Source organism: Burkholderia sp. Ax-1724, assembly GCF_011752995.1.
In the GTDB taxonomy this organism is placed as follows: domain Bacteria; phylum Pseudomonadota; class Gammaproteobacteria; order Burkholderiales; family Burkholderiaceae; genus Paraburkholderia.
Window position 1 is genome coordinate 1 of the sequence record NZ_VWWL01000015.1, and the last position, 115,343, is coordinate 115,343.

At 64.8% G+C, this 115,343-nt stretch carries 98 protein-coding genes and 2 pseudogenes (1 of these 100 running past the window's edge); 42 read left to right on the plus strand and 58 right to left on the minus strand.

What is annotated here, in order from left to right:
* The first annotated feature begins 169 nt into the window (after positions 1-169).
* Positions 170-943, plus strand: a complete 774-nt coding sequence (locus F3J19_RS18445; protein ID WP_240159065.1) for a hypothetical protein — start codon at positions 170-172, stop codon at positions 941-943.
* Between the two features lie 8 nt (positions 944-951).
* Here F3J19_RS18445 and F3J19_RS18450 read toward each other — a convergent pair whose 3' ends face one another.
* From F3J19_RS18450 to F3J19_RS18460, 3 genes are read right to left on the minus strand one after another with little or no spacing between them, the layout of a single operon-like run.
* Entirely contained in the window at positions 952-1,227 is a 276-nt protein-coding gene (locus tag F3J19_RS18450; protein WP_167044005.1) for a BrnA antitoxin family protein, read from the minus strand.
* A complete protein-coding gene (locus F3J19_RS18455) occupies positions 1,199-1,480 on the minus strand; it encodes a BrnT family toxin (RefSeq protein WP_167044008.1) in 282 nt (93 codons plus the stop codon). The genes F3J19_RS18450 and F3J19_RS18455 overlap by 29 nt, the downstream gene beginning before the upstream one ends.
* Before the next feature lie 52 nt (positions 1,481-1,532).
* Positions 1,533-1,931, minus strand: coding sequence for a hypothetical protein (locus F3J19_RS18460; RefSeq protein WP_167044011.1), 399 nt, complete (start codon positions 1,929-1,931; stop codon positions 1,533-1,535).
* 292 nt (positions 1,932-2,223) lie between these two features.
* Between F3J19_RS18460 and F3J19_RS18465 the strand changes: the two genes are divergently transcribed.
* Positions 2,224-3,072 carry a glycosyltransferase family A protein gene (locus F3J19_RS18465; RefSeq protein ID WP_167044014.1) on the plus strand — a complete coding sequence of 283 codons (849 nt, stop codon included), beginning with the start codon at positions 2,224-2,226 and terminating at the stop codon, positions 3,070-3,072.
* Positions 3,073-3,769: 697 nt separating this feature from the next.
* Here the strand turns inward: F3J19_RS18465 and F3J19_RS18470 are convergent.
* Positions 3,770-4,036, minus strand: a complete 267-nt coding sequence (locus F3J19_RS18470; RefSeq protein ID WP_167044017.1) for a hypothetical protein — start codon at positions 4,034-4,036, stop codon at positions 3,770-3,772.
* A gap of 534 nt (positions 4,037-4,570) precedes the next feature.
* On the opposite strand from F3J19_RS18470, the gene F3J19_RS18475 reads away from it, so the two are divergent.
* The 6 genes and pseudogenes from F3J19_RS18475 to F3J19_RS18500 all read left to right on the plus strand — a co-directional run bounded on the left by F3J19_RS18475 (position 4,571) and on the right by F3J19_RS18500 (position 14,605).
* Positions 4,571-6,106: a catalase gene (locus F3J19_RS18475; protein ID WP_167044020.1), complete on the plus strand. Its 1,536-nt coding sequence runs from the start codon at positions 4,571-4,573 to the stop codon at positions 6,104-6,106.
* Positions 6,107-6,273: 167 nt separating this feature from the next.
* Positions 6,274-6,846, plus strand: a complete 573-nt coding sequence (locus F3J19_RS18480; RefSeq protein WP_240159066.1) for an ankyrin repeat domain-containing protein — start codon at positions 6,274-6,276, stop codon at positions 6,844-6,846.
* 774 nt (positions 6,847-7,620) lie between these two features.
* Positions 7,621-9,129, plus strand: a complete 1,509-nt coding sequence (locus F3J19_RS18485; RefSeq protein WP_167044027.1) for an ankyrin repeat domain-containing protein — start codon at positions 7,621-7,623, stop codon at positions 9,127-9,129.
* A 228-nt stretch (positions 9,130-9,357) separates the two neighbouring features.
* Positions 9,358-11,033: pseudogene (locus F3J19_RS18490) on the plus strand (site-specific integrase).
* Positions 11,030-14,007: pseudogene (locus F3J19_RS18495) on the plus strand (Tn3 family transposase). Before F3J19_RS18490 ends, F3J19_RS18495 begins: the two co-directional pseudogenes overlap by 4 nt.
* Positions 14,008-14,131: 124 nt before the next feature.
* The gene (locus tag F3J19_RS18500; RefSeq protein ID WP_167044030.1) at positions 14,132-14,605 is read left to right on the plus strand and encodes a hypothetical protein; all 474 of its coding nucleotides are present in this window, start codon (positions 14,132-14,134) and stop codon (positions 14,603-14,605) included.
* A gap of 83 nt (positions 14,606-14,688) precedes the next feature.
* On the opposite strand, the gene F3J19_RS18505 is transcribed toward F3J19_RS18500, so the two are convergent.
* The 12 genes from F3J19_RS18505 to F3J19_RS18560 all read right to left on the minus strand — a co-directional run bounded on the left by F3J19_RS18505 (position 14,689) and on the right by F3J19_RS18560 (position 23,112).
* Positions 14,689-15,141, minus strand: coding sequence for a GNAT family N-acetyltransferase (locus tag F3J19_RS18505; RefSeq protein ID WP_167044033.1), 453 nt, complete (start codon positions 15,139-15,141; stop codon positions 14,689-14,691).
* A complete protein-coding gene (locus F3J19_RS18510; RefSeq protein WP_167044036.1) occupies positions 15,138-15,539 on the minus strand; it encodes an HrpB1 family type III secretion system apparatus protein in 402 nt (133 codons plus the stop codon). The genes F3J19_RS18505 and F3J19_RS18510 overlap by 4 nt, the downstream gene beginning before the upstream one ends.
* Positions 15,540-15,644: 105 nt before the next feature.
* Entirely contained in the window at positions 15,645-16,178 is a 534-nt protein-coding gene (locus F3J19_RS18515; RefSeq protein ID WP_167044039.1) for a hypothetical protein, read from the minus strand.
* A 132-nt stretch (positions 16,179-16,310) separates the two neighbouring features.
* A complete protein-coding gene (locus F3J19_RS18520) occupies positions 16,311-16,700 on the minus strand; it encodes an HrpB1 family type III secretion system apparatus protein (protein WP_167044042.1) in 390 nt (129 codons plus the stop codon).
* Positions 16,701-16,753: 53 nt separating this feature from the next.
* Positions 16,754-17,560 (minus strand): type III secretion system export apparatus subunit SctT, encoded by an 807-nt coding sequence (gene sctT, locus F3J19_RS18525; RefSeq protein ID WP_167044045.1) that lies wholly within the window; start codon positions 17,558-17,560, stop codon positions 16,754-16,756.
* A gap of 65 nt (positions 17,561-17,625) precedes the next feature.
* Positions 17,626-18,111 (minus strand): type III secretion system protein, encoded by a 486-nt coding sequence (locus F3J19_RS18530; RefSeq protein WP_167044048.1) that lies wholly within the window; start codon positions 18,109-18,111, stop codon positions 17,626-17,628.
* Positions 18,112-18,148: 37 nt separating this feature from the next.
* On the minus strand, positions 18,149-19,450 hold the full coding sequence (gene sctN / locus F3J19_RS18535) for a type III secretion system ATPase SctN (RefSeq protein WP_240159078.1): 1,302 nt from the start codon (positions 19,448-19,450) through the stop codon (positions 18,149-18,151).
* Positions 19,451-19,562: 112 nt separating this feature from the next.
* A complete protein-coding gene (gene sctL, locus F3J19_RS18540; RefSeq protein WP_205192999.1) occupies positions 19,563-20,630 on the minus strand; it encodes a type III secretion system stator protein SctL in 1,068 nt (355 codons plus the stop codon).
* Positions 20,624-21,361 carry a type III secretion protein HrpB4 gene (locus F3J19_RS18545; RefSeq protein WP_167044054.1) on the minus strand — a complete coding sequence of 246 codons (738 nt, stop codon included), beginning with the start codon at positions 21,359-21,361 and terminating at the stop codon, positions 20,624-20,626. The genes sctL and F3J19_RS18545 overlap by 7 nt, the downstream gene beginning before the upstream one ends.
* A gap of 25 nt (positions 21,362-21,386) precedes the next feature.
* Positions 21,387-22,163: a type III secretion inner membrane ring lipoprotein SctJ gene (sctJ, locus tag F3J19_RS18550; protein WP_167044057.1), complete on the minus strand. Its 777-nt coding sequence runs from the start codon at positions 22,161-22,163 to the stop codon at positions 21,387-21,389.
* A 13-nt stretch (positions 22,164-22,176) separates the two neighbouring features.
* The gene (locus tag F3J19_RS18555) at positions 22,177-22,572 is read right to left on the minus strand and encodes a serine kinase (protein ID WP_167044060.1); all 396 of its coding nucleotides are present in this window, start codon (positions 22,570-22,572) and stop codon (positions 22,177-22,179) included.
* A 24-nt stretch (positions 22,573-22,596) separates the two neighbouring features.
* Positions 22,597-23,112, minus strand: coding sequence for an HrpB1 family type III secretion system apparatus protein (locus F3J19_RS18560; RefSeq protein WP_345891052.1), 516 nt, complete (start codon positions 23,110-23,112; stop codon positions 22,597-22,599).
* A 394-nt stretch (positions 23,113-23,506) separates the two neighbouring features.
* On the opposite strand from F3J19_RS18560, the gene sctU reads away from it, so the two are divergent.
* The 11 genes from sctU to F3J19_RS18615 all read left to right on the plus strand — a co-directional run bounded on the left by sctU (position 23,507) and on the right by F3J19_RS18615 (position 33,111).
* Positions 23,507-24,568 (plus strand): type III secretion system export apparatus subunit SctU, encoded by a 1,062-nt coding sequence (sctU, locus tag F3J19_RS18565; RefSeq protein WP_167044065.1) that lies wholly within the window; start codon positions 23,507-23,509, stop codon positions 24,566-24,568.
* A gap of 2 nt (positions 24,569-24,570) precedes the next feature.
* Entirely contained in the window at positions 24,571-26,571 is a 2,001-nt protein-coding gene (gene sctV, locus F3J19_RS18570; RefSeq protein WP_167044070.1) for a type III secretion system export apparatus subunit SctV, read from the plus strand.
* Positions 26,572-26,587: 16 nt separating this feature from the next.
* A complete protein-coding gene (gene sctP, locus F3J19_RS18575) occupies positions 26,588-27,559 on the plus strand; it encodes a type III secretion system protein SctP (RefSeq protein ID WP_167044073.1) in 972 nt (323 codons plus the stop codon).
* Positions 27,560-27,565: 6 nt separating this feature from the next.
* A complete protein-coding gene (gene sctQ, locus F3J19_RS18580; protein ID WP_167044076.1) occupies positions 27,566-28,675 on the plus strand; it encodes a type III secretion system cytoplasmic ring protein SctQ in 1,110 nt (369 codons plus the stop codon).
* Entirely contained in the window at positions 28,662-29,318 is a 657-nt protein-coding gene (gene sctR, locus F3J19_RS18585) for a type III secretion system export apparatus subunit SctR (RefSeq protein ID WP_167044079.1), read from the plus strand. The genes sctQ and sctR overlap by 14 nt, the downstream gene beginning before the upstream one ends.
* An 8-nt stretch (positions 29,319-29,326) precedes the next feature.
* Positions 29,327-29,590, plus strand: a complete 264-nt coding sequence (sctS, locus tag F3J19_RS18590) for a type III secretion system export apparatus subunit SctS (RefSeq protein ID WP_167044082.1) — start codon at positions 29,327-29,329, stop codon at positions 29,588-29,590.
* The gene (locus F3J19_RS18595; protein ID WP_167044085.1) at positions 29,587-30,720 is read left to right on the plus strand and encodes a helicase; all 1,134 of its coding nucleotides are present in this window, start codon (positions 29,587-29,589) and stop codon (positions 30,718-30,720) included. Before sctS ends, F3J19_RS18595 begins: the two co-directional genes overlap by 4 nt.
* A 105-nt stretch (positions 30,721-30,825) precedes the next feature.
* The gene (locus F3J19_RS18600) at positions 30,826-31,944 is read left to right on the plus strand and encodes a secretion protein SctD (RefSeq protein ID WP_205193001.1); all 1,119 of its coding nucleotides are present in this window, start codon (positions 30,826-30,828) and stop codon (positions 31,942-31,944) included.
* A gap of 17 nt (positions 31,945-31,961) precedes the next feature.
* The gene (locus F3J19_RS18605) at positions 31,962-32,213 is read left to right on the plus strand and encodes a type III secretion system protein (RefSeq protein WP_167044091.1); all 252 of its coding nucleotides are present in this window, start codon (positions 31,962-31,964) and stop codon (positions 32,211-32,213) included.
* A 117-nt stretch (positions 32,214-32,330) separates the two neighbouring features.
* A complete protein-coding gene (locus tag F3J19_RS18610) occupies positions 32,331-32,537 on the plus strand; it encodes a hypothetical protein (protein ID WP_205193003.1) in 207 nt (68 codons plus the stop codon).
* A 118-nt stretch (positions 32,538-32,655) separates the two neighbouring features.
* Positions 32,656-33,111, plus strand: coding sequence for a CesT family type III secretion system chaperone (locus F3J19_RS18615; RefSeq protein ID WP_167044094.1), 456 nt, complete (start codon positions 32,656-32,658; stop codon positions 33,109-33,111).
* 38 nt (positions 33,112-33,149) lie between these two features.
* On the opposite strand, the gene F3J19_RS18620 is transcribed toward F3J19_RS18615, so the two are convergent.
* Genes F3J19_RS18620 through sctC form a run of 4 tightly spaced genes read right to left on the minus strand, consistent with a single transcriptional unit; the run spans position 33,150 to position 38,231 of the window.
* On the minus strand, positions 33,150-34,514 hold the full coding sequence (locus F3J19_RS18620; RefSeq protein WP_240159068.1) for a secretin N-terminal domain-containing protein: 1,365 nt from the start codon (positions 34,512-34,514) through the stop codon (positions 33,150-33,152).
* Complete coding sequence (locus tag F3J19_RS18625; protein WP_167044097.1) at positions 34,511-35,278, minus strand: response regulator transcription factor; 768 nt, start codon at positions 35,276-35,278, stop codon at positions 34,511-34,513. The genes F3J19_RS18620 and F3J19_RS18625 overlap by 4 nt, the downstream gene beginning before the upstream one ends.
* A gap of 29 nt (positions 35,279-35,307) precedes the next feature.
* Positions 35,308-36,351: a HAMP domain-containing sensor histidine kinase gene (locus F3J19_RS18630; RefSeq protein WP_345891055.1), complete on the minus strand. Its 1,044-nt coding sequence runs from the start codon at positions 36,349-36,351 to the stop codon at positions 35,308-35,310.
* A gap of 41 nt (positions 36,352-36,392) precedes the next feature.
* Positions 36,393-38,231: a type III secretion system outer membrane ring subunit SctC gene (gene sctC, locus F3J19_RS18635; RefSeq protein WP_167044099.1), complete on the minus strand. Its 1,839-nt coding sequence runs from the start codon at positions 38,229-38,231 to the stop codon at positions 36,393-36,395.
* 104 nt (positions 38,232-38,335) lie between these two features.
* Between sctC and F3J19_RS18640 the strand changes: the two genes are divergently transcribed.
* A complete protein-coding gene (locus F3J19_RS18640; RefSeq protein WP_167044100.1) occupies positions 38,336-39,436 on the plus strand; it encodes an ATPase, T2SS/T4P/T4SS family in 1,101 nt (366 codons plus the stop codon).
* Between the two features lie 68 nt (positions 39,437-39,504).
* On the opposite strand, the gene pilV is transcribed toward F3J19_RS18640, so the two are convergent.
* The 9 genes from pilV to F3J19_RS18685 form a co-directional block, all read right to left on the minus strand.
* Entirely contained in the window at positions 39,505-41,166 is a 1,662-nt protein-coding gene (pilV, locus tag F3J19_RS18645; protein WP_167044101.1) for a shufflon system plasmid conjugative transfer pilus tip adhesin PilV, read from the minus strand.
* Entirely contained in the window at positions 41,159-41,638 is a 480-nt protein-coding gene (gene pilM, locus F3J19_RS18650) for a type IV pilus biogenesis protein PilM (protein ID WP_167044104.1), read from the minus strand. Before pilM ends, pilV begins: the two co-directional genes overlap by 8 nt.
* Positions 41,639-41,693: 55 nt before the next feature.
* Positions 41,694-42,245 (minus strand): type 4 pilus major pilin, encoded by a 552-nt coding sequence (locus F3J19_RS18655; protein ID WP_167044106.1) that lies wholly within the window; start codon positions 42,243-42,245, stop codon positions 41,694-41,696.
* Positions 42,246-42,366: 121 nt separating this feature from the next.
* Positions 42,367-43,443 (minus strand): type II secretion system F family protein, encoded by a 1,077-nt coding sequence (locus tag F3J19_RS18660; protein ID WP_167044109.1) that lies wholly within the window; start codon positions 43,441-43,443, stop codon positions 42,367-42,369.
* Positions 43,433-45,055 (minus strand): ATPase, T2SS/T4P/T4SS family, encoded by a 1,623-nt coding sequence (locus tag F3J19_RS18665; RefSeq protein WP_205193020.1) that lies wholly within the window; start codon positions 45,053-45,055, stop codon positions 43,433-43,435. Before F3J19_RS18665 ends, F3J19_RS18660 begins: the two co-directional genes overlap by 11 nt.
* A gap of 62 nt (positions 45,056-45,117) precedes the next feature.
* Complete coding sequence (locus F3J19_RS18670; protein WP_167044114.1) at positions 45,118-45,702, minus strand: type IV pilus biogenesis protein PilP; 585 nt, start codon at positions 45,700-45,702, stop codon at positions 45,118-45,120.
* Positions 45,692-47,002 (minus strand): type 4b pilus protein PilO2, encoded by a 1,311-nt coding sequence (pilO2, locus tag F3J19_RS18675; RefSeq protein ID WP_167044116.1) that lies wholly within the window; start codon positions 47,000-47,002, stop codon positions 45,692-45,694. The genes F3J19_RS18670 and pilO2 overlap by 11 nt, the downstream gene beginning before the upstream one ends.
* Positions 47,003-47,024: 22 nt before the next feature.
* Entirely contained in the window at positions 47,025-48,746 is a 1,722-nt protein-coding gene (locus tag F3J19_RS18680) for a PilN family type IVB pilus formation outer membrane protein (protein ID WP_167044119.1), read from the minus strand.
* Positions 48,743-49,897: a TcpQ domain-containing protein gene (locus F3J19_RS18685; protein WP_345891053.1), complete on the minus strand. Its 1,155-nt coding sequence runs from the start codon at positions 49,895-49,897 to the stop codon at positions 48,743-48,745. The genes F3J19_RS18680 and F3J19_RS18685 overlap by 4 nt, the downstream gene beginning before the upstream one ends.
* Before the next feature lie 523 nt (positions 49,898-50,420).
* On the opposite strand from F3J19_RS18685, the gene F3J19_RS18690 reads away from it, so the two are divergent.
* Both F3J19_RS18690 and F3J19_RS18695 read left to right on the plus strand, forming a co-directional pair.
* Positions 50,421-51,857, plus strand: a complete 1,437-nt coding sequence (locus F3J19_RS18690; RefSeq protein WP_167044121.1) for a helix-turn-helix transcriptional regulator — start codon at positions 50,421-50,423, stop codon at positions 51,855-51,857.
* A 196-nt stretch (positions 51,858-52,053) separates the two neighbouring features.
* A complete protein-coding gene (locus F3J19_RS18695) occupies positions 52,054-52,515 on the plus strand; it encodes a lytic transglycosylase domain-containing protein (RefSeq protein ID WP_205193005.1) in 462 nt (153 codons plus the stop codon).
* Positions 52,516-52,838: 323 nt separating this feature from the next.
* On the opposite strand, the gene F3J19_RS18700 is transcribed toward F3J19_RS18695, so the two are convergent.
* Positions 52,839-53,324, minus strand: coding sequence for a hypothetical protein (locus tag F3J19_RS18700; protein ID WP_167044002.1), 486 nt, complete (start codon positions 53,322-53,324; stop codon positions 52,839-52,841).
* A gap of 479 nt (positions 53,325-53,803) precedes the next feature.
* Between F3J19_RS18700 and F3J19_RS18705 the strand changes: the two genes are divergently transcribed.
* On the plus strand, positions 53,804-54,622 hold the full coding sequence (locus F3J19_RS18705) for a phage tail tip lysozyme (protein WP_167044126.1): 819 nt from the start codon (positions 53,804-53,806) through the stop codon (positions 54,620-54,622).
* Positions 54,623-54,759: 137 nt separating this feature from the next.
* Here the strand turns inward: F3J19_RS18705 and F3J19_RS18710 are convergent, their stop codons facing one another.
* A complete protein-coding gene (locus F3J19_RS18710; protein ID WP_167044128.1) occupies positions 54,760-55,239 on the minus strand; it encodes a hypothetical protein in 480 nt (159 codons plus the stop codon).
* A 410-nt stretch (positions 55,240-55,649) separates the two neighbouring features.
* On the opposite strand from F3J19_RS18710, the gene F3J19_RS18715 reads away from it, so the two are divergent.
* Positions 55,650-56,504 (plus strand): formyltransferase family protein, encoded by an 855-nt coding sequence (locus tag F3J19_RS18715; RefSeq protein ID WP_167044131.1) that lies wholly within the window; start codon positions 55,650-55,652, stop codon positions 56,502-56,504.
* Between the two features lie 333 nt (positions 56,505-56,837).
* On the opposite strand, the gene F3J19_RS18720 is transcribed toward F3J19_RS18715, so the two are convergent.
* Together F3J19_RS18720 and F3J19_RS18725 are read right to left on the minus strand one after the other, a co-directional pair.
* Positions 56,838-58,127: a hypothetical protein gene (locus tag F3J19_RS18720; RefSeq protein ID WP_167044133.1), complete on the minus strand. Its 1,290-nt coding sequence runs from the start codon at positions 58,125-58,127 to the stop codon at positions 56,838-56,840.
* A 150-nt stretch (positions 58,128-58,277) separates the two neighbouring features.
* Positions 58,278-58,769 carry an HrpB1 family type III secretion system apparatus protein gene (locus F3J19_RS18725; protein WP_167044136.1) on the minus strand — a complete coding sequence of 164 codons (492 nt, stop codon included), beginning with the start codon at positions 58,767-58,769 and terminating at the stop codon, positions 58,278-58,280.
* 344 nt (positions 58,770-59,113) lie between these two features.
* Between F3J19_RS18725 and F3J19_RS18730 the strand changes: the two genes are divergently transcribed.
* Together F3J19_RS18730 and F3J19_RS18735 are read left to right on the plus strand one after the other, a co-directional pair.
* A complete protein-coding gene (locus tag F3J19_RS18730) occupies positions 59,114-60,700 on the plus strand; it encodes a hypothetical protein (RefSeq protein WP_167044138.1) in 1,587 nt (528 codons plus the stop codon).
* A 282-nt stretch (positions 60,701-60,982) separates the two neighbouring features.
* Positions 60,983-66,700 (plus strand): NUDIX hydrolase, encoded by a 5,718-nt coding sequence (locus F3J19_RS18735; protein WP_167044141.1) that lies wholly within the window; start codon positions 60,983-60,985, stop codon positions 66,698-66,700.
* A 78-nt stretch (positions 66,701-66,778) separates the two neighbouring features.
* Here F3J19_RS18735 and F3J19_RS18740 read toward each other — a convergent pair whose 3' ends face one another.
* From F3J19_RS18740 to F3J19_RS18800, 13 genes are all read right to left on the minus strand, one after another.
* Positions 66,779-68,281, minus strand: a complete 1,503-nt coding sequence (locus F3J19_RS18740) for a hypothetical protein (RefSeq protein ID WP_167044143.1) — start codon at positions 68,279-68,281, stop codon at positions 66,779-66,781.
* Between the two features lie 527 nt (positions 68,282-68,808).
* Positions 68,809-71,967: a hypothetical protein gene (locus tag F3J19_RS18745; RefSeq protein WP_167044147.1), complete on the minus strand. Its 3,159-nt coding sequence runs from the start codon at positions 71,965-71,967 to the stop codon at positions 68,809-68,811.
* Between the two features lie 443 nt (positions 71,968-72,410).
* Positions 72,411-73,508: a porin gene (locus tag F3J19_RS18750; protein ID WP_167044150.1), complete on the minus strand. Its 1,098-nt coding sequence runs from the start codon at positions 73,506-73,508 to the stop codon at positions 72,411-72,413.
* A gap of 185 nt (positions 73,509-73,693) precedes the next feature.
* Positions 73,694-74,626, minus strand: coding sequence for a LysR family transcriptional regulator (locus F3J19_RS18755; RefSeq protein WP_167044153.1), 933 nt, complete (start codon positions 74,624-74,626; stop codon positions 73,694-73,696).
* 72 nt (positions 74,627-74,698) lie between these two features.
* Positions 74,699-75,655: a DUF979 domain-containing protein gene (locus F3J19_RS18760; RefSeq protein ID WP_167044156.1), complete on the minus strand. Its 957-nt coding sequence runs from the start codon at positions 75,653-75,655 to the stop codon at positions 74,699-74,701.
* The gene (locus F3J19_RS18765) at positions 75,652-76,401 is read right to left on the minus strand and encodes a DUF969 domain-containing protein (RefSeq protein WP_167044158.1); all 750 of its coding nucleotides are present in this window, start codon (positions 76,399-76,401) and stop codon (positions 75,652-75,654) included. Before F3J19_RS18765 ends, F3J19_RS18760 begins: the two co-directional genes overlap by 4 nt.
* Before the next feature lie 113 nt (positions 76,402-76,514).
* Positions 76,515-80,165 (minus strand): hydantoinase B/oxoprolinase family protein, encoded by a 3,651-nt coding sequence (locus F3J19_RS18770; protein WP_167044161.1) that lies wholly within the window; start codon positions 80,163-80,165, stop codon positions 76,515-76,517.
* A gap of 170 nt (positions 80,166-80,335) precedes the next feature.
* Complete coding sequence (locus tag F3J19_RS18775) at positions 80,336-80,476, minus strand: hypothetical protein (protein ID WP_167044164.1); 141 nt, start codon at positions 80,474-80,476, stop codon at positions 80,336-80,338.
* Between the two features lie 66 nt (positions 80,477-80,542).
* Positions 80,543-81,520: a polysaccharide lyase family 7 protein gene (locus F3J19_RS18780; RefSeq protein ID WP_167044167.1), complete on the minus strand. Its 978-nt coding sequence runs from the start codon at positions 81,518-81,520 to the stop codon at positions 80,543-80,545.
* 621 nt (positions 81,521-82,141) lie between these two features.
* Positions 82,142-82,612, minus strand: a complete 471-nt coding sequence (locus tag F3J19_RS18785) for a hypothetical protein (RefSeq protein WP_167044171.1) — start codon at positions 82,610-82,612, stop codon at positions 82,142-82,144.
* Positions 82,613-83,173: 561 nt separating this feature from the next.
* On the minus strand, positions 83,174-84,373 hold the full coding sequence (locus F3J19_RS18790) for an acyl-CoA dehydrogenase family protein (RefSeq protein WP_205193010.1): 1,200 nt from the start codon (positions 84,371-84,373) through the stop codon (positions 83,174-83,176).
* Entirely contained in the window at positions 84,360-84,923 is a 564-nt protein-coding gene (locus F3J19_RS18795) for a flavin reductase family protein (protein ID WP_167044174.1), read from the minus strand. The genes F3J19_RS18790 and F3J19_RS18795 overlap by 14 nt, the downstream gene beginning before the upstream one ends.
* 137 nt (positions 84,924-85,060) lie before the next feature.
* Positions 85,061-85,960: a VOC family protein gene (locus F3J19_RS18800; RefSeq protein WP_167044177.1), complete on the minus strand. Its 900-nt coding sequence runs from the start codon at positions 85,958-85,960 to the stop codon at positions 85,061-85,063.
* A 283-nt stretch (positions 85,961-86,243) separates the two neighbouring features.
* On the opposite strand from F3J19_RS18800, the gene F3J19_RS18805 reads away from it, so the two are divergent.
* On the plus strand, positions 86,244-87,986 hold the full coding sequence (locus F3J19_RS18805) for a sigma-54-dependent Fis family transcriptional regulator (protein ID WP_167044180.1): 1,743 nt from the start codon (positions 86,244-86,246) through the stop codon (positions 87,984-87,986).
* Positions 87,987-88,018: 32 nt separating this feature from the next.
* On the opposite strand, the gene F3J19_RS18810 is transcribed toward F3J19_RS18805, so the two are convergent.
* From F3J19_RS18810 to F3J19_RS18845, 8 genes are all read right to left on the minus strand, one after another.
* Positions 88,019-88,906 (minus strand): crotonase/enoyl-CoA hydratase family protein, encoded by an 888-nt coding sequence (locus F3J19_RS18810; protein WP_167044183.1) that lies wholly within the window; start codon positions 88,904-88,906, stop codon positions 88,019-88,021.
* 102 nt (positions 88,907-89,008) lie between these two features.
* Entirely contained in the window at positions 89,009-89,944 is a 936-nt protein-coding gene (locus tag F3J19_RS18815; RefSeq protein WP_167044186.1) for an ROK family protein, read from the minus strand.
* Entirely contained in the window at positions 89,941-90,711 is a 771-nt protein-coding gene (locus tag F3J19_RS18820) for an alpha/beta fold hydrolase (protein ID WP_167044190.1), read from the minus strand. The genes F3J19_RS18815 and F3J19_RS18820 overlap by 4 nt, the downstream gene beginning before the upstream one ends.
* Before the next feature lie 47 nt (positions 90,712-90,758).
* Complete coding sequence (locus F3J19_RS18825; protein WP_167044194.1) at positions 90,759-91,589, minus strand: sugar phosphate isomerase/epimerase family protein; 831 nt, start codon at positions 91,587-91,589, stop codon at positions 90,759-90,761.
* Positions 91,589-92,662, minus strand: a complete 1,074-nt coding sequence (locus tag F3J19_RS18830; protein ID WP_345891054.1) for a Gfo/Idh/MocA family oxidoreductase — start codon at positions 92,660-92,662, stop codon at positions 91,589-91,591. Before F3J19_RS18830 ends, F3J19_RS18825 begins: the two co-directional genes overlap by 1 nt.
* A 109-nt stretch (positions 92,663-92,771) precedes the next feature.
* Entirely contained in the window at positions 92,772-93,530 is a 759-nt protein-coding gene (locus F3J19_RS18835) for a glucose 1-dehydrogenase (RefSeq protein WP_205193012.1), read from the minus strand.
* 60 nt (positions 93,531-93,590) lie between these two features.
* Complete coding sequence (locus tag F3J19_RS18840) at positions 93,591-94,373, minus strand: inositol monophosphatase family protein (RefSeq protein WP_167044203.1); 783 nt, start codon at positions 94,371-94,373, stop codon at positions 93,591-93,593.
* A gap of 42 nt (positions 94,374-94,415) precedes the next feature.
* On the minus strand, positions 94,416-94,841 hold the full coding sequence (locus tag F3J19_RS18845) for an RbsD/FucU domain-containing protein (RefSeq protein ID WP_167044206.1): 426 nt from the start codon (positions 94,839-94,841) through the stop codon (positions 94,416-94,418).
* Positions 94,842-95,046: 205 nt separating this feature from the next.
* Between F3J19_RS18845 and F3J19_RS18850 the strand changes: the two genes are divergently transcribed.
* Positions 95,047-96,576 (plus strand): ROK family transcriptional regulator, encoded by a 1,530-nt coding sequence (locus F3J19_RS18850; protein WP_167044209.1) that lies wholly within the window; start codon positions 95,047-95,049, stop codon positions 96,574-96,576.
* Between the two features lie 387 nt (positions 96,577-96,963).
* The gene (locus F3J19_RS18855; RefSeq protein ID WP_205193014.1) at positions 96,964-97,398 is read left to right on the plus strand and encodes a cupin domain-containing protein; all 435 of its coding nucleotides are present in this window, start codon (positions 96,964-96,966) and stop codon (positions 97,396-97,398) included.
* 78 nt (positions 97,399-97,476) lie between these two features.
* On the opposite strand, the gene F3J19_RS18860 is transcribed toward F3J19_RS18855, so the two are convergent.
* A complete protein-coding gene (locus F3J19_RS18860) occupies positions 97,477-98,442 on the minus strand; it encodes a sugar-binding transcriptional regulator (RefSeq protein ID WP_167044215.1) in 966 nt (321 codons plus the stop codon).
* A gap of 165 nt (positions 98,443-98,607) precedes the next feature.
* Between F3J19_RS18860 and F3J19_RS18865 the strand changes: the two genes are divergently transcribed.
* From F3J19_RS18865 to F3J19_RS18900, 8 genes are all read left to right on the plus strand, one after another.
* Complete coding sequence (locus F3J19_RS18865; protein WP_167044218.1) at positions 98,608-99,843, plus strand: ABC transporter ATP-binding protein; 1,236 nt, start codon at positions 98,608-98,610, stop codon at positions 99,841-99,843.
* Positions 99,836-100,756, plus strand: a complete 921-nt coding sequence (locus F3J19_RS18870) for a sugar ABC transporter permease (RefSeq protein WP_167044220.1) — start codon at positions 99,836-99,838, stop codon at positions 100,754-100,756. Before F3J19_RS18865 ends, F3J19_RS18870 begins: the two co-directional genes overlap by 8 nt.
* Positions 100,753-101,604 carry a carbohydrate ABC transporter permease gene (locus F3J19_RS18875; RefSeq protein ID WP_167044222.1) on the plus strand — a complete coding sequence of 284 codons (852 nt, stop codon included), beginning with the start codon at positions 100,753-100,755 and terminating at the stop codon, positions 101,602-101,604. The genes F3J19_RS18870 and F3J19_RS18875 overlap by 4 nt, the downstream gene beginning before the upstream one ends.
* Positions 101,605-101,754: 150 nt before the next feature.
* Positions 101,755-103,020, plus strand: a complete 1,266-nt coding sequence (locus tag F3J19_RS18880; protein ID WP_167044225.1) for an ABC transporter substrate-binding protein — start codon at positions 101,755-101,757, stop codon at positions 103,018-103,020.
* Between the two features lie 13 nt (positions 103,021-103,033).
* Positions 103,034-104,275, plus strand: a complete 1,242-nt coding sequence (gene phnA, locus F3J19_RS18885) for a phosphonoacetate hydrolase (RefSeq protein WP_167044227.1) — start codon at positions 103,034-103,036, stop codon at positions 104,273-104,275.
* Complete coding sequence (locus F3J19_RS18890; protein WP_240159071.1) at positions 104,275-105,561, plus strand: alkaline phosphatase family protein; 1,287 nt, start codon at positions 104,275-104,277, stop codon at positions 105,559-105,561. The genes phnA and F3J19_RS18890 overlap by 1 nt, the downstream gene beginning before the upstream one ends.
* 239 nt (positions 105,562-105,800) lie before the next feature.
* Entirely contained in the window at positions 105,801-106,817 is a 1,017-nt protein-coding gene (locus F3J19_RS18895) for a DUF6402 family protein (protein WP_167044230.1), read from the plus strand.
* Positions 106,818-106,975: 158 nt separating this feature from the next.
* On the plus strand, positions 106,976-107,200 hold the full coding sequence (locus F3J19_RS18900) for a hypothetical protein (protein ID WP_167044233.1): 225 nt from the start codon (positions 106,976-106,978) through the stop codon (positions 107,198-107,200).
* A 91-nt stretch (positions 107,201-107,291) separates the two neighbouring features.
* On the opposite strand, the gene F3J19_RS18905 is transcribed toward F3J19_RS18900, so the two are convergent.
* Positions 107,292-107,624, minus strand: coding sequence for a hypothetical protein (locus F3J19_RS18905; RefSeq protein WP_167044235.1), 333 nt, complete (start codon positions 107,622-107,624; stop codon positions 107,292-107,294).
* 25 nt (positions 107,625-107,649) lie between these two features.
* Positions 107,650-108,504, minus strand: coding sequence for an IclR family transcriptional regulator (locus tag F3J19_RS18910; protein WP_167044237.1), 855 nt, complete (start codon positions 108,502-108,504; stop codon positions 107,650-107,652).
* A 250-nt stretch (positions 108,505-108,754) separates the two neighbouring features.
* Here F3J19_RS18910 and F3J19_RS18915 point away from each other — a divergent pair, with 250 nt between their 5' ends.
* On the plus strand, positions 108,755-109,660 hold the full coding sequence (locus tag F3J19_RS18915; protein WP_167044239.1) for an NAD(P)-dependent oxidoreductase: 906 nt from the start codon (positions 108,755-108,757) through the stop codon (positions 109,658-109,660).
* A gap of 4 nt (positions 109,661-109,664) precedes the next feature.
* Here the strand turns inward: F3J19_RS18915 and F3J19_RS18920 are convergent, their stop codons facing one another.
* A complete protein-coding gene (locus tag F3J19_RS18920) occupies positions 109,665-110,720 on the minus strand; it encodes a Gfo/Idh/MocA family oxidoreductase (RefSeq protein WP_167044241.1) in 1,056 nt (351 codons plus the stop codon).
* 209 nt (positions 110,721-110,929) lie between these two features.
* Between F3J19_RS18920 and F3J19_RS18925 the strand changes: the two genes are divergently transcribed.
* The 4 genes from F3J19_RS18925 to F3J19_RS18940 form a co-directional block, all read left to right on the plus strand.
* Positions 110,930-112,237, plus strand: a complete 1,308-nt coding sequence (locus F3J19_RS18925; protein ID WP_167044243.1) for an ABC transporter substrate-binding protein — start codon at positions 110,930-110,932, stop codon at positions 112,235-112,237.
* Positions 112,238-112,394: 157 nt separating this feature from the next.
* Positions 112,395-113,255 (plus strand): ThiF family adenylyltransferase, encoded by an 861-nt coding sequence (locus F3J19_RS18930; protein WP_167044246.1) that lies wholly within the window; start codon positions 112,395-112,397, stop codon positions 113,253-113,255.
* Positions 113,252-113,992, plus strand: coding sequence for an SDR family NAD(P)-dependent oxidoreductase (locus F3J19_RS18935; RefSeq protein ID WP_167044249.1), 741 nt, complete (start codon positions 113,252-113,254; stop codon positions 113,990-113,992). The genes F3J19_RS18930 and F3J19_RS18935 overlap by 4 nt, the downstream gene beginning before the upstream one ends.
* A 148-nt stretch (positions 113,993-114,140) precedes the next feature.
* Positions 114,141-115,343 carry the 5' portion of an FAD-dependent oxidoreductase gene (locus F3J19_RS18940; protein WP_167044252.1) on the plus strand. It continues 594 nt past the right edge of the window, so 1,203 of the gene's 1,797 nt are visible here — the first part of the coding sequence; its start codon is at positions 114,141-114,143; its stop codon lies off the right edge, out of view.

The following is a 115,343-nucleotide window of genomic DNA, read 5'->3' on the forward strand; positions in this document are numbered from 1 at the left end:
GCACGACACAGCCAAAGAAGGAGAGAAAGAAGACCCAAATACCCACTGAATAACACGAAAAGCTGGTCCAACGGGTGGGTCAGAATTCAATGCAAATCGTGGGTCAGGATTCCGTGCAAATCAACACATCGTGCGCACACAGCGATTTGAGGACGGGCAGCAAGAGGTCGTGGCGTTCAGTGTGGCCGTGCAACGGCGCTTTGACGAGCTGAGGCTGCGTCCTCGTGGACTGCGCGGCAAGCGTGAGAAGCTGGAAGGCGAGACCGATGACGATGTGACGGTGAAGGCGTCAAAGTCGCTGGAAACCTCGATAGAGCGTTCGCGCCGGATGATCCGTAAGCGCTGCAAGGCGATCCGCGCCGATCGGATGCTGACGCTGTCAACGCGTGCGAACGAGACACGCGCGGAAGTGTGGGCGAAGTGGTGGGACGAGTTTCGCAGGCGAATGAATCGCCTGAAGGATTTTCACTACGTGGCGGTACTTGAGCGGCAGGATCGGGGCGCGTGGCATATCCATGTCGCGGTGCATGGCCGGCAGAACTGGAAGCTGCTGCGCTCGATCTGGATGTCGGTCATCAGCAAGTCGGGTACGGATGGCGCGGTGAACGACAGCGTAGGTAACGGCAAGCGTAAGTGGCTGTTTCAACAGTGGGGTGGCAAGGGACGTGCATCGCGTCATCGGATTGCAACGTACATCGCCAAGTACGTTGGCAAGGGCGGCGACGCGTCGACGTTCAATAAGAAACGCTACTGGACCAGCAAGGGTATCGTGCTGCCAGAAACAATCACATACGCGCATCTCGGCCCGGAGTTGCGCGCAGCAGACGCAATCGCGGCTGCACATGAATGCGTGATCGCGAATGGCGCCGACTGCGGAGCTGCGCAACACTTCTGGAATGGCGGGATTGGCGTTTTCTGGATGGCTACGGGCAACACTGTCTAGTACATCTCTTATAGGGGATGAGTTGTAAGCCAGTCTCGAAGCGCGTTGTTCATGCGCGTTTGCCAGCCTTCGCCACTGTTCTTGAACCGTTCAATGATCTCGGCGTCGTATCGAATCGTGACGGCGATCTTTGGGTTGATGAGCTTTGGACGCCCGCCGCGTCGCTTCATCTGCGCAAACTGTTCGTCGGTCGGCTCGAACGTATCCGGATCGGCGGCGATACCGCGTGCGATCGCATCTTCTTCGGCCGGGGTGTTACGGCGTAGTTTGGATTGCTTGTTCATAACGTTCAATCTCTCGGTTGTTAGCCTTTCGCAAGCTAATGATCCTGAATGTTTCGCCGCGCTGCGTGAACACCACGCAGTAGAGGCGGGAGCTAATCACGGCGTAGCCGATTTCGCGTAGTTCGCCATAGTCCTTACGGTCATCAGGCGCGCACCAGACAGCGGTCCAGTCGATAAATTCGGCCAGCGCCAGTGGAACTCCGTGCTTGTCCTCGTTCGTGACGCTCTTGGGTCGGTCGTAGGTTGTCTTCATCAATTATTGTAGTTACGAAAACTAGGTTAATCAAAGGATTTTTGTAACTACGTTATTCGCGGGTTCCCGCATACATGGCGTCGTTGTTTGCACCCGGCACTGCCGGTGCGGACAGCTCGCTCCGTATGAGTGGACTGGCGTATAGCGATTCGTTCGCAGGCGGTCTTAACAGCCGCGCTGGAATGCTGGCCGGCTGCTGGATTCGGCGTTCGATCTCGGTGTATCCCATCTGGTCGCGCATTAGCTCCAGCTCGAGCGCGTCCAGGCGCAGCACGGCTACGGCCCATGGTGGAATGACGGCACGGCCATTCATCCAGTCCTTGATTGTGCGTTCGTGGCGTCCGAGCTTGCGGCACAGGTAGCGCATTGGCAGGTTGCCTACGTAGTGCAGGAATTCGGCTGACGACGCGGCGTTGTAGCGCGTGAGGATTTTTGGTTTGCGTTTTTTCATGGTGGTCTCGCGTGGGGATTACAGTCTGCGACCATGGATAAAAAAGCCGCTCATGGGAGCGGCTGTTTCGTTGTGTGACGCGAAGTGAGTTCGTATCTTTCATATAAATTACAACCAAAATTTTGGGTGATAATTAAGATTATGTAAAATTAAATAAAACCTCCCAATACCCCCCATCCGACACACCACACCCACCCAAACCACCCGACCCTCGCCAGCACATCAATCAGCTAGAATTCTTCAGAAGAAAGCCGCTAAAAAAGCGGCTCAAATAATAAAACTCAAATAGGCCATGTCTAAAGTCTCCATCGTCGTTCCCTGCTTCAATCAGGAAGCGTTCATTGCCGAAGCCCTCGAATCGGTGCTGGTGCAATCCTACGGCGACTGGGAATGCATCATCGTGAATGACGGCTCTACCGATGGCTCTGACGCCATTATTCGGCAATACGCAAAGAAGGATCGCCGGTTTCTGCCTTTTCTCAAGGATAACGGCGGCGTTGCTGCGGCTCGCAACTTTGGTTTTACTCAGGCGTGCGGCTCACTCTTTGTGCCGCTCGATGGCGACGACAAACTGCACCCGGACTATCTGCGCCGAGTCGTCGAGCGCTTCGAGGTCCAGCCCGATACCGTGCTCGTGTATACCGGCACGCAACGTTTTGGCGAGAGTCGCAAGGTGTGGCGCTTGCCAACATATAGCTACGAAAAGCTGCTCTGGCAAAACATGATCGTCAACACGGCTATTTACCGGCGTGAGGCGTTTCTGGCCGCGGGTGGCTACTCTCCGGAAATGATCTTCGGCTTTGAAGACTGGGAATTCTATGTACGACTTCTGAACCCCGAATCCAAAGTCCAATACATTGACGCGCCGCTGCTTTTCTATCGCATCAAGAAAAGCTCGCGATCGACTGAGCTGGTCGAAAGAGACAAGATCAAGGAGTCGCAGCGACTGATCTATGAGCGCAATCGCGCGAAGTATGCTCAGTATGAGGCCAATCCCATCAACGTCTTCGGCAAGTGCATGAAGGACTTCGCCCCTTCGTATACGGCGCGCTATAAGCGCCAGGCCTGCTACATGCACGCTGCGTACGGCATCGCGATTGCCTTTCTGCTCGCAACGGTGGGCGTACTGCTCACGCGCTAACATGAGCATCACAATCGCGCGCCTCGTTCGGGTAGTACGCCGAGGCCGGGAATATCTTTGTTGCCGGTTATCACCAGAGCGCGTGAGTCACTTTGGATAGTGCGCGCGGAATGAACAGGCACGAGCATGGCGAAGACGACAAAGTGCCGGCCTGCGAGGGACGTGTGTCCACGAGGCTATCCACGCGCGATAACCTTCACTACGCCTCGATTCATTAAACATCAGGTGCATGCATGACGAATGCACGGTGTAAAGATCGAATAGTCGTCAGCGCAATAGCAAATCACTTATGCACATGCAAGTGTACGAGTGTCCCCAATTCGCGCTTCCTGCAAATGCGAATAGTCGTTCATATATACGAAGCTCGATTTGATTTCCTTAGAGGCGCAAGCAAACCTTGGCGGCCGCCATGCTGCCATTGACGCTGGCGTCTACAACGAGAACGGCTGGCTTGCCGGACTCCTGTTTTGCGGCGAATTGCAAGTCAACTTGTATATGGCAGTGTTCTCTATTCACGCTTTCTGAGAATACGAATAGTAGTTCTTATACGAGGAACTCGATTTTAGATAGGCCCCACCGTCAAATTCTTGGCGAGCGCGTAGCGCTCATCCTTGGCACGAGAAACGGATGCCGACATGCACTTCACCGCCACGCTGTAGATGCTCTCGCGCAAATTCGATGCGAGTGATGAGATTCTCTACGTCATCCCGCTCGCAACCCAGGTACGGATTCGTTCGTTGATGTCCTGCAATTGTCGCAGCGACGCACGGCGCATCATGTCAGCGATTTGGCCCGGTGGAATGTTGGTGAGTGCCGATACCGTGGCGTTCAGCCTCGCCTGGAATTCGCGTACGCGTTCGCCGCTGTCCCGGCGATACTCCGGCGACTGGGGATGGGCCGGATTCGCTGACCGTCCGGGATCCGTCGGCGAATAGGGCGTGGCGGGTAGATTGCTGGTACGCATGGCGAAAGACACGGGTTCAAAGTTGAGTCGAATGTACTCGCGTCAGTCGACTACGCGGTTCTTGCGGCGAAGCGCGGTCGCGTATTCCGAAGGGGCGTGAGCCGAATAAGATGTGCGTCCGGTTCCGCCGGCTCTATTGCATTCTCGTCAAATGTACAAGGTTAACTTTGTCCGCTTTTGTGACACGTAAGCTATCGGGGCGCCGTTTCCGCTTGTGCGTGGGTGCCGGCACGCTCATCGCAACAATCACATCGAGAATGAATGGGTTGCGGCGAATGCCAAGCATAAAGATCAGCCAAGTCGCCAACGCAATAGCAAGTCAATTTGCATATACCAGTGCTCGAGTGTTCTCTATTAAAGCATTTCTGAAAAATGCGAATAGTATTTTTTATGCGAGAAGCTCGCGTTGATTTGCCTGGATTCGCAAGCAACTATCGCGTCAATTTCGATTTTCAATTGGACGCCAGTCGGTCCTTTTCGTCTAATTAAGCGGATTTTTAAGTAGCCGAAAATTGACGCCGGAGAACAATCGAAATGTCAGAAAGAACGAAGCGAATCGCGAAGAGTCTCGTGGCCGCAACCTGCGCCGCGATGATGTCGTCTCCCTATGCCGCCGATATGACGCGCGATAACGGATCGCCGGTTGGCGACAACCAGAACTCGCAGACGGCCGGACCGGAAGGTCCGGACACGCTGCAAGACTCGCATCTGATCGAAAAACTGCAGCGCTTCGATCGTGAGCGTATTCCCGAGCGCGTCGTGCACGCGCGCGGCACCGGCGCTTTCGGCGACTTCGAGAGCACTGCCGATATCAACGACCTGTCGATCGCGCAAGTGTTCAAGCCCGGCACGAAAACACCTGTTTTCGTGCGCTTTTCGACGGTCATGGGCTATCGCGGCTCGCCGGAGCAGGCACGTGACCCGCGTGGCTTCGCGATCAAGTTCTACACGACCCAGGGTAATTGGGATCTGGTGGGCATCAACATGCCGATCTTCTTTATTCGCGATGCCATCAAGTTTCCCGACTTCGTGCATGCCAACAAGCCGAGTGCCGTGACGGGCGTTCAGGACGCTAACCTCGCGTTCGACTTCTTCTCGCATGCGCCCGAAGCGACGAACATGCTCACGCACCTGTACACCACGGAAGGCATGCCGGATTCGTATCGCCACATGGACGGCTATGGCGTGCATGCGTTCAAGCTTGTCAACGCGCAGGGCCAGGTGCACTACGTGAAGTTCCACTTCAGGAGCGAGCAAGGCATGCATGGTATCCGCCCGCAGGATATCCCCGGCTCGATCGGCGCGGACTGGAACCTGATGACGAACGATCTGTACCACGCAATCAAAGCGGGAGACGATCCGAAATGGGACCTGTATATCCAGGTGCTGAATCCGCAGGACCTGAACAAGTCCGACTATGACGCGCTCGACGACACGAAGATCTGGAGCAATGTGCCCGAGCGCAAGATCGGCACGCTGACCCTCAATCGCGTACCGGATAACTACTTCGAAAGCACCGAGGAATCGGCGTTCGCGCCGTCGCGGATGGTGCCTGGTATCGAGCCGTCCGAGGACCGCATGCTGCAAGGCCGGATGTTTGCCTATGCGGATACGCAGATGTACCGTCTCGGCGCGAACTTCAATAGCCTGCCGATCAATCGCCCGCGCGTGCCGGTTGTGAACAACAACCAGGACGGCAAGATGAACTTCGGCGACCGCAAGGGCGAAGTGAATTACGAGCCTTCCACGCTCGGCGAGATTCCCCAGGACCCACGCTACAAGTACGTGCAGACGCCGCTTTCCGGCACGACTCAGCAAATGGCGATCCGCAAGACGCTCAACTTCCGGCAGGCGGGTGAGTACTACCGCACCCTTTCCGAGCAGGACAAGCAGGATCTGGTGACGGCGCTGTCCGGCGACCTGAACCACGTGACCAACGACACGAACAAGTACACGATGCTCTCGTACTTCTACAAGGCCGATGCGGATTACGGCAGCCGTCTGGTAGATGCGACGCACGCGGACTTGCCGCGCGTGAAAATGCTTGCCTCGAAGCTTTCGGATAAATAGCCGCTAGAAAACGGCGGAGACGGCTGTATGGTCTCCGCCGGTTCAAGGTGTATTAAGGCTTGAAGTTGTGCCGCCTATTCAAGCGGAGAATCATTGCGATGAACCCCTTCCGATCTATTCTGCCCCCTGTGCTTCGCGTGATGGCCATGGCCTGCGTGGCCGTTGCCATGGCAGGTTGCGCATCGACACCGGTGGCCGCGACTACCGGTGCTCACCCGGAGCTGCGCCGCTACGACGAAGAATGGTTCGACGCGGCGCGTATCGGACGCGTCGATATTCTGCAGACGCTCGTTGCCGCGGGCTACCCGATCGATGCGACGACGCACGAGGGCTATACGGCGGTGATACTCGCGGCCTACCGGCATCAGCCTGAGGCACTCGAGTATCTGCTGCGCACGGGCGCGAATGCATGCACGGGTGACCAGCACGGCAATACCGCGCTGATGGGCGTTCTCTTCAAAGGAGATACGGCTCTGGCCAGGCGCCTGATCCAGACGCACTGTCCGATCGATCAGACCAACAATGCCGGCGAAACGGCGCTCGCCTTCGCCGCGTTGTTTGGACGGGTCGATCTGGTGCCGCAACTCGTCGCGCACGGAGCGAATCTCGAGCATGCCGACGAGCTCGGACGGACCGCGTTGCAGATCGCGGTTCAGCAAGGTAATGCCACGACCATTGCCGCATTGGAAAAGGCCGGCGCGCAGCACGTTCCCGATCCGGCGATGTACAACCATCCTTGAAATCAGAACGCGAATCCGTTCGCTTCGGATCTTGCACCGGCTTTTCGCCTCACCGGATCGTTGCGCTTCGCACGCCGAATACATTGTGTCTCCGGCACAGAGGTTTGCCCGTTCCGCAACGATATAGAGAACACCTATGCCTACCCGTTCTATCCGTGGGAACAGCCAGACCCGCTCCCCTGCCGGCAAACACTTTGAGAACGACTCCCCTGCCCGCCAGAGCGAGACTTCAGCACGATCCGGCGTACGTCGTATGCCGGAACTCCTGACTCGATTGGGCGAGAAAAAAGCTCCGCGTCCTGAATCTACAACGGGTAAGGTCCCGGTCAAGCGGGTACAGACAAACGACACGGTCGAACCGACCAGAGGGTCGGCCGGGATTCGCAAAAAATCCGCCACACCTCGACATAAAATGATGATTCAAATGGGAAATTGACTGCCTGATTGGTCAAGGGAGCCGAGCAGATCGTTCCCAGGCTGCTGATGTGCCCCGTACGGCGAAAGCACCTCGACAACATTATTGAGCAAGTTGAGATTGAAGCGGAAGTATCGGTGTAATGGGCAATTGCCACTCGACGCGGGGGCAACGAAAGCCGTGGAACGGTGATTTGTTCTCCTTTCTCGCTCATAAGTAACCCATCGGTTCGCGAACAGAGTTGGAGGTTCGCCACCAAGAAGCCCATCGGCAATGGATGCCGGCAAACTCGGCGTGCGGCTGGTTTCGTCGTCTTCACGTGTCATTGAGGATAGGCTAGCCATGCCCCTGATGCTGCCGTGTCAATACTGTTCACCGCCATGAAATCCCGAGAAACCTCAGCTTCCAGTTCCCAGTTTCCCAGCACACCCTCGGCCTCGAACGAGGCTTGTGCCCGCGAATCGCTTACGGGGACATCATCTCAAGCGCGGCCGCAGGCATCGGGGGCGCTGTCTCGGCTCATGCAGATGCGGCGACAGCGTGGCAGCGCGTCCGAAGCTCCGCCGCCGAAGGCCCATTCGGCGGCACCTGCTGACTTACGGCTGCATGCCGCAGTAAGGCGCGCCGATGCTACTGCCATACGCGAGCTTGTCGATTCAGGCCTGAAACCCGTTCACCTGAACGATAACCGTCAGACACCGCTCGACGTGCTCGACTCAATGGCTCTCGATGTGGCGTCGAGCCAGCTAATCCGTAGTGCGTTGTTGCACTCCCAGAACGAATCGGCGCCGCTTGGCTACGTCAAGCCGGAAGCGTTCCACGGGAGTCCATGGGGCTTCGAGATTCTGCTGTCGGGTGAATTGAGGGGGGGAGTCAATGATACGAAGGGCGGCACGCAATCCCTCGAAGGCAAGGTGTTCTTCTCCGACCGAACACCGACGTCGCCCAGCGAGCCGACCACACGCACCGACTTGCGCAAAAACGCTCGCATTTATTCGAACGGCTCTGGGTGGAAGGCCACCACCGCAAGTAGCCGCGGATTCCAGTATCGGATGGTGCAAGCCATGCTTGAGGGCATAAAGCAGAAAGCGCCGCTGAATATGCAGGGTGCGCCTGAAACGATCGAGGCGCAAACCGCGGACGATATTTGGCCACAGATTGTCGGTCATTTGGGACAGGTATTTCACAAGACCGGGTCGTTCGAAGGACCCGAGTTCGAGCACGCTACCATGAATAAAATGTTTGAGGCGATACAACTCCCGTCCTCGCTCACGCTTAAAGTCGCGCAAACGCCTAGCCACGTGGTTCAGGGACGAGAACTATATGAACTTTATGGACGGGCAGCCACGCAGTTGAAGCAACAGTTCGAAAACGGCAAGACACCGTTTCTTGCCGTGATCAACGAGGGACGTATGGTGCCGGTGGTGTTTGGCTTCGAGAAAGTGTCTGGCCTGCAATCCCACACTATTGAGTACATGCCTCCCAAGGGTCCCAAAAGCTATTCTTACCAGAGCGCAAATCATCCGCTAACGGGCTCCGACGCGGGCGGCAAGCTGAAAGAGATCGAGGTGCGCGACCTGGAGGACCTTGCAACTCTCAGCCTTGCCTGCCTGGCGCGTGGCGTAGCGATCCCCGAGGACGCAACCATTCGTCTGAAGAAACGGGCACTTCGAGCGCCGAAGGCCCACTATTTGACGTCAACCCAACGGGCGCAGTTCGAGGCGGCAATCATTGGGGCGTTGTCTCACAAGACGGGAAATTCCCCCAAAGAAATGCGTTCCGTCATCGAGAATGCGTCGATTGAGCAGTTGCAAGTATTTAATGCATATCTGAGAAGTCTGCCATTGACGAAGTTCTCTGTTGCTTGACGACACGTTATCGAGTCGGCGTCGCAACGTTTCCTGCAGTGCAGTGGCGAGGAGTATGCGATACGCCGTTGGACTCGGGTAGTGGGCAAGTGCAATGGCGGCAATCGGCATCTATGTCGCTAACTTATATTAGCGATAGGGGTATATTTTCTTGCCAAACTGCCAGTTTACGAAACGCGTCACGTCCGGCCGTCATGCCACTGTCATCCCGGCACCTATAATTTCTGGATGCCCATCTCACACCCGCTGCCCTTTCCCGACTCTGCGTCTCTGGCTGCATTGCGCACCTGGTACGCAGGCGTCGGCTCGCGCGAAGCCGTCGAACACTATTGTCCCGAGCAGCTCGGCGACGGGAAATCGGCCCGCGGCGTGATTGGTTGTATCCGACGCCAACTCATCGATTTTGCCGTCAGTCGTCATCGCGACGATCTGGCGAAACTGTTTCAGTGCGAAGCAGGCGAACGGACTCGTCACTGCAAGGCAGTGGCGAGCGCCATAGACGTGCTGCCATCGCTACTGATACCGCACCCAAAGATCAGCGACCCAATCGATGCGTGGCTGCCGTCCCGGGCCGTCGCCGCGTTGCGTGCGCACGGCATCAGGACGCTGGCAGACCTGACAGTGCGAATTCCCCGTCGCCGTCGCTGGTGGCTCGCCATTCCCAGTCTCGGGGAGCGCAGTGCCCGCCGGGTCGAAGCCTTTTTGCGGCTTATCCCGCGCTGACGGAGCGGGCTCGTGCGCTGATCGTGGCGGCCACCCCGGAATCCGTGACGCCGTGGGAAAACATCCGCGTCCCGCATGACGTCGACGGTTCGCACGGCATCTTCCGTGCGCCGAAGTCGATGTGCGCACTTGAGGCCAATAACGATTATCAGGCTATCAACGCCTGGCTCGACCGGCACGAAGCCACGGAAACGCAGCGCGCCTATCGCAGGGAAGCCGAACGCCTGCTGCTCTGGGCGATCCTCGAGCGCGGCCGCGCCTTGTCGTCGCTGACGAGTGAAGATGCGACCACCTATCGCACTTTCCTGCGTCACCCCACGCCGCGCGCCCGGTGGGTCGCACCAGCGCGGCCGCGGTCGTCGTCCGAATGGCGGCCGTTCACGGGCGCACTGTCGCCGGACTCCATCGCCTACGCACTATCGGTGCTGGGTGCAATGTTTCGCTGGCTTATCGAGCAACGGTATGTGCTGGCCAATCCGTTTGCGGGCCTCAAAGTACGCGGCGCGCCGCACAACGGTGAATTGAACATCGCCCGCGCCTTCACGGCTGGAGAGTGGGAGTTGGTACGAACGATTGCCGATGGGCTGGAATGGTCCCATGACTGGACGACACCGGCCGCGCAGCGTCTGCGCTTCGTACTCGATTTCGGTTACGGAACCGGCCTTCGGGCAGCCGAACTGGTTGGCGTCACGCTCGGCGGTATCGAAATCGGCGCGCGCGGCGAGCGATGGCTGCATCTGACCGGCAAGGGCGCGAAGATCGGCAAGGTTGTGCTGCCGCCACTCGCGCGTTTCGCGCTTGATCAGTACCTGGTGCAACGCGGCCTGACCGTGAACCCGGCGCGATGGCCGCCGAATACGCCACTGCTCGGGCATCTCGATGCACCCGGCGGAATCACCACGCCGCGATTGAGGGAGATTCTGCGCCGGTTCTTTCACGCGGCTGCCGACAGCATCGAAGTCGATCACCCAGCACTCGCCGGCAAGCTGCGGCGCGCAACGCCACATTGGATGCGCCACACGCACGCCACCCATGCGCTGGCGAATGGCGCTACGCTCACGACCGTGCGCGACAACCTGCGTCACGCGTCGATTACCACGACCTCGGTCTACCTGGACGACGACGAGGTCCAGCGCATGCGGCAGATCGAGGGAATCTTCGCGCGGCGCAGAGCAAGGTGACGATCGCTCACGATCCGATCTATCCGGCGCTGCCGGCAGCGCCAAGTGCTGCGGAGCTCGACGCATTCACACCGACTGCAGCCGAAATGCGTTACGTACGCCGCCAGGTCCGCCAGGAGTCGACCACAGTGCTGCTCATGGCGCAGATGAAGCTGCTGCAGCGGCTCGGCTATTTCCCAATGCTAGTCGACGTACCGACCGTGATCATCGACCACCTTCGCGCCGCGCTTCGTGCGGGTCCGCTACCGCGAGCGGTCATCGCGCGCTACGATCAGTCCGGTGCGCGAATTCGGCACCAGAAGCTGCTGCGCGACCATCTGGGCATACACCCGTTCGGCGGCGACGAAATCGGATGGCTGACCGACCTCGCGCGCGAGGCCGCGCAAACGAAAGCCGAGCTGCCTGACATCGTTAATGTCCTGATCGAGGAACTGGTGCGGCGTCGCTACGAGCTGCCGCCGCTCGCGCTGCTGCAACGAATTGCCACACAGGGGCGTCGTGCCGTCAACGAGGCGATCTACCGGGCCATCGGCGGCCAACTCGATGGCGCGTTGCGGACTCGCCTCGACGCGTTGCTGGTCACCAAAGGCGGCAAATCCGGCTGGGAGGAGCTCAAACGTGAACCGAAGAAGCCAACCACGCGCGCCGTTGCGGCCTTCCTGAAACACATCGACGGCATCCGGGCGCTCGCCGACGGATTGCCGCCACTGCCATCGATGCTGTCGGCCAGCAAACGCGAACAGCTCGTGATCGAGGCGCGTGCGCTCGACGTTGCGGAATTGCGCTCGCTGCGGACCAACAAGCGCTATGCGCTTGCCGTCCTGTTTATCCAGGCGCAGCTTCAGAAGGCGCTTGACGACGTTGCCGAGATCTTCATCAAGCTCATGCGCAAGTATGAAGTCTATGCGAAGACGGGGCTGCAAAAATACCGGCTCGACCACGCGGAGGCGGTCGACGGCCTGGTCGGGCAATTCCGGGACGTACTGCAAATCCTGCAAGACGACGAGGTGCCGGAGCGCAAGCGCTTGGCGCAAATTCGTGCGGCACTCGGTGATCCGGCCGCGACGCTCGCGCAGTGTAATGATCACATCGCCTACGCCGGTAATTTCGATCTACCGTTCATGCTCGTGCCGTACAAAACCCAGCGCTCGCTGCTGTTCCAGTGCCTCGATGCGCTGCCATTGCGCTCGAGCTCGCAGGACCGCGCGGTGCTGATCGCGCTCGCGTGGCTGCAGGGCTTCAGGGCGGCCCACCGCGAATACCTGTTGCTGACCGAGACCGACCTCGCTAACCTGCCGCTCGAATGGATGCCGGAGAAATGGACGCGTGCCGTATTTCCACACGGCCGGGACAGCCGCATGCTGCATCGGCGCTTCTTCGAGCTGTGCGTGTTCCACCAGATCATGCGCGAGTTGAATTCGGGTGATCTCTTTGTCGAGGCCAGCGATCGCTACGACGATTATCGGATCCACCTGGTCTCCGACGAAATATTCCAGCGCGAACTACCGCGCTACTGCGAGACCATCGGCTTGCCGACGGACGCCAAGACCTTCGTGAAGGCGTTGCGCGATCAACTGAGCGTGGCACTCGACGACACCGATGCCCGGTTTCCGGAGAACGACAGCGTCGAGTTTGGCAACGACGGGCTAATCATCCACAAGCCCGGCAAGGAGCCCGAGCCGCCGAACATTACCCTAATCGATCAGGCCATCAAGGCGTCGATGCCCGAAGTCAGTATCCTGGATCTCCTCACCGAAACCGAGCAGTGGCTCGACCTGCACAAGCTGTTCGGGCCGCTATCCGGCTTCGACGCCAAGCTCGACGAGCCGCGCAAGCGTTTCATCAGCACGCTGTTCTGCTACGGCTGCAATCTCGGCCCGAGCCAGACCGCTAAGTCGGTAAAGGGGCTGAGCCGCAAGCAGGTCGCATGGCTGAACCTGAAGCACGTCACCGAGGAGCGACTCGACAAGGCAATCGTGAAGGTGATCAACGCGTACAATCAGTTCGCGTTGCCGAAATACTGGGGCAGCGGCAAGCGCGCGTCGGCCGACGGCACCAAGTGGAGTCTATACGAGCAGAATCTGCTGTCCGAATACCACATCCGGTATGGCGGCTACGGCGGGATCGGCTACTATCATGTGTCGGACATGTACATCGCGCTGTTCAGCCACTTCATCCCGTGTGGCGTGCATGAAGCGGTCTATATTCTCGACGGACTGATTGAGAATGGCGCCGACATTAAGCCCGTACGATCCACGGCGATACGCAGGCGCAGAGTGGCGCCGTGTTCGGTCTGTCGTACGTGATGGGCATCGATCTGATGCCGCGCATGCGCAACATCAAGGACCTCGTCCTGTACAAGGCCGACAAGCGCCGCAAGTACGAGAACATCGACAGCCTGTGTCGGCAGACGATCGACTGGAATCTGATCGAGCGGCACTATGCCGACATGATGCGCGTCGCGGTGTCGATCTAGGCGGGCAAGATGACGCCGTCGACGATCCTGCGCCGGCTTGGCTCAGAAAGCACAAAGAATAAACTGTACTTCGCGTTTCGCGAATTCGGGCGCGTAGTACGGACGTTGTTCCTGCTCAAGTACCTGAACGACCCGGAGCTGCACCGCACGATCCACGCACAGACGAACAAGAGCGAGCAGTTCAACGACTTCACGCAATGGTTGATGTTCGGCGGCGAAGGCGTGATCGCCGAGAACCTGCGGCACGAGCAGCGCAAGATCATCAAGTACAACCACCTGGTCGCGAACATGGTGATCCTGTACAACGTGCAGTGGATGTCGCGCAAGCTGAAGGAGTTGCAGGAGAAAGGGCATCCGATCGACGCCGAGGTGCTCCGGAGCCTGTCGCCGTATCGGCACGAGCACATCAACCGGCTCGGCGACTATCTGCTGGACCTGCTGCGGCCCGTTTTACCGCTCGACCCGACCATCGATTTCGCCTTTAAATCAGCAGCTTAGGTCGAGATGTGGCGGATTTTTTACGAATCCCGGCCATACCTCGACCAGGCCCATCACCGAACAGGAAGACTGTATCTCTCGCTTCGAGGAATGGTCTAACTCGCTTCCCAAGGATGAATCGAAGATGGCGCGATTCGTGACGAGAGTCACGACGAAAGCTTCGGAAAAACTTCGACACGCGCCAGCACGCCAGGAAGGGGAGCTCTTCTTTGTCACGCGTCTTTCCGAAGAGGGGCACCAGGGGCATGTCATACGTAACCAGTTTATTCCGTCACGGCGTCAGCTCAATAGCGGACATCTCCTCATCGCTAACGCCAACGATAAGGAAAAGCAGCGCTGGTATTTCTATCCCAACAGCGATCATCCGTTCGCTCCGGAGTCCGCTCAGGACCAACACGCCCGGCCTGGCAAACTGATGGTGATGGACGCCAGCGGGAGCACCGTGGCACAGGAGAACTTCACGCCTTCCAGATCACAACTGGAGAGCGGGAAATATTTTCTCGATCATCACGAAGGCGTCAACAACTGGTACTTGATAGACGACTTCGCGAGCGTCTTCCCGGACGCCGTGACAGATCAGCCTGAGCAACAGGGCTGAAGCGCTTTCAAGCATACGAAGCGTGGCTCACTGCAGCTATCTTCAGGCATGCAAAGCAATGAGTCACAATCGGAGCGTGTCCGTCACGCTCCCTGAACCGCCGAACACCGCTGCTTCCGCGCAAGACCGCGTGCATCGACTTCGTGCACGCGCAGTCGATGCACGACTTCGCTGTCCTCGATGCCGAGCCGCTGCCAGCCGCAGTGTTCGATAAACCTGAGCGCCTTCGGGTTGTCGGCCGGCGTGCGCAGCAGGATCTCGTCCTTGAGGCTGAAGAGCCACGCGAGCGTCGGCCCGAGCAGCAAGCCCCAACGGCCGTGATGCGACGGCAGCACCGCGATGTGTGCCGATTCGCCGTCGAAGATCACGCCGCCGATCGGCTGCCCCGCTTCCTCGAAGCCGACCGACGGGCAGTCCGCATAGAACGCCGCGAACACCTCGCGCGTCACCACGCTCAGCATCGCCTCGGACGCACTGCTTCGCTCCGCGTCGTAGTAGACGTTCAGATCCACCCGTTCGGTCAAGCGCAGGTTCATGACGCGCTCGCGAGCAAGCCGGTCGGCTCCGGCTGTTCCAGCAGATGAGTCATCGCACACCGGATGTGCTCGTGCGGAGAGTTCTCCACCAGGTCAGCCGCGCGGCCCTTCCAGTTCGGGTCCTGCAGGAAGAACAGGCACAGGACCCGCAGATCCGGACGGAAATCCTCGTCGAATTCGTTCAGCAGATGCAGCGCGTTCAACGCCCAGCCGCGCTGGATCGCGATCAGCACGCGGAACACGACGACATCCTCCTGCTCCATCGAAACGCGGTTTTCCTGCGCGAGCGTCTCGAGACAGGCCTGCGCCTTGTCCAGTTCGTCGTCGCCCAGCGCGTGCAGCATGCCCAGCGTCAGCGAGATGCGTCGCTCGCGGGCTTCATCGATTGCTTCGTTCATGGTCTTTCTCCTCGCGGCCTCGCCGTCGCGTCGATACGTATCGATCCGTGCCGACTCGCGAACCCGTTGAACCTCGTGGCCCGACGAACGGCGTCACGGCCTGGCTCATCCTTCGAACTGGGCCTCGGCGCTTTGCATCGTCAGTTCCTTGCCGGCATGCAGCATCACCTGTCCGGTGCCGCCGGCGATCTCGGCCTCGCCCGCGCCAGGCACGAACAGCAGGGCGGCCGGCGCCACGTTGCCCAATCCCTGCGCGATCTCGCCGACGTTGCCGGTCACGATGCCGCCGCCGATCTGCGAGGCGCCGTCGATGCCGTCGTTCACGATGTTGGTAGCGCTATTGAACGTGCCGTCGACGAAGTTCTGCGCAGACGGGCCGGCCACGGCGGACAACGCGATGCCGAGCGGCAGCGTGTTCATCGCCAGGTCAACCGAGCCGTCCGCGGTTTCGGCGACGCCGCTGACCGTCTGCTTAAGGCCCGATTCGAATTCGTTCGCCCCCGATTTCATCAGGTCCGGATTGACGGTCAGCGCACCGCCGACCACCTTGAAGGCGCCGCCGACGTCCTTGCCGATACCTTCGAATGTATGTTTGATGCCGTCGCCGATTTTCTCGAAGGCATGTTTGATTCCGCTCATGACGAATTCCCCTGATAGTGTGAAATGCATGTGGTCCAGATCACACGATGCCCTCCTTCGCGGCGCGACGCCGGACGAACGCGAAGCACGGAGTGCCGATGCGAAGCGTGGAACTCCCGCGCCGCGAAGCAGTTACCGCAGCGTGACGTCCGGCGCCAACAGCAGCGCCTGCGCGATTCGTGTCGCCATCGGCTCGTCGTCCCGGTACGCGGCCGCATACGCGTAGGTGCGCCACGTCGGGTCGCCGAGTGCGTACAGACAGACGGCGGTCAGCGCGATACCGCGCGAAGGCAGCTGGCCCGCGCGCTCGACCTGCCGCAGCTCGCGCAGTGCCTCGCTCCACGCGCGTGCACGCACGTGGAGCGAGGCGAGCACGACCCGGGCGCCATCGTGATCCGGCCGCATCACGGCAACCGCATCGAGCAGATCCCGCACGTCCGCCGGCGTGCCGAGCGTGGTGCCTGCCCACAGCACGCCGACCATGCCCGACAGGACCCTGTCGTGCTCCGTCGTTGCCGTCATCGCCCACCTTCCGTCTCCGCGCGCGTTCGATTCCGGGTCCACGTTCCGCCGCGTCATTTGGCGCCCGCCAATGCTTTTGCTTCGACTCCGACGTTCGCGAGCGTCAACTGGTCGCGCACCTGATCGATGAAGATGCCGGCCAGCAGCGCGAGCATCAGGATCGTCAGCCCGCCCTTCAACGGCTGCGCGAGCGAATGCAGATCGAGCTTCTGCGACACCTTGCCGGTGAAGCCGAAGCCGATGTCGATCAGCAATAGCAGCACCATCATCGGCGTCGCGAGCTTCGCGACCGTCTCCATCAGCGAGTCGGTTTTCATCAGCACGAACGACTCGATAACCTTCGTGCTCGCCGGCGTCAGATCCTGGATCGGCCACCACGTGTATGAGTCGTAGACTGCGCCGAGCAGGAACGTCATTCCGCCGAGAGTCCAGAATGCGGTGATCGCGAACAGGCTCAGCAGCGTCGAGGTCAGCGACGTCTGCTGCCCCTGGCTTGGGTTCTGCATCTGGACCTGGTTGAAACCCGTCAGATCGTCGACGTAGGTGCCGACGGCTTCGGCCGCCCAGAACACGCTCGACGCCGCGAAACCGAGCACGACGCCGATCAGCGCTTCCTTCAGGCCAACGGCGACGAGGATCATCGAATCGCCCTGCTCCAGCAGGCCGCGCTGGCCGTATGCGACGAAGCCGCCCCACAGCAGCGCGAGCGCGGTGCGCACGCGGCCCTGCACGACGCTGTCCGAGGTCGGCGGGAACATCATCAGCAGCACCATCAGCCGTTCGCTGCACAGGCCGAGGATGATCATGTAGCGGACCAGCTGGTGGCTGGACTCGATCGATGCGTAAGTAATATCGCTCATGGCGGATCAGGTTCGGGAAGGCGCCGGGCGCGGCGCGGGGCAAGGCTTGGGGAGCGAATCAGAAATCAGAACAGCAGCTGAGGCCGCCGCGTTTCAGATACTTCGTCATCCTGCGAATCCTCAATCTCCCGTTCCCGCTTCTTGATGAGCGCCTCGCGGCGCTTCGCATAGATTTCGATCCGCGCGCGGTTGCGCAGGATCTGGGTGCGCGCGTCGCCGATCTGCGCCTCTTTCGCGTCGAGCGCCGCGCGTGCCTGACTGGCCTGCGCTTCCAGCGCCGCGTGATGCTCGGCCGCATGCGAACGGAAATCGCGCAGCTTCAGCAGATCGTCGGCGCGAAATCGCGTACCACCAAGCATCGTGTCGATCTTGCCGTCCTGGTTCGCGAGTTCCGCCGCCTGCGCATCGGCCGCACCGCGCCGCTCGTCGAGCGCGCCGGCGAGCGCCTGCGATTCGCCGCGCAGCCCCGTCAGAGCCGAATTCAGCTTGCGGTCCAGCTTGCGCCGCCGCGACAGCACCCGCTCGAATGCCACGACCTGTCTGTCCTTCATCGTCGTCTCCCAATCGTCCGTATCACCGTTTGCCCGCTTACGATTGCACCAGATCGAACAGCATCGCGATCGTGTCGCCCGGATCGACGAGATCGTCCGTCGCCTGGCCGAGGAACGCGCGGATCGCGTCGATCTTCGCGATCGCCTCGTCGGCGAGCGGATCGGTGCCCGCCTGATACTCGCCGACCTGCAGCAATAGTTCGACTTCCTTATGTTTCGCCATCAGCCGGCGGATATGTCCCGCCGCCGCGACGTGGTCGCGCCCGACGATCTGCGTCATCACGCGCGACAGGCTGCCGAGCACGTCGATTGCCGGGTAGCGGTTCTGCGCGGCGATCTCGCGCGACAGGATCATGTGGCCGTCGAGAATCCCGCGTACTTCCTCGGCAATCGGGTCGCCGCCCGATTCGTCCTCGGCGAGCACCGTATAGAGCGCCGTGATCGAGCCGTGCTTCGAGCGGCCGGCGCGTTCGAGCAGGCGCGGCAGCTCGGCGAAGATCGACGGCGGAAAGCCCCGCCGCGTCGGCGGCTCGCCCATCGCGAGGCCGATCTCGCGCTGCGCGCGCGCGAAGCGGGTCAGCGAATCCATCATCAGCAGCACACGCATTCCGCGGTCGCGGAAATACTCGGCGACCGCGGTGGCCGCGTACGCGGCTTTCGCGCGCTCGATCGACGAGCGGTCGGATGTCGCGCAGACCACCACCGAGCGCGCCATGCCCTCCTCGCCGAGAATATCCTCGACGAACTCGCGCACTTCCCGGCCGCGCTCGCCGATCAGCGCGATCACGTTGATGTCGCAGCGCGCGCCGCGTGCGAACATGCCCATCAACGTGCTCTTGCCGACACCGGCCGGCGCGAAAATGCCCATGCGCTGCCCCTCGGCGAGCGTCATCATGCCGTCGACGACGCGCACGCCGGTCGGCATCGGCGTGTCGATCACCGGGCGCGACATCGGATCGGGCGGATCGGCGATCACCGGCTGCCACTCGTCGCAGTCGAGTTCGCCCTTGCCGTCGATCGGCTCGCCGAGGCTGTCGATCACGCGGCCGAGCAGCCCGTTGCCGATCCGCAGCGACAGCGGACGCTTGAGGCCGATCACGCGGGTCGCGCGCGACACGTTGCCGAGCCGCCCGAACGGCGACAGCAGCGCGGTGTCGCGGGAGAAGCCGACCACCTCGGCGCGCTGCAACAGTTCGCCTTCCGGCGAACGCAGCTCGCACAGCTCGCCGAGCGTCACATCGAGGCCCGCCACGCGCACCAGCGTGCCGATCACTTCCTGCACCTTGCCGCACGCGACCGACGCGGGGCTCGCGCGCAGTTCACGCTCGATCGCGTTCATCAGATTCGAAAAGCCGCCGCCGGCGTCGTTCCAGCCATCGGTGCCGTCGGTTGCGTCGCGCAGGTCGTCGGTATCGTCAATCATGTTTCGGATTCCTGTTCAGGGTCTCGCGTCACGCAGCCAGCGTCGCGTCCTCGGTCTGGCCGTCGTCGTCATAGGTGCCGTCCGGCGCGGCGTGATCGTGATACGTGGTCGCTTCGTCGGGCAAGTCGGCGGCGTCGAACCCGGCGTAGTGGTTGTCGTGTGCGTCTTCATGGCCGTACGCGTCGTTGTGGTCTTGCGCGTCTTCGTTGTCGTACGCGCCTTCGTTACCGTATGCGTTGTTGTCGTGCGTGTCGCCAACGCCGGAGTGTTCGTCATCACCACCGTGATCGTCGCCGATACCGTTACCGCCGCCATTGCGCTCGCCGTCACCCCGCCCCGCCATTGGCTGCCCGCCGTTTGCCTCAACCGGTTCGTCTTCGAATTCCGACTCGGGCACACTCCGCACCGCGCGGGCCAGCGCGCCGCGCATCGCGGCGAGTTGCAGCGGCAGGCTCGCGTCGAGCGCGCCGAGATCGGTTTCGATCACGCACGCGCCCCGTTCGAGTGTCGCGTCGCCGCGCGCCAGCAGCCGCACCGCGATGCCGGCCTCGCGCCAGCCACGAGCGGCGGCGTCGAACGCGGCGGTTGCGGCCGCGAGATCGGCCGGATGCACGGCGAACTGAACTGGGCTGCCGTCCGCGACGATCTGCTCGACCGACTTCGCAGCACGCGCGAACAGCTCGGCCGGATCGGCGGAGGCGACGATCTGCTCGACCGCGAGCGAAACCAGCTGCGCGAGCCGGTCGCGGCGGCGGCGGCCAATCGTCTGCGCGGCGGCGTGCGAGCGCAGCGCGCGCTCCTGCCAGTCGGACAGCCCCTGCGCGAAGCCGTCGTCGTAACCGCGCGCGGCGGCACCGTCGTATTCGTGCTGCGCGGCCGCGCGGATCGCGTCCGCCTCGGCCTGCGCCGCGTCGACGATCGCCTGCGCTTCGGCGCGCGCGGCCTCGAGTGCCTCGTCGCGCAGCCGGTTCAGGTCGACGCACTCGGCATCGACCTCGACGAGCGTCGCCAGATCGCCGGCGCGCAGCACGTCGTCATCGGCGCCGACGCCGAACCCGGCGCCCTCGGCGCGCGGATTGCGTAACCAGATCACCATGACCACTCCGGAAACAGGTTGGGCAGTTGCGCGACGATCGAGCGGCTCGGCCTGCCGTCCGGCATCACGGCGAGCGAGCGCGGTGCCGCGTACTCGGCGAGCGCCGGCAGCGCGAGCTGCATCAGCGCGAGCGGGCCGTCGGGCGTCCAGTTGCATTCGCGCTCGAACAGGCGAAAGCCGAGCCAGGCGAGCGCGTCGCCATCGGCCGCCGTCAGCGGTGCCCGGCGCGCCAGCGGCGTAATGCCTGCCGCGAGCGCGCGGTGCGGCCCGAGCAGCAGCTTCACGCCGCGCGCGCCGATCCATTCGCCGAGCAGGTTGCGGCGCGGCCGGTCGATCCATGCGCGCACCTCGTCGATGCGGTCGAGCAGCGCGCGCAGCCGGAACACCGAGAGGCATTCGGCCGGCGGCAGCAGCGCGAGCGCGGCGCCCGGCGCGCCGAACAATGCGAGCGCCGGCGCCGGCATTCCGGCCGCGGCAAGCCAGGCTTCGGCGAGCGCGCCCGTCTCGCGCGCGCTCCGGCCGCGCAGGCAATCTGCATAAGGCACCGCCGCGAGCCGCTGCGGATGCATCCAGTCGAACAGCGCGCGGCGGCGGCGATGATGCTCGACGAGCCTGGCCGCCAGCACGGCGGGCGTGTCGCTGGCCGCCGCGTCCTCGCTCACCGTGGGACGCGCATCAGCAGCGCCAGCCTCGGTTGCGGCGGCGTCCGGCGGGGCGTCGAGGGCATTCATGTCCGTCACGCTCGCGCGTCCTTCGTCACGCCGGACTCTTGCGCAGGCGCTGCCGCAGCTTCGACAGCAGCTGGTTCGCGTTGCCGCGCACCAGCACGATCGCGCCCGCGATCATCAGCAATACGATGCCGAGCGCCCCGCCCGCGATCATCAGCGAGCCGTCGCGCCGCTGCGCCTTCGCTTCGAGGTCGATCGCATCGGCCGGCACCGACGTGACGCTGACCTGGTCGTAGGTCAGCCCCTCGATGCTGTGCACGACGAGATTCTTGATCGCCGGAATCAGCGTCTCGACGCTCGCATCCGGCCGGTACTTGATGAACACCGCAGCGGACGACGGCTTCACCGACTGCGCGAGCGGGTCGTTGTTCGGCAGCACGATCTGCACGCGGGCGACCACCACGCCGTCGATCTTCGAGAGCGTGTCGTCGAGTTCCTGAGACAGGCCGTAGATGAAGCGCACGCGTTCTTCGGTCGGCGTCGACACCATGCCGTCCTTCTTGAACAGCGCGCCGAGATCGTCGAACTTCTTGCGCGGCAGGCCGCGCGCGCGCAGCACTTCCATCGCGTGGACCATCTCCTTGTCGCCGACCGTCACCGACCAGGTCTTGCCGGAATCGGGTGTCGTCTTCTCCGCGTCGACGCCGTACTGCTGGAGCGCGGCGACCATTTCGTTGCAGTCGGTTTCGGAGAGCTGCCCGTACAGCTCCTGCTTGCAGCCGGCGAGCGCCAGCAGCACGACGGCGGCGGCCAGCGGACGGCGCCAGCGCGCGAACGCGCGGCTCGGGTTGAGGATCGAGGCCATGTTGGTCGCCATCTCACTGGTTCTTCATCAGGGTCTGGACCGCGTCTTTCGACGACTGCACGGTCGCCATCTTGACCTGCAGGTCCATGTTGAGGCTCGCGATCTCGAGCTGGACCGTCATGTCGGCGGACGCGAGATGCTGCATCGACAGCGTGCTCGCGTGCTGGGACATGTACAGCACGTCGTTCGGCACCGCGTGGTAGTAATCGGCCTGCTCCTTGACGGCTTTCGTCACGATGTCCGTGTGCCCGATCTGATGCACCTCGGGCACGGCGTGCGGCGTCGGGTTCGCCATCATGGCCTGAAACTTGTCGACGAGCGCCTGCGGTGCCGCGGCCGGTTGCGGCGCGGTGGCCTCGGTCAGGTGCGAGAGTTCGTGCTGGAATTGCGCGGCGGTGATCATGCTCATGTCGCTTCTCCGGTCGGGGTGCGGTCAGATCCGCATGTAGTGCATCGTCATCAGCATGTCGTTGGCCGACGGCGGCTGGGGCTGCGCCGCGGCGCTGTCCCCCGCCGTCGCCTCGTCATCGAGCGCGCGCGCCGACTCCGGCGCGACGAAGCGCCCGGTCCGCCGCGCATCCGCCGCGGCGTGTTTCAGGTCATCCCCTGCCAGTAACAGCTTCGCGAGCCGCGTCACGTCCGGGTCGCTCTCGTCCTCGATGATCCTGCGCGCCTCGTCCTGCCAGCCGAATTCATCGCGCGCCTTCAGGCACTTGAGCAGCATGCCCCGGCTCTCCGGCAGGCAGGCCGAGCGCTCGACCAGATAGCGGAACAGCTCTTCCGCCTCGCTCCATTCGTCGCGCAGCATGTGCAGCCAGCCGTCGAAGAACGAGAAGTCGACGTTGTCCGGACGCAGCAGATGCAACATCGCGACGAGATGCTCGATGTCCTCGATGTCGACTCCGGTCCGCGTCCCGCTGTTCGCGAATGCGGCGCCCGTCAGATCCACGATCGCGCCGACGACTGCCGGCGGCCATGACGACCGATCCTTCATAACGTCCATCCGTTTTCCCCAAAAGGCAATCTGATCCGATTCAGTGCGCCATCCACGCGCCCTCTGTTGGCGCTACGTTACGCAAGCCCGGGTATGCGACATGGGTGCCGCACGAAGTCGTACCGCGAATTACGAAGCGGCGCCCGTCCGATCCGCACTCGCGACGACCAGGCAGCGGCCCGAACCGCTGCGCCCCGGCGGCGGGGCCGCGCCGTGAAGGGGGCGGCGCTTCGCGCGCGCCGTCGGGACTTCGCATTCGCGCGCATGCTGCCGCCCGCGCGCCGCTAACGTGGCGTGACGGATGCCCGCCTCCCGCGGCGCGCCGTTCAGAAGCGCGAAGGACGCCGTCATGAGTGACGATAAGACCGAAGAGCCCTCAGAGAAAAAACTGAGAGACGCTCGCGAGGAAGGCCAGGTTGCGAAGAGCACCGATCTCGTCGAGGTCGCCCCGCTCGGCGCGCTCCTGCTGACCTTCACCGCCGGCCAGCGCTACCTGACCGATTCGCTGCGCGCCGTCGTGAACGACGCGCTCGACTTCACGCACGGCGACAGAACGCTGCAGGACCTGTCGGTCACGCTCTCGGACATGGGCTTCCACGCCATCGGCCTGCTGTGCGGGATCGCCGCGATCGCTCTCGTGGCGGCGGTCCTCGCGCTCTTCCCGCAGGTGGGCTTCGTGATCTCGCTGAAGGCGGTGAACCCGAAGCTCGACGCGATCAGCCCGGCTTCCGGCCTCAAGAAGATCTTCGGCATGAACGCCCTCATCGATCTCGCGAAGATGACGGTCAAGGCGATCGTGCTGATGGCGGTGATGTGGTCGACCATCAAGTCGTCGATGCCGGTCGTCGCCAGCTCGCTCGACGAAACGCTGGCGCGCCTGATCGAAGTGCTGTGGTCGGTGGTGACGCACCTCGTGACGGTCGCGCTCGGCGTGTTCATCGTGATCGGCGCGGTCGACTACAAGCTCCAGCACTGGCAGTTCATCCGCAAGAACCGCATGTCCAAGGACGAGGTCAAGCGCGAGCACAAGGACAGCGAAGGCAACCAGGAAGTCAAGGGCGAGCGCAAGCGGATAGCGCGCGAAATGAGCCAGGAAGAACCGAAGCGCGGCGTCGGCCGCGCGAGCGTCGTCGTCGTCAACCCGGTGCACTACGCGGTCGCGCTGCGCTACGACCCGGTCGAGTGCCCGCTGCCCATCGTGATCGCGAAGGGGCTCGACGACGAGGCGCTGCTGCTGCGCCGCTACGCGACCGAAAGCGGCGTGCCGATCGTCGCCAATCCGCCCGTCGCGCGAATGCTGCACAAGGTGCCGGAGAAGCAGCCGGTGCCCGAGGAACTATTCGAGGTCGTCGCCGCGATCCTGAAATGGGTCGACGGCATCGGGACTCAACCCGCCAGAACGGAGAAGTGAACATGCCGAAGTCATTGAAACTGCCAGGCATCGGCGAAGCCGGCATCGCGATCCTGCTGGTCGCGATCGTCTCGCTGATGATCCTGCCGCTGCCGCCCGCCGTGATCGACGGACTGCTCGCGATCAACATCACGATCAGCGTCACGCTGCTGATGGTCACGATGTACGTGGGCCACATCGCGTCACTCTCGGCGTTTCCGTCGGTGCTGCTGTTCACGACGCTGTACCGGCTGTCGCTCAACATCGCCTCGACCAAGTCGATCCTGCTGCACGCCGACGCCGGCAACATCATCGAGAGCTTCGGCGAACTCGTGGTGGGTGGCAATCTGGTCGTCGGCCTGGTCGTGTTCGTCATCATCTCGGTCGTGCAGTTCATCGTGATCGCGAAGGGCTCGGAGCGGGTCGCCGAGGTCGGCGCGCGCTTCACGCTCGACGCGATGCCGGGCAAGCAGATGAGCATCGACGCGGACCTGCGCGCGAACATCCTGACTCCCGAGGAAGCGCGCAAGAAGCGCATGCGGCTCGCGATCGAAAGCCAGCTGCACGGCGGCATGGACGGTGCGATGAAGTTCGTCAAGGGCGACGCGATCGCGGGCCTGATGATTACGATGGTCAACATCATCGCCGGGATCGCGGTGGGGGTTGCCTATCACGGCATGTCGGCCGGCGACGCGGCGAACCGCTTCTCGGTGCTGTCGATCGGCGACGCGATGGTGTCGCAGATTCCGTCGCTGCTGATCTCGGTCGCGGCCGGCGTGATGATTACCCGCGTCGACGAGGGCAACGGCGATTCCGGCTCGTCGCTCGGCGAGGACATCAAACGCCAGTTCACGAGCAGCGCGCGTGCGCTGTATTTCGCGGCGCTGCTGCTGCTCGGCTTCGCGGCCGTGCCGGGCTTTCCGGCGCCGCTCTTCGTGCTGCTCTCGGGCACGCTCGCGTTCGTCGGCTACCGGCTGCAGAAGAACCAGGGCGGCCCGGCGAAGGGCGGCGGCAAGCCGGTCGGCGCGCTGCAGCGGGCCGGCGCGAAAGGCGATGCGCCGTCGATCCTGCCCCGCCCGCCCGCGTTCACCTGCCCGCTCGGCGTGCGGCTCGCGCCCGACGTCAGCGGCCGGCTCGCGGCCGATGCGCTCGACAAGGCGTTCGACACGCAGCGTGCGGCGCTGCAGGCCGAGGTCGGGCTGCCGTTCCCCGGCATCATGATGTGGACCGACCCGACGCTGCCGGACGATACCTACGAAGTCCTGATTTTCGACGTGCCGCACGGCCGCTCGACGCTCGCCGAATCGCTCGCGAACGCGAAGAACGCCGCCGCGGCCGGGAGTGACACGAAGAGCGACGCCAAGGCAAAGGACGCGGACGCGCCGACGCCGGAAGCACTGATCGCGGGGCACACGATCGGCCTGCTGCGCACCCATTCGCACCTGTTCCTCGGAATCCAGGAAGCGCAATGGATTCTCGACCAGTTGAACGAGGACTATCCGGGCCTCGTCAGCGAAGTGCAGAAGGCGCTACCGCTGCAGAAGATGGCCGACGTGCTGCGCCGGCTGCTCGAAGAGCAGGTGCCGATCCGCAATATCCGCAGCATCACCGAAAGCCTCATCACCTGGGGGCCGAAGGAGAAGGACATGCTGATGCTGACCGAGTACATCCGGATGGAACTCGGCCGGCTGATCGCCTACCGCGCGACGGGCGGCGGCACGCGCGACATGCCGGTGGTGCTGGTCGACGTGCAGGTCGAACAGCACATCCGCCAGTCGATCAAGCAGACGCCGACCGGCAACTTCCTCGCGCTGCCGCCCGACGAGATCAACCGGCTCGTCGCGAAGATCGCGGAGATCGTCGGCGAAGCGCCGCGCGCGCAGATCGCGCTGGTTGCGTCGATGGACATCCGGCGCTACGTGAAACGGATGATCGAGGCGCGCCTGAACTGGCTGCCGGTCTATTCGTACCAGGAGCTGGGCGCCCACGTCGACCTGCAGCCGGTCGGCCGGCTGACGATGTAACGGAGCCGGCGCCGACATGCATGCCCACTCCCCTCACCGGGTCCGCGTGATCGCGGACCCGTCCGCGCAGCCGGCGCACGACGCCGCGCCGCAGTCGGAACCGCTGCGCCGGCAGGCGGACCGGTTCCGGCAACTGCTGGCGAACGCAGCCGCCGAGGCAGCCGACGCGAACGCGGACGCGCTGTGCGAAACGGCCGACGCGTTCGAAGCTTCCGAGCCATCCAGTCCGGCGGACGACGCGCCGGAAACAACGGATGCCGGGCAGGAGCCGGCGGCCGAACCCGAGGCGTTCGCGTTTCTCCCGCCGCTGTACGACGAACAGCGGCATTCGCAGGAGCAGCAGTCGCGCGACGAATCGGGCGGTGAATCCGGCAGCGAATCGGGTGGCGGCCGGAACGAGCACGAGCGCGACGACGGCAAGCCGTTTTCCGGCGCTGCACGCGAAAGCCGAACCGGCGGCAACACCGGCGGCTTCGGTGCCTGGCCGCACAGTTCCGGCGTTGCCGCCGGCCCGGTCCGCGCGACCGGCAGCGGCAACGCTTCCGGCTCCCGCGCGAATCCAGGCGTCGTCGCGGCCGCGAGTCAGGCCGCAGGCTCCATCCATCACGCAGCGGCGCTCCATCACGCGCAAGCGACATCCCAGGCCGCGCCGCGCGCGACCGCGATCGAGGCACTCACGCCCGTCGGCGATGACGTCCGGCGCCTCGTCGGCTCGATCGTCGAACAGGTCGCCGACTTCTGCTCGAACCCGGCGGTGCGCGAGCGCGGCGACTGGCGCATCACCGTGCCGATCGATTCGGCGCAACTGCCGGGCTGCACGCTCCACGTCGCGCTTTCGCGTTTCGACTTGACGCTTCGCTTCGACACCACGGACGACGCCTCGCGACAGCTAATCTTGCGGCATCAGACAACGCTCGGCGACCAGCTGAAACAGATGATGCAGACGCGCTTCGACGCATCGCACGAGATCGAGATCATCGTCACGTAATCGCACATGGACACCAATCAATCGCACCCGATGCACCGTACGCCCGTCGCGGTCTCGCTCGATCCGGCACGTCTGCCCTCGCTCGCCGCCGCGACCGCGCGCCAGCACCGGCTCGCGGTCGACGAGCGGCTGGGCGCCGTGCTGTCGCATACGTTCGGCGTGACGGGCTGGTCGGTCGGGATGCGCAACGTCGTCGACGCGGCGCGCGCGGTCGTCGTGCGGCTGCGCTGGGGGATGCAGAGCGCGTCGCTACGCCTCGACTTCGCGCAGCACGCGGGGCTCGCGAGCCTGTTCGATGCGGACGGCGGCGCCCAGCCGGACAACCCGGCGCTGCGCCACGCGGTCGGCGCGCTGCTGCTCGCCCCGCTGGCGCGCGCGTTCGAGGCGTTCGGCATCGACGGCGTGGAGATCGCCGCGCTCGACCGCGCGCAGGAGGCGGGCCCCGGCCCGTGCTGTGCGCTCGCGTTCCGGCTCGGCGGCGAGCGTATCGACGCGACGCTCGAACAGATCGACGACGGCTGGCTCGACGCGCTGGAAGCCTTCGTCGCGCGGCAGTTCACGCCTTACGCGACGCACGTCAGCGGGATCGCCGTGCCGGGGCGCCTGACCATCGGCGAGAAGGCGATGAGCGTGACGAAGCTCGACTCGCTGCGCCCCGGCGACGTGCTGCTGCGCGCCGTTTCCGAACCCGTCGCCGCGCTGCTGCGACATGCCGCCGAAGCCGCGCGCGCGCAGGTGGTCTGGGGCCGCTACGGCACCCGCCAACTGCGCGTGCCGGTCGACCTCACCCAACAGACCATGACCCTGACCGAGGACCCCACCATGAGCCACGACACGCGCTTCAGCGCTCCTCTCACCGACTCGATCGACTCGCCGGTCGGCATCAGCGATCTCGATCTGCCGCTGAAGCTCGAGATCGACACGGTGTCGATGCCCGTCGCGCAACTGTCCGCGCTGCGCGCCGGCTACGTGCTGGAACTGCCGACCCAGGTGCCCGACGCGCGCGTGCGCCTCGTCACCTACGGGCAGACCATCGGCTTCGGCGAACTGGTCAGCGTCGGCGACCATCTCGGCGTGCGTCTTCTTCGACTGTCGAGCGGCCATGATTCAGTTTAACGATCTCACCGGGCTGCTGATCACCGTCGTCGCGATCAGCCTGATCCCCTTCGTTGCAATGGTGGCCACGTCGTACGCGAAGATCGTCGTCGTGCTCGGGCTGTTGCGCAACGCGCTCGGCGTGCAGCAGGTGCCGCCGAACATGGTGCTGAACGGCATCGCCGTGCTGGTCTCCGCGTACGTGATGGCGCCGATCGGCATCCAGGCCATGCAGACGATGCAGAACACCCACCGCGCGCCCGGCGCCGATTCGTCGACCATCGTGTTCGACGCGTTCGATGCCGCCAGGGAGCCGTTCCGGGGCTTCCTCAAGAAGCATGCGGGCGAACGCGAGAAACGCTTCTTCGTGCGCTCGGCAATGGTGATCTGGCCGAAGGAGATTGCCTCGAAGCTGCGCGAAGACGACCTGATCGTGCTCGCGCCGGCCTTCACGCTGACCGAGATGACCGACGCGTTCAAGATCGGCTTCCTGCTGTACATCGCGTTCGTCGTCGTCGATCTCGTGATCGCCAATGTGCTGATGGCGATGGGCCTGAGCCAGGTTCAGCCGACCAACGTCGCGATCCCGTTCAAGCTGTTGCTGTTCGTCGTGATGAGCGGCTGGTCGACGCTGATCCACGGACTCATCATGACCTACCGCTGAGGCATCTCATGGAAACCGATACGCTCATTCGCGTCACCACCGAAGGGCTGCTGCTGTGTCTGACCGTCTCGATGCCGGTCATCGTCGTCGCGGCGGTGTCGGGCCTCGCGATCTCGTTCGTGCAGGCGATCACCTCGCTGCAGGACCAGAGCATCTCGTACGCGGTGAAGCTCGTCGCGGTCGTCATCACCGTGCTCGTGACGGGCGCCTGGGGCTCCGCGTCGATCCTGCACTTCGCGAATGAAATCATCACGCTGGCGGTGCCGTCATGAGCTCGCGCATCCACGGCAACAACGGCCATTCGAACCATCAGGCCGATGAGCTTTCGCAGGAAGCGCATACCGAGCAGAAATTCGAAGCGGGCACCTTTACGCGCTTCAAGGTGCAGCGCGTAAAGATGCAGCGCGCGCGGATGCTGCACAACAAGATGGCGGCGGCGTTCTGGAAGGGCAAATCCTTCATGGGCGCGAACCGGCTGCCATCGCCGTCCGCGCAGAAATTTGCCAGGCTCGGCCAGCGGCCGCGCCCCGAATCGTCGGGCAAGTCGCATGCGAAGGACACCGAGATTCGCGAGCAGCCGGACGACGGATCGCAACTGAACCGGTACGAGCACGAGCACCGGCGCGACGACGATCCGCAGAAACAGCATCAGCATTCCCACCCGCACGAGCACGAGCGTGAACATGAACGCGAGCGCGACCGGGATCAGCAGCAGCCGAAGCAGGATCAGGGGCGCGAACACGAACGCGATCAGCAGCGCCAGGACCAGGAGCCGCGCCGCGAGCGGGACGACGGCCAGCCGCAGCAGCAACAGCAGGGGCAGCCCGACGGCCGCCAGCCGCGGCGCGACGGCGACAAGCGGGAACGCTCGACGCGCATCCAGGCGGCGAAAGTAGGCAAGATGCGGCCGGTGCGGTTGCAGGCGCTCGCGAGCCCGATGCAACTGCTCGCAAAGGAGAAGATCGGCTCGCCCGATCTGCCGTCGCGGCTCGCGGCCGACGGTACGCGCGCGGCGCTCGATCTGCTCTCGCAGATTCCGCACGACGGGCCGCTGCTGCTCGTGCCCTACCTGCTCCAGATGATGTCGCCGCTCAGCATGGTCAGGCGCCGTCAGCCGGCGCGGCTGCAGTCGTACCACAACGCATCGCTCGCCTACGCGCCCGCCGTGTCGCCGAAGCCCGCGGTGACGGCGAAGCTGCATGCGCTGTCGCTCGACACGGCGCTCGCGCGGCGCGACGCCGGCGTCGACTACAACGACGACGAGCAGTCGCTCGCCATGATCCGGCAGCGGATTCTCGACGCCGTCGGCGTCGCGCAATCGACGGCGGACGGCACGCCGGCCGCTTCGGATACGACGCTGCAAGTTCGCATGCCGCCCGCTGCGCCGGAGGCGAAAACCTAAACTGGATTCGACGGTTGCGGCCGCTAACAGCGGCGAAAACGACGGCCGCACCCTTCAGGCATTTCAGGTATTTCAGGCATCAGCGGATCAATGGGAACGACGAACATGAAAGCCCTTCGAGTACTGACCGGAACTCACGCCGGAGCCCAGGTCCAGCTCACGAGCGGCAGCTACCGGATCGGCGGCGCCGAGGATGCGGACCTCTGCATCACCGACTGGACCGTCGACGACGTGACGCTGGTCGTCGGCGAGGAGGGCGTGACCCGCCTGCAGTCGTCGAACGGCGACGAGGTGCTGGTTGCCGATTTCGTCGCGGTGCCGTTTGGCGACGTGGTGTTCTGCGTCGGCCCGGAAGACGCGGACTGGCCGCGCGATCTCGATCTGCTTGCCGGATTGTGGAAGACGGCCGAGCCGCCGATCGAGGCGCCGGCGCACGATGCCGCCGTTGCAAGCGCCGCGGACGACGCAAACGTCGCGAACGATGGGCCCGCGCGGAACGACGCGCCGCAAGCCGCCGATAGCGATGCGGCCGGCACCGACGGCGCGCCCCGCCTCAACCCGGTGCTCGCGCTGCTCGCCGCGTCGGGCCGGCTGTCGGGCAAGCTGACCTGGCGCACCACGGTGGCCGCGCTGATGTGCACGGTGGCGGTCGGGGTATTGGGCGCGGTCGGCACCATGTTCGCCGGCACGCAGTCGAGCGAGGCGGCCAACGTGAAGTTCAACCCGGCATCGCTCGCGCGCGAGATCGACGGCGCGCTGCACCGGGCCGGCTTTGCCGACCTGCACGCGATGCCGGGCAAGGACGGCGTGGTCGTCGAGGGCATCGTGCCGCAGTACAAGGACAGCGCCAAGGCACAGCGGATCATGGACGCAATCGCACCGGGCAAGGTGCGGCGCGAATACGACGTCGCGCAGCAGGATGTCTCGAACATCCAGCAGTCGCTGACGGGTACGGGCGCGACGGTCGACTACGTGGGCCACGGGGTGTTCCGCGTGACGGGCAGCGTGCCGTCGATGGCGACCTTCCGCACGCTGATCGCGGGCGTACGCGCCGATCTCGACCGCAACGCCAAACGCATCGACATCGACGTGAAGGAAGCGGAGCTGCCGACGCACGACGCCCAGTTCACGGAAGTCGTCGCGACCGGCGGACTGCGCTACGCCGAAACCCCGGACGGCACCAAGCATCTGTTCGCCAGCAGCGAGGACGAGGCAAACAATTGAACACTCAAGGAACGGACATGTACGACGCACTGATACCCATCGCCCAGGATCTGAGCGCGCTCGACGCGACGCTCGCTGCACCCGACGGCGCCCAGCGGGTCGCCCGCATCGCCGCCGCGTTCGACGAGACGGCGCGCCGCATCAGCCAGGCCACGCAGACGGCGGCCGACGACGGCGAGCGCCTCGATCTGCAGAAGCTGTACCGGGGCATGGTCGCCGCCCGCCGCATCGTGCTGTCGATACAGGAGCGTCACGGCGCATCGGCCTGAACGGGTTGTCCCGGCGTTTTTTCGCAATTCACCGCCCGCGAGGGCAGCAGCAAGCGGCCCGCAGGGCAACCGGCAGTGAGCAGTTTCTTTCTCAATCTTTTTTTGGAGTTATTCATCATGTCTTCTATCGCAGCCAGTGGTGTTCAGCAAAGCGGCGCGCAAAGCGCCGACATGGTCGGCCAGATGCAGCAGATGGCCGATCAGAACAATGCCATGACGATGGCGTCGATGCAGATCAACATCCAGCAGCAGGAAACCTCGGCAACAGCGTCGGTCGGCAACAACGGCGCGAAAAATATCTCGGACGCCGCGAAGGGTCAGTAAGATCCGACGCGCCAATGCAGTCCCGTGCGACGGGCACGGTGCGGAAGGCTCGCCCTTCCGTCTCCGTGCCCGATTTTTTTTGCCGGGCAAACCACGCGCTGCATAGGAAATCGATTCCATGAGCAGGGAACGCTTCGTCGGGCTGATCCACGAAATTTGCGACGTGGTCGGGCTACCCGACGCCGAATACATCGTCGAGACGCAGGCCCTCGAAATCGAAGGCTTCGACGTCCGTCTCGATCATCACGAGAACGACCCGGACTCGATCTACGTCTGCTTCCACTACGGCACGGTGACGGCCGGGCGCACGCTGGTCGTGTTCCGCCTGATGCTCGAGGCGAACCTGCTGATCTACGCGCAGGACCAGGCGCAGCTTTGTCTCGACTCCGACACCGGCAGCATCGTGCTGCTCGTGCGGGTGGTGATGGGCAACGACGTGACAGGCGAATATCTGGCGGACGTGTTCGCGCACTACGCGGAACACGGCCGCTACTGGCAGAACAACATCCTCGCATCGGGCGACGAGATGTTCGAGGGCATCGCAGCCGGCAACTTCATGTGGCTGCGCGCGTAACGTGCATAGCGCGCAGCGCTGGCGCATTCACCGGCGCACTACGCCACGACCCGTGGCACCAGCAGCACGAGCCGTGAACCTGCGTTCGGCTCCGCCGACGCGTCGCGCGGCGCCTCGATCACGAGGCATTCGCCGGCCGCGACGCTACCTTCGACGTGCCGGTATTGCCGGGCATCGTCCGGATGGCCGATCTCGACGCCGAGCCCGATCATCGCGGCCGCGGCATTCCCGTTCACCGTCGGCCGCACCCCGAGCCACAGGTCGCGTCGCGGCTCGTCGGGCCGCCCTTCAGCCTCGCGCGCGAGCCGTTCCTCGTGACGGTCGATCACGGCGGGCGAACGATCCTGCGTCAGCGACGTCTGCGATACCTCGATCCGCGCCCGCCGCTCGGCCGCGAGCGCGTGCAGTTGAGCGAGCAGCGCGTGGCCGCCGTCCGGCGCCACGCCGACACCCGGCACCACGTCGCCCGAGGCCGTCGCAAGCGCGGGAGGCAAAGCGGCCTGCAAGGCGTCGAGCGCGTCCGCATCGACATCGACCACCCAGGTCTGAATCGACACGAGCTGCGGCATCACGTCGAGGTCCATCACGAGCGCTTCGTCGGCCTCGATCCGCTGCGGCTTGTCGCGCACCAGGATCGAGTTGGTCGCGGCGTCTGCCTCGATCGCCGGCAGCGGCATGCCGAGATCGACGAGCTGCGGCGCGGGCGTGCCGCTTGCCACGGGCGGCAGCGGCGGCTGGAAGCGGCGGCGCAGCAGCGTCGCCGCGCCCGGCACGATGAACGTGCGGCCGTCGACGACGCGCACGTCGTCCGCGGCATTCGCGCGCGTCAGCCGGAATACCCGCACCGAGGTCGGCGTGCGCGTATTCGCGGCGCGCTCGAAGCGGTCGGCCGCCGCGCCGAGGCGCTCGACGTAGCTCGCGGGCCCCGTCACGTTGACGGTGTGCGCGGCGGCGTCGATCGACAGCGGAAAATGCGCGTCGGTGAGCCCCCCGCGCGTGAGCGCGGTAACGAGCGCGTCGGGCGCCAGCGCGTGCGGCCGCAGCGCGACCGACTGCTGCGCATTCGCCGGCGAGATGCGCAGCGCGACGCCGTTGTAGTACCAGACGAAACCGTAAGTATGGCCAAGCGTATCGAGAAACCTTGCCGGCGCCATCGAGAAACGTCCGTCGACCGCGCCCGGCACCTCGCCGTCGACGACGACGCGCAGATGCTGAAGCGATGCGAACGCGTCGAGCACGCTGGCGACGCTGCCGCCGGTCGCGACGTAGTCGAAGTTATCGCTGGCCCAGACGACGGGCGCGGCGTGTGCGCGCGGCATCGGCAGCGCGGCGATCAGTACCGCTGCGGCGCACGCGATGAGCGGCCGGCGCGGCACCGGCCGGAACGGCAAGGGCAGCCTCATCGGGCCTCCGCATCGGTTGAGTCATTGGAGGAATTCTCGGCGCGCGGCGCCTCGGCCTCGGGTTTCAGCGTCAGCCGGTAGCCGGTCGCGTAGACCGACTGCACGCTCCAGCCGACGCCGGCCGCCTTCAGGCTCGCGCGCAGGCGGCTCACGTACATGTCGACCGAGCGGCTCTGCACCGCCGCGTCCCAGCCCCAGACCACGCTCATCAGATCCTGCCGCAGCACGACGGCGCCCATGTGCCGCGCCAGATGCCAGAGGATGTCGAACTCCTTGGTGCCGAGTTTGTGCGCGACGCCGCCGACCACGAGCGAGCGTGCCGGCTGGTCGAGCGCCGCGTCCTCGACGAACATCCGGCGGCTGTCGACGTTCATCGGCGCGAAGCGGCGCAGCAGCGCGCGCATGCGGGCGAGCAGCACCTGCCGGTCGTACGGCTTGACGAGATAGTCGTCCGCGCCGGCGTCGAGAATCTCGACGATGTCCGACTCGGCCGAATGCACGGTCTGGAAGATCACCGGCATCGTCGATTGCGAGCGGCTGCGGATCTTGTGCAGCAGCCGGTCGCCATTGACGCCCGGCAGATCCCAGTCGAGGATCGCCAGATCGGCCCAGTTGTCGGCGAGGAACTGCTGGGCCTCGAGTCCGTTGTGGAAGGCGTCGATGTGATAGCCCTCGCTTTTCAGCCAGGCATTGACAAGCGCGTGATGCGCGACGTCGTCCTCGACGAACAGAATGCGAATTGGTTTTCCTGCAAGCGATTTCATGATCCAGCCTTAGATTGACCGCGCTTCCGTCAGACGGCACGGTTCGCGCGTAATGCCCGGTCCGCGTCGACGAGCGACGTCGACAACGACGGCGCCGCGGCGGGATTCAGGCACGGCAGGCGCAGCACGAACAGCGTGCCGCCCCGGCCGTTCAGTTCGGCGTACAGCGCGCCGCCATGCACCGCGACGATCTGCACCGCGAGCTTCAGCCCGAGGCCGAAACCCGTGGCCGATTTCTTGCCGAACTTCTCGAAATCGGTCAGCCGCTCGTCTTCGGGCAACCCGGGCAGCCCGCCCGCGTGATCGTCGACGAGCACTTCGACGAATCCACCGTCGTGGCGCAGCGACACCGTCACGGCCTCGCCGCGCGGCGAAGCGCGCACCGCGTTGTCGATCACGTTCTGGATCGCGCGGGCCACGAAGTTGCGCATCCCGTTGACCCAGACGGGCGCATTGTCGGGCAGCCACAGATGCAGCGCCACGCCGCAATACACTGCCGTCACTTCGAGCTGCGAAATCATCTGGCGCAGCGTCGCGCGCAGGTCGAAGCGGCGGAAGTCGCGCGCCTGCAAATGCTCGGTGACCGAGGAAAAGATGAACTGCTCGCCGAGCGACAGCACGTAGCGCGCGAGCTGCGTGATCCGCTGCATGCCGCCGCAGCGCTCGAACGCTTCCGGATCGCTCGCGTCGAGCTGTGTCAGCGCGCTGATCGAATTGAGCGGCGAGCGCAGGTCGTGCAGCAGGAAGCGCAGCGACGTCGCGCGTTCGTCGAGCGAGAGCGCGAACGGCGTCACGTCGGTCACCGCGATCACGGCGCCCGCGCCAGGCAGCGGTGCCCCCGCCTGCAGCCACAGCGTCGCCTCGCCGGCGCGCACTTCGCGGCCCGCTTCCAGATCGCGCGGCAGCGGCACGTCGTCGAAGCCGAAATGCTCGGCCAGCGCGACCGCAAAATCGACGCCCGGCGGCAGCGCCATCTCGAGCATCGCGAGCGCGCGCGCGTTGGCATCGAGCACCGCGCCCGCGGCGTCGAGCGCGACGACGCCGCACGGCAGCGCATCGAGCATCGCGCGCAGGCGCGCGGCGTCCTCGTCCTCGTGCGCGCGCCCGGGGCTCGTCACGCGGGCCCCTGCTCGTCGCCCGCGTCTGGCGCGCCCGGAGAAATCACGCGCGGCGTCAGCAGGAACAGCCGCTCCATATGGCTGTTCTGCCGCGTGTGAGTGCGGAACAGCGCGCCGATCAGCGGGATCTTCGAGAGCCCCGGCACGCCGGTGACGCCGGTCGAGTCGTCGTAGGCGCGATAGCCCGCGATCAGGAGCGCCTGCCCTTCGTCGATGAACGCCTGCGTGTCGATCGTGCTGTTCGTGACGGTCGGCAGGTTGCCGACGAGCTGCTGCGTATTCACCTGGCCGTCCTGGATCGCGACGTCGAGCTTGATGCGCGTGCGCCCGTCCTCGTCGACGACCATCGGCAGCACGCGCAGCGACACGCCCGCCGAGATGCTGTACAGGTCGCCCGAGGTGTAGCCCGTGACCGGCACGAAGAACTGCGTCTGGTTGTCCATCACCGCTTCGATGTTGTTCAGCGTGACGACCTTCGGGCTCGCGTCGATCTTCGCGGCGCTGGTCTGCTGCAGCGCCGAGATGCGCGCCATCAGATAGCGGCCCGCGTCGCCGAGCACCGCCGCGACCGAGGCGCCGGCCGGCGACGCCAGCGCGGCGACGTTGCCCGGCAGCGTCGTGGTGCCGAAGTTCTGCGTGATCGTGCCGCCGTTGTAGGTGTTCTGCGCCAGCGTGCCGGAGCCGGTCTGGATGTCGACATGGCTGTTGTGCAGCGTCCAGTCGACGCCGAGCTGCTGCAGCGCGTTGTCGTCGATCTCGATGATGTGCGCCTCGATCTCGATCAGCTGCGGCTTCACGTCGAGGCGGTCGATCAGCGTGCCGTACTGCGACATGCGATCGGGCGTGTCGCGGACCACGACGGAGTTGGTGCGCTGGTCGGCGACGATCACCGGCAGCTGGCCGTCGCTGTCGCCGCGGGCGCCGGCAACGCTGCCGCTGCTTTCCTGCGGCGGCTCGCCGATCGCTGCCGTGAGCGCCGGCGACGGCTGCCCGGTCAGGCCGGCGAACATGCCCCGGCCGGCCTCGCCCGGCGGCACCGGCGGCGGCACGTACGGGCCGTTGCTCGCGTTGCCGTTCACGTCGTTGAGCGGCGTGGCGCGCGTCACGCTGCCCGCCCCCGCGTGGCTGCCGCGGTTGCCGTTGCCGCCTTTACCCTGGCCCTGGCCTTGGCCCTTCTCGCTGTGCGGATGGTAGATGTTGTTCAGCACCGCCGCGACGCCCTCGAGCGTCACCTTCTGGCCGTCGAGCGGCACCGTGCGGTCCTCGGCCCACGCGTGGCGCAGCGGGAACACCCGCACCTCGGTGCCGCTCACGCGCGCGGCGTTGCTGTCGAGCCGGTTCGCGACCGCGGTCACCATCTGCACGTAGCGCGGCGGTCCGCTGACGAGCGCCGTGCCCTGCGCGGTGTCGTAGACGATCGGGAAGCGGTCGTCCGAGATGTGCAGCCGGTCGAGCGCGTCGCTCAGCGACGCGGTGTCCGCCGTGTCGAGCTTCACGAGCGTGCTCTGCAGATCCGACGCGGCCGTGATATCGAGGATCTCGCCGTCGAAGTACCAGACGAAGCCGAACGACGCGGCGAGCGTGTCGATAAAGCGGCGCGGCGGCAGATGGAACTTGCCGCTGACCGTGCCGGTGACGTCCGGCGCGATTCGCGTCGGAATGCCCTGACTCGAACCGAGGTCGCGCAGCACGTCCTTGATGTCCTTGCCCTCGGCTTCGTAGTCGACGATCGCCTTTTTCCAGTGCACCGGCGCCGCGCTGGCCTGCGGCGCCACGCCGCAGGCCGCCAATGCCGCGCAGACGGCGAGCGCCCTCAATCTACCGGCGAACTTCATTGCAGCCCCCGCTGGGACAACGAATTCGCGCCGGCTTCCCCGACACCTCTGAGATTTTTCATGTAAGTTCCGTCTATCTTCGAATTACCAGGACACCCTCGGCCATGAACGCCCCGCTGCCGGAGCGCCGCGACCTCACGCGCGAAATTCTCGAACTGATCGACCTGCGTCAGACCTTCACCGACATCCACATCGAGCAGGACCGCCCGATCATGATCAAGGCGCCGCGCGGCTGGCTCGCCGTCGGCGAGGAGCCGGTGCTGTTCGACGAAATGGTGCCGACGCTCGCGGCGATCGAGCCGGACTGGGAAGCGCATCTGCAACGCGGCGCGATCGATCGCCCGTTCGTGCTGACGCGCTGCCGGCTGCGCTGCAACATCTACCGCACCAACGGCGGCCGCAAGCTGGTGATCTCGATTCGCCGCCTGCCGCTCGAACCGCTGCCGCTCGACAAGCTCGGCCTGCCCGCCTACGTGCGCTCGATGATCGACAGCGCGAAGGGGCTCGTGCTCGTGACGGGGCCGACCGGCTCCGGCAAGACCACGACGATCGCGTCGCTGCTCGAACACATCAACCGGACGCGCAACGCCCACATCATCACGATCGAGGAGCCGATCGAGTACGAACTCGAAGGCCGCTCGTCGATCGTCTCGCAGCGCCAGGTGCCGACCGATACGCCGAGCTTCCCGGCCGGGCTGCGCGAGGCGCTGCGCCAGAAGCCCGACGTCATCATGGTCGGCGAGGTGCGCGACCCCGAGACGGCCGAAACGGCCCTGCAGGCCGGCGAATCGGGCCACCTGGTGCTCGCGACGATGCACACGGCGAGCGCCGTCGGCACCATCACGCGGCTGCTGTCGTTCTTCCCGGCGGAGCAGCGCGAGCGCTACGCGGCCGCGCTCGCGAACTGCCTGATCGGCGTGATCTGCCAGTGCCTCGTGCCGACCCAGGACGGCGAGAACTTCGTGCTGGCGAGCGAACTGCTGTTCAACAACAACCAGCAGATCGCCGGCATGCTGACCGACCCGGCCAAGCTGCCGTACCTCGCCGAGTTCATGAAGCGCAAGGAGGACAACATGTCGCGCCTGCTGAACGACCATCTGTTCAGCCTCGCGTCGAAGCAGCAGTGCCTGCCGCGCGACGTGCTGCGCGCCGCCTACAGCCGGCTGGAACTGCACGAGATGCTGCAGACGCTCGCGCCGCACTGACGCGGCGCGCCCCGTCGCCGCCCGGTTTCGGGCAGCGGCGGGCGCGGCAGCGCCGGGCCGGCGGCGGATCAGTAGGTCGGCGTGATATTCCACGAGGTCACCACTCCGGTTGCCGGGAAAATGTTGTTGCCCGTGCCGCAGTAACTCGGCTGAAACGACGCCGGGTTCGCGCTGCCATACAAAATCCAGAACGTCGTCAGGCGTACCTGGTAGCCGTTCTTGTTCAGCGGCAGCGCGTTCGTCATGTTCACCGGCACGTTCGCGAGATCGCCCCTCACCCGCGACGACTGGTTCACGACCTTCGCGACGACGTTGCTGCCGTCGGGCAGGTCCAGGTTCAGCAGTTCGACGAGCAGCGTCACATACCCGCCACTACCGCCCGTCAGGTCCTGCGGCGCGCTCGGACAGGACGTCACGAACGCGTCGTTCAGGTGCGACCACGCGTAGACGGAAAGGGCGCCGTTCGCGGGCAGTTGCGGCACGTTGCGCGTGACGACCGACTGGTAATAGCCCATCGTGTCGTCGTACGTGATCGCCCCGGCCTGCGTGCCGCACGGGAAATCGCTCGTGCCCGACTGGCCGACCTGCACCGCGCAATCGGTGTCGGTTGGGAACGGCTGCGGGTTGATCTCCGCCTGCGCCTGCCAGGTGCCGTTGCGGCACGACAGAACGCGCCCCGTCGCGTCGGTGGACACGAGCGTCGTGCCCGACGCCTGCGCCGGACAGGCCGCGCCGAGCGTCTGCGCGTTGCCGAGCGCGAGGTTGCCTGCCTCGTCGACCGCGAGGGCCTGCCAGTCGGTGCCGTTAAACGTGTATGCGCGGTTCGTCGCGAGCGTCATTCGCACGTCGCCCTGGCTCGACGAAGCCGACGACGGCAGCGCCGCCGCGTTAGCGACCGGTTCGCGCCAGTGAAGCGACGCCTGCGGGGTCCACTTGCTGCCCGTGCAGCTCAGCACGTTGCCGGTCGAATCGGCCGCGATGGCGCCGGTCTGTGAGCAGTCCGCGTAGTCGGTCTGCTGCGCGAGCACGATCGGCACCTGCATCGTGTTCGCGGCCGGATTGCCGGGCACCGCGACGCGGTACAGGAAATCGGCGTTCTGCGTCTGCGTGCCGTTGTAGAAAATCAGGCTCGCGACGTGGCCAACGCCCGTCTTCGTGCCCGAGCACGTCGCGCCGGCCGGGTTCGGCGTCGTGACCTTCCAGCTGCCGAATGCGCCGTTCGCCGCGCCGGAAGGATTGTTGGCCGCCTGGATCGAGCCGCCGCCCGCCCCCGCATTCCCGGCGATGTAGCCGAGTTCCGGATCGGGAATCGTCGTGCCGCCTTCGGTCACGAGCAGCGCCTGCAGCGCGCCCGGCTGGTCCGTGCCGTAGATCAGCAGGCACGGCGTCTGCCCATACGCGTTCGTCGCGCTGAGCGCGGACGGCAGGTAGGTCGACATCTGCAGCGGCGTGCCGGTCAGCTTCGCGACAACGGGCGTCGAGGCGTTCGCCTGCGTCGACAGCGCCGTGAAATTCTGTTCGATCAGTTGCGTCGCCGCTGCCACCAGTTGCGACTGGTACAGCGCGGCCTGCTGCCCGCGCGTGTCTTCGAGCGCCGAGTTCGCCATCACGGCGATGCCCGTCACGAGGATCGCCGCGAGCGCGAGCACCGCGAGCATCTCGATCATCGTGAAGCCGCGCGCGCGCAGGCGGCCGGCGAAGGAAGGCGTGGTTCGGAGCGGCCTAGTCATACGCCTGGGCCATCCATACCGGCATGCCGTTCGGAATCGTGTTCGCGAGCGCGGCCGGCAGCGGCACCGCCGGATTGCCGGGCGACACGATGCTCGGGCCGAGCGCGACGCCCGCGAGCGCGGAGCCCTGCGCAAGCTGCTCCATGCCGGTGATCGCGGCCGTCGCCGGGGCCTGCGTTCCGTAGACGACGACGAGACTGCCGGCCGCGTCCTGGTTCGGCTGCACGTAGTTCTGCCAGAGCGGCGTCGGCTGGTTCGCGCCGAGAAACGGCGCGAGCGCCGCCGCCGACACGCTGCCGGTAAACGTCGGGTTTTGCCGTGCGAACGCGATCACCGCCTGCCGGTACTCGCTCATGCCCGTCGCGAGCGCGACCGACGACGGCCCCGGCGCGAGCGGCGCCGTGCCGTGGTCGAGCAGCGCGTACGCGCCGAAAATCGCGCCGAGCGCGGCGACGGCCCACATCAGGTACATGAGCGGGTTCCGGAGAGCGAGCGGAGGAAGGCATGAAGCGGCGGGATCATCGTGGTCAGAGAGAGGTCCAGACGATTGTTACCGGCGCAGAGCCGCAGTCGGTCGCGGCCTGAGACGGCGCAATCGGCAGCGTCCCTTCCGTCGTGCTACCAATCTTGATCGACGTCCAGCCGCCACCGCCCGTCACCGCGTTGACGCAGACAGACGCCGGCACCTCCGCGTATTGGATCGTAAAATTAGTGGCCGTACCGGCTACCGTGACAGCACCGCCCCAGCTGTTGGTCACGGCGCCGGCGCTGCTCACCGTGACCGTGGCCGGCAACACGCCGGCCGACACCAGCACCGTGTTGCTGAGGTCGGCGTACCCGCCCGACTGCCCCATATACAGCTTCTTCACACCGGTCTGGATCGCGGTGACCTGCTCGGACAACTCGTTGGTGCTTGCGCTGCTGAACGCGCCGTTCAGCAGCGCAACCGCGCCGATCACGACGATCGCCGCGATCCCGAGATAGGCGATCGCCTCGAGCAGCGACGCGCCGCGTTGCCGGCGGCGCGCGCGTTGATTCAGGATGGCGAAACGATTCGATTCATTCGTAGGGGTCTTCATGTGCTGCATGTTGTGCTCCTTCAGTTCGACAATCGGCGCGACGGGACAAGGGGTTGTGCGCGCCTGGCCATTCAATCCGATACCGCCCTCACTACCCGGTCCCTCCCGCGGAATAAGTTCGTCAATGCAGGCTCCGTGCGAGCCCGGCGATTTCCTGCTGGATTCCGAAGAATCCGCTGATGAGCCACGACAGCACGAGCGCGAGCCCGACGATCGCGGCGCCGTTGATGACCCGCATCTGCGCCTCGATCGTCTCGACGCCCTCGGTGATCCATTCGTTCGCGATCGACTGCAGCGCTTCGGCGAAACCCTTGTAGTCGGCGTACACGCACAGATCGTCGACGATCTCCGCCGACGGGAAGCGATAGCCGGTGATCTTCATCGCCTCGCCGACGTTGAGCCCGGACTTCACGCCGAACAGCACGTCGTCAATGCGCTGGCGCAGCCATGGCCGCGCATCGATCGCGAGCCGCGCGAGCGACTTCTCGACGGTGAAGCCTGCCGACTGCAACGACGAGAACGCGACGAGAAAGCCGCAACCGACGATCAGCCGGTAAACCGAATACGGCGGATAGCGGTCGAGCACGTTGCGCGTCTTGCCGGACCAGCGCGGCATCGAATACACGAGCAGCACGAACAGCAGCAGCGCGACGACGATGCAGTACAGCATCCCGCCCTGCACGAAGCGGGACAGCTCGTACAGCGAGCGCGCGACGCCATGCCAGTGCTCCGGGCTCACGATGCTCGCGAAGCGCGGGATCACGAGCTTGCCGAACAGGTAGACGTAGCCGACCGTCATCGCGAGAATCACGACCGGATACGTGAGCCCGCCGATCACCGCGGCCCGGATTCGCCTGCTGTACTGAACGAGCGCGCAAACGTTGACCAGCGACGCTTCCAGGCGGCCCGACTGCTCGCCCGCCATCACGATCATCTGTTCGGCGTGCGGCACCCACCACGCCAGCGCTTCCGCCAGCATCCCGCCGTTCTGCACGACGCTGCGCCAGTCGGCGAGCGTCAGCGCGAGCGGCTCGTTCGGCTTGCGGCCCTCGTGCGACGCGCGCAGTTCCAGCTCCTCGAGAATCTTCAGCAGCGGCAGCCCGGCCGACAGCATCTTCGCGATCTTGCGGTAAAGCCGCATACGCGCCGGCGCGGTCAACTGGACGCGCGCCCAGCGGCGATTCAGTTCAAGTGCCATAGACGCTTTCCAGCGCGAGCGCACGCGCGCCGCCGTGTTGCGTCAGCGGCCCGACCACGCGCTCCGCCATGCGCGGATCGACGAGTCCGGCGGCCACTTTTTCGATCGCGTGCTGCGCGACCGTCTGCCCGCCGAGCTGCTGCAGCCAGTACTGCTGGGCATCGGCCTTGCGCCCGGCGCGCAGCAGTTCGAAGAACGTCGTGTCGGTGTGGATCACCTCGGCGAGCACCGTGCGCCCGATCGTGCCGTGCTTGCAGCACGGGCAGCCCGGCCCCGCGATGCGCACCTGGTCGAAGCGCGGGCCGACCGCCCGCTTGACGCGCGCGACGAGCCCCATGTCGAGCTCGTCCGCCGCCTCGGCGAGCGGCCGCGAGCAATGCGGGCACAGCAGCTTGACGAGGCGCTGGCTGATGAGGCCGGTGACGAGCGATTCGTCGGTGACCATCGCGAGCGGCAAGCCGAGATCGACGAGCCGGTCGACGATCGCGAGCGCGCCGTTCGCGTGCACGGTCGTCCAGACCTGGTGGCCGGTCATCGCCGCGCGCAGCGCGCTCTGCGCGGAAGCGCGGTCGCGCACCTCGCCGATCATGATCGTGTCCGGGTCGAGCCGCATCGCGTTCGAGATCGCGGCGGCGAACGCGAGCGAGCGCGCTTCCTCGGTCGGCGCGTTGACGACCGGCGTCTGTACCGCGCCCTCGATCGGATATTCGACCGGGTCTTCGACGGTGATGACATGAATCGAGCCGGCCATGTCGCGCAACTGCCTCGTCAGCACGCGTTGCAGCGTGGTCGATTTGCCGGAGCCGGTCGGCCCGCTGATGATGTTCATGCCATGCGGCTGCTGCGCGAGCAGGTCGAACGCAAACGCGTGCTCGCTCGTGAAGCCGAGGTCGGTCAGCTCGGTCGATTCGCCAGCGTCGTTGTAGAGCAGTCGCAGCACCATCAGATTGCCGACGCTGGTCGGCGCGGTTGCGATCCGCACCCCGAACAGGCGGTCCGGCAGCTTGTCGCGGTCGCCGATCGCCGCGTCCTGGCGCTCGTTCGGCTTATAGGTGTTGTCGGACACGCTCGACATCGCCGAGTACAGCGTCGCGAGCAGCCGCTCGCCGTACTCGCGCGTCTGCTCCGACACGCGCACCAGCTCGTTGTGGACGCGAAACAGGATTTCCGTCGTGAAGCGGTTCACGCGGATATGGATGTCCGAGGCGCGCTCGTCGCACGCGCGCGCGATCAGATTCTTCGCGACCACCTGCATCTGCGTGTGGTCGATGCGCTCGGCACTGCCGTCGCGGCGCTGCCCCTGATAGGCGCGCCGGATCGCGTCGAGGCTCACGAGCCGTGTCGCGTAGCGGCAGTTGAGCCGTTCGAGCCGGGCGCAGTACGACAGCACGAACGGATTCATCTCGTGGCCGTCCGCGACCAGCAGCGTGCCGTCATCGAGCAGACAGAGGAACTTGCGCTCCTCGCCGCTTGCCGCGAATTCGCCGTCGTCCGACAGCGGCCGCGCGCTCACGGGCGCGGCCTGCACGACCTGCAGCGGCACGTCGGCCGGGATGGCCGGCGTGACAGCCAACGCGGCGGCCTGGGCCTGAGCCTGAGCGTTACGCGACAACACCAGCGGCGTGACGGCTTTGGGCGGGTTTGCGGGCGGTACGGTCGGAGCGGCCATCACGATCACCTCAACGGAAGCGGCGGGAGCGGCGGAACGCCGGCGGGCCCGAGCGGGTTCGCGGCGACGTTGCGGAGGCCGCCGCGCGACGGCGCCGACACCGTCAGCATCGTGCGGTGCCCGTCCGGATCGGCGAGCACCAGCATGCCCGGGCGGATCTGCGCGACACGCGAGCCATCCGGCAGCCGGTCGCCGGCGCGCACGTCGAATTCGGCGCCGTCCGCGGACAGCGTCGCGATCGTGGCCTGGCCGAGGCTCTGCGTCACGATCAGCGAGACCTGGCCCATGCTGACGCTGGTGCCGCCCATCTGGTGCAGCGCCTGTTCGCGCTGGGCCACCTGCGCCTGGGTCTCGAGCTTTTTCAGCTGGGCCTTCAGCAGCAGCGTGTCTTCATTCAGCCGCATCAATTCGTTGGCGGCCTGGGCGGCAGCCGGCGTCGGCACGACGGCCGCGCGCGGCTGCGCGCTGGCGGCCGAGCTTGCGGCCGATGCCGATACCGGCGCCGGCGCGGCGGCCTGCGCGAGCGCGACCGTGGGGCCCATGAGCCCGCAGACCAGTGCGCCTACGATCCACCCGTTGTCATTTCTCATACAGCACTCCGTCCAGGGTCCATTGCCCCGCCTTGTACGACAGGGTCTCGACGCGCACGCCCGGTTCGTCGAGATACTTGATCAGGCTGTCCGGCGGCATCTCGCCGAGCGCTGCCGTCATGCGCCACGTCTGCCATGTCGGCGCCGCGGGCCCCGAGCCCGGATGCAGCTGGTTCAGCGTCTGCGCCGCGAGGCTCTTCGGCGGCGGGCCCTGCTGCGGCATGAACGTCAGATCGACGCCGAGCAGCTGGAACACCGACAGCATCCGCAAGCGCACGCCGTCGAAGCCGTCGATCGGATCGTCGCCGCCCGGCCGCAACGACAGCGGCTCGACGTAGCTGGCGTGATCGCCGCTCGTGTCGATCTGCGCGAGCGGCGCGGCGGCCATCAGCATCGCGACGTTCGAGTCGCCGCGCGACCAGCGATAGCTGACGTTCGACGACCTGCACGCATACTCGTCGAGTTGCCAGCCGCCCGGCGCGAGACTCGCGAAGTGATCGACGCAGGCGCGAATGAAATCGCCTGGCGTCGGCTGCACCGCCCACGGATGCGGCGGCTCCGTCGGCGCCGCCGGCTTTGGCGGATGCAGCCGCAATTGCGTGCGCATCCGCTCGAATGCCGCCTCGCGCTCCTGCTCGATCTGGTGGCGCCGGTACGCGATCCAGCCAGCCGCCACGCCACCGACCACGACGAGCGCGGCGGCAGCGATGGCGATCACGCGCCACGGCGGACGCCGCCCGACCCGCGTCAGGTTCAGCCAGCGCGGCAACAGCAGCCGGCCGCCGCGACGCGGCAGCAGTTCCTCGATGCTGCGGGCGTAGAAGTTGTGGAAGCCCTGCACCTCGATCTGCGGATCGCCGATCACGACGTTCCAGCCGCCGAGGCCGTAGTCTCCATGCAGCCGCTCGAACACTTCCTCGCTCGAACCGACCCAGTCGCCGTTCGGCAGAAACGCGCCGTCGCGCACCGCGAAATACACCCAGCGCCCGTCCGCCAGCCTGAACGCGCCGAGCCAGTTCGGCGCGGGCTGCTGGCGGCCATCGTAGAACGCGCCTTCGGTCGCGATCACCTTCGACACCAGCGCGCCGAGCGACGGCAGCCCGAGCTGCGCGCCTTCCCGCGTGCTCGCGAACCCCGCGCCCGCGAAGTTGCGGTCGATCCGCAGCACCATCGCGTCGAAGTTCAGGCGGCCCGCGAGCTCGACCGCCTCGGCGCGCAGCGCGTGCCGGCGGGACAACGATTGCCAGAACAGCCCGCAGACGAAGCGCTGACGGCCGATCTGAATGACTTGCGTCGCCATGAACGATCCCCGGCTGCGCGCGTCAGGCGCCGTTCGTCGTGACGGGCGACAGCAGGATCACGATGACCTGGCGCGAATGATCGGCGTTGAAGCCGCCGCCGAGCGCGTAGTTCGACGGCGTGCCGATGCCCTGCCGGTTGTTCTGGTCGTTGAGATCCTCGTAGCCGCTGAGGACGAGCGTCTGGCCCGACTTCACCGCGATCCGCTGCAGGAAGTTGCGCGTATCGACGGTCGGCAGCTGGATTGTCTGGCCACCGCTCGTGAACGAATCGAGCGTCACGAGCGACGAAATGTTCGAGTAGAACTGCATCATCACCGTACCGTCGTCGAGTACGTGCGGCAGCACCGTCAGATTGAAGCCGGTCGTGATCGTGCCCGGCGTCAGCGACACCTGGGTGCCGACGTTCAGCGTGGCGATCGACGACACCGACGCGAGGTAGCCCTTCTGCTCGGCCACTTGCACGGGCACCGGCTGGTCGTTCAGCGTGGTGATCGACGCCGAGGTCCTGCGATGCACCGTGCCCTGCGACGACAGCGCGCTGATCATCGCGTTCGTCGCGCTCGCGCGGCTCGACGGGCTGATCACCGTTGCGCTCAGCGAACTGGTCTGCACGAGACTGGAGAATCCGCTCACCATGTTGAACTTCGTGCCGAGCGTCTGGTACACCGCGTTCCAGTCGATCCCGTAGCTGTCGTTGGCCGACAGCGTGACCGACAGCACCGTCACGTTCAGCAGCACCTGCCGCGCGAGCACGCGGTTCTGCTGCTCCATGAACTCGCCGACGCGATCGAGCACCTCGGGCGTGTCGGTAACGGCGATCGAGCCCGTTGCCGGCGACGTGACGACGGAACCCGCCGGCGACAGCATCGACTTGATCGCGGTCTGCAGGCTCGTATAGACCGACAGTTGCGTGTTCATCTTGATGTTCGCGGTATTGTCGGACGACACTTCCGGCGACGACGTCGAAGCCGCCCCGCCGACACCACCGCCCGCGACTCCACCACCGCCCGCGCTGCCGCCGGCGACACCGCCATTGACGCCGCCGGTGTTGCTCGCGCCGCTGACGACGTTCGTGTCGAGCTTCGAGTCGCCGGGAATCGATACCACCTGGTAGACTCGCGTCGCCGTGTAGAAGAACACGATCGCGCCGTCTTCATACTTCCACGACACGCCGAAGCGCGCCGATGCCGCGTCGAGCAGCCCGCGCAGCGTGCCGGTGGGATAGACGATGTGGATGGGCTCGGGCAACGCGGCGAGCATCGCCTGCTGCGCGCCGGCGGGCGCCGGCGACGAGCCTTGCAGCATGCCGGGCGGTAGCGGCGGCACGCCCGGCGGCAGCGTGCTGCCGGCCGCGGCGCCCACCGACGACGCGCGCGCGGCGGCATCGTCGGCGCCGTGCGCGACCTTTGCCGGCACCCGCGCGAGACGCGACACGCGATCCGCGAAAGCGCGCAGCGAATCGACCGTGCCGTCGAAGCTGGCGGGCTCGTCGAACAGCTTCGGCAGCGTCGATTGAGCGGCGATCTTCATCGTCTTGCCGGACAGCCACAGCTGGTCCTTGACGATCACGTCGTCACCCGCGACCGCGCGGTTGTTGCCCGACGCGGTCTGGCCGAGCAGCTTGTCGGCCTGTCCGAGGTCGCTCCGCGTGCTGCGGTCGAGCTGCCCCATGAGCCCCGTGCATCCGCTTGCGAGTGCCACGCACGCGACAGCGGCTGCGACATGGAAATACAGCCTGCTCATGAATTCGCTCCCTTGGCGACGACACGCAATACCCGGTTGCGCGTATAGAGAACCACCTGTATCGGTACCTGCGACGACGACAGCGCATCGGTAACCTGACTCAGCGCCTCTTGCAGCGTGCCGTGGATCGTGGCCGTCGCATCGACGGCGAAATCGGTCGGCACGTCCCAGATGAACTGCCAGCCCGCCTCGTTCGCCCAGCGCGCGAGCGCGTTGCGGACCGAGCCGTCCGAGGTGCGCATCTGCCACTCCATCTGGCCGGCCGGCGGCGCGGCGGCGGCTTCGTCCGACGGTGTTGCGGCAAGCGGTGCGGATGCTGGTGTGGATGAGACGGCTACGGGCACGAGCGGCATTGCGGCGGGTTCCATCGGGATGGAGGTCGCCGCAACAGGTGTTGTCGTTACTATGTGTTTAGCATCATTTGTATTATACGTCGCGATCGATGATGCTGGACGCGACGGCACCGCAGCGGGTGCCTCGGCGACGACGGACTCCTGCACGCGCGGAATCGGCACGCCCGCATCGGCATCCGGTTTGCCGTTCGCATTCGCATCGGCACGGACCAGCGTCATCGGCCGTGCCGGCACAAGCGGCGCGACCGGCGGTGCCGATACCGGCGGCGTGGCCGATGCGGCAACGTTTGCCGCGAAATGAACAGGCGCGTTTTGCGGCGACCATTCGGCGGCGTCCGCATGCATCTCCGCCGCGCCGTGCGGCTTGCCGGCGTGGCGCGGGTCCTGCGCGACGGTCACGACGTGCAGATCGGTGTTCACCCGCGCCTGCAGCGACGGGTCCACCGAGAGGATGTCGCCGAGCGCGCGCACCACCGAGCCGGCACGCCAGCTGACGGGCTTATCGGCCCACTCGCCTGCGTTCGGCACCATCACGCTATAAGTACGCGGCACGATCTGTTCGAGCGCGCGCAGCATCGACACGTCATGGCCGCCCTGATGCACGACGTCGCCCATCCGTTCGCCGCCGTCGACGATTACCTGCGAGCCGGACGCATGGGCGATGCCGCACAGGAGCAATACGCCGCATGCCGATATTGCAATCCGCACGCCGAGTGCTCCATTCCACCGCTTCGATGCGACACGCAGACGCGCCGCATCGCGCGGGTGTCGATGGCATTCCGCTTTGATTGATGACACTGTGATTTCCACTCTAAGAGCATCGCGCCGATGACCGGCACGTGTCCTGTAATTCCGCTTGCCCCGATTTTCGCAATCCAGCCGAAAAAAATTGCGCGATGAAATAAAATTGAAATAAAAAGGGAAATCCAAAAATTCCTTGGGCGACGGGATCGGCTAGAGTCAGCAGTCTTGCATATCTTGCCGAATTCATATTGATTATTTTTTTATATCACAATGATTGGCATTCTTTATATCTCCTGAGAGAAAAGACCGTTGCCGTTTTCGGCATCATAGTATTACCAATACTATGAAAATCGCCATAAAATAAGGCATTAACAAATCGTATATCAATCATGCGAATATCGAATAGCCAGGGCTAATAAAAAAACAACCGTCCGATTCGGCGCCGGCCGAATTCCGGCCCGCGGGGCGGAACGTAACAGACCATCACAAACTCGCGTCGAAACCGGCTCGCGATGAAAAGATGCACTCACTGCTTCACGTCGCATCTCTTCTCCAATCATTGAGTCAGGAGCCCGCCATGTTCTCGACGGTCTACTTCGCAGCATCCTCCGCCCTCGCCTCGGACGACACGCCCTCGAACGTCGTCTCGAAGATTCTCGACGGCCATCTCATCGAGGCATCGCACGCCGCCGCTCAACTCGTGGACACCGATGCCGGCCACGCGCAACCCTCGCATGCGAACCTGCAGATCCACGGCGATCTCGAACTGGCGCTCGGCCGCCACGAGGAAGCCGAGGAAACCCATCGCCGCGCGCAGAAGGCGATTCGCCACGATCGCGACGGCCTGCGCATTGCCTCGTGCCGCAACACCGGCTGGCTGGCGTTCTTCCGCAACCAGTTCAACGTGGCGCTGAGCTGCTTCAAGCGCATCGGCGAGGAAAAGGCCGCGACGCCGCGCCAGCGTCTCGACGCGCTCGTCGGTGCGACGCTCGTGTCGTTTCATCTGGGCTGCGTGCGCTCCGCATGCGGCCGTCTCGCGAAGCTCGCCGAACTCGCCGCCGCGCACGACGATCGCCGCTGGATCTACGTGGTCGAGGCGATCCGCCGCGATCTGTTCGCGCAGCACGAGCTGCATGGCGCCGAGCGGCTCGCCGACCACATCTACTGGCGCTCGGTGCTGACCGAGTTCGATATCGCCGAAGCGCCGGTGCGCGGCAGCGCGCCGGAAGGCACGGCGCTGCCGCTGCTCGCCGGACGCCTCGCGCATCTGCGCCATCTGCTCTCGCTCGCCGAAGGCGGCGCGATCGGCGGCGACGAGTTGCACGAGCACCTGAACTGGAGCCGCAAGTCCGGGCTCGCCGACTACCACCGCAGCCTGTGCCTCGAAATCACGCTCGCGGCGATCGCCGGCCAGGTCCGGCCGCTCGCCGAATCGATGCTCGACGCCTCGGGCGCGGCCGCATCGCAAGGCACGCAGCACGCGCGCTGGTATCTCGACTATCTGTACTGCCGCGCGAAGGTGATGCAGCAGCAGATGCGCACGCAGGAGTTCTCGCACTACTACGGCCGCTACGCGCTCGCATCGATCCAGCACGTGCGCACCGATAACCAGTCCATGTCGGGCGCGCCGGCCGACGCGGCGAAGGCCGACCGCGCCGCCCCGCGTTCCGACGACGTCAGCGCGCGGCTGCCGGCGAAGTACCGCCGCGCGTACCGCTACCTGATGGACAACCTCGACCAGAAGGATCTGTCGGTCCGCGAAGTCGCGTCGCACATCGGCGTGACCGAGCGCGCGATCCAGGCCGCGTTCAAGAACCATCTCGGACTGTCGCCGAGCGAACTGATCCGCCGCCAGCGGATGGAGCGAATCCGCGACGACCTGCTCGACGACGACACGCCGGTCACGCGCGTGCTCGACGTCGCGCACAAGTGGGGCGTGCGTCATCGCTCGACGCTGATCAACGGCTACCGCCGCGTGTTCGAGGAAGCGCCGTCGCAAACGATGGGCCGCTGATTTCCGTCCGCACGTCCGCGTGCGGCGACGACGACAACGCCGACCGGCCCAGCGCGACACGCGCATGAGCGGTCGGCGTTTCGTTTCGGCGGGCTGGGCGCGATGCCCGCGCCGTGTCATTCCCATGGCGATATTTCCGTCGTCCTGCTCGCCGTGCCCCGCCTCTTTCCTGTCATCCCCGATCCGGAATCCCACCATGTTCAAACCACCTCGTGCGCTGCAACTGGCGCTCCTTTCTGTCCTCGCCTCGAGCCCCGAAGCGCGGGCCGCGCCCGACTGCTTCGCGTCCGCCGCGTCGTACCAGCACGTCAGCCCGCTCGTGCTGCGCGCAATCGCGTGGCAGGAATCGCACGGCAAGGCCACGGCGATCCATCGCAACACGAACGGCTCGACCGACTATGGAATGATGCAGATCAATTCCGTCCATCTGCCGACGCTCGCGCACTACGGCGTCTCGCAGCAGGACCTGATGAACCCGTGTTCGAGCGTCTACGTCGCCGCGTGGCGGCTGCACAAGATGATGGTCAAGTACGGCAACACCTGGGCGGCGGTCGGCGCCTATCACTCGGAAACACCGGCCGAGCGCGATCGCTACGCGCACTCGATCAAATCGCTCGTCTTGCGCCTGTCGAACGTGCCGCCGGCGCTGGACGAATGAGGCCGAGCGAGGCGCGTGCCGCGGCGTTCGTGCCGTGGCCGTACGACGCGAATCGGACCGAATGCTTCGTATCGCGAAGCATTCGTCTTTGTGGAAGCCGATAGGTATCGATGCGGCGATCGATGACGGCGTAGCAAAGCGGATTGGCAAATACAACGATGCGCGGCGCGATGCACGACGTACAGGGAATTCGACGGCGCGATCCGGCGACGTAAACCAGAAAACCCGCAGGCGCTGCCTGCGGGCCATGATTTCGCGAATCGGGTGTTCGGCAACGGCGATGGTGGTGAATTCGGGCCATGCGGCCCGAGCACCACCTTCGCTTATTGCCCCTTCGCCGCGTCCTTGATGTTGTTGACGCCGGCATTCGCGACCGATGCAAGCGCGCCCGTCAGCGCCTGGCTCTGCTGGATCAGCGCCGCGTTGAGCGTATTTTCGTTGTTGATACGGGCCATCTCCGTCTGCTGCTTCAGCATTTCATGCTGCTGCTGTTTCATCTGGTTGAGCTGGCCGCCGGCTATGCCCGTGCTGAAGGGCGTAGGCGAGATCATGTTCGCCGCGAAGTCGAGTGCCGGAGCGAACGGCAGCGGCGCATGCTGGGCGAACGTATGAAACGCGTCGCTCGCCATTTCCGTGCCCATATCGCGTGCCCGCTGGCCCATGTCGTGCATGACCTGCGGCTCTTTGGACATATTGAGGAACGGGTTGTTGAGCGGCCGACGCCCCGTCGGTGCGCTACCCATGCCACCCTGACCATCGTCGATCCCCCCCTGCCGCGGACGCGGGCCGAGACCGCTGAGCCCATCCATCTGCGCATTGCTTCCCCGCCGGGGCGGCACTGGAGGCGGTGTGCGTTTTTGTCCCGGAACTTCCCGGGTGGTAGGGAGATGGCTAAATGAATCGCCAGCGCCTTTAACTGTAGCTACCATGATTCGGCTCCTTCTGTGAAATTACGAGATCCGTCACCGTCGATCAGGAAGCGATGACCAGGCTATACGGCTTCCGCACCCCACCTACGCGGAGCGCATCGGGAAATGCCTCTGAAGAGTAGGCGTTTCGTCGCGAACGCCACTCTCCCGACGCGACGTCGCGAACAAAATTGCGAAGCCGGTATGCACCGCGCTTCGCATCCGCCGGTTTCCTCGCGCGCCGCAATCGCCTGCTTCGCCTATTCGCAGCCAACTTCGTGTCGCCCAGGTCCGGTCAGCCGATCGGCCCTACAGTCGTCGATACCGGAGGCCGATGAGGTTCGGTCACGCAACCGGCACATTGCGATACGGAGATGAGCATGTCCACGACGGCAATTCAGGGGAGCGTGTCCCCCTTCATGACCGACCTCGGCGGGGTCGGCGGCACGGATAACAGTCAGCTCGAACAGTTCCTCGAAGCACTGATCCAGGAACTGCAGCAGATCCTCATGCAGATGAACGGCGGTTCGGACGACTCGGGCAGCGGCCCGAGCGGCATCGGATCGACGCCGCCTGCGTCGATGCCCCAGCCGCAGTCCTTCGCGCCACCGCCGACGGGTGGCGGCGGCAGTGGCGGTGGCGGCGGTGGCCCATCGGGCAGCGGCGCCACGCCGGCGGTCGGAGCACCTTCGAGCGGTGGCGGTGGTGGCGGCAGTAGCAGCGGCGGCAGCGTGCCGAACGTGTCGGGCGGCAGCGCCGCACAGGCGATCACGCAAAACCTCGAACAGACCTTCGGCCTGACGGCAACGCAGGCCGCCGGCGTGCTCGGCAATCTGCAACAGGAAAGCGGCCTGCAAGGCAACGTCAACCAGGGCGGCGCGACGGGCGCCCCGTCGAGCAACTTCGCGGACGACAACAACAACGGCTGGGGTCTCGCCCAGTGGGGCGGTCCGCGCAAGCAGGGCGAAATCGACTACGCGCAGCAGCACGGTCTCGATCCGGGCAGCCTGCAAGCCAACCTCGGCTTCATGGACCAGGAACTGAAGACCGACTACAGCAAGACGATCACGGACATCAAGGGCACGTCCACGGCCGAACAGGCGGCGCTCGTCTGGGACAAGGACTACGAACAGGCAACCGATCCGGAAATGTCGAACCGCAACAAGTACGCCGAGGAGTTCCTGAGCCAGGGGCTCTAAAGCCGGTCACGTACTCCGGGTTGTCCAGCCCGGATTCACCCCGCCCGATTCGTCGAGGCGGGATTTTTTCGTGCTCCGAATAATATGAGCCGGATGGCCGGGGCGGTTGCCGCATTCCTCAACCGCCCCACGCTCGTTCAACGATTTATCTGCGTGAACCGGTAAGTCCTGTTTTTCTCCGCTCCGCTTCCGCTCACACCGTCAAAACGGAACTTCGCACCGGGGAGCGTCAGCCACTGCAGTTTTTTGTCGTTATCGCCCCTGTGACCATACAGGTCTCGCGCATCGACGGGAATGCCCTTCTTCAGCGTGATTTCCATTCGATAACCGTCATCGCCACGACGCTCGCCACCGACGAAGACAACGCCCGGCTCCGTGTATTCGCGCCCCTTGACCAGTTGATCCGGATGCTTTGCACCGCCAGGAAAGACCGTGGCATAGCGCTCGCGACTCGTCTCAGACTCAGCGTGGGCTCGCGCAAGACTCTCGACGATCTGCGCACATTCGATCAGCGTTTTTTTGGTCTCGATCCCATCCTTCGGGGCTCGCATCGCGTCCTGATAGCGGGAATATCCAGGCTCAATCAGTTTCGCGACGACCTTTTCGTCATCGGTCATGTTTCGCTCGTCGGCCCGGATCACATGGCGTTTCCTCATCTGGGTATCGAACATCTGCTTGATACGGGCATAGTTGCTCCTCCCTCTCTATGCGCCGCGCGGTGGTCTGTTCCGGTCGGCGTCGAGGGCTGCGTGTCCTGATGCCGAGCGTATGCAGGGGAGCCGGATTGGATTCGCATGGATACCTTGAATTCGATGTTGACGACAACCTAGTCTGCAGACCCAATCCGCATCGATCGCCGGAACTTACGAATATCGATGCCATGGCGCGAAGCAATCGCACGAGCGTCGCCGCCAGATTCGCGGCCGACGACAACAGTTCGGATGACGGACGCGGCGCGACGCGCCGGACGGCTACGCTGAGAGGTCATGCCGTATTCGTCCATCGCTGCCTTCGAGGAGCATCCACCATGCGATTCGCATTTGCCGGCTTCGACCGCTGGCGCGTCGTCTTCGATACCTTCGTCGCGGCCGGCTGGGAGCCGGTCGCGCTCTACACGATTCCCGTCGACAACCAGACCGAATTCAACAGCGAGATGGTCGAGCGCGCGGCCAAACTGCGCATTCCCGCGCGGCTGTCGCGAATCGACGACGACGATCTGCGCTGGCTTGCATCGCAAGGTTGCGATGCGCTCGTCGTCTCCGGCTACGACTGGCGCATCCCCGACTGGCGCGGGCACCTGCGCTACGCAATGAACTTCCATCCGTCGCCGCTGCCCGAAGGCCGCGGGCCGTACCCGGTGATGCGCGCGATCCTCGACGACCGGCGCGCATGGGGCATCAGCTGCCATCGCCTCGACGCCGAGTTCGACGCCGGCAACGTGCTCGCGGCCGAGACCTTCCCGCTCGATGCCGACGAATGGCACGAGGCGCTGCAGCTGAAGCTGCAGATGGCGGCCGGCCGCCTCGCGTCGCGGGTCGCGCGCGACTTCGAGCGGCTCTGGCACGACAGCCGGCCGCAGCAGCACAGCAGCTACTGGCCGAAGCTCGAGGAAAGCGAGCGCACGCTCGACTTCACACGGCCCGTCGCGGATGCGATGCGTATCGTGCGCGCGCTCGGCCAGGTCGAATGCCTCGCGCCGCTGTTCGGCACGAAGGTCCACGTACGGCGCGCGATGGCGTGGCAAGCGGCGCACGACTACCCGCCGGGACAGATCGTCCATCAGTACCATCGCTGGATCGTGGTCGCCGTGGCCGACGGCTTCGTCGCATTGCTCGAATGGAGCCCGTTCAGCGCGGCGGCGCGGCTTCAGATGCGCGGCTAGGTCCGCTTCTTTGCCGCTGGCCATTGGCCGCGGCGCATGAACGCAAAAACGCTCGGGATGCCGGTGACGGCCCCGAGCGTTTCCGTTTTCATTTCCATGATGCTGTTCCCGTTGCCGCTTCCGTCTTTGCGCGCGGCGCGGCGGTGCCGCGTCATGCGATGCCCTGCCCGATCGTGCCGGATGCCGAGAGTGCCGCAAATGCCGCGAATGCCAGATACCGGCACACGGCGCCGAAGCGGAAAAGCAATACGGCCGCACCGCCCGTTCGGGCGATGCGGCCGTATCTCGTGATCCGGGTTGGGCGACCGGTCGCCGGCCGCCGGTCGGCGTCGCTTACTGCGTGCTCACACCGAGGATGCTGCTGGTGTTGATGCCGGTCAGGTGCTCGAACGCGATCGTGCCGCGCGTCTTGCCCGGGGTCAGCACATCGTCGCCGCCGAGCGCGTTCTTCAGCGCGTTGCGTGCGTCGCTGTTGATCTTGCCACCGCCGTGCTGGTTCGCGGTCTGCTGCAGCTGCGAGCCGAGCGCCGAGCCCGTTCCCGTGCTGATCTTGCCCGAGCTGATCGAGTTCGCGAGTACGTGCGTCGCGGTGTTGCCGTCGCCGTGGGACAGCGCGCTCTCGAACGCCTGGAAGCCGGCCGGGTCCTGCTGGCTGAACGCCGACAGCGCCTGGCTTTCGCCCGCCTGCTGCAGCGGCTTGCCGTCGGCGGTGAGGTCGCCCGAGGTGCCCGCTTGCGGCGGCATCGAATACGCAGGCGGCTGTGCCATCATTCCGCCCATCTGCGGCTGCACCGGGTACCCCATACCGCCCGAGGCCATCGGGACACCACCTGCCTGCGGCGACACCGGATACCCCATCCCGCCCGAAGCCATCGGGACGCCGCCCATCTGCGGCTGCACCGGGTACCCCATACCGCCCGAGGCCATCGGGACACCACCTGCCTGCGGCGACACCGGATACCCCATCCCGCCCGAAGCCATCGGGACGCCGCCCGTCTGCGGCGGCATCGCATACGCGGGAGCCGCCGCGCCCGTGCCGCCGGCCGGCACGTTACCGGCCTGGCCGAGGCCGCCCTGGGCCGCCCACCGGAAGTTGCTGGCGGCCGACTTGCCGTCGGTGCCCGCCACGTCGTGCGTTTCGATCTGCTGGTAGACGCTCGGGTTCGCCATCATGTACTGCGCCGCCTGCTGGACCATCGGCGGCGTGCTGCCGTTCGCGTTCGTCGCGAGCTGGTACATCGCGTCCGGATCGGTCGCGCCGATGTTGTTCTGGTCCATGTACGACGCGAGCACGCCCGATGCGTTCTGCGCCGTCATCCCACCCGTGGCCGGCTGGGCGCCACCCATCGTCGACGGCATCGCGCCGCCCGTTTGCGCCGGCATCGCACCGCCGGTCGTCGGCGCCGCACCGTTCGGCGTCATGGCCGACGGCATGGCCGGCATCGACGGCGCCGCGCCGGAACCGGCGTTCTGCATCTGCTGCAGCATCTGGCTCAGTTCCTGGATCAGGTCCTGAATCAACGTTTGCTGGTCGCCACCGCCGTTCGCCGCCTGCTGCTTCAGGGCGTTCAGATAGAGAGTCGGATCGGTCGGGTAATTCTGAAACGTGGTGTTCGAAATCATGATGTTTTCTGCCTGTGAGGTGAGGTCAAGAAGGTTTTACGATTACTTCCCAGCGAATCCAGTCTATGAGCGCGATTTCGGTTTCTCGCTCTCCGGTGCGAACATCGCGCTGGAAATGCGAACTGACTCGCGGCACGCGACGACGCGGGTTTACGCACGAACCCACGACATCCCGGCCGAGAACCCGGCGGTATCCTGTCCTGCTGAAGCCGTCTGACTGACGGCAGGCTCGGGTGTCGGTTCGGGTGCGGCGCGCAGGTCGGATTTCGCCGCGCGTTCGAGCAGCCGGAAGCCGATGCGCGCCGCGTCCGGGCTCTCGCGCTGCTCCGCGGCCATGCGCGCGTAGCTGTGCCACAGCGGGTCTTCGAGGCCGAACAGGCAGAGCGCCATCAGCGCCGCGTGCAGCCCGGAGCGCTTGATCTGCTCGTCCTCGTCTTCCAGCACGCGGCGCGCGTCCATCCATTTCTGCCGCCGCACGTAGCGCCACGCGGCCACCGTGCCGACGCCCGACCACTTCGGCCGCAACACGCGAATGGCATCGAGCAGATCCTCGAAGTCCGATTCATTGTCGAGTTGCGACGCCGTCCACAATACTTTCGTGAGGCCGCTGGCTACGTCGTCCCTGCATCCTGTGTCAGTCACGATTTCCTCGTTTGCTTGGAGTGCTGTAATCAAAAAGTGCGCGTCGACGACGCGCGGCCGTCGAGTGCATTGCGGCCGGATTCACGCTCGTACCGCAGGGACATCCCCTTGACGCCGAGTTTCCGGCATCCGCCGCGCCATCGTGCTTCCGATGCGAACGAATCGATCGCGGGGCGAAGATGGCGGCGCGGGTTGCCGGGTGGACGGCCGGCCACGGCGATGCCGGCAAGTTCGCGTTGTCGGCCGATACTTCGCGCGGGTTATCCGGTCGTCGAAAAGGACTGCATAACGTTGTGCCATATGCCTTGTATCGGACAAGGCCATCAATCAAATACGGAGACACCATGGACAACGGCATCGGCTCGCCGCGGCGGCACAGCACTCCCTACCCCGGCAGTTCGGCGACCGGCGGCGAGAAGCCGTCCCAAACGAATGCATCCCGAGCAGCGGCCGCGACCCGCTCCCGGCCGTCGTCGATGCCGGCTGCCCTCGATACGCTGTCGACGCTCACGGCCCGGCCTCGCCCGGGCGCCGCGCCCCTCGACGCCGCGCCGGCGATCCCGCGCAGCACGCCTGTCGCGGCGGCCCGCGAAGCAGCGCCGGTGGACGCAGCCACGCCCGGCTCGCGACAACTGCACACGCTCCTCGCCGGCTATTTCGCGCCGCACCGGAAGAACGGCAACGACGCCATGATCGACAGGCTGGTCGAGAACCGCGCACGGCAACTGGACGAGATGGGCGAGACGGCCGAATCGGTCGCGGCGGTCTTCACGAAGGCGAGCCGCATGGACGCGCTCGCGCGAACCGCGTCGGGCTTCCTCGGCTCGGTGCCGTTCGGCGCCGCGACGCTGGTCGAGGACGCCGCGCCGGTACTGACCGCGTTCGCGAAGACGCCGTTCGAGAACGGCGCGATGGGCGGCGTCGTGTCCCAGGCGTTCGACTCCGCCGGCGAACGGCTGCTGCGCAACGCGCTCTCGGATACGCAGTGGCTGTCCGCGCCGTCCGACCCGCCCGCCGGCCACCCTGCCGCCGCTGACGATGCCAACGCCAACGCCGATGCCGAACGCGCCGCGGTGATGCGGGACATGAAGACGAACAGCGCGCCGAGCCCGCTGCGGGCGCACGTCGAAGCAGGCGTCGCGATCCAGACGTTCAGCCTGCGCAACCTCGCGCGCACGGCGACCGATGTGGCGCTCACGCATTTCAGGGGGGCGCCGCTCGCGGCCCGCGTCGATCTGTGGATGTCGGCGGTCGGCTCTCCGATGGCGGGCGGCGCCAACGCGCTGGCGAAACACTGGCTGGACCAACAGCACCACCGCGTCGGCCCCGAATACCTGCTCGCGCGCGCGGACTGGCGCGATCAGTACCAGAGCCTGAAGCAGGCGACGTGGTCCGGCGCGGCAGCGAACGGGCTCGGCCGGCTCGCGCGGATTCCGCTCGACGTCGCGACGAGTGCGACGAGCGCCGCGCAATCGCTGCTGGACCCCGCCAATCTTGCGAAAGGCGCGGTGCTCGGCGGCGGCTTCGGCGCGGTCAGCGCCGCCGTCACCGCGGCGGCGAAGCTCGCCGCGCAACACGGCCTGTCGCCAACCGCCACGGCCGCGATCAGGCAGGGTGTGCAGACGGCGACGTCCGCCGCCGTGTTTCCGGCGTTGACCTCGGCGGCTATCTCGGCGGACGGACTCGCGAAGCAGGCGGGTGCGGCCATCGACGCGGTCGGCGGGGCGCTCGGCGGCGGCGTGTCGAGCGTCGCGAACGCGGTGCTGACGGGCATCGGCCACGCCGGCGGCACTGCCGCGCAAACGTTACACAGCGTGCCGGGCACGCTCGACACCATGGTGAACGGCGCAAGCGATGCCGTCACGAGCCTGCGCCGGCGCGCTGCGCCGCAACGCGGCACCTCGCTGTCGGCGGCCGAGGACGCAGTCTGACGGGACACGCATTCGTCAGTACGCGAGGCGGGGCGCGGCTCGCGAGGCCCAATGGCGACCGTGACGGTTCGGGCCTCGCACAAGTACCGCGACAAGCCGCATTCGCAAATCGCAACGTTGTTTCGTGCCGTATTCCGACGCCGCCGGCAACCCGCATAGAGTGTCGGCGACGTATCGTCCATTCGGCCATTGAGCGACGATCGCACACGCGTGGAGCGGCACCGCGAGCAACGAGGCGGCCGACCATCTCAACCGAAGTCGTCATGGCAAGGGGCGATTCGCATGCCACGGAACATAGCGCCGTTTTCCTCGGCAACGCTCAACCACGCCGTCCACGCGAACACGCCGCCCGCCACCGCGACGCCGCCTGTCGCGCATCCGACCGACAGGCCGGTCGTGGTCCCCGCCAACGCGATCGTCGGTCCGCTGGAAGGTTTGCTGCGCGTCCCGGAGCGGTGCAACAAGGTCAGCAATTTCGTGTCGCGAGGCCGCTCCGCACCCGGCTCGACGACGACGTTACGGCATTTCAGGACCCAGGAGGAACTCGCGCTCGCCGCACGGTTCGAGAGTCAGTTGCACTCCACGGACGGAGTCGATTTTGCGAACCTGATCGCGCAATATTTCGGCGTACAGGTCAACCCGGAAACGAAACGCGCGATTCGCGACGCGATCCCGCTTTATTCGGTGCAACTCGTTCCCGCCAACGGCGTGAAGGAGGTGTTTCGCGGCGTTGGACTGACGCCGGCGCTGGTCGGCGAAATTCTCGCCCAGCCGACCGGCATCGCGAGCCGCCGGTTCGCGCACAGCCTGCTCCACGGGTTCCAGAACGCGGACGGCACCTATCGCCTCGGCCACGGCATCGCCAGCGTGTCGACGTTGACGGGCGTCGCGAAAAACTTCGCAGCGAAGGAGTCGAAGCCGGAACGCGGCCTGCAACCGGTGCTCATGCATCTGAGTCTTTTCGGAGATCGAGGCGAGCTGGCTGGCGCGCGCGGTGTCGCTTTTGCTATCAGCACGCTGCCGCAAGAGACGCACAGCGAGCACGAAATCGTGCTCGACGTGACCAATCGCTACGAAATCACCGGGACGTCGACCGATGCCAAGAACCGTCTCGTCGTGCATATCAGTGCGTTCGGCAAGGCCGCCGCCGACCGCTCCCGGCTCGTCGCGACCGACAACTGGCCGCAGGTCGGCAAACAGGCCGGCAGCAACAAGGGTGGCCGCTTCGTCGACGGCATCGGCACCGAGTGGTACGTGAAGTCGTCCCAGTCGGAAGATTTCTCGCGCAACGAATGGCTCGCGGCCGAGCTTTATCGCGCCGCGAACGTCCTGGTGCCGCAGCTCGCGATGGTCACTCGCGGGAACCAGCCCGCGATCGCGTCGCGCATCATGGGCAAGCTGCGCACGAATCCGGCGGCGCTCCAGAGCGGCAAGGTGCCCGGCGCGCACAGCGGCTTCGCAGCCGACGTCTGGCTCGCGAACTGGGACGTCGTCGGGCTCGAATACGACAACCTGCTGCTCGATGCGGCCGGACGAGCGGTACGCGTCGACGTCGGCGGCTCGCTGATCTTCCGCGCGATGGGCGGACTCAAGGGCGATCGTTTCGACGACGAGGCGTCCGAACTGCTGTCGATGCTCGACCAGCAGATCAATCCGCAAGCAGCCAGCGTCTTCGACTCGCTCAACCTGGAGCAACTGAAGCAAGGGATTCGCGCGATCGAGCGGATTCCGGACCAGCAAATCGCCAACCTTTGCGCCAGGGGCCCCGGCGATCCGGCCCAGCGGCTGGCGCTCACGAGGCGGCTCATCATGCGCAAGCGCCGGCTCGTGCAGGAACTCGAACGCGGGCTGCCGCACTTCCATCCGCGCAAGAACGACGACGGCAAGCTCGTCATCATCAGGAATCCGGGCGTGCCCAGCGCGGCACAGGCGTGGCGCGCGCCCGCGCCCGTGCTGACCTGCACGCCCGGCGCGGCGCTGCCGGAAAGCCTGAACGGGATCGCGCTCAAGCCGTCGTTCGCGCCAAATTCGGCGAACGCGTGGACGCTCCTGCATGCCATCGCCGAACGGATCGACGAGCCGGCGTTTCAACCGCATCCGGAAAAATCGAGCGCGGTCGGCACAATCGTTATCGAGCACGACGGCCGTATCTGGCTCATCGAGCCGACCAATCACATCGGCGACTATCAGCAGACATTTCCGAAGGGCGTGGCCGATTCGACACTCTCGATGCAAACCAACGCGGTGAAAAAAACACGCGAGAAAACCGGCCTGAGAGTCGAGTTGACGGCGTTCCTCGGCGACTTCGATCGGAGCAGCAGCCGGACTCGCTACTATCTCGCAATGCGTAAGAGCGGCACGCCCTGCGACATGGGATGGGAGACGCAGAGCGTCAAGCTCGCCACGCCCGACGCGGCGCCGGCCCTGCTGAACCAGTCGATCGACCGGAAGATCCTGGGCGCCGTCGGCAAGCACGTTCACCCCGCGCGCAATGACGAAGGGCACGTCGTCATCATCAAGAAACCGTCGGTGCCGAGCAAGCCGGCGGACTGGGCGAAGCCCGGCGCGATGCTGGCCTTCACGCCGAGCGGCGCGACGCCGGCGATACTGAACAAGACGCCGTTCAGGCCCGTGCAGGCGCCCAGCGGCGACGCCTGGCGCAACTTCGGCAACACCGGCCATTTCGACGAGCCGGCATTCGATGCCCGCGGCATGAAGCCGGCGGCCGGTGTCGTGATTCTCGAAGCGGACGGCCGCATCTGGCTGACGGAGCCGACCAATCATCACGGCCGATACGAACATTCGTTCCCGAAGGGCAGGCTCGACGCCAATCTCTCGATGCGCCAGAGCGCGATCAAGGAAGCCTACGAGGAGACGGGCCTCGTCGTGGAGCTGACCGGATTCCTCGACGACGTGAACCGCACCACCTCGCGTACGCGCTTCTATGTCGGCAAGCGCATCGGCGGCACGCCGGCCGCGACGGGATGGGAATCGCAGAGCCTCAAGCTCGCCCTGCTCGCCGACGCGGAACGTCTGCTCAACATGCCGATCGACAAGTACCTGCTCGGCAAGCTCACGAACCGCATCCATCCGAGCCCGAAATCGGCCGGCATCTACGCGGTGATCGACCACCCGAGCGAGCCGACTTCCGGCGCGCAGTGGTGGCGCCCGGATGCCACGGTCGTCGTGGTGCCGGGCAGCCGTCAGACGATGCCGGCGGAACTGCACGGAATCGGCTTCGGAGCGGTTCAGGCGCCGCGCGACGCGCATGGCTGGAAACGCTTCGCGACCCGGCTGACCGGGAAATTCAACGAGCCGGCCTTCGCGCAGTCGGCCGGCAGGAAATCCGGCGCCGGCGCGATCGTGATCGAAAAGGACGGGCGCGTGTGGGTCGTCGAACCGACCAATCATTTCGGCGATTACCACCAGACCTTTCCGAAGGGACAGTGCGAGCCGACCCTCGATTTCCGCGAAACCGCGATCAAGGAAGTATTCGAGGAAACCGGCCTGCACGTCGAGCTGACCGGCTATCTGGGCGATTACCAGCGCGACACGAGCAAGACGCGCTACTACATCGCGAAGCGGGTCGGCGGCACGCCGGTGCAAATGAGCTGGGAATCGCAGAGCGTGCGCCTCGCGCCGCTGACGGCCCTGGCGGATCTGCTGAACCGCGACGTCGACCGCTCGATCCTCGCGGATCTCACGCGACTGTTCCATCCGCGCAAGGACGAGCGCGGCAACAGGGTGCTGATCAATACGCCGACACTGCCGAGCGCCGCAACGAGCTGGGCGGACCCGCAACGAACGGCGACCTTCGTGCCCGACGGCAAGGTGCCCGCGACGCTCAACGGCATCGCGCTGCAGCGCTGGAGCGCACCCGCCACCGCGAGCGGCTGGGCGGCGCTCAACGTCGCGTCCAGCCAACTCCGGGAACCGTCATTCACGCCGAAACCCGGCTTGAGGAGCGGCGCCGGCGTCGTGATCTGCGAGCCGGACGGACGGATCTGGTTCACCGAGCCGACCAACCACTTCGGCAACTACACGCTGCTGTTTCCGAAGGGTGAAGCCGATCGCGAGTCCGGCTCGTTCGCCCAGAATGCCGCACGCGAAGCCTTCGAGGAAACCGGGCTGCGCGTGCAGATCATCGGCTTCGTCGGCGACTTCGACCGCGATACGAGCCGCGCCCGCTACTACCTCGCGCGCCGCACGGGCGGCACCCCGGCCGACATGGGATGGGAGTCGCAAAGCGTGAAGCTGATGCCGCCCGAAGCCGCGTCGACGGCATTGGACCAGCCGGACCGGCCGGTCGACAAGGCGATCCTGAAGCGCGCCCTCACGCATTTCCACACTGACGGCCGCGAGGTCGCATTCATCAGCAATCCGGTTCGACCCAGCGCGCCCGATACGTGGAGCAACGCGTCGGCGTCGGCCGTATTCGTGCCGCGCGGAGCGCTGCCGCCATCGCTGAACGGCACGCCGTTGTCGAGCTGGACGGCGCCCACCGACGCAACCGGATGGCGGCACGCCGCACGCTCCTCCGTGACATTCGCCGAGCCGCGCTTCCAGTCGGTCCCCAACAAGGACGATGCGTCCGGCGCCATCGTGGTCGAGCCGGACGGACGCATCTGGACCGTCGAACCGCTCGATCACGCGGGCGGCTACGACCATACGCTGCCGAAAGGCAAGCGCGCGCCCGAGCTGTCTCCCGCCGAGAATGCCGTGCGGCGAACCTACGAAAAGACCGGCCTGCACATTGAACTGACCGACCTGCTGGGCGACTTCGAACGCAGCACGAGCAAGGCGCGTTTCTATCTGGCACGCCGCATCGGCGGCACGCCACGCGATATGGGCATCCAGTCCCAAAGCGTGCGCCTCATGCCGCTGAGCGCGGCACGAGTGTCGTTATCGGCTTCGATCGACAAAAAGATTCTCGAACGGCTGATCCGCGTGCTCGGTCCACAGCACGGCATAACGGGCGGCTGGCCGCTCGCGCCCTCGCTGCCGGCCGACGCGAAGCGGCGCGTCGTCTCGCTGCAGGCTTCGATACGTGGCGCGTTGCAGCGGCGCAAGGTCCGCGTGCGGCAGAAGGACGACGTGGTCAGCGTCGACATTCACGGCGACAAGAAACTGTTCGCCAGCCTCGGCTTCGCGCATCTGCATACGACGTTCCCGAAGACGATGCACTACATGGCCGTCGATCCGAACGCCTTCGAGGCGAATCTCGTCGGCGGCGACAGCCGGCGGTATCCGGTCCAGAAGCCGGATGGCGTCAACACGCAGGCGCTGTTCGGCGGCACGCATCTCGAGACGTCGCCGCTTCACGCGCTAACCAACGGCACGTTCTACAACCACAACGACGACGCCGATCGGGGCCAGCGCCAGAGCGCGGCCATCGGCGAGGCGAAGTACCTCAAGGTGTCGCGCCCGTCGGTGACGATCGACCCGCAATATGCCGACGAGTACGCGAAGGTCGATTTCGGCAGCACGTCGTTCCACAGCGGCCCGATATTGTCGGAAAACGGCATGCGGAAATTCCGCGAGGACAAGCTCGCCGAGATGCGATTCCAGTATGGCGAGAGCGTCAGCAGGCCCGGCGGCCTGCATCACGCGAACCACCCGAATCCGCGCACCGCGCTCTCGATGCCGTACGGCATCGGCCGCGGCATGAACACCTACGAGGCACCACCCGCGGTGGGTCATCCTAAGCCGGACGACAGCGCGCACTGGGATGCCGTGCGCATGGTATCGGTCACCGCGAAGGTCCGCGGCGCACAGGGAGACGGCGCGACCCTGCCGGAGCTCTCCGCGATCATGGCGCGCATCGAGCGCTTCAACAAAACCTGGCATTCCAGGGCATTGCCGTGGTCCATCAATCTCGACGGCGGCCGGTCGGTCTACAGCGCGGTGATCTATCGCGACGGCCGCAAGGACGAAATGCCGTTGCCCTCAGGCAATCAGGGCGTTCCGAACTTCGTCGCCCTGTCGCGCAAAAGCGGATAGGAAAGATTCGGCGGCCGGTACGGCCCATGCGATGTCGGCTCGGCGCGCGAGGCGCGCCGAGCCGACGCGTCCTGACTATCAGGATTCCGATGCAGTATCGTCGCCGGACACCTTCCTGTCGCCGTTCAGATCCACGCCCGCCGCCGCGAAAGCCGCGTCCCGGTGTGCTCGCAGCGCATCCGGATCGATATGAGGCCCGTCGTTCAGGCGATTCTCGCTCGCGCGCAGCCCGTTCTGCATAAATTCGTCGGTGAGGGCGTAGGTCTCGAATGCCCGAACCTTCGGACGCGCGGCCGTAATCAGGCGGTCGTAGTTGCCCGTCGACAGCGCATCCATCGTCGGCTGATCGAGTTTAGCGAACAGCGGCTTGTAGAGTTCGGCGGTCTGCGTCCAGGTGCCCGTTTCCCGAGGATTCAGCGCATCCGAACCGAAAACGAAGCGGGTCGGAAAATCGCGGATCAATCCAGCGAACGCCTCGATCGACTCCTTGTCGGGAATCTGCTTGCCCTTGGCATCGAGCAGGAAATTGCCGTCCTCGCCCTGCTGGTTGACGATCTGCCCGGCCACGCGCGACCACGATATGTCGATGTTCACGTGCTTCATGTCCGGGTCTTCGAGAACGCGGCGAAGATTGTTCGCATGATCCTTCGGTTTGGCCACGAAACGGCCGATGCCGCCGAAGTGTGCCCAGATCAGCGTCGTGTCCTTTACTTCCGGAGATTTGAACAGCTTCCTGAGATTCTCGAAGTGTGCCGGCGCATCGAGAGCCTGGCCCTGCTCGCTGCGAGTCCGCTGATTGTCGAGCGAATCGACGTCGCAATGCAGCACCACCGGCAGGCCGGCCACCCCCGCCGTGGCGACGATGTTCTTGAACGACTGGATGTTGTCGGTCAGGTTCGCCTGGCGCGCGCCCTCGTATTGATTCTCCACCAGCTCCTTGTGGATCGTGACCTCGCCCACGCCGGTAAACATGCCCTTGTGGTGCGCCAGCTTGAACAGCAATGCCTGGGCGCTGAGCGGCGAACCGAGATGCAGCCCCGTAATCATCGGATCGAGACGATCGCGCTGGGCATCGCTCAGTTTTGCCATGTTCATGAACAACGCGGTGTCCGCATCGACCTGCTGGTTCAGGATCAGATGAGCCTTCTTCGAGAGTCGCGCGAGGCCACCGTCCATCATCTCGGGGCGCGTGATGTTCGTATCGCTCGACGGCACGTAATACGATTCAGGCGGAATATGATTGTGATCGGGGTTCCCGCAGGGTGCCGCGTCGGTGGGAATCGGCATCAGCACGCTGCGATGCACGCCAGCCTCGTCCATCATCTTCAGCATCTGCTCCGGGCTCATGCCCTGCTGAACATAGTTGGTCGGATGGAAATGGGAATCCGACCAGCTCGGCTTGCCGTTCCTGCCGATCAATTCGGGAAACTGATAGCTGTTGGTCTCCACATTGGACGGCGATTCAAGCGCGGACTGCTGCAAAGGCGCACGAAACCGCAATGTCCGCGTGCTGCCGTCGGGGAACCGCTTCGTCGCCGCCATCTCGACCGCGCCGTCCCTGGCCTCGCTACGTTGCGGCATGCTCAGACCTTCGTTGCGCGCCCCCTTCGACTCGCGAGAGAACGCGCTTTTTATGCTGCCAAGCGCGCCCATGATGGCATTCCCTCCGGAACGCCGGGGCGGAATATTCTCGACGGGCTTCCTGTTCTGTTCGGGAATGCTAGATTGCTGTTCAATCGACCGCGCCGTTGTCGACGGCGAGTTTCCAATTCTCTGGCTGGACATTGTGTCTCCTTGTTTAATGCTTTCGTACGAAAATGCGAGGAATCGCGCCTCGCCGCGTGGAAATCAATTTGCAACAAAATGTTGCCTGCCACACAACCGCAATAATTAAAGAATCCGAAGCATTCGATCGAAACACGAAGACCGCGTTGCACCGGCAACGGGACCGGCTGTTGCAGCAAACAATCCCCTTTCATTGACCAGCAATCCGAAACAAAATAGAAAGAAAAAAAGTCGCCCGTTCGAGCCATGCCGAACAGGCGACTTTTGAATAAGCGACTTTTCCGAGGATGCCGGCCACGTCGCTGCACGTCGCCGACACGCGGTCAATTTTCGGCCGGCAACGCGTGCAGTTGATGCGGCGTCAGCACTTCGTTGACCGTCTGCGCCGTCAACACCGTGTCGGGGCCGACCACGTCGCGAATGACCGTGTTTTCGAGCAGGTACAGGAAGCGGTTCTTCCAGCTGTCGTTCGCTTGCAGGATCGCGCTGATCGCCCGGCTGCATTCGTCGTATCGGGCCCGATCTTCCGGTGTCGTCGCCGCGCCGGCGACATGGATCTCCCGCAGCGACAGCAGCGTATTGATCTTCTCCACGGCGACCGGCGTGATGATCTGGCGATCGGCAATCAGCAGATTGCCCTTGTCGGCCTCGCCTTCGCAAAGGTTCAGGAACGCATTGAGCTTTCTCTCGCCCTCGGCGCCGCCGCCCAGCGAAGCGATCCACGAGCGCCGGCGCTCCGGCCTTTCGGTCCGCACGGTCAGATCCTGCACTCTGACGCTTTCGTCGTCCCACACGGTCGTGGGCGCGATCTTGCCGTCCTCGGTGGAAATGCGCGCCGTTCCGCCGCGCGCCACCGGCACGGTCACGACACTCGCGCCGACGACGGGAATCGACGGAAACGAGATCGTCGCGACTGGTCCCTGCGCCTTGCTGACCGTCGGCACGCCGACGGCGATCGATGCGCTGGTCGTCGCGGAAGCCGCGAACGTATTGTTGGCGATGCTCGTCCTGATGGTGCCGGCGCCCACGTCGCCGCGTCCCGACGCGGTATAGGACGCCGCGCCGCCGAGGCTCAGCGACACGCCCGGTTTCCAGTTGTTCGCGTCGCCGCGCAAGCCGACGGTGACGGTGAAACTCGGACCGCCGCTGTAGCGCGTCACTTCGAGCGGGCTGATCGACAGCTCGGGATTGGCGGCATGCTGTTCGCACAAACGGTCGAACAGATCTTCCGGGGTCGCGGGGCGGTCGCCGCGTCGGCCGAACATCGCGTCATAGCCAGCCAGCAGTTGCGTGCGCCATGCTTCGGGCTGACCCGACACCATGCGGGAGCGCAGCGTCCACCCCTTCGAGACGGTGGCGTCGCCGTTCATCCACAACTGCCCTGTGACCGTGCCTTGCGCCTTGACGACCTGCGGCGCCCCGATATTGGCGGTAGCGACGGTCGCCCAGCCCGCGTGCCCGCCGACGCCGTAGCCGCGCGTCACGTCGAGCGACCCCGCGATGGCGGTGGAACCCGCCACGACCGATCGTACCCGGCTTCCGGCCACCGCCACGTCGGGCCCCATCAGTAGCGACATGTCGGCGCTCTCGCCCGGCATCTTCGGCAAGGCGGGCTTGATATCCTCCATCGCCTTTCTGATCGCCAGCGGGACATTCATATTGAAACCCATGCGCTCGGTGCGCTGCATGATGACCGGATACGTGGTGCGGGCTCCCATGATCGCGGCGCGAACACCGTCGACGAAATCGTCCGCGTCCGGCTCGATGCCCGACGTCAGCGCCGCCAACTGGTCGTGCACCGGCCCGTTCGTGATGCCGCCGTGGCGGGCCCAGGCACGCAAGGTGTCGACGCCCATCGGACCGATCTGCGCGAATTCGGCGGAATGCTTCACGTCGTCGACGGTACGGCCGAGCTTGCCGGCCACGGTTCGGACGAGTTCCTCGCGCTCGTGCTCCGACAGTGGCGTGCCTCTCGTCCATCCCTGGGCATGACCGGCAGCCGTCGGCTGACTGCTCGATGCGGTCCAGTATTCCAGCGCGCTGGCACGCAGTTCGTTCTCCAGCGCATTTCCCGGGGCCGCCCGCAAATGGGCGGCCACCGCCGTTACCGCATCGTTCAGTTTTACGGTGTCCAACTGGCCGCCGGCGAAGGTGTTGCCGTGTCGCTCGAAACGATTCAGCGAGGCCAGGCGATCGCCGTGTTCAGTGCCCGGCGATACGTCGATGCCGACGTCACCGAGCCACGCGCCCAGCGTCTTGAGGTCCACCGATTCCAACGCGCCGACCTGCCGCCCAAGTTCGCGAAGTTGCTGCGCATCGTGAGTGATGCCGAGCCCCTGCTGAGCCGTGCGCGCGATTTCCGTCCGATCGTCGGCGCTGAATCGATGCGTATCCGCCCATCCCTGGGTTCCCACCTGCTTGCACCATGCAGCGACGGCAAAGGCACGCACCATGTTGCGGATCGTATCCGGCGACAAGGTCGCGCCAGCGGCGGCCGGATCAAAACCTCCGACGAGGGCACCGATCGAGCGCACGGCGGCCTGCTGGAATTCCAGGAAATCGGCTTTGGGCTCGCGCATCATCTGTCCGCCCGTGCCCTGTTTCAGCGAAGTCAGCGGCGTGCTGTTGACGACTGTGCCCAGCCCCAGCATGGAGCCGGCGGCGGCCGCGTTCAGTCCATCGCGCAGCATGCCGAACATCTCGGCGCTAAAGTCGCGGACCTGTGCCTCGTCGAAAATATTGTTGCGGGCAGGCAGGTATGCCTTGCCGAGATTTTTCTCCAGCTTCGCGCCCGGATTCTTGAGGAGTACGGCCGATGCGACCAAGGCACGGCCCTCGATCGAAGTCGCGAGCGCCTGCAACGACGGCTTCATGTAGGCGTCGGTCGGGATGTCGGCCTGGCGCTGCCCGGCGGGCAACGCGGTGTTGATCATCCGGATCAGTTCCTCGACCGTATCGGGAGCGGGCCCCGCCACCGGCGGCCAGCGCTGCAGCAGTCTTTCCGCACAGTTCATCTGCGTATTCAGCGCTTGCGATTGGGCCGCGTGACCGACGCGGTCCTGATCCCGGATGTCGGGCAAGTGGCGCAGCATGCGCACCGCGTCGAGACCGTTGCCGCCGTTGACCAGCGCACGCTGCATCGCAAACGCGTCGCGGTTCGCATCGGGCGTCGCGGCCGCCGGGTTGCGCATCGCATCGCATGCGGCACTCGCACGCATGGCGTCGCCGTTGCATACGCGAGCCAGCGCCAGCCCTGCCAGCGCCACATGCTCGTGATTGACGAGCTGCCCGGCCAGGGTGTCGAGCATCCGGCGCAGCGGCGCGTCGGCCGCGACAGTCGAGATGTCGCCGATGCCGAACTCGGCCGCTACCACGCGCTGCATTCCCGCGCGGGTCTTGATCTGCTCATGCGAGGTATAAGCGGAGTCCTTGCCCGATACACCGGTAAAACGGCTCAGCGCATGCTGGGCGACCCCGAACAACCCGTAGCCGTGGGTGCCGGTTCCTTCCGTCCGCGGCTTGTCGGCGTTTACCGGCGCTCTCGGACCGGTCGGCCGCGCGGTGGTTCTCGAACCGAACAATCCGAAATTCAGGGTAGTGGATGCAGGCCGGGCGAATCGAGCCAGTGAGCCGAGCACGCCGCCGGAACTTCGCTGGGTCGTTTTCGCCGCGACATCCTGGGGCATCTCGACCGGCTCAGGGGGGGCCGCCTGCTCAGGATTGCTGACCGAACCGCCCATCGGTCGCATGGCATAACTTTCCACTCTGGATGATGACATGATCTCCACTCGTTGTTATGTCATTAATGCGTTATTGATGGATCAAGGTCTCATATCCCGAGGCCGGATCGGGCACCCCCCGCGCAGTTTCATTGCGATATGCGAAGACAGCGGTGCGGGGCGGCCGGCATGCGGCCGCCCCGCACTCAGAACACCGTGCGCAAACTCAGGCTCGCGCCGAAGTTGTTGGCCTCGCCGCCGAACGCGAGCGGGCCGTTCGGATCGTTGACGGACGCGCCGCTCAGGTGGCTACGGTCCACCTCGAGATAAACGTCCGTGCGCGGGCTCAGCAGATAGTCGACGATCCCATAGACCGTCTGGATCGTGCCGTTCTGACCTAGCGCGACGTTGTTCGCGTGGTCGTACGCGTAGGACGCGATGAAACGCCATTGCGGCGCCGCCTTCCATGTTGCACCGACGCGCACGAACACGTCGTCGCGTGCCGACGTCTGCGGACCCGACAGCGTCGTCGCATTGCTGATGATGTTGGTGTTCGCGAGCGGGCCGCCGCTGTTCGATGCAGCGACCGAGAAGCCGGCGTCGCGGCGCGCATCGATGCCGTACAGATACAGGCCGACGGAGCCCCAGGCGTAGGTGCCGCCGGCCGAGCCGACCGTCAGCTTGTGGCCTGCGCCGTCCTTCGACTCGGCGCCGCTGATGCCGACTTTGCCGCCCGCGAAGTTGTAGATCAGAAAGGCGCTGGTGGTGCTGCCCGACGACGCGCTGCCCGGCTGGCCGCCGAACGAGCGCTGCAGTTGCACCGTCACCGGGCCGAGATTGTTGTCGTACTCGGCAGTGTTGTCGAAGCGGATGCCGGTGAGGAACAACGACCAGTCGGTCACGTTGATATTGCCGCCGCCGAGCGGATCAAAATTGAACGCGTAGAAATTGTAGATGCCGCCATACTGCCGGCCCAGCTTCAGCGTGCCCCACGTGTCGTCCTGCAGTCCCATCCATGCCTGGCGGCCGAACAGCTGTCCCTGCTGATCGCTCTTGCCGTTCGCGATATTGAAGCCGGATTCGAGCTGGAAGATCGCCCGCAGGCCGCCGCCCAGATCCTCGCTCCCCTTCAGCCCCCAGCGGTTGCCGTTGATCGCGCCTTCGTTGAGGCTGACGACATGCCCTGTCGCCGAAGTCTGAAAGCGCACCGCCTGGTCGATGAGGCCGTACAGCGTGACGCTCGATTGCGCCCACGCGCCACCGCATGCGCCTGCCAGCGCTACCCCGCAGATGAGATTCTTCATTTTATTGTCATTCCTAAACGATTTATCTGTTTTGCCGATCCATTGCCGGCTCTACCCATCGCAACGTAACGCGAGGCAACGCGACGCGGCAGGCCGGCGGCCACATCTTTACGCATGCGCCGCCGGTCGGTCGAGCAAGAAAATTAAATCGTCCGCACAAGAAAATCGGATAGGCCGCGCGCGGCTCAGACCGTGACGCGCGCGGCGCCCTCGCCGAGCCGCTGCGCGTAGCGCCGCACGGTGCCGATCGCGATCTCGACGAGCCGATCGGTCCAGTCTGTGCCGTCGCGCCACGCCATCACGAACGGCAGCGGCGGCGGCACTTCCAGCCCTTCGATTCGATGCAGCACGCCGTTCTGCAGCGCGTCTTCGACGAGCGCCGCCGGCATCGCCACGACGCCGAAGCCGGCCTGCGTCAGCTTCACCATCGCCGCCACGGAATTCATGCAGTTCACGCGCGACTCGCCGAGCCCGTACGACTGCATCAGCCGCAGCAGATCCTGGTGCGGACGCGAATGGCGCGAATACGTGATCAGGCGTTCGCCGCCGAGCCAGCGCAGCGCCGCCGTCGGCGATTCGGGCCTGGGCCCCGTCACGATCGGCGAATCCGCCGCCGCGATCCAGCTGATCGGCAGTTCGAGCACCTCGATGCTGCGGATCGTCTCGTCGCGCAGCATGTCGGTCTGGATCACCATGTCGAGCATGCCGCGCCGCAACTGCTCGTTGAGCGTCAGCGCGGTCTCGACGGTGACCTCGATGTCGAGATTCGGATAGTGCTCCATTACGTCCGCGACGAAATCGACGAACCACGAATGGATCGCACTGTCCATCGCGCCGATCCGGATCGTGCCGAACGCGAGCTTCTCGCCATGCAGCGACGCGCGCAGCCGTGCCATCGATTCGTTGACCTGCTCGGCATACGCCAGCACGCGCTCGCCCGCGGGCGTGAGGCTCGTGCCCCGCGGGCCGCGCGCGAACAGTCTGACGCCCAGTTGCTGCTCCAGCGCGAGAATCCGGCTGGAGACGGCGGCTTGCGTCGAATGGAGCTTGTCGGCCGCGAGGCTGAAGCTGTGCAGCTTCGCGACCCAGATAAAGGTTTCCAGAAACTTCAGGTTCACGTGATCTCTCTGTCGATACGAGGCGAAAAAATCGGCGCGCAGCGATTCGCTGCCGCCGAGCCGCTGCGGGTATCAGAGGAACATCAGCGAATTGAGCAGCACGATATTGACGACCAGCATGATGAGCGCGGTCGGCACCTGCGCGCGAATCACGCCGTATTTGTCCGGCAATTCGAGCAGCGCGGCCGGGACGATATTGTAGTTCGCCGCCATCGGCGTTAATAGCGTGCCGCAGTAGCCGGAGAACATGCCGATCGCGGCCATCGTCGCCGGGTTGCCGTGGAACACGCCGACCAGGATCGGCACGCCGATGCCGCCCGTCATCACCGGAAACGCCGCGAAGCCGTTGCCCATGATGACCGTGAAGAGCGCCATCCCGACGCAATAGACGACGACGGCGACAAAGCGATGGTCGAGGTCGATGTAGGTCGTGCTGACATGAGCGACCGCCTTGCCGACGCCGGCATCGGCGAACACCAGCCCGAGCATCCCGAGCAGTTGCGGCAGCACCACCGCCCACGACAGCGCGTCGATCAGCCGGCGCGATTCGCGGACCGACTGCGCAACCGAGTCGCGCGTCAGCCTGCATGCGAGCGCGAGCGCGGCGACGCAGCCGATGCCGAACGAGACGAGCGTGACGTTCTTCGGATCGATCAGCGGCATGCCGCCGAACACGAGATGCGACGACAGCAGCGTGCCGATCACGGTGACGAGCGGGATCGTCAGCGCCGGCGCGAACAGCCGGTTGCCGAGCTGCTTCGCGCGCTCGAACCGCTCGCTCTCGGTGCGGACCTTCGGCTTGCCGCCCGTCACGCCGCCGAAGCCCGCCACCAGCGCCATCGCGACGACGAGCCCGCCGACCACAGCGGCGGGCAACCGGTCGCCGACCACGAACACGACGCCGTAGAGTATCCAGAAACCGCCGGCGAGAAACCGTTTGGGATGCTCACGATCGCAAACGATGATGCCGCCGACGACGAACAGCAGTACGCCGAGCAGCCAGAAGAAATAGTTGAGCAGGATCGTCATGCGTGTTCTCCGTTGGCCGGCGTGGCGGCGTGAGAGGGACTGTCGGGCGTCTCGGACGAAGCCTGCGCCCGGCGTTCGAGCCAGCGGTCGAGCCGCCGCAGCCGCAAGCTATGCACGACGAACGCGGCGACGGCGACCGGGATGCCCCACACGGCGACGTGCAGCGGCTCCACCGTGATGCCGGCCTCTTTGAGGAACGTGACCATCAGCACGATCGCGCCGAACGCGACGAAAATATCCTCGCCGAAGAACAGGCCGACGTTGTCGGACGCCGCCGCGAACGCGCGAATCCGGTAGCGCTCGGTGTCGCCGAGCTTGCCGAAGCGCGCGGCGGCGCCCTCGGCCATCGGCGCGATCAGCGGGCGAACCATCTGCGGATGGCCGCCGAGCCCGGTCAGGCCGAGCCCAGCCGTGATCTCGCGCACGAACAGATAGGCGATCAGAAGCCGCCCCGGCGTGGCCGCGCGAATGCCGCTGATCCAGATCTGTGCGCGCTCGCGCAACCCGTGCCGTTCGAGCAGGCCGATCACCGGCAGCGGCAGCAGGATGATGAGCGGGATCACGCGGGTCTTGACGAAGCCGCTGCCGATCGCCTCGAGAATGCGTTCGACCGGGAAGTGCGCGGCGAAGCCGGTAACGATCGCCGCCACCGTGACGATCAGCATCGGATTGAAACGCAGGACGAATCCCGCGACGATGACGAGAACGCCAAGCAACGGATAGAGATTGACTGCCGTGGGGTGCATCGTTGGTCTCCTGATTGGTCCAGCGGCGGGTGGTGTTCCCAACCGCCGGTAAGGTGAAGTTCACTGCCGCGCGGGCGGCGCGCCCCCATCACGCTGCGCGCCGCCCGCCGGGCTCAGGCCGTGCGGCCGTAGCCGCCGCCGCCCGGCGTTTCGATCACGAACACGTCGCCCGGATTGACCTGGGCCGTATGGGTCGCGCCGAAACGTTCGACCTCGCCGCCGGCCCGCTCGATCCAGTTCCGCCCGGGGCGGCCGTTCTCGCCGCCCGCGAGCCCGAACGGCGGCACCCGGCGGCGGTTCGCGAGGATGTTCGCGATCATCGCGCGCGTGAAGCGGATGCGCCGCACCGCGCCGTCGCCGCCTGCCTGCTGGCCACCGCCGCCGCTGCCGGCACGGATCGCGTGCTGCTCGACGATCACCGGGAAGCGCCATTCGATCACCTCGGGGTCGGTCATCCGCGAGTTCGTCATGTGCGTCTGCACCGCCGACGTGCCCGGATGGCCCAGGCCCGCGCCAGAGCCGCCGGCGATCGTTTCGTAGTACTGCTGGGTGTCGTCGCCGAACGTGAAGTTGTTCATCGTACCCTGCGAACCGGCCATCACGTTCAGCGCGCCGTACAGCGCGTCGGTGATCGACTGGGACACCTCGACGTTACCCGCGACGACCGCCGCCGGATAGACCGGATTGAGCATCGAGCCCTGCGGAATCAGGATCTCGATCGGCCGCAGCACGCCTTCGTTCATCGGAATGCTGCCCGCCAGCAGCGTGCGGAATACGTACAGTACCGCAGCCTTGCAGACCGAGCGCGGCGCGTTGAAGTTGCTGCCGCGCTGCTCGCTGGTACCGTCGAAATCGACTCGCGCGCTGCGCCTGGCATGATCGATCGATACCTTCACGCGAATCACCGCGCCATCGTCCATCTCGTACGCGAACTCGCCGTCGGCGAGCGCATCGATCGCGGCGCGCACGGCCTCCTCGGCATTGTCCTGCACGTGGTTCATATACGCGAGCACGACGTCGGCGCCGTAGCGCCCGACCGCACGCAGCAGTTCGGTCGCGCCGCATTCGCACGCGGCGATCTGCGCGGTCAGGTCGGCGATGTTCTGGTCGACGTTGCGACTCGGCCACGGACCGGCCCCGAACATTTCACGCACCGCCGGTTCGAGAAAGCGACCCGCCGCGACGATCTTCACGTTGTCGAGCAGCACGCCCTCTTCCTCGATCGTCGTGCTGTTCGGCGGCATCGAGCCCGGCGTGATACCGCCGACGTCGCCGTGGTGGCCGCGCGCGGCCACGTAGAACAGCAGCGCGTCGTCGGGACCGTAGACCGGCATCACGACCGTGATGTCGGGCAGATGGGTGCCGCCGTTGTACGGCACGTTCAGCATGTAGACGTCGCCGCGCTGCATGTCGTCGGCGTGCTGCCGGATCACGCTCTGCACGCTGTCGCTCATCGAGCCGAGATGCACAGGAATGTGCGGCGCGTTCGCGATCAGGCCACCCGCGCGGTCGAAGATCGCGCACGAGAAATCGAGCCGCTCCTTCATGTTGACCGAATACGAGGTCTTTTCGAGCGTCACGCCCATCTGCTGCGCGATCGACATGAAGATGTTGTTGAAGATCTCCAGATGCACCGGATGGCGCTCGGTCGTGATCGTCTGACGGGCCGCCGCGCCGGTGACGGCGTCGTCGGCCTGTTCGAGGCGCAGCGTCCCGTCGTCGAGCACGCTCGCGCGCCAGCCCGACTGCAGCACGATCGTCGAGATGTCCTCGGCGATCAGCGCCGGCCCGTCGATCCGCGTGCCGGCCGCGAGAGTCTTGCGCACCCACAGCGGCACCGCCGTGTCGCGTCCGTCGAGGAACATCCGCACTTCGCCCGGCGTGGCGCCGGCCACGCCAGCCGGCGCGCCGATGCCTGGCTGCGTGCCGGTACTGCCGACCGCCTCGACGACGATCGATTCGATCACGAGCGGCTTGTCGCTCATCACGAAGCCGTAGCGCTTCTCGTGCAGCGCCTCGAACGCGGCGACCATCGTCTGCGCGTCGCCGCACGGCACTTCGAGCGTCGAGTCGGTGTTCTGGTACTTGAGACGAACCGTGCGCGCCGTCGCGATCTGCTCGCGCGGCACTCGCTGCGCGACCACCTGCCGGACCGCCTCGGTTTCGAGTGCTTCGTATTCCTTCAGGATCGCCTCGACCGCGCCGGCGTCGAGCGCCGTTTCGACGGCCTTCTCGCGCAGCACGCGCAGATCCGCGAGCCCCATGCCGAACGCGGACAGCACACCCGCGAACGGATGCAGCACGATGCGGCGCATCCCGAGCGCCTCGGCAACCGCGCATGCATGCTGGCCGCCGGCACCGCCGAATGCGCACAGCGCATAGCTGGACACGTCATGGCCGCGTTCGACCGAGATCGTCTTGATCGCCTGCGCCATGCTGTCGACCGCGACCGTCAGGAATCCTTCGGCAACCGCCTCGGGGCTCATCGTCTGGCCAGTCTCGCGCTCGACCTGTTGCGCCAGCTCGGTGAAGCGCCGGCGGACCGTCCCGGCGTCGAGCGGCAGGTTGCCGTCCGGGCCGAATACGTGCGGGAAATGATCGGGCTGCACGCGGCCCAGCATCACGTTGCAGTCGGTCACCGTCAACGGGCCGCCGTTGCGGTAGCTCGCCGGACCGGGCCATGCGCCGGCCGATTCCGGGCCGACCTTGAAGCGGCCGTTTTCGAAGCTGCAGATCGAGCCACCGCCGGCCGCGACCGTATGGATGTCCATCATCGGTGCACGCACCCGCACGCCGGCGACCTGCGTCTCGAACACGCGCTCGAATGCGCCGTCGTAGTGCGCGACGTCGGTCGACGTGCCGCCCATGTCGAAGCCGATCACCCTGCTTTCGCCGACCGCCTCGCAGGTCCTCACCGCACCGACGATGCCGCCCGCCGGCCCCGACAAAATCGCGTCCTTGCCGCGGAAATGCTTCGCGTCGGCGAGACCGCCGCTCGACTGCATGAACATCAGGCGCACCGAACCGGTCTGCCGCGACACGCGCTCGACGTAGTCCTGCAGCACCGGCGACAGGTACGCGTCGACCACCGTCGTGTCGCCCCGGCCGACGAGTTTCATCAGCGGGCTGACCTGGTGGCTGACGGAGATCTGCCGGAAACCGCATTCACGCGCAATCGCGGCGACGCGCAGTTCGTGTTCGGGGAAACGATAGCCGTGCATCAGCACGATCGCGATCGACGTGATGCCGCTCGCGCGCGCCGCTTCGAGCGCGGCGCGCGTGCCGGCCTCGTCGAGCGGTTGCAGTTGCTCGCCATGCGCGCCGACGCGCTCGTCGATCTCGACCACGCGCTCGTACATCTGCGACGGCAGTTCGATATGACGCGCGAAGATGTCGGGACGCTCCTGATAGCCGATGCGCAACTGGTCTGCGAAACCGCGCGTGATCGCGAGCAGCGTGCGGGCACCCTTGCGTTCGAGCAGCGCATTGGTCGCCACCGTCGTGCCCATCTTCACGACCTCGATGAGCTGCTCCGGCAGCGGCTCGTCGGCCGCGAGGGCGAGCAGGTCGCGCATGCCCTGCACGACTGCATCCTCGTAGCGCTCGGGATTCTCCGACAGCAGCTTGTGCGTGACGAGCGCGCCATCGGGCCGGCGCGCGACGATGTCCGTGAACGTGCCGCCGCGATCGACCCAGAACTGCCAGCGTCCGTCATCGGCACCTGGCGTCTCGTCGCTCGGCGCATTCGTGTGTTTCTGATTCATCTTCTGCTTATCCTTCGTCGTTCGGAATTCAATTGAACCGGGTCATGCGTACCGGTTCATACATCGGCATGGGCGCGATTGTCGAAGCTCGCGCCGACGAAGTCGAGGCAGAAAAATAAATCGACCTCATAAGAAAATCATATGTCTTCCGAAGCCCCGTCCGGCGGGGCTTACAGCGGGTTTGACGGGGGGCGCGCGAAGGCGCTGGAGAGGGCTGTCGGGATGCGTTCGAGCGCGCGCACGATCGTATTGACGATCGTGCGCGACGGAGAGACGGTGACGGCCGGCAGAAACGACGACGGATGCGGCATTGCTCCGCCGCTGCGCATTCGCAGATACTTGCAGCCCATCGGCCAACGGTGCGAGCTACGCGCCGTTCATTTCGTATGCGAGATGCCGAGCCCGTAGAGCGTCACGGCGCTGCCGCCCGCCGGGTCCTGGCAGTAGTTGCCCGACTTGAAGTACATATTGGCGTTGTTGAAGCTCGGGTCCAGCTGGATCGACTGGCTGTGCCCCGCGGCCGTGATATCGAGCTGACCGTTCGGCTTCATCTGCATGTCGTACGAGAACTTCTCGCCGGGTTTGACGCCGGTTGCGATCGTCACGTTATGGCGGCCCGCATTCGGCGAGTTCGAGTCCATCACGCTCGCGACGATGTTGCCCTTGTCCCAATGCAGTTCGACGGGCGGACGCGGCTTGCCGCTCGACACCTGCTGGTGGATCTGGCCGAACACGACGTCGCCGTCGGGCGGCAGCTTGTCGACCGAGACCGTTCCGCTGAGCGTCGACGTACCGCTCGACATCTTCCAGGTGCCATTTTCCGAGAGTTCGGAACGCGGGAAATTCGAATTCGCGGTATGGGCGCCACCGCCCGGCGGCACCGTCAGCGTGATCGAACCGTTGCCGTTGTGCTGGAAATACTGGCTGTTGTAATTGCCGAGCTGGCCGCCGCTGATCGTATCCACGTGGCCGTTGCTGCCGCTCGGCAATTGCAGGCTGCCGAAGCCCGACAGGTCGACCGAGGACGGTCCACCGCCGGCTCCGTTCACGCCGCTCGGCGACGTCGTGCCTACCGACGGGGCACTGGCCGGAGGTGTACCTCCGGGGCCTGCGCTCGCGGGCGCGGGTGCGGGCGGCGAGAAACCGCCGCTGGAAGGTGTGGGAACCGACGGCGCGCCGGCACCGCCGCCGCTGCCGTTCTGGTTCTGGTACGTCTGGTTCAGGATCTGCAGGATTTCCTGCAGCAATTCCAACATCAGCTGCTCCTGGCCGGCATTGCCGGCGCCGAAGCTGCCTGCATCCAGACCATTCAGCGAACCGGCCTGGTACGGGTTCTGAATCGCCAGATTGGACATGGTCGACACTCCAAGAATTGAGTCCGTTTGAGAAGCACCGTTCGCGTGATCGCCCGTGAGGGCTTATAACGGTCTGTAAACCACGATCACTGTATGCGGAGCGCCGGAGCATTCCGGCTCGCATCCGAAGTTTCGTCGCGTGGGGCGAAATGAATGGTTGGGGGGGCGGGAGGGGGGTGGCCGCTTTTGGTAAGGGCGAACTTGAAAGCGTCCGTCACGCAATCCTGCGATTTGTGTTGCGATGTCCCCTAACCAGCGCTCCGGTCATCAAAACAAGGCACTGTTCAACGGACTGCCAGATCGCCTGGCTGAAACTTGCTCTGTGAACAGGTTGCGTTCTGATCGCATTATCCGTACGTGGCCGCCCGGTGGGTTGGTAAAAGCGTGTTTAATCGAACCCGCTTAATACAACCGGATTTGATCATGCCAGCCTGTCAATGGCATGGGTTCCGCTACCCGCTCCCATTCGTTCATGGACGATAGCGGCAATGCGATTAGCGGTTCTTCTTCGAAACCATCGCGCCGCCGGCTCCGACTAACGACTTCTCTACGCAATGGGTCCGGCTGGTGCGCGCGAGTTGATTCTCCGAGGAGCCGGCAGTTGCGTAGGATACGTGCCTGTCATTCACTGTCGATTGACCACCCATGCGCCTTCAATTTGCCCAGGGCGCGTCTTGCGACCTCGCGGGGATCACCCGAATAGCATGATTCATCGATCGCGCCTTTGTTTGTCATTGCGACTTTCGTGCAAAGGGCTTCCATTCTTTCATTCGAAACGGCGTCAACTGTTACCCGCTGGGCACCGAGTCGCGTTGCCGCGCTCGCTGCCGCATACTGTACGAAATAGCCAATGCCCTTTCCCTGCATGGCTTCCGGTAGCTCGACAACGTCATAGCCAAACGTTGATCTGTTCGTGTACGTAGGATTTTCGTTGTCGGCGGTCATCTCCTGAGTTACCGAGACAGCTTGCCCGTCAGGGGCCTGTAGATGCAACCGGAAGTTTGCCTTCGACTCGCCTGCCGGCTTGCGATCTTGTCCGATCCTTAATTTTCCGAACCGGGCATGGGACGCAGCGTAATTGACCTCGTTCATTTCGCGTTGCTCTGGTCGAACGCGCGAAACGCTGATACTCGGCATCGAGCCTGCGTCACGGGAAGGGCGCGGTGCACGAGATAAGCCCTGCAGCGGAAAGCTCGGCGACTGTTGACGTTCCCGGTTAGACCCGGGCCTGACGGCTTGCGAACCAGGCTGGTTGTCGTACGGAGCGACAACGTCGGTACTAACAGTAATAGCTCTCGATGCACAGATTCCCATTGAACCTCATCCTTAGGTCGTCAACACAAATGCCATGATATAGGCCTTATCGAATTCGCGTTGATAGTCCGACAATACTTCGAGCTGATCGCTTGCCATGCAATAGGTGCAAGGACGGAATGAATGTATGTGACCTTCCTGCTGGATTCCCAACCCCCAAACCGAGCCAGGAGCAAGGCGCGCCGATCTCTCCAACGATGTCGAACTTCTGAAGCTCCTCCGGTCGCTTCGGTGCGAATATCACGCCCGCCCTCGTTCACTCATGCCACCGCATTCACCTCTCGCGGACGCCCCGGCAAACCGCGCCCATAGCGCGGCTTTTCCGGGGCGTGTCTGGTACTACTGTGCTTCCGGCAAACCGAACAGGAATGGCGGAACACCCTGGCCAAGCAGATACCCGCCAAGCACACCCGCCGTATCGTCTTCGTTCTGGGTAATATGGTTGGCAGCGACCAGCATGGCGCGCATCCACAATTGCGCCGGGTTGCTCAGCGCAACCGCGCGCGCACTGAGCTTCTTCCACAGCATGAGCGAAGCATCGAGGCAATCCTTGCCGCAGCGCTGAATTTCAAGGGCGTGATAGACGCGATCGTTCAGAGGCACCAACTCGCCTTGGCTAACGTGAGCCGATGCTTCCGCATAGACCTGCGCGAGGCGTGCCTGTGCCGAGCGGACCAGCAATGCGGCGTTGCCGAGCTTGTCCTTCACGTACGGGTTCTGTGCCGCGCCCCCCGGCCCCATGACATTCTGGCGCGACGTCATCTGTTCGATGTACAGATCGATCATGCCGCGTGCGTAGCCGATGATGACCGACGACACCGCCCCATAGAAAACCTGGCTGAACGGGTACAGATACGGCTCCGGCCGGTTGGATTTCCGATAGTCGACGATGCTGTGCGAACGATAATCCGGCACGAATGCCTCGCCCTTGATACGCACGCTCTTACTCCCGGTACCGCCGAGTCCGACGACATGCCAGTCGTCGATAATCTCGTAGTCGTCGCGCGACACGAGGAAGGCGCGGTGATCGCGAGGATTGCCTTTTTCGTCGAGCGCAAACGCACCCAGCATGGCACCGCCTTCGGCGTGATCGCACCCACTGGAGGTTCGCCATTCGCCGCTCACGAGCCATCCGCCTTCCACCCGGCGACATTTCCCGAACGGAGCATAAGACGAAGCGACCAGGATATTCGGGTCCGTTGCCCACAATGCTTCCCCCGCGCGCGGGTCCATCGTACCGAACTCCCACTGGTGGACACCCAGAATCATCATGTTCCACGCGCTGGATGGGCACCCTCTGCCAAGTTCCATCAGTACCCTGGAGAATACGCCCGGGTCCATTTCCCATCCCCCCCAGCGCCTCGGTTGCAGTATCTTGAAGAAACCGGCCTGCCTGAAGGCCTCGATCGTCTCTGCTGGCACACTGCGCGCCTGTTCTACTTCAGCGGCGCTGGCACGTAGTGCAGGAATCATTGCGTTGGCGCGCGCAACCAGTTCCTTCACCGACGGCGCGTAAATCATTTCGTTAGCGACATTCATTTCCTTCCTTCTCCTTAACACTCGAATCGTCGACAAGCGCGCTGAACTGCCCGTGCGCGTACACGAGCGGCGCTGTGTCGACTTCTCCTACAACGACACTCTCCACGTCGCAAATCAAAATGGAATGCGTGCCTGCCTGGACCATCTCGGCTATGTGGCACTGGAAGCTCGCCAGTGCGCCGGACAATGCCGGCACCTTGCCTTTCCACATACTCGTCGCGAATCGATCCGGCCCGCTGACATCCGGCACCATCCCTGCAAAACGTCGAGCGATATCCACGTCGCTCGCGGACAGCACGTTCACGCATAGAGCACGCGCCTTTTCGAAGGCCGTATACGCGGACACCTTGCGGTTCACGCAAGCCAGCAGGCGCGGCGGCTCCGCGGACAACGAGGTCACGGCCGTCGCCGTCAACCCGACCGGCATCCCGTCCAGATCGGACGTCAGCACACAAACGCCGGCTGCCAGGCGGCGCATTCCCTGTCGGAAGCAATCCGGCAACGTATCGATGCGCCGCACCGGCGTTTTCGCTAGCGCAGTTTCAGCCATATTCTGTATTCCTGAATTGAAGAACCGATCCGTTATTCGTGATGCACGGACCGCACCGTGTCACTCGCACGGTGCGCTGCACGGAATACCTTTGGTGGAATCGGGGCGTCGTGACAGCCTGCCCGAACGCGAACCGCTTACACGGACATGGCCGGAGGCCGATGGCCCCAGTCGCTCAGCTGACTGTAGTTTTTCACTTCCCACGCAAGGTCGTCGATGACGACACCGCCATAGCCATACTCGAGTCCGAAACCCGACGGCGTCTGGACGTAAAAGGAGAACATCTGGTCATTGGGATGATGTCCCAATCCCGCGTGGATCGTCAGACCGGCATTCAGGCAGCGGTCATAGGCCATACCCACATCGTCGATGCTCTGCACCTCAAGCAGCACGTGGTGCAGCCGCTTCGGGAAAGGCATGGATGCTGTGGCCAGCGAATGATGGCGCCCCGTTCGCGTGTGAAAAAAAGTCGCATCGATCATCACACCGGGCATGGTATGCGAATCGCGAATCGTGTCGCTGATACGAAGGCCGAGCACGTTCTTATAGAAGTCGAGCGACCTAACGTAGTCTTTCGAAACGGGCAGGATATGTCCCATGCCGAGGCGTCCCGTCTCGAATCCCGCTCCCTTTAGTCGCGCCGAGTGAAACGGCGCAGAACCCGGGGCATAGGTCGGGCCGCAATAAAATTCATGGACGAAGCCATTCGGGTCGTCGCAACAGAAGACACGCTCCACCTGCCGGCTCGCGGCAAGGTCCTTGCCGCCATCGCGGACCGGAAGACCCGTGCTCTTCAGTCGCGTGATGTAGGCATGCAACTCGTCCTCCGTATCGAACTGCCAGCCTGCCGCGGCAATGTCGTCGTCGCGCCCCTCCTCCAGCAGGATGCGCTGCGCGTACTCGTCCATACGCAAGCCAAGTGAACCGGAATTTCGCTGGCCCGCCATCAGGCCAAGCACGTCAACTGCAAAATCCTCCCATTTCCTCAAATTGCTCACCTGGAACACGGTGTATCCCAGGCTTGAAAGCTCCGACATGATTACTGCTCCTTCAAGGGGTTTCTTGCGCAGCCACTATCGCGCCACCGGATCTATCAAGCAATCATCATGCCATCACAGAAATGATGCATCGCATCATTTCTCATTTTCCGTTAAAACTATGAAAAATATAAAACTTAGAACATCGACAATGTTGCATTGCAATATAAAACCACAAATCGGTCGCGGTTGATTTTTCGCGGTACCTGAAAAAAAATGATGCCCCACTGCAAAATTTTTAACCTCCTTTGGCAGGCCGCCCGGCAAGCCAAGGGAGACATCGATGCCGAAAGCACTCAGCCGCATGGACTTCCCCGATATCGCACTACTCAAAGACAAGCTCCATTTCAATCCCGAGCGGGCGCAGATCTATCTGGGCAAGCAGCGCATGATCATGATGCATCTCGCCGCGCTCAACGATTTGCGCGGCGAACTGATTGCCTCACTCGGCAGTTATTCCGCCAGAGCGATCCTGACTCGCATCGGGTTTTCTTCAGGCACACGCGACGCGGAGACAGCACTACAACTTCATGCACCGGGCGCCGCTATATTCGATTTGCTGGCGCGAGGCCCGCAGCTTCATGCGCTACAGGGGGTCGCCCTCTCCAAGCTGATCAGCGCGGACCTGGACGTGACGCAAGGGCGCTGCCGTCTGGAATTCCTGTGGGAACATTCATTCGAAGACGAAGACCACCGACTGTCGCATAGCTTCAGTTCGACGCCCGCATGCTGGCTACAGACCGGATACGCAAGCGGCTTCCTGAGCGCCTGCATGGGGAAGCTGATCCTCGTGCGGGAAATCGGCTGTCGGGCAATGGGGCACGACGTGTGCCATGTCATCGCCCAGCCGGCAAGCGAATGGGCCGATCCGGAGACGGAGCTGCAGTTCCTGAACGCGCCAGTCATGGATCATGTGCCTGATTTCAAGGCAAAGGAAAGAAGAGAAAAGCGACGCGTGGCGGCACTCCCGCATGAACAGTCCAAGGGTAAGTCGGAGATAGTTGGCATGTCGCCGGCTTTCCAGGCTGTTGTCCAGAAGATCAACCGTGTGGCACCAACCGGGGCGACCGCACTGTTGCTGGGGGAAAGCGGCGTCGGCAAGAGCGCTTTGGCCCGCCTGCTGCACGAGCGGAGTCACCGGGCGGCGCAGCAGTTCGTGGCCATAAACTGCGCGGCCATTCCCGAGAGCTTGATGGAAGCCGAACTGTTTGGTGTGGAGCGCGGCGCTTTCACCGGTGCCGAGGCCGCCCGTGCAGGGCGTTTCGAACTCGCCGAGAATGGCACTCTGTTTCTGGATGAGATCGCGACCCTGCCGCTTACCGCGCAAGGCAAATTGCTGCGCGTACTGGAAACGGGAGAGTTCGAACGCCTCGGCAGCGGCACGGCCCGGCACGCTGACGTTCGCATCATTGCCGCAACCAACGAGGATCTTTGGGGCGCCGTGCGGGCAGGCCATTTCCGGGAAGACCTGTTCTTCCGCCTATATGTTTTCCCGATTCAGATTCCGCCGCTGCGGCAACGCAAGGAAGATATCCCGGTGCTTATTGCGCACTTCGTCGAGCGCTATTCGAAGGCCTACGACCGCCAGGTCCACGGACTCGCGCCGGAAGCCATGGCCACGCTGCTCTCGTACCCCTGGCCCGGCAATATCCGTGAGCTTTCGAATGTCCTCGAGCGTGCAATCATTCTCAGCGACAACGACCGGCCGCTCGACCTTTCACATGTCATTACGATGAAGGAGCTTTCGCGCGAGCGTACGCAAACGGATCACATCGTGTCGATTCCTTCGGAAAAGAGCACCGCAGAAGCGGCTCCCGCTTTGCATCGGGACGAGGCGGAACCGGATCACTCGGCAATCGTGAGCGAACTCATGCGCCGCCATGGCGTCACTCTCGCTCAGATGGAAAGGACGATGGTCAGCGCCGCGGTCGATCAGGCCGGAGGTAATGCCTCACGGGCAGCCGCGATTCTCGGCATCACACGCGGTCAGTTGGCGTACCGAAGAAAACAGCTCGCACCTTCGTAATACGCCCCTGCCCACTGCCTACCCTACCGGACCTACCCGTTTTCGAAAAAATTCGTAGACCCCATTTGCAAACTGGACGAGCGCCGGTTTTGCATGACGACGAGACGCTCCATGAAGGCGAGGTCTTTCTCCTTGATATCGAAGGCGGCTTCGACCCAGTCTTCAGTAGTCGCCAGCAATTCCGCACGACACAACGGCAACACGCGTTGGCGCGCGCGTATCATGGCGCGAATGCCGTTCAGTTTCGGGCGCAGTTTGTCGATGAAGGTATGCATCGCGGCTTGGGCATCGCCCGGCTTGAATACCTGATCGACGAGCCCCTTCTCCGCATGCCATTGCGCCGTATGCGACTCGCCCGCGCCGATCAGCTCTTCGGCGAGCAGCATGCCTGCCTTGCGAGCGACGAGCGAATACCCGCCCATACCGGGAAAGAGATTGAACGCGATTTCCGGGAACCCCATTTGTACGTCGCGCTGAGCGAGCAGGAAATGATGTGCAAGCGCTGCCTCGAACCCTCCGCCAAGTGCGGTTCCTTCGACCATCGCAAGCGAAATGGCCCCGGTATCGAACCCTCGCGCTGCTGCATACACGCAGTCGACGCAGGCCTGTGCGTAGGCCATCAGCTCCTGGCGTTTTCCCATGCGAATCGCTTTCGCCAAGAAATCGAGGTCCCCGCCGACATTGAACATCGTCGGAACCTTTGAGCCGGTGACCCAGAAGTCGATCGGCACATCGGATTCCCGGGCGGCCTGGGCGAGTTCGAGAATTTCACGCACGAGTTCGACATTGAAGCAGGGGCGCGGCCGCGGGTGCAACATCACCCACAGGATGTTGCGCCCCTCCTCGTAGCAAGCGGAGATTTGCGATAGATTGCCTGTTTTTTTGAATTGCCGATACGCGTTCTTCTGAGGCATATTCATTTTGAATTTCTCTTTCAAAATAGAAATATGGATTAAGCAACGCACACTCAAAAACTGCAATCCTGCTTAGCACCTCCAACCATTCGGGAATCTATTTTCTACCTATAGCGTAGCCATGCCCCCCGCGATGATCGCGGATGCCCCATGCAAAACGGCGGTCCAGCCGTGCCGGGACCAGCGCACATCCAACGTGCGTCCCGTCTCCGCCATCGGCACGAAACGGCCGATGAGTTCGGTCAACGCTTCCCGCGGATAGCCGGCCATATCCATGATTCCGCCACCGAGAAGAATCACAGACGGCGACATCATCGCAATGGCCGCGCCCACCGCCATCGCCTGATATCTGACGAAGCGCGACAGCTCTTTCTCCAACGAAGAATCGAACCCCGATGCCTGGAATACACCGTCAATGGACACGCCGTTACGCTCGGCAATGGCTTGCAGCGCACGCCCGGATGCATAGGCTTCGAGGCAGTCCGGTCGCACGCCCTCGGGCACAGGACCTTGCGCGCAAAACGGCATCAGACCGATTTCCAGCGCCCAGCCGCCGCCGCGAAACGGCTTGCCGTCATTCACGTAAGCCGCACCGATCCCGGTGCCGAAGAAGATGCCGAGAACATCATTTGCATCCCCAACAATGCCCGCTCGCGTCTCGCCCAGCAGGGCCAATACCGCGTCACGCTCAAGGAGAACGGTGCAGCCGACGAGCCGCGCAAGCTCGGTACCCAGCCGCCGGCCATCGAGACTCCCGATGTTCGCGGCATGCAGAACGCGATCGCCATCCCGGTCGATAAATCCCGGCACGGCGGCGACTATCGTCTGTGGCGCGATGCCTGTCTCCGCGATCACATTCCCGACCATTCGTGCCAGTGCTTGCACAGGATCCCCCGCTCTGAGCGCATCGCTCGAAAAGAGCTTGCGATAAGCCAGCGGTTGGCCGCCACATGCGTAGCCAAACTTGACGTTCGTACCACCGATATCGATCACGAGAATGGATGCGCCGTCTGGTGTCTGCAAGCTCTTTGTGGCCTGTGTCATGACGCGCTCCGCATCGGCATCAGAAACTCGCGCAACGCCCGTTCCATCCCGGCGAGGTACTCGTTGCGACTTACAGATTTCGACGTCACGATCCTCAACGTCGAACCCGGAATCAGGTCGGCCAGCGTCTGCGCCATTTCCACTGGATGCACATAATCCTGGCCGTTGGCAACGACGAGCGTCGGCAAATCGAGCCCGCCGATATCGCTGCGTTGAACGTCCGGCCCCTGTGCGGGAATGCGACTCAACAGCGCAATGGTCGACTCCGGATCGCTCCGCGTGAAAAAGCCGCGCATCGATGCCGCGTTATCGGTCGAGACTACTTCGATCTCTTGCAAACGCTCGCCGGCTTCGAGTCGCATCAAACCCTCGCGGGCCCCATGTTTCGCGAGAAGATCGGCCACGTCGCGATAGATCCGCAGTTGCGCGGGACCCGCCGTGTCCACCCACGCGGGCCGCGCAAGAATCAGCGCGGCCGCGCGCTCGGGGCGCGACACCGCGATGCGCAACGCCACGGCCGCGCCGAGCGATATGCCGCCGACGACCGCGCGCCCGATGCCAAGATGATCCAGAAGGGCCACGGTATCATCGGCAAACTGTGCGATCGACAATGCCGTGACGCTCCCTAACGCGGAAAGACCGTGGCCGCGACATTCGAGCGTGATGCGGCGAATGCTGTCGATCGCGGGAAAAACCTCCGCCGGTTGCCTGCGGTCCGCGCCCAACCCGTGCTGCCACAACACCGGCAGACCCTCGCCCTCATCCACGAATGCCAGCCTGCATCCATCCGCCGTTTCAAAGTAGCGGCCAGTCATCACGCGCAGTCCTGAATGATTGACGACAGATACGATGCCACGCCAGGCGCCTCGGACTCTTCGAAGTTGTGGCCGACCAGCGGACCATCGTAGCCAACCGCTTTCATCCGGGCGACGAATGCCGGAAGATCGACGGCGCCCTGGCCTGCGGGAACGACGGTGCCATGACGGTCTATATCCTTCGCATGCACGAGAAACAGGCTGCCCCCGAGCAGTTCCGCGGCCTCCGCAACGATCTCGTTCTGCCGGGGCTGCGCCTCGGGCGGAAGAAGATTGGCGGCGTCGAGCACAATGCCAAGACGCGTCGAACCCATCTCATCGAGTATCCTGCGCGCGAGCCTCGCATCTGCAATCACGTTGCCCGGTTCCGGCTCGATACCGAGCACGAGATCGAATGCCTCGGCAAGTGCCAGCGCAAAATCGAGTTCACCGCGAAGGGTATGCCATGCCTCGTCAGAGCGGTTGTCGGGATGAGCGCGCCACATATTCGAGGTATCGCGCGATCCGGTGCACAAGGTCACCAGCGAGACGCCCATCTCGCGCGCTGCCCGCATCACGTTTTCGAACCCGGCTCTGTCGCGTTGTCGTTGTGCCGGGTCTGGATGCGCCATGTTGTAGGTACCCGATAACGCGCACAACGTCAGGCCCGCTTCCCTGGCGCTTTGGGCAATACGTTCCCCCATGCCGGACGGAAACACGTCGGGCAATGCCGCAAGTCCCGCACATGAAAGGTTGAACTGCACGGCGGAGAACCCGTCGGCGCGTATCCGCACGAACAGATCGCCAGGGTATTTCGCGGCGTACGTCCGGGCAAAAACGCCTGGCGTCATCACAACGCACCCCCGACTTCATCGAGGGCGACCGGCGCGCCGCTACGCACCGATTGCGCAATCGCGACCATTGCCCGGATCGACGCAACACCATCGTCGATATCGGCGCCTCGTGCCGCGACGCCATTCAGCACCGTATCCGCGAACCCTTCGATCTGGCGTCGATAGAAATGCCCATCGGCTCCCAGCACGCGCGTCGTCGTCTCATTACGCTCGTGAAAAATCTCGACGTCGCTCGCCTTGTAGTACCAGGGGTTATAGATTTTCGCGGTCGCGCTACCGTGCTCGCCGTAGATCTGAAACCCTTCGTGCCAGTCCATGCGAACCGCGATGGTCAAATCCAGATGCCCCAGCGTGCCGTTTTCGAAATCGACGTCCACGAACCAGCAATAAGCGCCGAATTTCTCTCGCAGCCTCGCATCGACCGCGCGAATCGGGCCGCCGAGATAGCGCGCGAGATCGACGAGATGGCTACCGTGCGCCAGCATGAAATACCGTTGCCTGTCGGCTTTGGGGTCGCCTTGCGGACGCAGCACGCGCGTGCCTTGGCGTGGCATGGGTTGAATCGCGTCCGTGTTGGTATAGCGATGCGTCGAATCGCAGTACCAGGCCTTGAGCGCCAGCATCTCGCCCATTTCATCCTGCACGAATGCCTTCGCCGATTCGATGCCGGGATCGAAGCGTAGCATGTGGCCGATTTGCAGAACCTTGCCCGAACGTCGAACTTCCAGAGCGAGCTGCTCGACCTCCTCGACCGAAACGCCGATGGGTTTCTCGCACAGCACGTGCTTGCCCGCAGCAAGTGCCTTCAGTGACGCGGGTACGTGGAACGCATCGGACGTACCGATCACGACGGCGTCCACCTCCGGGTCCGCGAGCATCTCGTCATAGTCGAGATAGATCTTCTGCGCGTCGTAGAACTGGCCGAAATGTCGCGCGAGACCTTCGTCGACATCGCACACCGCAAACAACGTGGCGTTGCGCGCTTTCTGCACGGACTCGAAGTGTGCAAACTGCGAAATCGGTCCACAGCCCAATATGCCGATACGCAATTGCCTTTCATCCTTTCTCACAGCGTTCTCCATCGGTGTCCCGCACCGAATAAACAGTAATCCTGAACTTAATGAATCAGGCACATCGATGCAGGCGGACGCCGTTCTCACGGCCTCCGTGGGCCCCACATCACACGGCGGTCCAGCCGCCGTCGATCTTTAGCGTGGCGCCGGTCATCATCGCAGCCGCATTCGAGGCGAGAAACACGACCGGTTCCGCCACGTTCTCCGGTTCGCCGATCTGGCGCAGCGGAATTCGCGCAAGCAGTGAATTGCGCGTGGCTTCGTTCTCGAGCCAGCCTTTGGTGCTGTCCGTCCGGATGAACGTGGGAGCAACGGCGTTGACGCGGATGTGATGCTGCGCCCATTCGACGGCGAGACATTGCGTCATATGAATCATCGCGGCTTTCGTCATGCAGTAGATCGACTCGCCATCGAGAGCGACGAACCCGGCCTGCGATGCAATGTTGATGATCGACCCGCGACCGCGCGTTGCCATCTTGCGCGCGGCGGCCTGAGAGGCGAAAAAAGCCCCCTTGACGTTCAGATCGAACATCGCGTCATAGTCGCCGGTCTTGACCTCCATGGCGGGCGCCGGGCGGCTGTGACCTGCGTTATTGACCAGCACGGACAGCGGACCCAGTTCCGTCTCTACCATCGACACGGCCTGCTCGATCGACTCGATCGACATCATGTCCATCTGCACTGCGACCGCGTTGATGCCGGCATCGCGCAATGCTTGCGCCTCGTCGGCGCCGGCCCGCATGTCGCGGCAGCCGAGCGCCACGGCTGCGCCCGCTTCGCCAAGGGCCTTCGCGCACGCGCGGCCGATTCCTCGTGTCGCGCCCGTGACAAGAGCAATTTCCCCCTTCAATGCAAAGGGGTTCACCGAATTCTCCTGCACTGTTCCTCTCCTTGATAAAACGACCGGATGCATTCCACGCTTTGGCTATACGCTCAGCACGGTTTCGAGCCAGCCACGCAGTCCCGGCGTGCAGGCAACGACCTGATTGCCCCGCGTGAGACATTCTTTCGTGAGGAAGTCATTGACCCATCCGCCCGCTTCTTCGACGAGCAGGACGGCCGCCGCCGCATCCCATGAGTTGATATGCAGTTCGCAGTAGGCATCCTGCCGCCCCATGGCCACATAGGCGATACCGAGCGCGCCGGAGCCGCGCCGCTTTACGCCCGCGCCCAATGAATGCAGCGTCTCCAGAACTTTGGCATAAGGCTCGAACGGAACGCGCGACGACCACCCGAGTTCGACGACGGACTGACGTATGTCCGCAATCGCGCTGACCTTGATGGGCTGCCCATTCATGGTGGCGCCGTGCCCTTTGCGCGCGGCAAACAACTCGTCGAGCATCGGGTCGTACAGCACGCCGATCTCCGTCTTGCCATGCTGGACAAATGCAATCGACACGCAGAAATAAGGCACGCCGCGCGCGAAATCGGCCGTTCCGTCGATCGGGTCGACGATCCACACGCGATCGCCGACTTCGCCGCCACTCTCTTCGCCGAAAAAGCCGTCGTCGGGAAACGAGGCGGCCAGTCGCGCAGCAATCAGTCGCTCGACTTCTCCATCCGTTTCAGTCAGATAGTCCTGAGGACCTTTGAACTTGAAACTCAATGCATCGTCGCGCGCAAGGAAACGCCTGCGGATCAGCTGCCCCGCCTCTCTGGCAATCGCACACGCGGCCAGAAACCGCAAATTCATCAACGCATCAGTCATGAAGTCCTCCGTTTAACCGGCATGCTGCCCCCTGTTTGCCGCTCACAGCGGCAAGGTGCCTTTGCGCAACAGCATATTCCCGTACACGCGCGCCTCGCCAGTCACGACGATGGCTACCGCTTTCGCGGCCCGCACCTTGAACTCGGCCGCCGGCAACGAATCGACCCCGAGATGCGGCGCGTGGGTGTTCGCAATCGAAATGAAATCGCTCATGACCGGCAGGATTTCGGCCGGCTGGTTGCGTACCTCCATGCGGGTGATCGTCTGTGCGCCTTTGTCGAGCGGCAAAACCGAAAGAATGGCGTCGAGTACACGCGGACCGTCGGCGCCGTCCTGCCGAATGATTTGCGGACCGGCGCTCAACACCGGGTAGTTGCGATCGACGATCGCAATATCCTCGCCGTGCCCCATGGCACGCAGCACCGCAAGCAGTTCCGGGCCGAGAAGCGGGTCGATATTCCTGAGCATGTTGTTTCCTGTCAAACGTTGAGATGGACGAAATACGTCGGCGGCAGCCACGCATCGGCAGCGAGATTGCACTCTATTTGTTTGTATTTTAAACAAATATAAAAATCGATGTATTCGGGGTTAACGCGCTTATTTTTGTCATATACATACATTTGAAATGCGATAAGGATGCGTTTAGAATGCAAAAAATAGCTAGGATCGCACGATGCAGCCTCCCCAATCACTCCGCTTAGCCATTACCGGGATCGAAGCCGGCAACAAGGCCGCCAGGCTGCGCAGCGTCCTGCCCGACATCGAGCAGCGCCTGAGCGCCGGCGCGCGCATTTCAGACGTCGTGAAGGTGCTGAACGAAAATGGGCTCGCCATCACCACCGCGACGTTGAAGAGCTACCTGTACAGGTTTCGCAAAGCCGCGCGGGAGAAGCAGTTCGATCCCCACTCGGCACGGCCGGCGGCCGTGCCCGGAGACTGGACCACCCCTGCCCCGCCTTCGCGCGTGGACAGCCCAACGCCCGAGGCGGCGCCACAGGAAACCGCCTCGACAACCCCCATGCTGCTGCGCCATATCAATACGGCGCGATGTCTGCGGCAGCTTGAGCGCGGTGTCACGCTGAGTCGTGCGGATCTTTCGCGAGAGTTGGGGCTGACGCGTGCAACGATTGGACACGCCGTCAAGGAGTTGATCGACTCGGGGCTGGTTGTCGAAACGTCCGACCGCGTGGAGGGCGGCCGGCCTGGCCGGCCAGGATCAGGGATACGTCTGAATCCGCAGGGCGCCTACGCCATCGGAATCGATATATCCAGCCTCAACCTGACGGCGGTGATGGTCGATCTGGAAATGCGCATCGCGCATCGGCTCAGCGATTCCATCGAGGCTCATGCGGACAACGTCGAACGCGTGGTCGAGCAGATCGCGAACCTGTCCGCACGTCTTCTGCAGGAGAGCGGCGTCGAGCCGAGCCGCGTTCAGGGCCTGTGCGTTTCGGTGCCGGGACTCGTCGATCGCGGCGGTCGCGTGGTCATCGCACCGTTCCTGCGCTGGCGCGATGTGCCGTTGAAACAGATACTGTCCGCACGCAACGATCTGGCGTGGCCCATCACGGTTTGCAACGACGCCGTCGCCTTTGCGAACGCCGAACGCACGATGGCTCGCGAGCAGGATGCGCAAAACATGCTGCTGATTCTGCTGACCGAAGGTCTCGGTGGCGCGATCGTTCAGCAGGGACGCATCCTCGAAGGTGCGCGCGGCTACGCGGGCGAACTGGGGCATATGGTGATGGGGGCGACTCCGGGCGCGATCGCGTCGCACACGTTCGAACTGCTCGCGGGCTATGAACGTTTCCGCGCGTTCCTGCCGAAAGATCAGAGTTTCGAGCGCGGTCTCGAATGGCTGGCACGCACGGACCATACCGGCCGCACACCTGCACTCGAAGAAACATTCGATGAATGGGCGAACGTCCTGACAACGGGCATCCTGAATCTTGTCTATGTGCTGGACCCCGGAAAGATCGTCCTTGGTGGACCGTTGAGCATATTGTTCCCTCGCGTCGAACAGAGGGTGAAACGGGCGCTGGCGAGCAACCTCATGCACGGCTTCACGGCGCCGCCGATCTACATCACACGGCTCGGCGTGGACGGAGCCGCTATCGGCGCCGCTTCCGTCGTCAGGAACCAGCTATTTGCGTTGCCGAGCCTGAATGGTTCCGGTGCGGGTAGTGATCTTCGAGCCTTTTAGCTTTGTCCTTGATCTTTGGGCCGCTTCGAAGACGTCCACCGCCGCACACACCGTACGCATTGCCGCTGCCCCGTCTTTCCCCTTGACTGCCGCTGTGGTTGATCGCTGACGCAGCTTCGCATCACAGCTATTTGCTTCGTCATTGCGCCCCCCTGCTCTCCGTTGAACTGGTAAGAATGGGGCACGCTGCCAGTCACCCATGCCGTCTCCAGAGCAGACATTCAACCATCCTGAGTAAAATCACGAAACCCGGTTATCGGCAACCACGCAAGCGCCCCGCCGTACACTTCTTTTGATTATCTGATCGCATCCATGAACACTGCTCAACACCCACTCCCCGCCGTCATGCAAAGCACTCCTCCCGAATATATTTTTATGGGGGTTCGCATGAGAGTGCTTCTCTCGTCGGCACAAACCGGCGGCCAGTTTTCGATGATCGAAGGCATCATGCCGCCGGGTGGCGACGGCGGCTTGCATATTCATCATCGCGAAGACGAGTCGATGTTCATCATCGAAGGTGAAATGGAAGTCACGATCGGAGACAAAGTCGAAATACTGAGCGCCGGCTCCTCCTACTTCGCGCCGCGCGGCGTGCCGCAACGGCTGCGCAACCTCGGCGAAAAGCCCGTGCGCTGCATCGTGACCACCACGCCCGGCGGTTTCGACGAATTCATTGCTCAAGCGGGTATCCCTCTGGACGGCGCGGCCGGCGCCGGCGCCGCGGAAATCCCGGCGCAACCGCCCACGCCGGAACAGATGGCGGGCTTGCTGCGTCTCGCCGAATCGTTTGGGATCGAGATTCTGCTGCCGCCCGGCGCCTGATTTCCACAGGCTCGAACGGCCCTCAAAAGGCCGTTCGAAGACGATGCGGCACAGGGCACATCGCGCCGGGTGCCGCCGTCATAGCAACGCGACCGCGGTTGCCTCGTCGGTAATCAGCACATGGACGAGCCCGGCCCGGATCGCCCCGCGAATGATCGACACCTTCTGCAATCCGCCCGCAGCCAGGATCAGCTCGGGAATCGCTCGCAGGTCCTCCAGAGCAGGGTTGATCGTGCGCGCGGCCAGCGGATGATCGACCAGTCGTCCGTCGGCGTCGAGATAATGCCCGCAGATGTCGCCGGCCGCGCCGGCATCGCGTAGCGACTGGCAGGCCGCTTCCGAAATCACGCCATATTCGAGCATCTTCGACTGCGGCGAGAGATCGGTCGCGCTCAGCAACGCCATGTCGACGTGCCTCGCCATCTCCAGCACGCTGCGAACGGGCTCGCTGCGAACGAGCGCGTCGCGCAGTTCGGCCGTCTCCGCATGCAGCGGCGCCGTCATGTAGTAGCAGGTTGCGTCCAGCATCCGCGCGAACAAAGCCGCGTTGTCGTAGGGATTGATGCGCGTGCTGCGCGCAAGGCCGCCGCACATCAACACCACGGTATTGTCCATCTGCTGCCGCCGTATGACGTTCTGCGCGGCGGCGTTGATCGTGCCGCCCCAACTGATGCCTAGCGTGGCGCCCTGCCCGAGTTGGCTGGAGACGTACTGGCCCGCCGCCGCGCCGACCACCGGACGCAAGTCGTCGGCATCTTCGGGCGTCGGCACCACGATCGCGCGGCGCAGATCGTAAGCCTCGGTCAGCCGCACTTCCAGCTCGACATAAGCACCCACCGGGCTATTGATCGTGATCTGCACGAAGCCGCTGGCGCGCGCCTCGTTGAGCACGCGATTCACGCGCTTGCGCGTGAGACCCATGCGCAACGCAATCGCCTCCTGGGTTTGCCCCTCCTTGAAATACGCCCAGCAAATGCGCGCCATCACCTGCGCGTCGATCGATTGCCCCTCGTCTGCGGAAGGGGCGTTCCTGTGGCGTTCCATGCGCGATTTTCTCCGTTGTCCTTGCAGGCTCGCCGTGACGCGGCAAGCCGGCGGTGTGCAACGGTATCACCTTCCGGCGCATGAGCACAAATGGGTTTTCGCAGTCACAAAAGGGTAACGTTACAAATGTACCTTAGCGAACTCAAATGAGCTTCGGGTATTCGGATGAACAAGATCCCTGACACGATGGGCGCCGCCGGCACGCGGCGCGCGCGAGGCGGCATCGAGCTTGCGGGCGTGTCGCGCCGTTACGGCACGTACGTCGCCGCCGACCAGATCGACCTGACAATCGGCGAAGGCGAGTTCGTCGCCCTGGTCGGGCCGAGCGGATGCGGCAAGTCCACCCTGCTGCGCATGGTCGCCGGACTCGACTGGCCCGATAGCGGCACCATTCACATCGGCGGCCGCGACACGGCTACGCTCGGCCCGTCCGCGCGCGACGTGGCGATGGTGTTCCAGAACTACGCGCTCTATCCGCACCTGACGATCCGCGAGAACATCGCGACGCCGCTCGCCCTACGCGAGCTACGTGTGTGGGAGCGTGTGCCGCTCGCCTGGCGGCTCTCGGCCGCGAGCCGCCGGCGCCGCGCCGCGATCGACACGAAAGTGCGCGAAGCGGCCGAGTCGCTCGGCATCGGCGCGCTGCTCGAACGCAAGCCCGCCGCGCTATCCGGCGGCCAGCGCCAGCGCGTGGCGCTCGGGCGCGCGATCGTCCGGCAGCCGGCCGTTTTTCTCTACGACGAGCCGCTGTCGAACCTCGACGCCGAATTGCGCGCCAGCATGCGCGGCGAGATCGTCGAGTTGCACCGGCGGCTCGGCGTGGCCACGCTCTACGTCACGCACGACCAGGTGGAAGCGATGACCATGGCGGATCGCATCGCGGTCATGCGCGCCGGCCGCATCCTGCAACTGGGCACGCCGGCGGAGCTGTACGCACAGCCCTGCTCGATCGAAGTGGCGCGCACCATCGGCACACCGGTCATCGGCCTGCTGCCGGCCAGCGTTCGCACGGCCAGACAAACCCTGAGCGCGGCGGACGGCTGCATCCTGCCGCTCGCCGTCGATCTGCCCGAAGGCACGGCGCTCACGCTCGGCCTGCGCGCCGAGCACCTCACGCTGGTCGAGGCGAGCTGCCCCGGCGCCCTGCCGGCACGCGTGCTCAACCTCGAATATCTCGGCGCCGACACGCTGATTCACGTCGCCGTGGACGGCGCGGCCGGCGCGCCGCCCGCGCGCCTCGCGGTGCGTGTGTCCGGCATGCCGAACGCCCATGCACGTATCGGCGAAACCTGCGGATTGCAGGCCGATCTCGCGCGTGCGGTCGTGTTCGACGCGGACGGCCAGCGCGTCGCGCAAACCGGTCGGCCTGCGGCTCACGGCATGCGGGTGGTGCATGGCTAAGCCGCTGCGCGCAAGCTCCCCCGCCCTCGCTTTGCCGACCGCGAGACCCTCGCGCACGCCCGTGATCGTCCTGTTCGCGGGCCCGGCCGTGCTGCTCGGCCTCGCCACGCTGATCCTGCCGCTCGTCGCCGTGATCGTGCTGGCCTTCACCGACTACCGGCTCGGCGCATCGCACGTCGATTTCATCGGACTGCAGAACTTCGCGTCGCTGGCACACGACCCGGTGCTGCAACGCTCGTTCGCCAACACGCTGCTCTACACGGCACTGGTGGTGCCGGCCTCGACCGTGCTCGGCCTCGGCCTTGCCCTGCTGATCGACGCACGCACGAGCCTGCGCTCCCTGTATCGCACCCTGCACTTTCTGCCCGTGATGGCCGCCACGATCGCGATTGCGGTGGTGTGGGAGTTCATGCTGCATCCGAGCTTCGGGCTCGTGAACCTGCTGCTCGCGCGCGTCGGCATTGCCGGCCCGCACTGGCTCGAAGACCCGCGCACGGCGCTGCTCTCGCTCGCGCTGATCGGCATCTGGCAGGCCACCGGCTTCAACATGGTGCTGTTCCTCACCGGCCTGACCGGCATTCCCGCGCAGTACCGCGAAGCGGCCGCCGTGGACGGCGCGGCGAGCGGCTGGACCCGCTTCTGGCTCGTCACCTGGCCGTTGCTGCGGCCCATCACGGGCTTCGTGGTGGTGATCTCGACGATTCGCTCGTTCCAGTTGTTCGAAACCGTCTACGTCATCACCGGCGGCGGGCCGCAGAAGTCCACCGAGGTGCTGCTCTTCACGATGTTCAGCGAAGCATTCGAATTTTTCCGCACGGGCCGGGGCGCCGCCATCGCCGTGCTCTTTCTTCTGCTGGTGGGCGTGCTCACGCTCGTCAAATTCCGCTTTTCGAGCGACCGGAGCGCTTCATGAACCCTTCGCGCAAGCCTCGTCTCGCCGGGCTGGGCGGTTCGCTGCTGCGTCATGCCCTGCTCGGCATCAGCAGTCTCGTGTCGCTCGCGCCGTTCGCCTGGATGCTCTCGACGGCCTTCAAGCCGGCCAACGAAATCTTCTCGCGCCAGTTGCATCTGCTGCCGCAGCACTTCGCCGGATGGCAGAACTTCGCCACCGTGTTCGCAAGCGTGCCGATGCTGCGCTACCTCGCCAACGGCATACTCGTCGTTGTCCTGATCTTTTCCTTGCAGCTGGCGATCGCTTTGCCGTGCGCCTACGTGCTCGCCAAGCTGCCGTTTCGCGGCCGCCGCCTGCTGTTCGGCGCGGTGCTGTTCTGCCTGATGCTGCCGCCCCAGGCAGTGGCGATCCCGCAGTTCCTGCTCGCGCAGCAGCTCGGCCTCGTCGACAGTTACTGGGCGCTCGCGCTGCCCTACGGCGTTTCCGCGTTCGGCATCTTCCTGCTGCGCCAGTATTTCCGCACCGTGCCCGACGAGTTGCTCGACGCGGCCCGCCTCGACGGCTTCAGCGAGTTCGCCATCGTGTTCCGGTTGATGCTGCCCGTCGCGCTGCCCGCCGTGACGGCCTTCGGCATCTTTTCGGTGAGCGCGCACTGGAACGAGTTCTTCTGGCCGCAGATCGTGCTGTCGTCGCCCGACAAGCTCACGCCGCCGCTCGGCATCGCGTTCTTCCGCAACGAGGAAGCGGGCACCGACTACGGCGCGCTGATGGCCGCCGCCGCGATCGTGGTGGCGCCGCTAGTGCTGGCGTTCCTGCTGGCGCAGCGCCGCTTCATCGAAGGCATCGCGCTCTCCGGCATGAAAGGCTGAGGCGCGCCGCGCCCGCGCGTTTCCGCCGGGCGGTCCTTTTCCGTATCGACCCATATCGGCCTCGACCGTATCGACCACCGGCCGCGCACCGCGCCGCGGCCTCATCACAGGAGTCACGCAGTGAAAACACGCAGAACCCGCCTCAGGCAGATGTTCGCCGTGATCGCCATGGCAGTGGGCTCGTTCGCCGGCCTCGGCGTGCAGCCGGCCGCAGCCGCCCAAACCGAGCTGACGGTGCTGTACGCCTTCCCCGACCTGTTCCGCCCGGCCATGGACGATCTCGCCAAACGCTTCATGGCGGCTAACCCGGACGTGCGCATCGTGTACCGCGCGCCCGCGCCGGAGTACGAGCAGGTGCTGCAAACCGTGCTGCGCGAATCGGTGGCAGGCACGCAACCCGATGTGGTGATGCAGGGGCTCAACAACATCCGCGCCCTGTCCGATCAGGGCAGCGCGGTGCCGCTCGATCCGCTCATCGCCGCGGACAAGGATTTTGCCTCGCAGGGCGACAGCCCCGCGATGCTGGCGGCCGGCAAGGTGAAGGGCCGCAGCTACGCGCTGCCGTTCGCGATCTCGCTGCCGGTGCTCTACTACAACGCCGATCTCGTGCGCCGCGCGGGCGGCGACCCGTCCCATCTGCCGACCACCTGGGACGGCGTGACGGCGTTGGCGAAGAAGATCAATGCGCTGGGCTCCGGCACCAACGGCATCTTCTACGCGTGGGACGAGACCGGCAACTGGATGTGGCAGTCGCTGGTCCTGAGCCGCGGCGGCAGCATGCTCGACGCCAGCGAACGCAAGGTGGCCTTCGACGGCAAGGAGGGCCAGTGGGCCATCGGCCGGCTTGCGCGGCTGGTCACACAAGCCGGCATGCCGTACCTGACCCACACGGCGGCGCGCCAGCAGTTCGCGGCGGGCAGCCTCGGCATCTTCGCCACCTCGACCTCCCAGCTCGCGACGATCCAGAAGATCACCGCCGGTCATTTCCAGCTGGCGGTCGGCACGTATCCCGATCTCAAGCCGGGCCTTTCGCATCTGCCCGCCGGCGGCAACGGCCTGATGATCACCGCACGCGATCCGGCCAAGCAGCAGGCCGCCTGGCGCTTCATCCGCTTTGCCACCGAGCCGGCGCAGGCCGCCGAGGTCGCACGCCGCACCGGCTATTTTCCGCCGAACGAAAAAGCGGGCGCCCTGCTGAAGGACTTCTACAAGGCCAACCCGAACTTCGCGGTGGCGGTGCAGGAACAACCCTATGCGACGGCCTGGTACGCATTCCCCGGTCCGAACGGGCTGAAGGCGATCGACGTGATCAAGGACAGGCTGGAGAGCGTGGCGAGCGGCCAGCGCGCCGGCGACGCCGACAAGGTGCTCACCGAGATGGCGACCGACGTCCAGGCTTTGCTGCCGCAACGATAAACAGGAGAACATCATGACCAACGCAGTTCGCACACTCGAAGTCAACGGCCGGCGCTACGCGCTGCCCAGGCAGCCGACCGTGGTCGCCTGCGTGGATGGCCTCGACCGGACCTATCTCGACGCCGCCTTCGAACGCGGCATCGCGCCGTTCCTGCAATCGCTGCATGCGCGTGGCTGGTGCCGCGCCGCGCGGTGTGCGATGCCGAGCTACACCAATCCCAACAATCTTTCGATCGTCACCGGCGTGGCGCCGTCGGTGCACGGCATCGCCGGCAACTACTTCTACGACGAGGCGGCCGGCGCCGAGGTCATGATGAACGACCCGGCCTTCCTGCGTGCACCGACCATCCTCGCCGAGCTGGCCGGGGCCGGCGCGCGCGTGGCCGTGGTCACCGCGAAGGACAAGCTGCGCCGCATGCTCGGCCATGGTCTTCCCGAGAGCCCGGGCGCGCTGTGCTTTTCGGTCGAAACGGCGGGCCCGGCGGCAGCCGGCTTCCTGCCGTCCCCGCTGCCGCCGATCTACAGCGCCGCTGCCAGCGAGGCGGTTTTCAGCGCCGGCGTGCTCCTGCTCCAGCGGTGGAAGCCCGACTTCCTCTATCTGTCGACCACCGACTATATCCAGCACAAGTACGCGCCCGGCGAAACCGAGGCCAATCAGTTTCTCGCCATGCTCGACCGCCATCTGGCCGCCATGCACGAGCTCGGCGCGCGCCTCGTGCTCACCGCCGACCACGGCATGGGCGCGAAGAGCGACGCGGCGGGACAGCCCAACGTGCTGTTCCTCGCCGACCGGCTCGACGCGGCCCTGCCCGCGCTGAAAGCCCGCGTGGTGCTGCCGATTACCGATCCCTACGTGCGCCATCACGGCGCCCTCGGCGGTTTCGCGACGGTCTATCTGCATCATGACGGCGACGGCGCCAATGCCGCCGATATCGCTGCCGCGCGCACGCTGCTCGCCGGCCTGCCCGGCATCGACGCGGTGCTCGACCGCGAGGAAGCAGCGGCCTCGCTGGAACTGCCGGCGGACCGCATCGGCGACCTCGTCGTGCTGGCCGGCCCCGCGCACGTGCTGGGCACGCGCGTCGCGGAACACGATCTGTCCGGTCTCGACCGGCCGCTGCGCTCGCACGGCAGCCTCCATGAGCAGCCGGTACCGCTCATTTCCAGCTTCGAGCCGGCGGACGAATTCACCGGCCGCGCGCTGCGCAACTTCGACGCCTTCGCGGTCGCTCTCGCCGGGGAGCACGGCAACTGATGGCGAATCTGCAACGACGAGTCGTCATGGTCTGCTGCGACGCGCTGGGACGCGACTGGATCAACCCGGACCTCACGCCGGCCCTGCATGCGCTACAGCGGACGGCGCTGCATTGCTCGGCGTACCGGGCAGTCTTTCCCTCCGTCACGCGGGTGTCGGCGGCCTCGATCGCCACGGGCTGCCGGCCGAGCCGGCATGGACTGCACGGCAACCGTATGGGCTTGCTGGAAGCGGGCCGGGTGAGTATCTACGACGTCGGCAAACCCGATTTCCGCGCCCACATGAGGCGCGCCACCGGACAGACCTTGCGCGTGCCCACACTCGCCGAGCGCGTAGCCAAACACGGCGGCTTCGTCGCGTTCTCCAACGTGTCGCCCGGCGCCGCCTATTTTCTGGACCCCGAACATTTCGGCCACGTCTATCATCGAGCCGGCTCGTACGCGCCGGGCGGCCACGCTCTGACCGGCGAAGCGGCATTGCGGATCGAGCAGGATTTCGCCGGCGACTGGAGCATGACGCAACGCTTCTGCTCCGAGGCATTGGCCGGCTCGCGTCCCGCCGTGGCGCTGCTCTGGCTCGCGCATCCCGACGCGACGCTGCACGGCGCGCCGCTCGGCTCGCCGCAGCATCTCGAAGCGCTGCGCCATGCCGACCGTTGCGTGGCCGAAGTGGTGCGCACCGTGCGCGAACTGCGCGCGAGCGGCGACGACATCCTGCTGCTGGCGGGCTCCGATCACGGGCAGGAAAGCATCGGCGGCAGCATCGACATCGAAGCCTGGCTGGCGGCACAGGGGCTCGCGCCGGCGCTCGAAAGCGGCGCCGTCGCGGTGGCGGGTCAAGGCACCGCCGCCGTGCTCTATGCGACTCCGGCGGGACGGCCAGCGCTCGAAGCGGTGCTCGATGCGCTCAGCGAGGAACCGTGGGCCGATTCGGTCGAAACCGGCGACACGCTATGCGCGCGCGGACTCGCGCCGCAAGACGGTATCGTCGCGGCGGTGAACATGGCGCGCCTCGATGCCGTTAATCCATACGGCGTGCGCGGCATGCGCTGGACCGTGGCCGAGCCCGGCAAGACACGCGTCGACGGACACGGCGAACACGGTGGCTGGGGCGCGGACGAGACACGGCCGTTCCTGATGATCGAGCATGCGCAGCAGACTGCGGGCGCCGTGGCCCGCGACACCAGTCTTGTGGATATCGCGCCGACCATACTGGATTTTCTGGGTCTGCCGGCTGACGGTATGGATGGCGTGTCGTTGTGGCGTGAGAGCGCGATGGCTGGCTGAGGCTGCTGGCTGGCAGCCTATGCTGACTCGAAGTTGGCGGTAAGGTCAGTCATGTGTTCAATGTCCCATTCAAAACTACGAACCTTCACGGCGTGATGATGCATAAGACGGATTCAGGTAACGGAGTTCATTGAGGGATAAGACACGCTGAAGAACCCACAGTAGTACGGCAATTTTGAGATGCACTGTACGGCGCTCGTGCTAAAAGGGCCACTCCATAGACCCTTTCCGAAACCTGCATGAGCGCACAAAAACTATCCCTCTATACGCCGAGCAATGGGGAATGGCGAGAACAACCTGGAGACATCACGTATGTAAATTCCAAAGGTGGAAATTTTCCGGGTGTAGTACAAGATGCGCAGCATCTCGTGACTAACGAAAGTTTTCAGGTCACGGAGATTCCCGGCGCAATGTCGAAGATGGGGTGGCACAGGTCAGCGGCATTGCTGCGAAAATGGTTTGCCTACTCGCCGAAGAATCAGGCGATGAACCTTAGTCAAAAGCGATATGGCATCAACAGCGACGGGTCAAAAGCCTACCGCGATGATCGCTTCGATACCCGGTCGATTATGCTTGATTGGGTTCTCTCGTATCCACGCACGCAAGCAGGCTTTAAAAACCTGCAAAAGACAAGCTACCTGACAAAAGGTACATCGGAAAAGCTTGTCAGGACGCTTTACCCCTATCGCGATCATGATCGAATCGACACGCTTGAACTGATGCGCGGTAATGTGCGTGCGCTGCATGATAATTTCCAGTTTCAATATGCGCCCGTGGACACGACCGCACTCGAAAAGGCCGAGCAGTTCTTCGGTGCAATGCTCCACCACGGCAAACCCGACGATCTGGCAGGGGCACTAGGCGGGTTTGCAATGTATGCGGCTGTTGCTGAAGCCCGTTTCAGACCACTGCGCATCAGCGGTATTGAAATCGAAGTCACGAAGGTCGCGATATACGTCAAGAACCCCTATTCATTCTTTGACGATGGCAAAGGCGGCTCGCAATATCTTGGACACTGGAACAGGGACGGCATCTGCCTGGTTCCGGAAGGGTATGTCGCACAGCATGCGAATTGGGGAAATTGGAGCAATTACATTATCCAGCCCGAAGGCCCTTATGGGCGAACGTTCTGGCCTGTCCACAACAGTGACTTCCGACGTTGGCAAGATGCTCATAACGCAGGCGGCGACATGATTCTGTTTTCCGATTGCCGGGTCGTGAAGATCGACCCGATCAGGTTCAGGGTGAGGAAATGACGTGGCTCTCGCGAATGTACCGCATTGGGCTAATCGTCTTCGTGATGGGTGTTGGGTTCAGCATCGTTCAATACGTGTTTGATGCACGAGCACGCGCAACGGCGCATGAGTGCTATAGCTCAATCTCTCACAATGGACTATACCGTGCGGAATCGTGCGTGACGGATAGCAATGGGGCCGTTGATTTCTTTGTTGGGAAACTCTACGACGCACGCAGCGGCAAACTGCTCGCACGGGTTGACTTTGAATCGATGGACGGGGGGATGCCGTGGTTTATGCCCGACGATAGCGCGGTGGGTTTCCAGGGAGCGCGGATCGGCGATACCGGAGCATTGAGTATTCCGCCCAACTGGCGTGACCGATTACGCGCCATCTTCCCCTGACCCCCATCAGGCCTATTGCCGCATGGCTTCGCAAACGCCATGCGGCACAAAGCGACCACCGCCGCTGTAATTCACCGGACGAAGCGCCGAATCAGCCATGCCACGCAAAGTGAAAAACAGGTGGCGACATCAGCGCAATCGCGCATGAACTGATCGCGGGAAGCACGACATCGAGCACCTGATACGCGCTCCACTGCCAGGGGAACCAGCCCGACGACCAGGCCGGCACGTGATCGGACGGGCTGACCGCGTATTCGATTTCGAGCTTCTTACGCGACCAGTACCACACCACGACGCACAGCGCCCCTACCCACCACGACTGTGCAAGGAGCGCGCACGGTACGTGGATCAGCAGCCCCTCGAAACAATGCGATGCCGACGCACGCCAACGCGCGCCTTCGATCCACGTCATGAGCGGCTTCATGCTGTCGCCTTCATGACGACGCAGCCTATTGCGACTTCGCGGCTCGCGTCTTCGGCTTGACCGCCTGCACGCGAGTTTGATCGGCACCGGCCACGGTACTCTGCTTGAAATATCGCGAAGTCAGCGTGGCCGCGCCCATATCCGTTGCCGCTTCCAGCAAATGCGGCGCGAGCTCTTTCAGACGCGACTCCGGCAAGCGAGTGCTCGGACCCGCGAGGCTCACGATGCCCACGACCTCATGAGTAACGGGATTGCGCACCGCCGCCGCAATCGACGTCATACCGGCCTCGTAGGTCTCGATAGCGACACCGTAGCCGCGCTGACGCGCGCCGTTCAGGTCCTTCAGGAATTGCTGGATCGTCTTCGGCGCACGCGGCGCGTTCCGCGCTTTCGCACCGAGCCCCCCCTGCCTCGACACCAGTTCGATCGCGCGCTCGTCCGGCAGCGTGGCAAGCCACGCCTGGCCGCTGGCCGTGCAATGCAGCGGCGGGTTGCTGCCCATGTCCGGGTCGTAGCGCAAGCCCGACTTCGCGCCCTGCGCCTTGCCGACGAAGGTAAGGTGATCGCCCTCCACCACGCCAAGCCGCGCCAGTTCGCCCGATGCCTCGGCCAGCCGGTCCAGCACCGGCTGCGAAATGTCGAACACCCCGCTCGTCGAGAGATAGATCAGCGCCAGCGAAACGAGCTTCATGGCCAGCAGATACTCGCCATGCTCTTCGTCCTGGCGCACGAAGCCCTCGTCGATCAGCATCGAGAGGAGCCGGTGCGTGCCGCTGCGCGGAATGTTCAGCGTGTCCGCAATCGTGGCCAGCGGCATGCGGCCGCCATTCTTCGCCAACAGTTCGAGCACGGCCAGCGCACGCTCAAGATTCCCTGCCATTTAGCTTTCTCATCGTTATCGTAATAGCCAAATGAGAACACAATTCCACACTGGAATTCAAGCAGATTCGCATGGGCGTGCTCGCGGTCAATGCCCTAGATTTACGGTCACAAACCGCCCCCTCGTGACGTGCGCTCCCGAGCAGCACCATCGCGCAGATTTGTGGAATTAATTTTCTATATGGAATAGTATTCAACAAATATGGCTCAGCAAAAATTTGTGACATGATGAACAACATGGAGACAGGACAATGCGGGTACTGATTACGGGCGGCAGCGGTTTTCTGGGGGCGTGGATCATGAAGCGGCTGCTGGCGCGCGGCATGGACTGCGTCGCGTTCGACCTGCGCGCGAACGCGCGGCTCATCGAGACGCTGTCGCCCGAGCGCGCGGCCTCGGTGCAGTGGCGCACCGGCGATATCGCCAGCGCGGAAGACACCGCCCGTGCGCTCGAAGGCTGCGACGCGGTCATTCATCTCGCGGGCATCCTCACGCCCGATTGCGCGGCGAATCCCGTGCGCGGCGCACAGATCAACCTGCTCGGCACGCTGAACGTGTTCGATGCCGCACGCGCGGCGGGTATACGCCGCGTGCTCTACGCGAGCAGCGCGGGCGTGTTCGGCCCCGACGACGGCGCGACGCCGCTGCCGCAAACGCACTACGGCGCCTTCAAGCTCGCCTGCGAAGGCTCCGCCCGCGCGTACTGGCACGACCACGGCATCGCGAGCATCGGTTTCCGGCCGCTCGTGGTCTACGGTGCGGGGCGCGAATCGGGCTCGAGCGCGGGACCGAGCCTCGCCTGCCGCGCGGCCGCGCGCGGCGAACGCTATACGATTCCGTTCAGCGGTTCGACGGGTCTCATCTTCGCCGACGACGTCGCCGCGGCCTACGAAACAGCGCTGCTGCACGACTTCGAGGGCGCGCACGCGTTCACGCTGGCGGGCGAGATAACGCCGATCAGCACGCTGATCGACAGGATCACGGCGATCGTTCCGGGTGCGCAAATCGATGCGAGCGGGCCGCCGCTGCCGATCGCCAGTGCGTTTCCCCATGATCCCGCGCTCGCGCGCCTGCTGCCCGGCCTGCCGCAAACCTCGCTCGAAGACGGCCTGCGCGAGACCGTGGCGTTCTATCGCCACGGTCATCAGCCATCCTGAGTATTTATCGCCGCACGGCTTCAGCGAGATCGAGCGCAATGGGCGCGCGTGCCGCAGCCGCCTGGTGCACCGCCAGTGTCGCCGCGAGCGTGCGCGCGCCGTCGTCCACGGCACACACCGGCGCCTCCTCGCCTGCGATCACCGCGGCGAAGTGGCGCAATTGCTCGTGATACGGATCACCCGCATGCGGCGTGCTGCGCTCCACCGTCAACGGCTCGTGCCAGCCCTTGCCGCTGCGGTATTCCCACACGTCGAGCTGCGGCAGCGTGAGCGACGCGTCCGTGCCGATCAGGAAGTGCGTGTTCTCCTGCTGACGCGGGTAATGCGCGGCCTCACCCGCCACGAGGTCCCAGTTCCACGGCGCGGCCGCCGTGTCGGACACGACGAGCGTGCCAAGCGCGCCGCTCGCGAAACGCAGCAGCACGGCAGCCGTATCTTCCACCGCGAAACCGCGCACGCCGCTCGACGTCTGCGCCTGCACCTCGACGATCTCGCCGAACAGAAACCGCATGATGTCGATGTCATGAATCAGGTTGATGAGTACGGGACCGCCGCCGGTCTCGCGGCGCCACTGCACGTCGAAGTAGCCATCGGGCTTGTAGAAGGTGGCAAGCGCGTTGGCCGCCACCGGCTTGCCGAGCCGCCCCGACTGCACGATCTCGCGCGCGCGGCGCAGGATCGGATTGTGGCGGCGATGGTGGCCCACCAGCAACGGCACGTTCGCCTCGCGCGCGGCGCGGTCCAGCCGCAGTGCGTCCTCCACGCGATCGGCGACGGGCTTTTCGAGCAACGCCGGCACGCCGCGCGCGACGCACGCGAGACCGACATCCACATGCGTCGCGTTCGGCGTGGCGACGATAGCGCCTTCGGGGCGCACTTCGTCGAGCAGCGCCGCGTAGTCGGCAAACCAGCGCAGCCCTTCGGCACGCGCGAACTGCTCCGCGGCCGGCGATGGGTCCGCGATCGCCACCACTTGCGCATGCGGATGCAGCCGCGCGCGCTCTACATGCATCCGGCCGATCGCACCCGCGCCGATCACCGCCATACGTCTCCTTGCCATTGCGCATCTCTCCTTGCTTCGGTTGAACAGATCGGCACCGGAGCGCCGCTACGGGTGATTACCCCGATACCTTGAAATTCTCTTTAATTGTTGAATACTATTCCACTTTGAATCAAGATTCACTTTTGCTTTTTTCGGGCACAACCGTTTTGCGCGATGTGCCGACCACAACGAAGCAGGCCCTTCAAACGGGGCAGGAGCGGAGACACATGACGGACAAGCACTCACAGGACACCCACCTTTCGGCCCCCGAAACGTCGACGGCAGAAACGCCGCCCGCCTCGGCGATCTCGCGGCGCGTGTGGCTCGCCACGGCCGGCAAGGCACTCGCGGGCGGTGCCGCGGTGCTCGCGGCGCCCGCCTTCGTGCGCGCGCAGGGCGAGCAGCCGCTCAAGCTCGGCCTGCTGATGGCCAAGCAGGGCGTGTGGACAGAACAGGGCGAAGTGATCGCCAACGGCGTAAAGCTCGCGCTCGACCAGGCCGGCAACCAGGCGCGCGGCCGCCGCGTCGACCTCGTCTGGTACGACGAACCGAATCCGCAGTCGGCGCAGCAGAACATGCAGAAGCTCGTCGAAGAGAACAAGGCGGTTGCCGTGATCGGCGGCACGAACAGCGGTACGTCGCTGGCGATGTCGTCGGTCGCGATGCGCACCAAAACGCCCTATATCGCGCCCAATGCCGCCGCGCGCGAGCTGACCGGCAGCAGTTGCAATCCGTACACCTTCCGCGTGCTGAGTCCGACGCCCGTGACCTGCCGCGCGCTCGCGCCGTCGCTGCTCGCGATCGGCAAGAAATGGCACTTCCTCGTGGCGAACTACGCGTATGGGCAGGACATCCAGCGCTCGATGTCGGACCTGCTCAAGCAGTCGGGCGGCACGATCGTGGGTGCGGACGTCACGCCGCTGAACACCACCGACTTCAGCGCGTTCATCCTCAAGATCCGCCAGTCGAAGCCCGATGTCGTGCTGCTCGGCCTGCCCGGCGGCGACCTCTCCACGTTCCTCAAGCAGTACGCCGAAATGGGCATGAAGAACCAGATTCCGGTGGCCTGTCCGATCATCGGCGACTCCGACCTCTGGTCGATCAGCGTCGACGCCGCAACCGGCTACTACGGCAAGCCGTGGCACTTCAGCTCGCCCGACCACTCGCCCGAGGAAATCGCCTTCATCAAGCAGTACACCGCGAAGTACGGCAAGCCGCCCGCCGACAAGGCATGGATCGGCTGGTTCACCATGCGCTCGCTGCTCAAGGCCGTGAACGAGGCGAAGAGCACTTCGGGCCCGGACATCGTGCAGAGCCTCGAAACGGTGCAACTGGGCGACAGCATGGGCCCCGCGTATTTCCGTCCGTGGGATCATCAGCTTCTGCGGCGCTGGACCGTGTTCAAGGTGAAGGACCACATCACCGACAAGTGGGACTGGCTCAACCAGGTCTCGGTGGTGCCGAAGAACCCGACCGACCTCGACCGGCTCTACGGCACCCGCCAGGAAATCGGCTGCACGATGGCTGCCCGCTGACGCCGCCCGCCAACGCCATTGCGCCGCAACGGCGGCGCTTCGGGGGCACGACCCATGCAAGCCGCGCGAGCGCCCTGAAGCAGCACGCGCTCGCGCACGCAAGACCGCCCGGCATCGTGCACGATGATGCCGGCACAACCCAGGAGATGAAATCAGCATGACTTCCCCCTCTTCCACGCCCGCCGAGGCCGTCGCGGCCACGCCGGTTTCGCTCGACGAAGGCCTGAGCGGCGCCACGCGCGTCTACTACATCGTCGGCGATCCGATCGCGCAGGTGCGTTCGCCCAAAGGCGTGACGGCAGCAATGCGCGAAGCGGGCCGCGACGCGCTCGTGGTGCCCGCGCACGTCGCGCCGGCCGATCTCGCCGCGTTCTTCGCGGGCGTTGCGTGCATGCGCAATGTCGACGGCGTCATCATCACCGTGCCGCACAAGTTCAGCGCGACGGAATTCTGCGCGAGCCTTTCTGAACAGGCGGCGTTCCTCGGCGCGGTGAACACCTTGCGCCGCACGCCCGACGGCGGCTGGCACGGCGACATGTTCGACGGCGCCGGCTTTGTCGCCGCACTCGCCGACGAAGGCTGCGACCTGCGCGGCAAGCACGCGCTGCTCGTGGGCGCGGGCGGCGCCGGCTCGGCCATCGCCCAGGCGCTCGTGAACGCGGGCGTCGGCTCGCTCGACGTGTGGGACAACGACAGCGTGCGCGCCGGCTCGCTCGTCGAGCGCCTCGCCACGCTCGGGCGCGGCGCGGTGCGCGTGGCCGCGAGCGAGGTCGCCGCCGAATCGTTCGACGTGGTCGTGAACGCATCGCCGATGGGCATGCGCCCCGACGACCCGCTGCCCATCGACGTCTCGCGCCTGCCGGCCAGCGCCTTCGTGGGCGACGTCGTCACGAAGCCGCCGCTCACGCCCTTCATCGCCGCGGCACGCGCGCGCGGCTGCAAGACCGTAACGGGCACGCAGATGTTCACGCGCGTGTGCGATCGCATGGTGGAATTTCTTCTGGATTCCCAGGCATGAATACGCACTCGCGAATCGCGGTCGTGACCGGGGGCGCGGGCGGCATCGGCCGGGCCATCGCGGCGCGTCTGCAACACGACGGCCACCGCGTCGCGCTCTGGGATCTCGACGGCGACGCGGCAAACGAGGCCGCCCGCGCGCTGCCGGAAAGCTCGGCGCTCGGCGTGCGCGTGGACGTGACCGACGAAGCATCCGTCGCGGCCGCCATGCATGCAACGCTCGCGCGCTTCGGCACCTTGCACGTGCTCGTGAACAGCGCGGGCGCGACCGGTCCGGTCGCGAACGTAACCGACTGCGACCTCGCGGCCTGGCAACGCTGCATCGACGTGAATCTGCGCAGCGTGTTCCTCTGCTCGCGCGCCGCCGTGCAGCCGATGCGCGAGGCCGGGTTCGGGCGCATCGTGAACCTCGCTTCGATTGCGGGCAAGGAGGGCAATCCACAGATGTCCGCCTACTCTGCCGCGAAAGCGGGCGTGATCGCCTTCACGAAATCGATGGGCAAGGAACTCGCGCTCACGCCTATCCGCGTGAACTGCGTCGCGCCCGCCCTGATCGAGACGCCGCTGCTTGCGCAGCTGACGCCCGAGGCCCTCGGCGCAAGCCTCGCGAAAATCCCCATGCAGCGTGCGGGCACCGCGCAGGAAGCGGCCAACCTCGTGGCCTGGCTCGCTTCCGATCAATGCTCGTTTTCGAGCGGCGCGACCTTCGACCTCTCCGGAGGCCGTGCCACGTACTGATTCGCTGCGCTGTCCTCTGCCGCCGCTTAATTTTGAATCTTGTTCCACTTTTTTATTTATTGGAATATGATTCCAAAATCAAGAACACCGTTTGCCACGCGCATTCAGCCATGCGCGCGCGGCGAACCGGAATGGAGGAGGCACGGAGATGGGTGCGGTCAGGCAACAGGGGCGGCAGGAGTGGCAAGGGTGGGATGAGGAAGTCGATCTGCTGGTATTCGGCGCGGGCGCGGCCGGCATGACGGCCGCGCTCGTGGCCGACCACGAGAAGCTGAAGGTTCTGCTGTGCGAGAAGACCGGCATGGTGGGCGGCATTACGTCCACCTCGGGCGGCACCACGTGGGTGCCCGGCACGAAGCTGAGCGTGGACGCGGGCGTGCCCGATAGTGTCGACGACGCGCGGCGCTTCCTGCAGTCGGTGGTCGGCGAACGCGGTGGCGACGAAGCACGCGAGGCCTTCCTGCAAAGCGGCCCGCAGGCCATCGAGGAGCTGACCCGGATCAGCGAGGTCAGGTTCGTCGCCGCCGCGGCTCACCCCGACTACGTGAACGGACCCGGCGCGGCCTATGGCGGCCGCGCGCTGGCCCCCGTGGCGTTCGACGCGCGCGTGCTCGGCAAAGCCTTCGCGCGCGTGCGGCCGCCGCGCAAGGAGTTCATGGGACTCGGCGGCATGATGGTCGCGCGCAACGATCTGAATGCGCTGCTCGCGCCGTTCGCCACGCTTGCCAACTTCAGGCGCACGCTCGCCGTCGTGGGGCGCTATGCGATGGACCGGCTGCGCTATCCGCGCGGCACGCAACTCGTCATGGGCAATGCGCTGGCCGCACGGCTCTATTACAGCCTGCTCAAGCGCCATGTCGAGGTCCGCTTCGACACGCCGCTCGTCGAACTCGTGCGCGAAGACGGCCGCGTAACCGGCGCAATCGTCGCGACGCCTGGTGGCGGCCGCCGGCGCATCGGCGCGCGCCGCGGCGTCGTGCTCGCAACGGGCGGCATCACGCGCCACCCGACGCTGCGCAATCAGCTTTTTCCGGCCGGCGCGCGCGGCCTTTCGCTGGCACCGCAAACCCATACCGGCGACGGTGTGGACCGCGCCCACCAGGTCGGCGCAAAGGTCGAGAACGGCGGCGACAGCCCCGGCCTCTGGATGCCCTGCTCGATCCAGCGCGCACGCAACGGCAGTGCGGGCGAAGACAGCGTCTGGCCGCATATCATCCTCGATCGCGCGAAGCCCGGACTCATTGCGGTGAATAGCCGGGGCGAGCGCTTCGTCAACGAATCGAACTCGTATCACGACTTCGTGATGGGCATGCTGCGCGACGCTCAAAACAGCAACGGCAACGGCGCGAGC

Bases quoted from the DNA above. Each gene is read 5' to 3' on its own strand.
- F3J19_RS18450 (WP_167044005.1), bottom strand. From the start codon at position 1,227: ATGAACAAGCAATCCAAACTACGCCGTAACACCCCGGCCGAAGAAGAT.
- F3J19_RS18455 (WP_167044008.1), bottom strand. From the start codon at position 1,480: ATGAAGACAACCTACGACCGACCCAAGAGCGTCACGAACGAGGACAAG.
- F3J19_RS18460 (WP_167044011.1), bottom strand. From the start codon at position 1,931: ATGAAAAAACGCAAACCAAAAATCCTCACGCGCTACAACGCCGCGTCG.
- F3J19_RS18465 (WP_167044014.1), top strand. From the start codon at position 2,224: ATGTCTAAAGTCTCCATCGTCGTTCCCTGCTTCAATCAGGAAGCGTTC.
- F3J19_RS18470 (WP_167044017.1), bottom strand. From the start codon at position 4,036: ATGCGTACCAGCAATCTACCCGCCACGCCCTATTCGCCGACGGATCCC.
- F3J19_RS18475 (WP_167044020.1), top strand. From the start codon at position 4,571: ATGTCAGAAAGAACGAAGCGAATCGCGAAGAGTCTCGTGGCCGCAACC.
- F3J19_RS18480 (WP_240159066.1), top strand. From the start codon at position 6,274: ATGGCAGGTTGCGCATCGACACCGGTGGCCGCGACTACCGGTGCTCAC.
- F3J19_RS18500 (WP_167044030.1), top strand. From the start codon at position 14,132: ATGGCGCGATTCGTGACGAGAGTCACGACGAAAGCTTCGGAAAAACTT.
- F3J19_RS18505 (WP_167044033.1), bottom strand. From the start codon at position 15,141: ATGAACCTGCGCTTGACCGAACGGGTGGATCTGAACGTCTACTACGAC.
- F3J19_RS18510 (WP_167044036.1), bottom strand. From the start codon at position 15,539: ATGAACGAAGCAATCGATGAAGCCCGCGAGCGACGCATCTCGCTGACG.
- F3J19_RS18515 (WP_167044039.1), bottom strand. From the start codon at position 16,178: ATGAGCGGAATCAAACATGCCTTCGAGAAAATCGGCGACGGCATCAAA.
- F3J19_RS18520 (WP_167044042.1), bottom strand. From the start codon at position 16,700: ATGACGGCAACGACGGAGCACGACAGGGTCCTGTCGGGCATGGTCGGC.
- sctT (WP_167044045.1), bottom strand. From the start codon at position 17,560: ATGAGCGATATTACTTACGCATCGATCGAGTCCAGCCACCAGCTGGTC.
- F3J19_RS18530 (WP_167044048.1), bottom strand. From the start codon at position 18,111: ATGAAGGACAGACAGGTCGTGGCATTCGAGCGGGTGCTGTCGCGGCGG.
- sctN (WP_240159078.1), bottom strand. From the start codon at position 19,450: ATGAACGCGATCGAGCGTGAACTGCGCGCGAGCCCCGCGTCGGTCGCG.
- sctL (WP_205192999.1), bottom strand. From the start codon at position 20,630: ATGGTGATCTGGTTACGCAATCCGCGCGCCGAGGGCGCCGGGTTCGGC.
- F3J19_RS18545 (WP_167044054.1), bottom strand. From the start codon at position 21,361: ATGAATGCCCTCGACGCCCCGCCGGACGCCGCCGCAACCGAGGCTGGC.
- sctJ (WP_167044057.1), bottom strand. From the start codon at position 22,163: ATGGCCTCGATCCTCAACCCGAGCCGCGCGTTCGCGCGCTGGCGCCGT.
- F3J19_RS18555 (WP_167044060.1), bottom strand. From the start codon at position 22,572: ATGAGCATGATCACCGCCGCGCAATTCCAGCACGAACTCTCGCACCTG.
- sctU (WP_167044065.1), top strand. From the start codon at position 23,507: ATGAGTGACGATAAGACCGAAGAGCCCTCAGAGAAAAAACTGAGAGAC.
- sctV (WP_167044070.1), top strand. From the start codon at position 24,571: ATGCCGAAGTCATTGAAACTGCCAGGCATCGGCGAAGCCGGCATCGCG.
- sctP (WP_167044073.1), top strand. From the start codon at position 26,588: ATGCATGCCCACTCCCCTCACCGGGTCCGCGTGATCGCGGACCCGTCC.
- sctQ (WP_167044076.1), top strand. From the start codon at position 27,566: ATGGACACCAATCAATCGCACCCGATGCACCGTACGCCCGTCGCGGTC.
- sctR (WP_167044079.1), top strand. From the start codon at position 28,662: ATGATTCAGTTTAACGATCTCACCGGGCTGCTGATCACCGTCGTCGCG.
- sctS (WP_167044082.1), top strand. From the start codon at position 29,327: ATGGAAACCGATACGCTCATTCGCGTCACCACCGAAGGGCTGCTGCTG.
- F3J19_RS18595 (WP_167044085.1), top strand. From the start codon at position 29,587: ATGAGCTCGCGCATCCACGGCAACAACGGCCATTCGAACCATCAGGCC.
- F3J19_RS18600 (WP_205193001.1), top strand. From the start codon at position 30,826: ATGAAAGCCCTTCGAGTACTGACCGGAACTCACGCCGGAGCCCAGGTC.
- F3J19_RS18605 (WP_167044091.1), top strand. From the start codon at position 31,962: ATGTACGACGCACTGATACCCATCGCCCAGGATCTGAGCGCGCTCGAC.
- F3J19_RS18610 (WP_205193003.1), top strand. From the start codon at position 32,331: ATGTCTTCTATCGCAGCCAGTGGTGTTCAGCAAAGCGGCGCGCAAAGC.
- F3J19_RS18615 (WP_167044094.1), top strand. From the start codon at position 32,656: ATGAGCAGGGAACGCTTCGTCGGGCTGATCCACGAAATTTGCGACGTG.
- F3J19_RS18620 (WP_240159068.1), bottom strand. From the start codon at position 34,514: ATGAGGCTGCCCTTGCCGTTCCGGCCGGTGCCGCGCCGGCCGCTCATC.
- F3J19_RS18625 (WP_167044097.1), bottom strand. From the start codon at position 35,278: ATGAAATCGCTTGCAGGAAAACCAATTCGCATTCTGTTCGTCGAGGAC.
- sctC (WP_167044099.1), bottom strand. From the start codon at position 38,231: ATGAAGTTCGCCGGTAGATTGAGGGCGCTCGCCGTCTGCGCGGCATTG.
- F3J19_RS18640 (WP_167044100.1), top strand. From the start codon at position 38,336: ATGAACGCCCCGCTGCCGGAGCGCCGCGACCTCACGCGCGAAATTCTC.
- pilV (WP_167044101.1), bottom strand. From the start codon at position 41,166: ATGACTAGGCCGCTCCGAACCACGCCTTCCTTCGCCGGCCGCCTGCGC.
- pilM (WP_167044104.1), bottom strand. From the start codon at position 41,638: ATGTACCTGATGTGGGCCGTCGCCGCGCTCGGCGCGATTTTCGGCGCG.
- F3J19_RS18655 (WP_167044106.1), bottom strand. From the start codon at position 42,245: ATGAAGACCCCTACGAATGAATCGAATCGTTTCGCCATCCTGAATCAA.
- F3J19_RS18660 (WP_167044109.1), bottom strand. From the start codon at position 43,443: ATGGCACTTGAACTGAATCGCCGCTGGGCGCGCGTCCAGTTGACCGCG.
- F3J19_RS18670 (WP_167044114.1), bottom strand. From the start codon at position 45,702: ATGAGAAATGACAACGGGTGGATCGTAGGCGCACTGGTCTGCGGGCTC.
- pilO2 (WP_167044116.1), bottom strand. From the start codon at position 47,002: ATGGCGACGCAAGTCATTCAGATCGGCCGTCAGCGCTTCGTCTGCGGG.
- F3J19_RS18680 (WP_167044119.1), bottom strand. From the start codon at position 48,746: ATGAGCAGGCTGTATTTCCATGTCGCAGCCGCTGTCGCGTGCGTGGCA.
- F3J19_RS18690 (WP_167044121.1), top strand. From the start codon at position 50,421: ATGTTCTCGACGGTCTACTTCGCAGCATCCTCCGCCCTCGCCTCGGAC.
- F3J19_RS18695 (WP_205193005.1), top strand. From the start codon at position 52,054: ATGTTCAAACCACCTCGTGCGCTGCAACTGGCGCTCCTTTCTGTCCTC.
- F3J19_RS18700 (WP_167044002.1), bottom strand. From the start codon at position 53,324: ATGGATGGGCTCAGCGGTCTCGGCCCGCGTCCGCGGCAGGGGGGGATC.
- F3J19_RS18705 (WP_167044126.1), top strand. From the start codon at position 53,804: ATGTCCACGACGGCAATTCAGGGGAGCGTGTCCCCCTTCATGACCGAC.
- F3J19_RS18710 (WP_167044128.1), bottom strand. From the start codon at position 55,239: ATGACCGATGACGAAAAGGTCGTCGCGAAACTGATTGAGCCTGGATAT.
- F3J19_RS18715 (WP_167044131.1), top strand. From the start codon at position 55,650: ATGCGATTCGCATTTGCCGGCTTCGACCGCTGGCGCGTCGTCTTCGAT.
- F3J19_RS18720 (WP_167044133.1), bottom strand. From the start codon at position 58,127: ATGATTTCGAACACCACGTTTCAGAATTACCCGACCGATCCGACTCTC.
- F3J19_RS18730 (WP_167044138.1), top strand. From the start codon at position 59,114: ATGGACAACGGCATCGGCTCGCCGCGGCGGCACAGCACTCCCTACCCC.
- F3J19_RS18735 (WP_167044141.1), top strand. From the start codon at position 60,983: ATGCCACGGAACATAGCGCCGTTTTCCTCGGCAACGCTCAACCACGCC.
- F3J19_RS18740 (WP_167044143.1), bottom strand. From the start codon at position 68,281: ATGCCGCAACGTAGCGAGGCCAGGGACGGCGCGGTCGAGATGGCGGCG.
- F3J19_RS18750 (WP_167044150.1), bottom strand. From the start codon at position 73,508: ATGAAGAATCTCATCTGCGGGGTAGCGCTGGCAGGCGCATGCGGTGGC.
- F3J19_RS18760 (WP_167044156.1), bottom strand. From the start codon at position 75,655: ATGACGATCCTGCTCAACTATTTCTTCTGGCTGCTCGGCGTACTGCTG.
- F3J19_RS18765 (WP_167044158.1), bottom strand. From the start codon at position 76,401: ATGCACCCCACGGCAGTCAATCTCTATCCGTTGCTTGGCGTTCTCGTC.
- F3J19_RS18770 (WP_167044161.1), bottom strand. From the start codon at position 80,165: ATGAATCAGAAACACACGAATGCGCCGAGCGACGAGACGCCAGGTGCC.
- F3J19_RS18775 (WP_167044164.1), bottom strand. From the start codon at position 80,476: ATGCCGCATCCGTCGTCGTTTCTGCCGGCCGTCACCGTCTCTCCGTCG.
- F3J19_RS18780 (WP_167044167.1), bottom strand. From the start codon at position 81,520: ATGTCCAATCTGGCGATTCAGAACCCGTACCAGGCCGGTTCGCTGAAT.
- F3J19_RS18785 (WP_167044171.1), bottom strand. From the start codon at position 82,612: ATGAACGAGGTCAATTACGCTGCGTCCCATGCCCGGTTCGGAAAATTA.
- F3J19_RS18790 (WP_205193010.1), bottom strand. From the start codon at position 84,373: ATGAATGTCGCTAACGAAATGATTTACGCGCCGTCGGTGAAGGAACTG.
- F3J19_RS18795 (WP_167044174.1), bottom strand. From the start codon at position 84,923: ATGGCTGAAACTGCGCTAGCGAAAACGCCGGTGCGGCGCATCGATACG.
- F3J19_RS18800 (WP_167044177.1), bottom strand. From the start codon at position 85,960: ATGTCGGAGCTTTCAAGCCTGGGATACACCGTGTTCCAGGTGAGCAAT.
- F3J19_RS18805 (WP_167044180.1), top strand. From the start codon at position 86,244: ATGCCGAAAGCACTCAGCCGCATGGACTTCCCCGATATCGCACTACTC.
- F3J19_RS18810 (WP_167044183.1), bottom strand. From the start codon at position 88,906: ATGAATATGCCTCAGAAGAACGCGTATCGGCAATTCAAAAAAACAGGC.
- F3J19_RS18815 (WP_167044186.1), bottom strand. From the start codon at position 89,944: ATGACACAGGCCACAAAGAGCTTGCAGACACCAGACGGCGCATCCATT.
- F3J19_RS18825 (WP_167044194.1), bottom strand. From the start codon at position 91,589: ATGACGCCAGGCGTTTTTGCCCGGACGTACGCCGCGAAATACCCTGGC.
- F3J19_RS18840 (WP_167044203.1), bottom strand. From the start codon at position 94,373: ATGACTGATGCGTTGATGAATTTGCGGTTTCTGGCCGCGTGTGCGATT.
- F3J19_RS18845 (WP_167044206.1), bottom strand. From the start codon at position 94,841: ATGCTCAGGAATATCGACCCGCTTCTCGGCCCGGAACTGCTTGCGGTG.
- F3J19_RS18850 (WP_167044209.1), top strand. From the start codon at position 95,047: ATGCAGCCTCCCCAATCACTCCGCTTAGCCATTACCGGGATCGAAGCC.
- F3J19_RS18855 (WP_205193014.1), top strand. From the start codon at position 96,964: ATGAGAGTGCTTCTCTCGTCGGCACAAACCGGCGGCCAGTTTTCGATG.
- F3J19_RS18860 (WP_167044215.1), bottom strand. From the start codon at position 98,442: ATGGAACGCCACAGGAACGCCCCTTCCGCAGACGAGGGGCAATCGATC.
- F3J19_RS18865 (WP_167044218.1), top strand. From the start codon at position 98,608: ATGAACAAGATCCCTGACACGATGGGCGCCGCCGGCACGCGGCGCGCG.
- F3J19_RS18870 (WP_167044220.1), top strand. From the start codon at position 99,836: ATGGCTAAGCCGCTGCGCGCAAGCTCCCCCGCCCTCGCTTTGCCGACC.
- F3J19_RS18875 (WP_167044222.1), top strand. From the start codon at position 100,753: ATGAACCCTTCGCGCAAGCCTCGTCTCGCCGGGCTGGGCGGTTCGCTG.
- F3J19_RS18880 (WP_167044225.1), top strand. From the start codon at position 101,755: ATGTTCGCCGTGATCGCCATGGCAGTGGGCTCGTTCGCCGGCCTCGGC.
- phnA (WP_167044227.1), top strand. From the start codon at position 103,034: ATGACCAACGCAGTTCGCACACTCGAAGTCAACGGCCGGCGCTACGCG.
- F3J19_RS18890 (WP_240159071.1), top strand. From the start codon at position 104,275: ATGGCGAATCTGCAACGACGAGTCGTCATGGTCTGCTGCGACGCGCTG.
- F3J19_RS18895 (WP_167044230.1), top strand. From the start codon at position 105,801: ATGAGCGCACAAAAACTATCCCTCTATACGCCGAGCAATGGGGAATGG.
- F3J19_RS18905 (WP_167044235.1), bottom strand. From the start codon at position 107,624: ATGAAGCCGCTCATGACGTGGATCGAAGGCGCGCGTTGGCGTGCGTCG.
- F3J19_RS18910 (WP_167044237.1), bottom strand. From the start codon at position 108,504: ATGGCAGGGAATCTTGAGCGTGCGCTGGCCGTGCTCGAACTGTTGGCG.
- F3J19_RS18915 (WP_167044239.1), top strand. From the start codon at position 108,755: ATGCGGGTACTGATTACGGGCGGCAGCGGTTTTCTGGGGGCGTGGATC.
- F3J19_RS18920 (WP_167044241.1), bottom strand. From the start codon at position 110,720: ATGGCAAGGAGACGTATGGCGGTGATCGGCGCGGGTGCGATCGGCCGG.
- F3J19_RS18925 (WP_167044243.1), top strand. From the start codon at position 110,930: ATGACGGACAAGCACTCACAGGACACCCACCTTTCGGCCCCCGAAACG.
- F3J19_RS18930 (WP_167044246.1), top strand. From the start codon at position 112,395: ATGACTTCCCCCTCTTCCACGCCCGCCGAGGCCGTCGCGGCCACGCCG.
- F3J19_RS18935 (WP_167044249.1), top strand. From the start codon at position 113,252: ATGAATACGCACTCGCGAATCGCGGTCGTGACCGGGGGCGCGGGCGGC.